At 71.6% G+C, this 111320-nt stretch carries 111 protein-coding genes and 1 tRNA gene (2 of these 112 only partly in view); 66 read left to right on the top strand and 46 right to left on the bottom strand.

Features of this window, described 5'->3' with window-relative positions:
- From ACI2L3_RS05455 to ACI2L3_RS05440, 4 genes are all read left to right on the top strand, one after another.
- A protein-coding gene (locus ACI2L3_RS05455; RefSeq protein ID WP_404751328.1) for a SpdD protein crosses the window boundary here: on the top strand, window positions 1-62 show its 3' end. The gene continues 184 nt to the left of window position 1, outside the view; 62 of the gene's 246 nt are visible here — the last part of the coding sequence; the start codon falls outside the window, past its left edge; its stop codon occupies window positions 60-62.
- Window positions 63-224: 162 nt separating this feature from the next.
- A complete protein-coding gene (locus ACI2L3_RS05450; RefSeq protein WP_404750985.1) occupies window positions 225-1520 on the top strand; it encodes a replication initiator in 1296 nt (431 codons plus the stop codon).
- Entirely contained in the window at window positions 1513-1725 is a 213-nt protein-coding gene (locus tag ACI2L3_RS05445) for an excisionase family DNA-binding protein (protein ID WP_030788957.1), read from the top strand. Before ACI2L3_RS05450 ends, ACI2L3_RS05445 begins: the two co-directional genes overlap by 8 nt.
- Window positions 1725-2894 (top strand): tyrosine-type recombinase/integrase, encoded by a 1170-nt coding sequence (locus tag ACI2L3_RS05440; RefSeq protein ID WP_404750984.1) that lies wholly within the window; start codon window positions 1725-1727, stop codon window positions 2892-2894. The genes ACI2L3_RS05445 and ACI2L3_RS05440 overlap by 1 nt, the downstream gene beginning before the upstream one ends.
- A gap of 50 nt (window positions 2895-2944) precedes the next feature.
- On the opposite strand, the gene ACI2L3_RS05435 is transcribed toward ACI2L3_RS05440, so the two are convergent.
- Window positions 2945-3018 (bottom strand) — tRNA-Gly (locus ACI2L3_RS05435).
- A 575-nt stretch (window positions 3019-3593) separates the two neighbouring features.
- Here ACI2L3_RS05435 and dcd point away from each other — a divergent pair.
- Both dcd and ACI2L3_RS05425 read left to right on the top strand, forming a co-directional pair.
- A complete protein-coding gene (gene dcd / locus ACI2L3_RS05430) occupies window positions 3594-4169 on the top strand; it encodes a dCTP deaminase (protein WP_404750983.1) in 576 nt (191 codons plus the stop codon).
- A 20-nt stretch (window positions 4170-4189) separates the two neighbouring features.
- The gene (locus ACI2L3_RS05425; RefSeq protein ID WP_404750982.1) at window positions 4190-4705 is read left to right on the top strand and encodes a phosphoribosyltransferase; all 516 of its coding nucleotides are present in this window, start codon (window positions 4190-4192) and stop codon (window positions 4703-4705) included.
- A 102-nt stretch (window positions 4706-4807) separates the two neighbouring features.
- Here the strand turns inward: ACI2L3_RS05425 and ACI2L3_RS05420 are convergent, their stop codons facing one another.
- From ACI2L3_RS05420 to ACI2L3_RS05395, 6 genes are all read right to left on the bottom strand, one after another.
- On the bottom strand, window positions 4808-5773 hold the full coding sequence (locus ACI2L3_RS05420) for a Yip1 family protein (protein WP_404750981.1): 966 nt from the start codon (window positions 5771-5773) through the stop codon (window positions 4808-4810).
- A 125-nt stretch (window positions 5774-5898) separates the two neighbouring features.
- Window positions 5899-7350: an FG-GAP-like repeat-containing protein gene (locus ACI2L3_RS05415; protein WP_404750980.1), complete on the bottom strand. Its 1452-nt coding sequence runs from the start codon at window positions 7348-7350 to the stop codon at window positions 5899-5901.
- A 164-nt stretch (window positions 7351-7514) separates the two neighbouring features.
- Window positions 7515-9002, bottom strand: a complete 1488-nt coding sequence (locus tag ACI2L3_RS05410) for an FG-GAP repeat protein (protein WP_404750979.1) — start codon at window positions 9000-9002, stop codon at window positions 7515-7517.
- A 302-nt stretch (window positions 9003-9304) separates the two neighbouring features.
- Window positions 9305-10777 carry an FG-GAP repeat protein gene (locus tag ACI2L3_RS05405; RefSeq protein WP_404750978.1) on the bottom strand — a complete coding sequence of 491 codons (1473 nt, stop codon included), beginning with the start codon at window positions 10775-10777 and terminating at the stop codon, window positions 9305-9307.
- 88 nt (window positions 10778-10865) lie between these two features.
- On the bottom strand, window positions 10866-12266 hold the full coding sequence (locus tag ACI2L3_RS05400; RefSeq protein WP_404750977.1) for an FG-GAP-like repeat-containing protein: 1401 nt from the start codon (window positions 12264-12266) through the stop codon (window positions 10866-10868).
- A gap of 2268 nt (window positions 12267-14534) precedes the next feature.
- Window positions 14535-15281 carry a helix-turn-helix domain-containing protein gene (locus tag ACI2L3_RS05395; protein WP_404750976.1) on the bottom strand — a complete coding sequence of 249 codons (747 nt, stop codon included), beginning with the start codon at window positions 15279-15281 and terminating at the stop codon, window positions 14535-14537.
- Between the two features lie 247 nt (window positions 15282-15528).
- Between ACI2L3_RS05395 and ACI2L3_RS05390 the strand changes: the two genes are divergently transcribed.
- From ACI2L3_RS05390 to ACI2L3_RS05380, 3 genes are all read left to right on the top strand, one after another.
- Window positions 15529-16203: a DUF4097 family beta strand repeat-containing protein gene (locus ACI2L3_RS05390; protein ID WP_404750975.1), complete on the top strand. Its 675-nt coding sequence runs from the start codon at window positions 15529-15531 to the stop codon at window positions 16201-16203.
- An 80-nt stretch (window positions 16204-16283) separates the two neighbouring features.
- Window positions 16284-17249, top strand: coding sequence for an ATP-binding cassette domain-containing protein (locus ACI2L3_RS05385; protein WP_404750974.1), 966 nt, complete (start codon window positions 16284-16286; stop codon window positions 17247-17249).
- A complete protein-coding gene (locus ACI2L3_RS05380; protein ID WP_404750973.1) occupies window positions 17246-18040 on the top strand; it encodes an ABC transporter permease in 795 nt (264 codons plus the stop codon). Before ACI2L3_RS05385 ends, ACI2L3_RS05380 begins: the two co-directional genes overlap by 4 nt.
- Window positions 18041-18120: 80 nt before the next feature.
- Here ACI2L3_RS05380 and ACI2L3_RS05375 read toward each other — a convergent pair whose 3' ends face one another.
- Complete coding sequence (locus ACI2L3_RS05375) at window positions 18121-20403, bottom strand: (Fe-S)-binding protein (protein WP_404750972.1); 2283 nt, start codon at window positions 20401-20403, stop codon at window positions 18121-18123.
- 358 nt (window positions 20404-20761) lie between these two features.
- Here ACI2L3_RS05375 and dnaK point away from each other — a divergent pair, with 358 nt between their 5' ends.
- From dnaK to ACI2L3_RS05350, 5 genes are all read left to right on the top strand, one after another.
- Entirely contained in the window at window positions 20762-22621 is a 1860-nt protein-coding gene (gene dnaK / locus ACI2L3_RS05370; protein WP_404750971.1) for a molecular chaperone DnaK, read from the top strand.
- Window positions 22621-23358: a nucleotide exchange factor GrpE gene (gene grpE, locus ACI2L3_RS05365; protein WP_404750970.1), complete on the top strand. Its 738-nt coding sequence runs from the start codon at window positions 22621-22623 to the stop codon at window positions 23356-23358. The genes dnaK and grpE overlap by 1 nt, the downstream gene beginning before the upstream one ends.
- A gap of 33 nt (window positions 23359-23391) precedes the next feature.
- Window positions 23392-24585: a molecular chaperone DnaJ gene (gene dnaJ / locus ACI2L3_RS05360; protein WP_404750969.1), complete on the top strand. Its 1194-nt coding sequence runs from the start codon at window positions 23392-23394 to the stop codon at window positions 24583-24585.
- A 4-nt stretch (window positions 24586-24589) separates the two neighbouring features.
- The gene (locus ACI2L3_RS05355) at window positions 24590-25045 is read left to right on the top strand and encodes a heat shock protein transcriptional repressor HspR (protein WP_150170163.1); all 456 of its coding nucleotides are present in this window, start codon (window positions 24590-24592) and stop codon (window positions 25043-25045) included.
- A 121-nt stretch (window positions 25046-25166) separates the two neighbouring features.
- On the top strand, window positions 25167-25682 hold the full coding sequence (locus tag ACI2L3_RS05350) for a hypothetical protein (protein ID WP_404750968.1): 516 nt from the start codon (window positions 25167-25169) through the stop codon (window positions 25680-25682).
- A 230-nt stretch (window positions 25683-25912) separates the two neighbouring features.
- Here ACI2L3_RS05350 and ACI2L3_RS05345 read toward each other — a convergent pair whose 3' ends face one another.
- From ACI2L3_RS05345 to ACI2L3_RS05335, 3 genes are all read right to left on the bottom strand, one after another.
- A complete protein-coding gene (locus tag ACI2L3_RS05345) occupies window positions 25913-26749 on the bottom strand; it encodes a LuxR C-terminal-related transcriptional regulator (RefSeq protein ID WP_404750967.1) in 837 nt (278 codons plus the stop codon).
- Window positions 26750-26851: 102 nt separating this feature from the next.
- Window positions 26852-27868: a LuxR C-terminal-related transcriptional regulator gene (locus ACI2L3_RS05340; RefSeq protein ID WP_404750966.1), complete on the bottom strand. Its 1017-nt coding sequence runs from the start codon at window positions 27866-27868 to the stop codon at window positions 26852-26854.
- 24 nt (window positions 27869-27892) lie between these two features.
- Entirely contained in the window at window positions 27893-28882 is a 990-nt protein-coding gene (locus ACI2L3_RS05335; RefSeq protein WP_404750965.1) for a helix-turn-helix transcriptional regulator, read from the bottom strand.
- A 394-nt stretch (window positions 28883-29276) separates the two neighbouring features.
- On the opposite strand from ACI2L3_RS05335, the gene ACI2L3_RS05330 reads away from it, so the two are divergent.
- Complete coding sequence (locus ACI2L3_RS05330) at window positions 29277-29633, top strand: hypothetical protein (RefSeq protein WP_362987996.1); 357 nt, start codon at window positions 29277-29279, stop codon at window positions 29631-29633.
- A 122-nt stretch (window positions 29634-29755) separates the two neighbouring features.
- Here the strand turns inward: ACI2L3_RS05330 and ACI2L3_RS05325 are convergent, their stop codons facing one another.
- Window positions 29756-30181: a pyridoxamine 5'-phosphate oxidase family protein gene (locus tag ACI2L3_RS05325; protein ID WP_404750964.1), complete on the bottom strand. Its 426-nt coding sequence runs from the start codon at window positions 30179-30181 to the stop codon at window positions 29756-29758.
- A 171-nt stretch (window positions 30182-30352) separates the two neighbouring features.
- Between ACI2L3_RS05325 and clpB the strand changes: the two genes are divergently transcribed.
- Entirely contained in the window at window positions 30353-32971 is a 2619-nt protein-coding gene (gene clpB / locus ACI2L3_RS05320; RefSeq protein ID WP_404750963.1) for an ATP-dependent chaperone ClpB, read from the top strand.
- A gap of 216 nt (window positions 32972-33187) precedes the next feature.
- A complete protein-coding gene (locus ACI2L3_RS05315; protein WP_404750962.1) occupies window positions 33188-33730 on the top strand; it encodes a YbjN domain-containing protein in 543 nt (180 codons plus the stop codon).
- Between the two features lie 77 nt (window positions 33731-33807).
- On the opposite strand, the gene ACI2L3_RS05310 is transcribed toward ACI2L3_RS05315, so the two are convergent.
- Complete coding sequence (locus tag ACI2L3_RS05310; RefSeq protein ID WP_404750961.1) at window positions 33808-35016, bottom strand: pyridoxal phosphate-dependent aminotransferase; 1209 nt, start codon at window positions 35014-35016, stop codon at window positions 33808-33810.
- Between the two features lie 127 nt (window positions 35017-35143).
- Here ACI2L3_RS05310 and ACI2L3_RS05305 point away from each other — a divergent pair, with 127 nt between their 5' ends.
- The 8 genes from ACI2L3_RS05305 (at window position 35144) to ACI2L3_RS05270 (ending at window position 41842) form a co-directional block, all read left to right on the top strand.
- Entirely contained in the window at window positions 35144-35407 is a 264-nt protein-coding gene (locus tag ACI2L3_RS05305) for a hypothetical protein (protein WP_404750960.1), read from the top strand.
- A 365-nt stretch (window positions 35408-35772) separates the two neighbouring features.
- A complete protein-coding gene (locus tag ACI2L3_RS05300) occupies window positions 35773-36297 on the top strand; it encodes a DUF2617 family protein (RefSeq protein WP_404750959.1) in 525 nt (174 codons plus the stop codon).
- A gap of 61 nt (window positions 36298-36358) precedes the next feature.
- Complete coding sequence (locus ACI2L3_RS05295; protein ID WP_404750958.1) at window positions 36359-37927, top strand: polyamine aminopropyltransferase; 1569 nt, start codon at window positions 36359-36361, stop codon at window positions 37925-37927.
- 57 nt (window positions 37928-37984) lie between these two features.
- The gene (locus tag ACI2L3_RS05290) at window positions 37985-38821 is read left to right on the top strand and encodes an SRPBCC domain-containing protein (protein ID WP_404750957.1); all 837 of its coding nucleotides are present in this window, start codon (window positions 37985-37987) and stop codon (window positions 38819-38821) included.
- 25 nt (window positions 38822-38846) lie between these two features.
- Window positions 38847-39641 carry an aldose 1-epimerase gene (locus ACI2L3_RS05285; protein WP_404750956.1) on the top strand — a complete coding sequence of 265 codons (795 nt, stop codon included), beginning with the start codon at window positions 38847-38849 and terminating at the stop codon, window positions 39639-39641.
- Between the two features lie 10 nt (window positions 39642-39651).
- Window positions 39652-40200 (top strand): orotate phosphoribosyltransferase, encoded by a 549-nt coding sequence (pyrE, locus tag ACI2L3_RS05280; protein WP_404750955.1) that lies wholly within the window; start codon window positions 39652-39654, stop codon window positions 40198-40200.
- A 115-nt stretch (window positions 40201-40315) separates the two neighbouring features.
- Entirely contained in the window at window positions 40316-41347 is a 1032-nt protein-coding gene (gene fbaA, locus ACI2L3_RS05275; RefSeq protein ID WP_404750954.1) for a class II fructose-bisphosphate aldolase, read from the top strand.
- An 81-nt stretch (window positions 41348-41428) separates the two neighbouring features.
- On the top strand, window positions 41429-41842 hold the full coding sequence (locus tag ACI2L3_RS05270) for a DUF3151 domain-containing protein (protein ID WP_362987973.1): 414 nt from the start codon (window positions 41429-41431) through the stop codon (window positions 41840-41842).
- Window positions 41843-42087: 245 nt separating this feature from the next.
- On the opposite strand, the gene ACI2L3_RS05265 is transcribed toward ACI2L3_RS05270, so the two are convergent.
- Window positions 42088-43224 carry an NADH:flavin oxidoreductase gene (locus tag ACI2L3_RS05265; protein WP_404750953.1) on the bottom strand — a complete coding sequence of 379 codons (1137 nt, stop codon included), beginning with the start codon at window positions 43222-43224 and terminating at the stop codon, window positions 42088-42090.
- Between the two features lie 90 nt (window positions 43225-43314).
- Between ACI2L3_RS05265 and ACI2L3_RS05260 the strand changes: the two genes are divergently transcribed.
- The 11 genes from ACI2L3_RS05260 to ACI2L3_RS05210 all read left to right on the top strand — a co-directional run bounded on the left by ACI2L3_RS05260 (window position 43315) and on the right by ACI2L3_RS05210 (window position 54858).
- On the top strand, window positions 43315-43902 hold the full coding sequence (locus tag ACI2L3_RS05260; protein ID WP_404750952.1) for a CGNR zinc finger domain-containing protein: 588 nt from the start codon (window positions 43315-43317) through the stop codon (window positions 43900-43902).
- 182 nt (window positions 43903-44084) lie between these two features.
- The gene (locus ACI2L3_RS05255) at window positions 44085-44957 is read left to right on the top strand and encodes a tryptophan 2,3-dioxygenase family protein (RefSeq protein WP_404750951.1); all 873 of its coding nucleotides are present in this window, start codon (window positions 44085-44087) and stop codon (window positions 44955-44957) included.
- Entirely contained in the window at window positions 44950-46152 is a 1203-nt protein-coding gene (kynU, locus tag ACI2L3_RS05250; protein WP_404750950.1) for a kynureninase, read from the top strand. Before ACI2L3_RS05255 ends, kynU begins: the two co-directional genes overlap by 8 nt.
- 91 nt (window positions 46153-46243) lie before the next feature.
- A complete protein-coding gene (locus ACI2L3_RS05245) occupies window positions 46244-47122 on the top strand; it encodes an alpha/beta hydrolase family protein (protein ID WP_404750949.1) in 879 nt (292 codons plus the stop codon).
- Window positions 47123-47310: 188 nt separating this feature from the next.
- Window positions 47311-48264 carry an alpha/beta hydrolase gene (locus ACI2L3_RS05240; protein ID WP_404750948.1) on the top strand — a complete coding sequence of 318 codons (954 nt, stop codon included), beginning with the start codon at window positions 47311-47313 and terminating at the stop codon, window positions 48262-48264.
- Complete coding sequence (locus tag ACI2L3_RS05235; protein ID WP_404750947.1) at window positions 48257-49486, top strand: acyltransferase; 1230 nt, start codon at window positions 48257-48259, stop codon at window positions 49484-49486. Before ACI2L3_RS05240 ends, ACI2L3_RS05235 begins: the two co-directional genes overlap by 8 nt.
- Window positions 49479-50828, top strand: a complete 1350-nt coding sequence (locus ACI2L3_RS05230; RefSeq protein ID WP_404750946.1) for a sensor histidine kinase — start codon at window positions 49479-49481, stop codon at window positions 50826-50828. Before ACI2L3_RS05235 ends, ACI2L3_RS05230 begins: the two co-directional genes overlap by 8 nt.
- A complete protein-coding gene (locus ACI2L3_RS05225) occupies window positions 50825-51496 on the top strand; it encodes a response regulator (protein ID WP_404750945.1) in 672 nt (223 codons plus the stop codon). Before ACI2L3_RS05230 ends, ACI2L3_RS05225 begins: the two co-directional genes overlap by 4 nt.
- A gap of 87 nt (window positions 51497-51583) precedes the next feature.
- A complete protein-coding gene (locus ACI2L3_RS05220) occupies window positions 51584-52924 on the top strand; it encodes a sensor histidine kinase (RefSeq protein ID WP_404750944.1) in 1341 nt (446 codons plus the stop codon).
- Complete coding sequence (locus ACI2L3_RS05215) at window positions 52921-53598, top strand: response regulator (protein ID WP_404750943.1); 678 nt, start codon at window positions 52921-52923, stop codon at window positions 53596-53598. Before ACI2L3_RS05220 ends, ACI2L3_RS05215 begins: the two co-directional genes overlap by 4 nt.
- Before the next feature lie 33 nt (window positions 53599-53631).
- Window positions 53632-54858 (top strand): cytochrome P450, encoded by a 1227-nt coding sequence (locus ACI2L3_RS05210; protein ID WP_404750942.1) that lies wholly within the window; start codon window positions 53632-53634, stop codon window positions 54856-54858.
- Between the two features lie 23 nt (window positions 54859-54881).
- On the opposite strand, the gene ACI2L3_RS05205 is transcribed toward ACI2L3_RS05210, so the two are convergent.
- Window positions 54882-55748 carry a diacylglycerol kinase family protein gene (locus ACI2L3_RS05205; protein ID WP_404750941.1) on the bottom strand — a complete coding sequence of 289 codons (867 nt, stop codon included), beginning with the start codon at window positions 55746-55748 and terminating at the stop codon, window positions 54882-54884.
- A 176-nt stretch (window positions 55749-55924) separates the two neighbouring features.
- Here ACI2L3_RS05205 and ACI2L3_RS05200 point away from each other — a divergent pair, with 176 nt between their 5' ends.
- Window positions 55925-57208, top strand: coding sequence for an adenylosuccinate synthase (locus tag ACI2L3_RS05200; RefSeq protein ID WP_362987947.1), 1284 nt, complete (start codon window positions 55925-55927; stop codon window positions 57206-57208).
- A gap of 59 nt (window positions 57209-57267) precedes the next feature.
- On the opposite strand, the gene ACI2L3_RS05195 is transcribed toward ACI2L3_RS05200, so the two are convergent.
- The 4 genes from ACI2L3_RS05195 to ACI2L3_RS05180 form a co-directional block, all read right to left on the bottom strand.
- Complete coding sequence (locus ACI2L3_RS05195; protein ID WP_404750940.1) at window positions 57268-58818, bottom strand: substrate-binding domain-containing protein; 1551 nt, start codon at window positions 58816-58818, stop codon at window positions 57268-57270.
- 110 nt (window positions 58819-58928) lie between these two features.
- Window positions 58929-61259, bottom strand: coding sequence for a protein kinase (locus ACI2L3_RS05190; RefSeq protein WP_404750939.1), 2331 nt, complete (start codon window positions 61257-61259; stop codon window positions 58929-58931).
- Between the two features lie 79 nt (window positions 61260-61338).
- Window positions 61339-61809, bottom strand: coding sequence for a MarR family winged helix-turn-helix transcriptional regulator (locus ACI2L3_RS05185; protein ID WP_404750938.1), 471 nt, complete (start codon window positions 61807-61809; stop codon window positions 61339-61341).
- Between the two features lie 14 nt (window positions 61810-61823).
- Window positions 61824-62429: a DJ-1/PfpI family protein gene (locus ACI2L3_RS05180; RefSeq protein WP_404750937.1), complete on the bottom strand. Its 606-nt coding sequence runs from the start codon at window positions 62427-62429 to the stop codon at window positions 61824-61826.
- Window positions 62430-62564: 135 nt separating this feature from the next.
- Between ACI2L3_RS05180 and ACI2L3_RS05175 the strand changes: the two genes are divergently transcribed.
- Window positions 62565-63212: a DUF4956 domain-containing protein gene (locus tag ACI2L3_RS05175; protein ID WP_404750936.1), complete on the top strand. Its 648-nt coding sequence runs from the start codon at window positions 62565-62567 to the stop codon at window positions 63210-63212.
- Window positions 63209-64036 carry a VTC domain-containing protein gene (locus ACI2L3_RS05170; RefSeq protein WP_404750935.1) on the top strand — a complete coding sequence of 276 codons (828 nt, stop codon included), beginning with the start codon at window positions 63209-63211 and terminating at the stop codon, window positions 64034-64036. Before ACI2L3_RS05175 ends, ACI2L3_RS05170 begins: the two co-directional genes overlap by 4 nt.
- Here the strand turns inward: ACI2L3_RS05170 and ACI2L3_RS05165 are convergent.
- On the bottom strand, window positions 63954-65306 hold the full coding sequence (locus ACI2L3_RS05165; RefSeq protein ID WP_404750934.1) for a sensor histidine kinase: 1353 nt from the start codon (window positions 65304-65306) through the stop codon (window positions 63954-63956). The two genes, ACI2L3_RS05170 and ACI2L3_RS05165, sit on opposite strands and share 83 nt — an antisense overlap.
- Window positions 65307-65309: 3 nt before the next feature.
- Window positions 65310-66017 carry a response regulator transcription factor gene (locus ACI2L3_RS05160; RefSeq protein WP_404750933.1) on the bottom strand — a complete coding sequence of 236 codons (708 nt, stop codon included), beginning with the start codon at window positions 66015-66017 and terminating at the stop codon, window positions 65310-65312.
- A 107-nt stretch (window positions 66018-66124) separates the two neighbouring features.
- Here ACI2L3_RS05160 and ACI2L3_RS05155 point away from each other — a divergent pair, with 107 nt between their 5' ends.
- From ACI2L3_RS05155 to ACI2L3_RS05130, 6 genes are all read left to right on the top strand, one after another.
- The gene (locus ACI2L3_RS05155) at window positions 66125-66643 is read left to right on the top strand and encodes a hypothetical protein (RefSeq protein WP_404750932.1); all 519 of its coding nucleotides are present in this window, start codon (window positions 66125-66127) and stop codon (window positions 66641-66643) included.
- Window positions 66644-67223: 580 nt separating this feature from the next.
- Complete coding sequence (locus tag ACI2L3_RS05150) at window positions 67224-68582, top strand: aspartate aminotransferase family protein (RefSeq protein ID WP_404750931.1); 1359 nt, start codon at window positions 67224-67226, stop codon at window positions 68580-68582.
- Window positions 68583-68770: 188 nt separating this feature from the next.
- A complete protein-coding gene (locus tag ACI2L3_RS05145; RefSeq protein ID WP_404750930.1) occupies window positions 68771-69466 on the top strand; it encodes a GntR family transcriptional regulator in 696 nt (231 codons plus the stop codon).
- Window positions 69463-71871, top strand: a complete 2409-nt coding sequence (locus ACI2L3_RS05140; protein WP_404750929.1) for a dolichyl-phosphate beta-glucosyltransferase — start codon at window positions 69463-69465, stop codon at window positions 71869-71871. Before ACI2L3_RS05145 ends, ACI2L3_RS05140 begins: the two co-directional genes overlap by 4 nt.
- Before the next feature lie 121 nt (window positions 71872-71992).
- Window positions 71993-72643, top strand: a complete 651-nt coding sequence (locus tag ACI2L3_RS05135) for a hypothetical protein (protein ID WP_404750928.1) — start codon at window positions 71993-71995, stop codon at window positions 72641-72643.
- 76 nt (window positions 72644-72719) lie between these two features.
- On the top strand, window positions 72720-73373 hold the full coding sequence (locus tag ACI2L3_RS05130; protein ID WP_404750927.1) for a dihydrofolate reductase family protein: 654 nt from the start codon (window positions 72720-72722) through the stop codon (window positions 73371-73373).
- A gap of 28 nt (window positions 73374-73401) precedes the next feature.
- Here the strand turns inward: ACI2L3_RS05130 and ACI2L3_RS05125 are convergent, their stop codons facing one another.
- Window positions 73402-74142 carry an SLATT domain-containing protein gene (locus tag ACI2L3_RS05125; protein ID WP_404750926.1) on the bottom strand — a complete coding sequence of 247 codons (741 nt, stop codon included), beginning with the start codon at window positions 74140-74142 and terminating at the stop codon, window positions 73402-73404.
- 250 nt (window positions 74143-74392) lie between these two features.
- Between ACI2L3_RS05125 and ACI2L3_RS05120 the strand changes: the two genes are divergently transcribed.
- The 3 genes from ACI2L3_RS05120 (at window position 74393) to ACI2L3_RS05110 (ending at window position 76063) form a co-directional block, all read left to right on the top strand.
- The gene (locus ACI2L3_RS05120) at window positions 74393-74734 is read left to right on the top strand and encodes a YbaB/EbfC family nucleoid-associated protein (RefSeq protein WP_079087076.1); all 342 of its coding nucleotides are present in this window, start codon (window positions 74393-74395) and stop codon (window positions 74732-74734) included.
- Window positions 74735-74811: 77 nt separating this feature from the next.
- Window positions 74812-75411 carry a recombination mediator RecR gene (gene recR, locus ACI2L3_RS05115; RefSeq protein ID WP_404750925.1) on the top strand — a complete coding sequence of 200 codons (600 nt, stop codon included), beginning with the start codon at window positions 74812-74814 and terminating at the stop codon, window positions 75409-75411.
- Window positions 75404-76063 (top strand): DUF5063 domain-containing protein, encoded by a 660-nt coding sequence (locus ACI2L3_RS05110; protein ID WP_404750924.1) that lies wholly within the window; start codon window positions 75404-75406, stop codon window positions 76061-76063. The genes recR and ACI2L3_RS05110 overlap by 8 nt, the downstream gene beginning before the upstream one ends.
- A gap of 268 nt (window positions 76064-76331) precedes the next feature.
- Here ACI2L3_RS05110 and ACI2L3_RS05105 read toward each other — a convergent pair whose 3' ends face one another.
- Complete coding sequence (locus tag ACI2L3_RS05105) at window positions 76332-76730, bottom strand: hypothetical protein (protein ID WP_404750923.1); 399 nt, start codon at window positions 76728-76730, stop codon at window positions 76332-76334.
- A 36-nt stretch (window positions 76731-76766) separates the two neighbouring features.
- Here ACI2L3_RS05105 and ACI2L3_RS05100 point away from each other — a divergent pair, with 36 nt between their 5' ends.
- The 8 genes from ACI2L3_RS05100 (at window position 76767) to ACI2L3_RS05065 (ending at window position 84536) form a co-directional block, all read left to right on the top strand.
- Window positions 76767-77609 carry a helix-turn-helix domain-containing protein gene (locus tag ACI2L3_RS05100; RefSeq protein ID WP_404751327.1) on the top strand — a complete coding sequence of 281 codons (843 nt, stop codon included), beginning with the start codon at window positions 76767-76769 and terminating at the stop codon, window positions 77607-77609.
- Window positions 77606-77866, top strand: a complete 261-nt coding sequence (locus tag ACI2L3_RS05095; protein ID WP_404750922.1) for a DUF397 domain-containing protein — start codon at window positions 77606-77608, stop codon at window positions 77864-77866. Before ACI2L3_RS05100 ends, ACI2L3_RS05095 begins: the two co-directional genes overlap by 4 nt.
- A gap of 275 nt (window positions 77867-78141) precedes the next feature.
- The gene (locus ACI2L3_RS05090) at window positions 78142-79074 is read left to right on the top strand and encodes a hypothetical protein (protein WP_404750921.1); all 933 of its coding nucleotides are present in this window, start codon (window positions 78142-78144) and stop codon (window positions 79072-79074) included.
- 50 nt (window positions 79075-79124) lie between these two features.
- Complete coding sequence (locus ACI2L3_RS05085) at window positions 79125-79703, top strand: Uma2 family endonuclease (protein WP_404750920.1); 579 nt, start codon at window positions 79125-79127, stop codon at window positions 79701-79703.
- 248 nt (window positions 79704-79951) lie between these two features.
- Entirely contained in the window at window positions 79952-81229 is a 1278-nt protein-coding gene (locus ACI2L3_RS05080; RefSeq protein WP_404750919.1) for an aspartate kinase, read from the top strand.
- Window positions 81226-82284: an aspartate-semialdehyde dehydrogenase gene (locus ACI2L3_RS05075; protein ID WP_404750918.1), complete on the top strand. Its 1059-nt coding sequence runs from the start codon at window positions 81226-81228 to the stop codon at window positions 82282-82284. Before ACI2L3_RS05080 ends, ACI2L3_RS05075 begins: the two co-directional genes overlap by 4 nt.
- A 360-nt stretch (window positions 82285-82644) precedes the next feature.
- Entirely contained in the window at window positions 82645-83307 is a 663-nt protein-coding gene (locus tag ACI2L3_RS05070; RefSeq protein ID WP_404750917.1) for a SigE family RNA polymerase sigma factor, read from the top strand.
- Window positions 83308-83381: 74 nt separating this feature from the next.
- Window positions 83382-84536, top strand: coding sequence for a hypothetical protein (locus ACI2L3_RS05065; RefSeq protein WP_404750916.1), 1155 nt, complete (start codon window positions 83382-83384; stop codon window positions 84534-84536).
- A 31-nt stretch (window positions 84537-84567) separates the two neighbouring features.
- On the opposite strand, the gene ACI2L3_RS05060 is transcribed toward ACI2L3_RS05065, so the two are convergent.
- The 7 genes from ACI2L3_RS05060 to ACI2L3_RS05030 form a co-directional block, all read right to left on the bottom strand.
- Window positions 84568-85353 (bottom strand): SURF1 family protein, encoded by a 786-nt coding sequence (locus ACI2L3_RS05060; protein WP_404750915.1) that lies wholly within the window; start codon window positions 85351-85353, stop codon window positions 84568-84570.
- A 54-nt stretch (window positions 85354-85407) separates the two neighbouring features.
- Window positions 85408-85626: a hypothetical protein gene (locus ACI2L3_RS05055; RefSeq protein ID WP_404750914.1), complete on the bottom strand. Its 219-nt coding sequence runs from the start codon at window positions 85624-85626 to the stop codon at window positions 85408-85410.
- Between the two features lie 9 nt (window positions 85627-85635).
- Window positions 85636-86862: a beta-ketoacyl-[acyl-carrier-protein] synthase family protein gene (locus ACI2L3_RS05050; protein WP_404750913.1), complete on the bottom strand. Its 1227-nt coding sequence runs from the start codon at window positions 86860-86862 to the stop codon at window positions 85636-85638.
- Entirely contained in the window at window positions 86859-87107 is a 249-nt protein-coding gene (locus ACI2L3_RS05045; RefSeq protein ID WP_404750912.1) for an acyl carrier protein, read from the bottom strand. The genes ACI2L3_RS05050 and ACI2L3_RS05045 overlap by 4 nt, the downstream gene beginning before the upstream one ends.
- 40 nt (window positions 87108-87147) lie before the next feature.
- Window positions 87148-87993 carry an alpha/beta fold hydrolase gene (locus tag ACI2L3_RS05040; protein ID WP_404750911.1) on the bottom strand — a complete coding sequence of 282 codons (846 nt, stop codon included), beginning with the start codon at window positions 87991-87993 and terminating at the stop codon, window positions 87148-87150.
- An 84-nt stretch (window positions 87994-88077) separates the two neighbouring features.
- Window positions 88078-89313 carry a beta-ketoacyl-[acyl-carrier-protein] synthase family protein gene (locus ACI2L3_RS05035; RefSeq protein WP_404750910.1) on the bottom strand — a complete coding sequence of 412 codons (1236 nt, stop codon included), beginning with the start codon at window positions 89311-89313 and terminating at the stop codon, window positions 88078-88080.
- Window positions 89310-89543 carry an acyl carrier protein gene (locus ACI2L3_RS05030; protein ID WP_404750909.1) on the bottom strand — a complete coding sequence of 78 codons (234 nt, stop codon included), beginning with the start codon at window positions 89541-89543 and terminating at the stop codon, window positions 89310-89312. The genes ACI2L3_RS05035 and ACI2L3_RS05030 overlap by 4 nt, the downstream gene beginning before the upstream one ends.
- A 205-nt stretch (window positions 89544-89748) precedes the next feature.
- On the opposite strand from ACI2L3_RS05030, the gene ACI2L3_RS05025 reads away from it, so the two are divergent.
- Window positions 89749-91164 carry a glycosyltransferase gene (locus ACI2L3_RS05025; RefSeq protein ID WP_404750908.1) on the top strand — a complete coding sequence of 472 codons (1416 nt, stop codon included), beginning with the start codon at window positions 89749-89751 and terminating at the stop codon, window positions 91162-91164.
- On the opposite strand, the gene ACI2L3_RS05020 is transcribed toward ACI2L3_RS05025, so the two are convergent.
- On the bottom strand, window positions 91112-92887 hold the full coding sequence (locus tag ACI2L3_RS05020; RefSeq protein ID WP_404751326.1) for a prolyl oligopeptidase family serine peptidase: 1776 nt from the start codon (window positions 92885-92887) through the stop codon (window positions 91112-91114). The two genes, ACI2L3_RS05025 and ACI2L3_RS05020, sit on opposite strands and share 53 nt — an antisense overlap.
- Before the next feature lie 159 nt (window positions 92888-93046).
- Here ACI2L3_RS05020 and ACI2L3_RS05015 point away from each other — a divergent pair, with 159 nt between their 5' ends.
- On the top strand, window positions 93047-93880 hold the full coding sequence (locus ACI2L3_RS05015) for a class I SAM-dependent methyltransferase (protein ID WP_404750907.1): 834 nt from the start codon (window positions 93047-93049) through the stop codon (window positions 93878-93880).
- A 4-nt stretch (window positions 93881-93884) separates the two neighbouring features.
- On the opposite strand, the gene ACI2L3_RS05010 is transcribed toward ACI2L3_RS05015, so the two are convergent.
- On the bottom strand, window positions 93885-94418 hold the full coding sequence (locus ACI2L3_RS05010; protein WP_404750906.1) for a hypothetical protein: 534 nt from the start codon (window positions 94416-94418) through the stop codon (window positions 93885-93887).
- Window positions 94419-94673: 255 nt separating this feature from the next.
- Between ACI2L3_RS05010 and ACI2L3_RS05005 the strand changes: the two genes are divergently transcribed.
- On the top strand, window positions 94674-95489 hold the full coding sequence (locus ACI2L3_RS05005) for an RNA polymerase sigma factor SigF (RefSeq protein ID WP_404751325.1): 816 nt from the start codon (window positions 94674-94676) through the stop codon (window positions 95487-95489).
- Window positions 95490-95524: 35 nt separating this feature from the next.
- Here the strand turns inward: ACI2L3_RS05005 and ACI2L3_RS05000 are convergent, their stop codons facing one another.
- From ACI2L3_RS05000 to ACI2L3_RS04985, 4 genes are read right to left on the bottom strand one after another with little or no spacing between them, the layout of a single operon-like run.
- Complete coding sequence (locus ACI2L3_RS05000) at window positions 95525-96109, bottom strand: alkaline shock response membrane anchor protein AmaP (RefSeq protein ID WP_404750905.1); 585 nt, start codon at window positions 96107-96109, stop codon at window positions 95525-95527.
- On the bottom strand, window positions 96106-97041 hold the full coding sequence (locus ACI2L3_RS04995; protein WP_404750904.1) for a DUF6286 domain-containing Asp23/Gls24 family envelope stress response protein: 936 nt from the start codon (window positions 97039-97041) through the stop codon (window positions 96106-96108). The genes ACI2L3_RS05000 and ACI2L3_RS04995 overlap by 4 nt, the downstream gene beginning before the upstream one ends.
- Window positions 97038-97223 (bottom strand): hypothetical protein, encoded by a 186-nt coding sequence (locus tag ACI2L3_RS04990; RefSeq protein ID WP_404750903.1) that lies wholly within the window; start codon window positions 97221-97223, stop codon window positions 97038-97040. Before ACI2L3_RS04990 ends, ACI2L3_RS04995 begins: the two co-directional genes overlap by 4 nt.
- 7 nt (window positions 97224-97230) lie before the next feature.
- A complete protein-coding gene (locus ACI2L3_RS04985; RefSeq protein ID WP_404750902.1) occupies window positions 97231-97752 on the bottom strand; it encodes an Asp23/Gls24 family envelope stress response protein in 522 nt (173 codons plus the stop codon).
- Window positions 97753-97949: 197 nt separating this feature from the next.
- Here ACI2L3_RS04985 and ACI2L3_RS04980 point away from each other — a divergent pair, with 197 nt between their 5' ends.
- The 3 genes from ACI2L3_RS04980 to ACI2L3_RS04970 are packed head-to-tail and all read left to right on the top strand — an operon-like array spanning window position 97950 to window position 99483.
- Window positions 97950-98537, top strand: a complete 588-nt coding sequence (locus tag ACI2L3_RS04980; protein WP_404750901.1) for an RNA polymerase sigma factor — start codon at window positions 97950-97952, stop codon at window positions 98535-98537.
- The gene (locus tag ACI2L3_RS04975; protein WP_404750900.1) at window positions 98528-99160 is read left to right on the top strand and encodes a hypothetical protein; all 633 of its coding nucleotides are present in this window, start codon (window positions 98528-98530) and stop codon (window positions 99158-99160) included. The genes ACI2L3_RS04980 and ACI2L3_RS04975 overlap by 10 nt, the downstream gene beginning before the upstream one ends.
- Window positions 99157-99483 carry an Asp23/Gls24 family envelope stress response protein gene (locus ACI2L3_RS04970; protein WP_404750899.1) on the top strand — a complete coding sequence of 109 codons (327 nt, stop codon included), beginning with the start codon at window positions 99157-99159 and terminating at the stop codon, window positions 99481-99483. Before ACI2L3_RS04975 ends, ACI2L3_RS04970 begins: the two co-directional genes overlap by 4 nt.
- Before the next feature lie 9 nt (window positions 99484-99492).
- On the opposite strand, the gene ACI2L3_RS04965 is transcribed toward ACI2L3_RS04970, so the two are convergent.
- From ACI2L3_RS04965 to ACI2L3_RS04950, 4 genes are all read right to left on the bottom strand, one after another.
- Window positions 99493-99891: an ATP-binding protein gene (locus tag ACI2L3_RS04965; RefSeq protein ID WP_404750898.1), complete on the bottom strand. Its 399-nt coding sequence runs from the start codon at window positions 99889-99891 to the stop codon at window positions 99493-99495.
- A 192-nt stretch (window positions 99892-100083) separates the two neighbouring features.
- Window positions 100084-100326: a hypothetical protein gene (locus ACI2L3_RS04960; RefSeq protein ID WP_404750897.1), complete on the bottom strand. Its 243-nt coding sequence runs from the start codon at window positions 100324-100326 to the stop codon at window positions 100084-100086.
- 202 nt (window positions 100327-100528) lie between these two features.
- The gene (locus ACI2L3_RS04955) at window positions 100529-100927 is read right to left on the bottom strand and encodes a rodlin (protein ID WP_404750896.1); all 399 of its coding nucleotides are present in this window, start codon (window positions 100925-100927) and stop codon (window positions 100529-100531) included.
- 452 nt (window positions 100928-101379) lie between these two features.
- Window positions 101380-101790, bottom strand: a complete 411-nt coding sequence (locus tag ACI2L3_RS04950; RefSeq protein WP_404750895.1) for a rodlin — start codon at window positions 101788-101790, stop codon at window positions 101380-101382.
- Window positions 101791-102029: 239 nt separating this feature from the next.
- On the opposite strand from ACI2L3_RS04950, the gene ACI2L3_RS04945 reads away from it, so the two are divergent.
- From ACI2L3_RS04945 to ACI2L3_RS04935, 3 genes are all read left to right on the top strand, one after another.
- Window positions 102030-102428: a rodlin gene (locus ACI2L3_RS04945; RefSeq protein WP_404750894.1), complete on the top strand. Its 399-nt coding sequence runs from the start codon at window positions 102030-102032 to the stop codon at window positions 102426-102428.
- Window positions 102429-102696: 268 nt separating this feature from the next.
- Window positions 102697-102930 carry a chaplin gene (locus ACI2L3_RS04940; RefSeq protein WP_404750893.1) on the top strand — a complete coding sequence of 78 codons (234 nt, stop codon included), beginning with the start codon at window positions 102697-102699 and terminating at the stop codon, window positions 102928-102930.
- A 97-nt stretch (window positions 102931-103027) separates the two neighbouring features.
- Complete coding sequence (locus ACI2L3_RS04935; RefSeq protein ID WP_404750892.1) at window positions 103028-103903, top strand: chaplin; 876 nt, start codon at window positions 103028-103030, stop codon at window positions 103901-103903.
- 351 nt (window positions 103904-104254) lie between these two features.
- Here the strand turns inward: ACI2L3_RS04935 and ACI2L3_RS04930 are convergent, their stop codons facing one another.
- Window positions 104255-105526 (bottom strand): NAD(P)-binding domain-containing protein, encoded by a 1272-nt coding sequence (locus ACI2L3_RS04930; protein WP_404750891.1) that lies wholly within the window; start codon window positions 105524-105526, stop codon window positions 104255-104257.
- A gap of 7 nt (window positions 105527-105533) precedes the next feature.
- A complete protein-coding gene (locus ACI2L3_RS04925) occupies window positions 105534-106826 on the bottom strand; it encodes an ATP-grasp domain-containing protein (RefSeq protein WP_404750890.1) in 1293 nt (430 codons plus the stop codon).
- A 129-nt stretch (window positions 106827-106955) separates the two neighbouring features.
- Here ACI2L3_RS04925 and ACI2L3_RS04920 point away from each other — a divergent pair, with 129 nt between their 5' ends.
- Window positions 106956-108179: a glycoside hydrolase family 26 protein gene (locus ACI2L3_RS04920; protein ID WP_404750889.1), complete on the top strand. Its 1224-nt coding sequence runs from the start codon at window positions 106956-106958 to the stop codon at window positions 108177-108179.
- A gap of 30 nt (window positions 108180-108209) precedes the next feature.
- On the opposite strand, the gene ACI2L3_RS04915 is transcribed toward ACI2L3_RS04920, so the two are convergent.
- The 4 genes in view from ACI2L3_RS04915 to ACI2L3_RS04900 are tightly spaced (at most 20 nt apart) and all read right to left on the bottom strand, a layout consistent with a single transcriptional unit that may run on beyond the window.
- Window positions 108210-109364, bottom strand: a complete 1155-nt coding sequence (locus ACI2L3_RS04915) for a GNAT family N-acetyltransferase (protein WP_404750888.1) — start codon at window positions 109362-109364, stop codon at window positions 108210-108212.
- Complete coding sequence (locus ACI2L3_RS04910) at window positions 109361-110077, bottom strand: lipopolysaccharide biosynthesis protein (protein WP_404750887.1); 717 nt, start codon at window positions 110075-110077, stop codon at window positions 109361-109363. Before ACI2L3_RS04910 ends, ACI2L3_RS04915 begins: the two co-directional genes overlap by 4 nt.
- The gene (locus ACI2L3_RS04905) at window positions 110074-111198 is read right to left on the bottom strand and encodes a glycosyltransferase (protein ID WP_404751324.1); all 1125 of its coding nucleotides are present in this window, start codon (window positions 111196-111198) and stop codon (window positions 110074-110076) included. The genes ACI2L3_RS04910 and ACI2L3_RS04905 overlap by 4 nt, the downstream gene beginning before the upstream one ends.
- Before the next feature lie 20 nt (window positions 111199-111218).
- A protein-coding gene (locus ACI2L3_RS04900; protein ID WP_404750886.1) for a polysaccharide deacetylase family protein crosses the window boundary here: on the bottom strand, window positions 111219-111320 show its 3' end. 687 nt of this gene lie beyond the right edge of the window; the window shows 102 of its 789 coding nt (coding positions 688-789); its start codon lies beyond the right edge, outside the window; its stop codon occupies window positions 111219-111221.

The raw sequence follows: 111320 nt of genomic DNA, 5'->3' as shown, positions 1-111320 counted from the left end.
TCTCCGTCGCGGTGTGCGCCGTGGTCATCCGCTCGATGCTCCGCGACCAGCGGCGGCGCTAGACGCCAGCACTGCCAGACCCCCGGGGCGGCCCTGATACCGCCAAGCATCCGCCGCCCCGGGGGCCCTGTCCCTCCTGACCGAAGCCAGAAGGAGAAGCCATCATTACCCGCACCACCCCGCCCCCGCTCAGCGAACTCGGTCAACTGGCCGCAACCGGCACCATGCCCGCGCTCCTGCGTCAGCTCTCCGGCCTCGGCGGCTGCACGCACCCGGTCCGCCTCGACGGCCACCGCACCGAGTACACCGTCGACACCCGGACGGGCGAGATCGGCAACGTCGTCCACCACCTCGACTCGGCCACCCTGCCGGCCGGTCACCTCCTGGTCCGCTGCAACAACCGCCGTACGACCCGCTGTCCGGCCTGCGCGGAGGTGTACCGCCGCGATACCTTCCACCTGATCACCTCCGGGCTGCGCGGCGGCAAGGGCGTCCCCGAACGCGTCGCCGCTCACCCCCGCGTCTTCGCCACCTTCACCGCCCCCGGCTTCGGCCCGGTCCACAACCGCCCCACCGGCCCGGCCCGAACGGTCCGCCCTTGCCGCTGCGGCATCCTCCACGACCAGGACGACACGGCCCTCGGTACCCCGCTCGACCCGGACACCTACGACTACGAAGCAGCCGTGCTCTGGAACGCTCACGCGGGCCTGCTCTGGCGGCGCTTCTCGATCTACCTCCGCCGGGAGGTCGCCAAGCGTGCCGGCCTCACCCAACGCGCCTTCCGCGAGTACGCCCGGGTCTCCTTCGCCAAGGTCGCCGAGTACCAGAAACGCGGTGCGGTCCACTTCCACGCGGTCATCCGCATCGACGGCCCGGACGGCGGCGACACCCCGCCCCCGGCCTGGGCAAACCCCGAGCTGCTGACCGATGCCATCCGCGCCGCTGCGACCGCTGCCCGCGTGGATGGCCCGGTCATCGACAACCGCGCGCACGCCTTCACCTTCGGCCGCCAACTCGACGTACGCACCATCCGTTCCGCCGACTTCGACGGCGGCCAGGAGCTGACCGAGCGGGCCGTCGCCGCGTACATCGCCAAGTACGCGACCAAGGGCGCGGAGACTGCCACGGGTGCGCTGGACCGGCCCCTCAAGTTCCTCGCGGAACTCGCCCAGCTCGACATCAGCGACCACGCCCGCCGCATGATCCGCACCGCCTGGACTCTCGGAGCACGAAAGGAACTCGCGGACCTCCGGCTTCGGGCCTGGGCTCACATGCTCGGCTTCCGCGGCCATTTCTCGACCAAGTCCCGCCGCTACTCCACCACCCTCGGCGCACTCCGCGACGCCCGAGCCGAATGGCGCCGAGCTCAAGCCGTCACCGACGACCAGGCCGCCCCGGACTCGACCCTCGTCCTCGCCCACTGGAGCTACGCCGGAACCGGCCTCACCGACGCCGAAGCCTGGCTTGCCGAAACCCTCGAACCCGCCCCCGGAACGGAAGGGGAGCCCACCCGTGGCTGAGCGTCATCTCTCCGTCGACCAGGTCGCCGAGCTGCTCGGCACGACGGCCCGCTTCCCGCGTCGGCTCATCGAGGAGCGGCGCATCCGGTACGTGAAGGTCGGCCGCCACGTGCGCATCCCGGAGAGCGCGGTCGAGGAGTTCATCACCTCCCACACCGTCGAGCCGATCAAGCGGTCCCGCGCTCGCTACGGGAGGGCCGCCTGATGGCGAACAACAGGGGGAGGCGTCGCCGCTTCGGCGCGATCAGGCGGCTGCCGTCCGGGCGATACCAGGCGCGGTATCCGGGGCCGGACGGCGTGATGCGCCCAGCGCCGTTCACCTTCGAGACGACCGCCGATGCTGACGACTGGCTGGCCGAGAAGCAGACGGAGATCCGTAGAGGTGATTGGCGGGACCCGGAGGCCGGAGCGGTCAACTTCCGCGCGTACGCCGACAAGTGGGTCGAGGAACGCGAACTCGGCGTGCTCACCCGGGACCTGTACCGGTACCTCCTGGACCGCCACATCCTGCCGACCTTCGGTGATGACGACCTCGACGAGATCACCGCACCCCGCGTCCGCACCTGGCGCACCGAGCGTCTCCGTACCGGCGCCAAGACGGCGACGGCCAAGGCGTACCGCCTTCTCAAGGCCATCATGGAGACCGCCGTCGACGACGACCTGATCCGCCGCAACCCGTGCCGGATCAAGGGCGCGGGCGCCGAGAAGGCACAGGAACGGCCTACGGCTACCGTCGCGCAGGTCGATGCCCTCGCTGAAGCGGTCGGCATGCGGTGGCGCCTCATGGTCTACCTCGGCGCCTACGGCCCGACGCGGCCCGAAGAACTGGCCGGGCTCCGCCGCCGGGACGTCGACCTCGACGCTTTGCGCATCACCGTGCGGACGGCCGAACCTGAGAGGACGAACGGGCGACGCGCGCCCGGCGACACCAAGTCGGACGCCGGTACCCGCACGATCTACCTGCCCGCGTTCCTGGAGCGTGAGGTCCGCTGGCACATGGAGTCGTTCGCCGAGGAGGGACCGAACGGCCTGGTCTTCGTCGGCGAGCGGGGAGCGCCATTCCGCCGGAGTACCTTCGGCAAGTACTGGCGTAGGGCGCGCACGGTCGCCGGTCTGCCGGACAACTTCCGGTTCTACGATCTCCGCCACACCGGGCACACCCTGTCGACCCGATCTGGTGCGACCTTGAAGGACACGATGGTCCGCGCGGGTCAGTCGTCCGAGAAGGCGGCGATGATCTACCAGCACTCCGAGGAGGAGCGTCAGCAGGAGGTCGCGGGGATGCTCGACCGGAGTGTTCGGAAGGCCCGGCGGGCTGTGGCACGGAAGCCGGATGATCAAGCATCTGGCACGGATGTGGCACGCGGCGACTGACCAAGATCGCACAGCAAAAAGGCCCGGGTCGATGACCTGGGCCTTCTTCGTGGAGCGGGTGACGAGAATCGAACTCGCACTCTCAGCTTGGGAAGCTGATGTTCTACCACTAAACTACACCCGCGAAAGACTCCGCTTGAAGCGGTGTCGTACCGTCGCACACTGTACCTCATCACGGGCCCCCGGCGCTCTCGCCGTGGGGCCCGTGTGGTGTTCGGGAGGGGGATGCGCCGTGCGGTGGGAGGGAGTTGAGGCGTACCGTGGGATGTGGTCGTGCCGCCTGGAGGGCCGTCCCTTTCATACCGTAATGTGGGCGTTCGTCGTCGGCTCGGAGGCGAGCGAGAGACGAGTGCGTACGGGTACGTACGAGCTCACCTACGACTGGGGAAGGGACTCAAGGACTTGATGGAGCGCACCGTCGTCCGATGTGCCGAAGGGCACGTGTTCAGCACCGCTTCGTTCCCGATGCAGCAGGCGGACCGGCTCGGTCCCGGCCGGCTCATCCGCTGTCCGCGGTGTGCCCGGCTCCGGCACGCCGTGCCGGTTGCCTTGCAGAAGCGGTAGTGAGCGGTAGTGAGCGGTTGTGAGTGGTAGCAGAGTGGTCGGAAGCGGTAGCCGGCCGTAGCTTTGCGGGTATTGCCGAGCGCGCGGGTCCTGTCCGATTGGGGAGGGCCCGCGCGCTCTGCGTATCCTCGGTGCGTGCTTCTCTCAGACAAGGACATCCGGGCCGAGATCGACTCCGGACGGGTTCGGATCGACCCGTACGACGAATCCATGGTGCAGCCCTCGAGCATCGATGTGCGGCTGGACCGCTACTTCCGGGTGTTCGAGAATCACCGCTATCCACACATCGACCCCTCCGTCGAGCAGGCCGATCTGACCCGGCTCGTCGAGCCCGAGGGCGACGAGCCGTTCATCCTGCACCCCGGTGAGTTCGTGCTCGCCTCGACGTACGAGGTCGTCAGCCTGCCCGACGATCTCGCCAGCCGCCTCGAGGGCAAGTCCAGCCTCGGACGGCTCGGGCTCGTCACGCACTCCACCGCCGGGTTCATCGACCCGGGGTTCAGCGGGCACGTGACCCTGGAGCTGTCGAATCTGGCGACCCTGCCGATCAAGCTCTGGCCGGGCATGAAGATCGGGCAGCTCTGTCTGTTCCGGCTGACCTCGTCCGCGGAGGAGCCCTACGGCTCGGAGCGGTACGGATCGCGTTACCAGGGGCAGCGCGGGCCCACCGCCTCCCGTTCCTTCCTCAATTTCCATCGGACACAGGTGTGAGCAGCGGTATGAGTGGTGACATGAGCAGCGGTAGCGGTACGGGTGGCGTGCGGGAGAATCTCACCTACGAGAAGTTCGGTGCGGCCGTGCGCGAGCTCGCGCAGACCATCGCCGACGACGGGTACCGGCCCGACGTCATCATCTCCATCGCCCGCGGTGGCGTCTTCGTCGCGGGCGGGCTCGCGTACGCGCTCGACTGCAAGAACATCCACCTGGTGAATGTGGAGTTCTATACGGGGGTCGGCACCACGCTGGAAATGCCCGTCATGCTCGCGCCCGTGCCCAACGTCATCGACTTCACCGACAAGAAGGTGCTCATCGCCGATGACGTCGCCGACACCGGGAAGACGCTGAAGCTCGTGCACGACTTCTGCCTCGACCACGTCGCCGAGGTGCGGTCCGCCGTCATCTATGAGAAGTCGCACTCCCTCGTCAAGTGCGAGTACGTGTGGAAGCGCACCGATGAGTGGATCAACTTCCCGTGGAGCGTCGAGCCGCCCGTCGTGAAGCGGGCCGGGCAGGTTCTTGACGCCTGACACGCCTGACACGCCTGACACGCCTGACGTGAGCGGCGTGAGCGAAGGGCCCGGGGACTCGTCGTCCCCGGGCCCTTCTCGCGTACGTGCGTCACGTACGTACTAGAACGTGCCCAGCTTGATGATCGACAGGATCGCAAGCAGCTGGATCGTGGACGCGCCCAGCGCCTTCGGCCACGGCAGGTCGTGGGACTTGCTGACCATCGTCGTGAGCAGCGCGCCCGCCGCGAGCCAGGTCGCCCAGCCGAGCAGCTGGACGAAGGGCTGGCCGCCGCCGAGGAACATCGCCACGACCACGCGCGGCGCGTCCGTCAGCGACATGATCAGCATGGAGAGGCCGACCGTCGGCTGCCAGGCGCCGTCGCCGCCGAGCTGGCGGGCGAGGGTGTGCGTGACCACGCCCAGGATGAAGGCGCTGATCGTGATCGCGATGCCGGTGGTGAGGACGAAGGGCACCGCGGACGACAGCGTGGCGTTGATCGCGTCGTCGCGGGCGTCGTCGAAGCCGAAGATCGCCAGCAGGCCGTAGAGGAACGTGACGACGAGGGCGGGGCCCCACATCGCGTAGTCCCGCATGTGGAGGAAGGTGGGGCCGGGGCGCAGCACGATGCCGCGCAGCAGCTCCTTCCAGTGCAGGCGGGGGCCGATGGGCGCGGCGGGTGCCTGGCCGGCGCGGTAGGTGTCGCCCTGGGTGTAGGGGTCCTCGCCGATGGAGAAGGCCTGGGTGTGGCCGGGGTTGTTGGCCGCGTACGGGTCGTAGCCACCGCCACCCCCGCCCCCCTGGGGCCCGTACCCGTGGCTCTGGCCGTGGGCGTCGGGGCCGCCGAAGTACTCCGGCTCGCCGTGGTTGCTGCCTCCGGATCCCGGCTGCGGCCACTGCTGGCCGCCGCCACCGCCGCCACCGGCGTACGGCGGCTGCGGGCGCTGCGGGTTCGAGGGCGCGGGTGGGTAGCCGTACGGCTGCCGGCCGCCTTGGGGGGCCTGCTGTCCGTACGGCTGCTGCCGCGGTTGTTGTTGCGGTCGCGCGGCGCGGTTGTCCCGGCCGCGTCCGATCCTGAATCCAGCCACGAATCGAACGTACCTGGTCTTCGGGGGTGGGGTCGTCCCTCCTCGGGAGGAGACGGGCTTTGCGGCCGACCTGTGACAACCCTTAGGGGATCCCTGACGGGGCAGCCACCGGGCCGGGGGTGGCGTCAGCGGGCGAGTACTGAGCCGTACGCGTACGGGTGCGAAGACGCGGGCAGCCCGATGGAGTTGGGCGTGATGGTCCTGGTGCCGGTCGCGCCGCCGCCGGGCAGCTCCCAGACGCCACCCGCGGAGGCGTTCTCGCCGGGGGCCGCCACGGAGACGTCGGGGCGGCCGTCGCCGTCGTGGTCGGCGGCGAGGAGGTTGGCGCCGAAGGCGTCGCCCTTCTCGGCCGTGCCGGGGATGCCCGGGGAGTTCTGCTGGTGGGCGACCGCGCCCACCGCCGCGCCGTCCGCGTTCAGGATGCCCTTCGCGCCGCCCTTCAGGACGGTGATGCTGCCCGCGCGGGCGGCGCTGCCGATGGCCTCGCCGGGGGCGCCGGCGATCAGGTCGTCCTTGCCGTCGCCGTTGATGTCCGCGGCGGCGAGGGCGTTGCCGAAGTCGTCACCCGTTTCGGCGACGCCGGGGACGCCGGGGGTGTCCTGGTTGAGGGTCTGGCCCTCCCAGACGAGGCCGCTGCCGTCGCCGTAGTGGATGTGGATGCCGCCGCCCTTGGCGATCTCCTCGGGACCGCACGGGTCGTCGATGTTCTCGTCGGCGATCTCGCGGCAGTTGCCGAGGGCGAGGTCGTCGTGGCCGTCGCCGTTGAAGTCACCGGTGGCGAGGGCGTTGGCGGCGCTGTTGTCGCTGCTCCACGTCAGGAGGAATCTGTACTCGTCCTTGGTGTAGTCGTACAGCTGGACGTGTGACTGGGTGTTGGGCTGGTTCTGCGTGTAGTACGCGACGGCCAGCTCGGGGCGGCCGTCGGAGTTGTAGTCGCCGGTCGTCATGACGGGGGCGCGGCCGCCCATGGGCCTGGCCATGAGGGGCTGGGTGCGGTCGGTGAGGGGGTGGGCGTTGTAGACGACCTGGTCCTTGCCGCCGATCGCCAGGTCGACGTCCGTGTCGCCGGTGAAGTCCGCGGCGGTCAGGGCGTTTCCGTAGGCGGCGCCCGCCTTGTCGCCGCGGGCGGCGGTGTTGGCCACGGAGAAGCCGTCGCCGGTGCCGTACAGGACGGTGACCGAGCCCGCGTCCGTCTTGGCGTCGATGTCCTCGCCCGGGGCGCCGATGACGAGGTCGGCGTACTTGTCGTCGTCTATGTACGCGGTGGTGACCGCGCCGCCGAAGCGGTCGCCGGTCTCCGGGGTGCCGGGGACCTCGACGGTGGCCTGGGTGATGCGGCGCACGCCGTTCGAGCCGGGGCCGCCCTCGCCGCCGAAGACGACGCTCACGTAGCCGGCCTTTGCTTTGCCGTCGACGGTGCCGCTGGGCACGCCGACGGCGAGGTCGGCGTATCCGTCGCCGTCGAAGTCGCTGATGAGAGGGGCGGGTGCGGCGTGCGCGGTCGTCGTGAGGGGGAGGGTGAGGCCGGTGGCGGCGAGGGCGGTGGCCGCGGCGAGGGCGAGGGTGCGTGTGCGCACGGGGACTCCAACTCTTGTGTCGTCGGGGCGGCTTGACCACCACGCGGCGCGTGACGGTGAGCCGGCGCTTCACTCGTGTGACATGCGGCGTTGGGGGAGGGTTGTGCAAAGGGGATGGGGCCGGGCCCGCATCGGGAGGTGCGGGCCCGGCGAAGAGCGGTGTGTCAGTCGGCGAAGTTCATGCCGAGGCGCGGCGTGCCCGTCGCCGAGATGCCCACCGTCGACGTGTAGACGCCGGCCGAGCCGGTGAGCGAGCCGTCGCTCTTGCTGGTCAGCGGGTAGAACCCGCCGTTCCCGCCGTTCTCGCCGTACGCGCCGACCATGACGTCTCCCCGCCCGTCGCCGTTCAGGTCGTCGACGTGGATGTCCGCCCCGAAGTGGTCGTACGCCTCGTTGGAGTTGGGCACGCCCGGCGTGTTCTGGTCGAGGAACTCCGCGCCGGCCGTGGAGAGGCCCGAGCCGTCCGACTTGCCGTAGATGACGGTGACCGAGCCCGCGTCCGTGACGCCGTCGAGGTTCTCGCCGTCCGCTCCCACGACCAGGTCGAGGTGACCGTCGCCGTTGATGTCGCCGAGGTCGAGCTCGCCGCCGAACGAGTCGCCCTTCTCGCCGGAGCCCGGCACGCCCGAGCTGTCCTGCGTGAAGACCTGCGTCTCGCCGTACGGGCCGTTGGCCGCCCCGTGCGCGACATACACCGTGCCGCCCTTGTTGGCGCCGTCGATGCCGTCGTCCCAGCTCAGGCCGATGATGATGTCGCCGTAGCCGTCGCCGTCCGTGTCGCCGACGTCGGTGATGACGCCGCCGGGCAGCCGCTGCTGGTTGGTGGTCTTGAGGCCGTCGGCGGTGCCGGGCACCCACAGGTTGGCGTTGTAGCCGTCGCCGCTGGAGTAGCCGTCGACGATGAGGTCTTCCCGGTCGTCGCCGTTCACGTCGCCGGAGTGCAGGTTGAAGGGGCCCGCGCCCTCGCCGCCCTGGATGGCGGGCTTGACCGTGTAGCGGCTGCTGCCGGTGCCGCTGCTGCGGGAGATCTTGCCGTTGAGTACGTCGATGGTGGCGGCGCCGGACCGGGCGCCGATGGCGAGGTCGGTGGTGCCGTCGCCGTCGAAGTCGCCGGCCTCGATGGGCCCGCCGAAGTAGTCGTGGCTGTCCGGGCGGGGGTCCTTCACCGTCGTACCGCCGGACAGGCCGTTCGCGGAGCCCCACAGGATCTGGGCGGTGCCGCCGTCCTTGTCGCTGCCGACGTCCTCGCCGGGGGCGGCGACCGCGAGGTCGTCGTAGCCGTCGCGGTCGAAGTCGCCGTACGCGGTGTCGTAGCCGAAGGTGTCGCCCGCCTCGGCGGAGCCGGGGACGCCCGCGCTGTTCTGGCTGAAGGTCTTGTGGCGCAGCGTGGAGCCGCCGTACGTGACGGTGACTTGGCCCGCGCCGTCCTTGCCGCCGACGTTGGCGCCGGCCGCGGAGGTGGCGAGGTCCGCGACGCCGTCGCCGTTGAAGTCGGCCTCGTGCGAGGGCAGCGGGTCCGCGGGCGCGGCGGACGCGGTGGTGGCCGTGACGGCGAGCAGCCCGCCCGTCAGCGCGGCCGCGGTGGCCGTCGCCGCGGCGAGGCGCGTGCGTCTGGAACGGACGGTGGTGGCGGTGCGCTTGTGCTTGGCCATGCGGGTCTCCTGCGGCATGCGGGGATGCCTGGCGGGCATCCGCGGTCGATGGGTGCCGGTGGGTGTGTTCACCGGGCGTTGGCCCTGGCTTCACGCCGTGATCGGCTATGGGGAGACCCGCGGTGGGGGGTAAGGGTTGTACGGCGGACGGGAGTTGGGGGTGATGGGCGGGTTCGGGCGGCTTGTGCCGGACGGGCTGGGTTTCAGCCCGTCCGGCGTTTGAGGATCAGCCCGTCCGGCGTTTGAGGACGAACTCGGCGAAGCCGGTGATCGACGGTGCGGGAACCGTGACGGTGCCCGAGTTACCGCCCCAGGACCATCCCGTACTCCCGCGCCCCCGCGAGCCCCAGCTTGCCCGGTGTCACCGAGGTGACCGCCGGGTTCGGGCCGTCCTTGGGGGTCGGGGCGTACCAGACGCCGCCCTTCTGCCCGTCCTCGCCGGGCGCGCCCACCGCGACGTCCGGGTAGGAGTCCCCGTTGTAGTCGCCGGCCGCGACGGCCGCGCCGAGGTGGTCGTCGGCCTCCGCCGTGCCCGCGACGCCCGCGGTGTTCTGGCTGAAGGCGGGGCCGGAGAGGTCGCCGCCGGTGCCGGACGAGGCGAGGACCCAGTACGTACCCGCGTTCTGGGCGGTGCCGACGGCCTCCGCGTCGGCGCCGACGATCAGCTCGTCGATGCCGTCCCGGTCGAGGTTGCCGGCCGCGAGCCGGGCGCCGAAGTTGTCGCCGGTCTCGGCCGTGCCGCCGACCTGCGGGCTGTTCTGGGAGGTGCAGGAGGAGCCGCCGTCGCCGAGCTTGCCGCCCTGCTTGCCGTAGATGACGGCGATGGCGCCGCCGAGGATGTCCTCGCAGTACGTGCCCTCGGCCTCGGGGTTCGGCCGCATGTTGCCGACAGCGAGGTCCGCGGTGCCGTCCCCGTCGAAGTCGCCGGTGGCGAGCGCGGTGTCGGAGCTGTCGGCCGTGTACCAGGTCTCCTTCCACTCGCCCGAGGCACGGCTCTGCACGGTCGTGCCGCTGACCTCCATGCCGTGGTACGAGATGGCGAGGTCATCGCCGCCGTCGTCGTCGAAGTCACCGGCGGCCAGGGCGGACGGGCCCGCGAAGTGCCAGCCGGTGACTCGGGTGAGCTCGGCGGGCGAGCCGGTGGTGAAGGGGCCCGGCCGGGTCACGACCGCGTCGGACTCGTCGAAGTGCGAGTTGAAGGCGATGTCCTTGTCGCCGTCCTTGTCGAAGTCGCCCGTGGTGAGCAGCGAGCCGTACCGGGCGCTGTCGATGTTGCCGTTGGCCGCGGTGAAGCCGCCCTTGAAGCCGGTCGCGGAGCCCCAGACGACCGCGACGGTGCCGGCGGCCGATCCGGCGGTGGTCGCCTCGCCGGGCGCGCCCACGACGAGGTCGCTGTAGCCGTCGCCGTTCATGTCGTTCGAGTCGACGGCGTAGCCGAACTTGTCGCCCGCCTCGGCGGTGCCCGGTATGCCGGACGTGGCCTGGCTGACGGTGGCCGACCCGTGCTTGCCGAGGCCGGACGCGCCGCCCCAGACGACGTTGACGTAACCGGCCTTGGCGTGGCCGCCGACGGTGGCGCTCGGCACGCCGACGGCGAGGTCGACGTAGCCGTCGCCGTTGTAGTCGGCGCGGATCTTCGAGGGGGCGGGGGCCGCGGACGCGCTGCCCGCGGTCAGGCCGGTGACGCCGAGGGCGGTGGCGGCGCAGAGGGCGCCCGCGGCGAGGAGCTTGTTGCGCGTGTTGCTTCGTGTGCTCTTGTGCATGTACGGGGACATGGAGAGGTCTCCAACGTGTTGAGGGAGTTGAGGAGTTGGCGCCACGGGTCGGGCTGGGGTGGGCCGGAATCGGGCGGGCCGGGACAGGTCAGCGCACCGTGCGCCCGAAGCCCGCCTCCGTGCCGCCGACCCCGAAGTCGGTGCCGTTGAAGGAGGCCGCGTGGGACGACGTGAGCCCCGTCGACGTGCCGCGCAGGACCCACACGGCGCCGACGTCGCGCGTCGTGCCGATGTCCTCGCCGGTCGCGCCGGTGGCCAGGTCGGCCCGGCCGTTCTTGTTGATGTCCTTGAGGCGGACGGACGTGCCGAAGCGGTCGTTCTCCTCGCCGACGCCGGGTACGCCCGCGGTCTCCTGGTGCCAGGCCTTGCCCGAGGTGAACTTGCCGGCCGTGGACTTGAGGAGGGTCACGCTGCCGGCGCCGGTCACCGTGCCGATCGTCTCGCCGGGCGCGCCCACCGCGAGGTCCGCGAGGCCGTCGCCGGTCACATCGGCCGCGGAGACGGAGCCGCCGAAGCGGTCGCCCGCTTCGTCGGTGCCGGGGATGCCCGTGCTGTCCTGGTCGTACGTCACCGGGGCGCCGAACTTCCCGTCGCCGCCGAGCCGTACGGTGACGGACCCGCCCTCGCCGCCCGCCGCTCCTGCCTCGCCGGAGTTGCCGGTGATGAGGTCGTCGTAGCCGTCGCCGTTGACGTCACCGGCGGTGGCCGCGTCGCGGGTCACGGTCGAGGGGGCGTCCGCGCCGATGACCTCGGCTCGGTAGCCGTAGTCGCCGACGCCGCCGTTCATGTGGGCGGTGTAGACGCTGCCGTCCGCGCGCTCGCCGTACAGGACGAACCCGACGCCGTCCTTGTACTTGAAGTTTCCGGCGATCATGCCGTCGAGGCGGACGTCCTCGGGCAGGAAGTCGACCTCCAGGCCGATCGGGGGGCCGTCGGGGACGCCGTCGGGGTAGAACCACCAGTTGTCGCCGCTGATCACGGCCAGCTGGGGTGCTCCGTCGTAGTCCAGGTCGGTCCAGACGGTGGCCTCGCCGAAGCGGCCGGTGGTGCCGGCGGGGGAGTTCAGGGCGCGGCCGCCGGAGGTGAAGGCGTTGCTGCCGCCCCAGATGACGGAGACGGAGCCGGACGGCTTGCCCGCCACCTGCTCGCCGGGCGCGCCGACGATCAGATCCGCGAACCCGTCCCTGTTCACGTCCCCACTGGTCACGTTCTCGCCGAACTCGTCGCCGGGCTCCGTGACGCCGGGTACGCCGGAGGTGTTCTGGGTGACGGTGACGGCCCTGTCCTCGGCGACGCCGTTCGCCGAACCGAAGGTGACGGTCACGGAGTTCGAGCCGGGCGAGCCGATCGCGAGGTCGCGGTACCCGTCGCCGTTGAAGTCGTCCTTCAGGGAGGAGGCGGCGCTCGCCGGACCGGCCAGGGGCAGCGTCAGCCCCGTGGCCGCGAGGGCGGCGACGGTGGCGGTGACGGCCAGGTTTCTTACGCGCACGTGGGGCTCCCGAGCCTTTGGGTAACGCTTGCGGGTGTGTGACTCGTGAGGCGTATGAAGGGTTGTGCGGTGGGGGTGGTGGGGTGGCTGTGAGGTGAACGCGGGCGTCAACCGTCGCTCGGTGACGGAAACGTTGGTGAGCCTGCGCCTTTGATGGTCACCGGGGCCGCCCGGTTTTTTGCGGAGTGTGGCGCCTCCGGGCCGCCAGTAAAGGGCGCTCCTACGTCGCGTCGGCTCCGCCGATTCCGCTGCGCTCCACCCTTGACTGCCGCCCCTCCACCGCACGCAGACCTTGACCCGGACGGCCAGGGGTGGGGGCTTCGGGGCTCCCTGCTCGGGCCATCCCCTTTCACTGCCGGGTGCGGACCGGCCCAACGTGAGCCCCCGCCACCGTCAAGGCTCGGTCACCCGCGCGGCCTCGCCGCTCGGGTCATCGGCTCTCGCTGCCGGGTGCGACCCGGCCCATCGTGGGTGCCCGCCACGGTCTGGGCTCGGTCACCCGCCCGGCCTCTCAGCCCGGGTCATCGGCTCTCGCTGCCGCGTGCGGACCGGCCCATCGTGGGCAGATGCCACGTTCTCGGCGCGGCCAGGCCCCGGCTTTGCCGCTCGGGCCACCTGCTCTCGCCGCCGTGCGCGGGCTGGTTCATCGTGTGCCGCGCCACGCTTGGGGCACGGTCTTCGGCCTTCGGCGTGGCGGACCCGGTCGGGGACCTACTTTGGAAAAGTAGTGAACCGGAACAGCGCGCGCCCCCCTGCCGCGCCCCGCGCTCCGCCAACCGGTCGGGCATACGAACGGACTCCCCGCTCGGGTCACCCGCTCGCGCTGCCCGGTGCGGACCGGCCCAGCATGAGTCCCCGTTACGGTCGAGGCGTCGCCCGGCTTCGCCGCTCGGGCCATCACCTTTCACGGCCGGGGCGGGCCGGTGGCCCACCGCGAGCGGAAGCCACGGGTGATGTGCTGAGTGCTGAGTGCTGAGTGCTGAGTGCTGAGTGCTGACAGGCGGCGGGCACTTGCCGCGGGGCGGCACCTACTTTGGGAAAGTTGCGAATGCGTGCGCCACGCGCCCCCCTTCACAACCAATACGCCCCCGGCATGTGGTCCCGCTATGCCCCATTCCCGCGCCGGACGGGCATGCGCGACAGGCATGACAGGCCGTGGGAGGCCGTGGGCGGGCAGGCCGCGCCCGCTGCCGACGACAAGGGCCCAGCCGCCAGCCGATTCCCACCCCCGGATGGGCATGCACGACAGGCGCACGGGGCGCGGCAGGGGGGGGCGCGCGCCGACCCGGTTCGCAACTTTCCCAAAGTAGGTCCCCGACCGGAGCATCCAGGCGAGAGCACGCGGAAGACCGTGCCCAAGCGTGGCGTGCGCTCACGTTGGGCCGGTCCGCACTCGGCGGCGAGAGCCGATGACCCGAGCGGAGAAGCCGGGCGGCTGGCCGAGCCGTGAACGTGGCGCGCGCTCGCGATGGGCCGGTCCGCACTCGGCGGCGAGAGGGATGACCCTGGCGGCGAAGCCGGGGCGGCGCCTCGACGGTGACGGGGACTCACGTTGGGCCGGTCCGAGCCCGGCAGCGAAACCCGGTGGCCCGAGTGGCGAAGCCGGGGGCTGGCCGAGCCCCGACCGTGATGCCCGTCCACGTTGGGCCGGTCCGCACTCGGCAGCGCGAGCGGGTGGCCCGAGCGGGGAGTCCGTTCGTATGCCTGACCGGTTGGCGGAGCGTGGGGCGTGGCAGGGGGGCGCGCGCCGATCCGGTTCACTACTTTTCCAAAGTAGGTCCCCGACCGGGTCCGCCACGCCGAAGGCCGGAGACCGTGCCCAAGCGTGGCGCGCGCTCACGATGAACCGGCCCGCGCCCGGCGGTGAGAGCCGGTGGCCCGAGTGGCGAAGCCGGAGTGCTGGCCGCGCCCTCACCGTGGCGTGCGCTCACGATGGGCCGGTCCGCACTCGGCAGCGAGAGGTGATGGCCCGAGTGGCGAAGCCGGGGGCGGCGCCTCGACCGTGACGGGGACTCACGTTGGGGCGGTCCGCACCCGGCAGTGAAAGGGGATGACCCGAGCAGGGAGCCCCGAAGTCCCCACCCCTGGCCGTCCGGGTCAAGGTTTGCGTGCGGTGGAGGGGCGGCAGTCAAGGGTGGAGCGGAGCGGAATCGGCGGAGCCGACGCGACGTAGGAGCGCCCTTTACTGGCGGCCCGGAGGCGCCACACTCCGCTAAAAACCGGGCGGCCCCGGTGACCGTCGAAGGCGCAGGCCCACCGAAGTTTCCGTCACCGAGGCTCCGTGCCGGGCTCGGGGTCCCGCTGCGGCTGCGTATAGAGGATCGCTCGGGCCTGTTCCGCCGCGCGGACTATGGCCTCGGAGACGAAGTCGACGAAGCGCGCGACGTTTTCGAGGCGGGCGCCGGCCGGGGTGTCGGGGCCGAGGATGGTGACACCCTGCCGCGCCGTCTCGACGAGCTGCGTGTGGGCCCGGGCGCTGGCGATCATCGACTGGTACCAGACGTCGTTGTCGACGACGTACCGCTCGCGGCGGCGCTCATCGCGCTCCCGGCGTATGAGGCCCTGGCTGTCGAGGAACGCGACCGCCTTGGAGACGGAGGCCGCGCTGATCTGGAGGCGCTGGACCAGGTCGGACGCGGTGAGGCTGCCCGCGTCGCTGGTGGAGATGGCGACCAGTACCCGGGCGGTCATCTTGGGCAGGCCCGACTGCATGAAGACGGTGGCGAGCAGCTCCTCGTACTCACGGACCGCCTCGTCGTCGCGGCCATGGGTCCGCGAGGAGGACGCCTGCGTCCTGCGGGGCGCGGCCTGCCTGCGGCGGTGGGCGCGTTGTTCGGTGGCGCGGTGGGCCAGGTCGGGGCGGTAGGCGGTGGGGCCGCCGTTGCGCATGACCTCGCGCGTGATCGTCGAGGTGGGGCGGTCGAGTCGTCTGGCGATCTCCGCGTATGCGAGCTCGTCGGCCAGGCCCGACGCGATCTGCCGGCGTTCCTGCTGGGTGAGTCTGCCTCCCGGCATCAAGGCCTCCTTGGTGGGCGTCTGGGCGCCTGAGTGTCTGGGTGTTGTCAGCTTAGCGTTCAGTTTTATGTCATTGCAACGGGCGGGCCTTTTTGTGTTGCGTTGAATTTCTAGGCGGTGCAACGAAATAGGTGCATCCACCTGCGGCGATAAGGGAGTTGTGCAACTTAGGCGTTGCCTGCCCCGCAAACGCAACGTAGCTTTTGCGGTGTCGGAAACAAGCAGCACAACTCCCAAGGAGCACACCATGCAGAAGTTCAACACCCCCGCCCCCGTCGCCACCGTCCTCGACATCCCCGCCGGCCGCATCCAGTTCATCGCCGCCGACCGGGCCGACACCGCCGTCGAGGTCCGGCCCGCGGACGCCTCGAACGGCAAGGACGTCAAGGCGGCGGAGCGCATCGCGGTCGAGTACGGCGACGGCGTCCTGCGGATCGAGGCCGCCGCGCCGAAGAACCGCCTTCTCGGCGGCGGCTCCGGTTCGGTCGAGGTGACCGTTCAGCTGCCCGCCGGGTCGCACGTCGAGGCGAAGGTCGCCGCCGGTGAACTGCGGGGCGTCGGGCGGCTCGGCGACATCGCCTTCGAGGCCGCCCACGGGTCGGTCAAGCTCGACGAGGCCGCGGATGCCCGCCTCACCCTCATGGCCGGGGACGTCTCGGTCGGCCGGCTCACCGGGCCCGCGAAGGTCGACGTCCAGAAGGGCGACATCCGCGTCGCCGAGGCCGTGCGCGGCACCCTCGACCTGCGTACCGAGGCCGGCGCGATCTCGGTCGGCGTCGCCCGCGGCGTCTCCGCCTCCCTGGACGCCGGCACCACCTACGGCCGTATCCACAACGCCCTCATGAACGCCGAGGGCCCCGACGCCGGGCTGGACATCCGCGCCACCACCTCCTACGGCGACATCAGCGCCCGCAGCCTCTGACCGACAGACCGACAGACCGACAGGCCGATAGGCCGACAGACCGACACCCCCCCCCCGCAGCTTCCGAAGGAGCAGTCACCATGACGGACGACGACGTGGCCATCGCGGCGTACGGGTTGCGCAAGGCGTACGGGGACAAGACCGTCCTCGACGGCATCGACCTGGCCGTGCCGGCCGGCAGCGTCTTCTCCCTGCTCGGCCCGAACGGCGCCGGCAAGACCACCGCCGTGAAGATCCTCTCCACCCTCATCACCGCCGACGGCGGAGAGGCCCGCATCGGGGGCCACGACATCGCCGCCGAACCGCAGGCGGTACGCGCCGCGATCGGCGTCACCGGACAGTTCTCCGCCGTCGACGGCCTGATCACCGGCGAGGAGAACATGCTCCTCATGGCGGACCTGCACCACCTGTCCAAGCGGGAGGGCCGGCGGGTCGCCGCCGACCTGCTGGAGCGCTTCGACCTCACCGAGGCCGCAGGGAAGCCCGCCGCCACCTACTCCGGCGGCATGAAGCGGCGCCTCGACATCGCCATGACCCTCGTCGGCGGCCCGCGCATCATCTTCCTCGACGAGCCGACCACCGGCCTCGACCCCCGCTCCCGCCACAACATGTGGCAGATCATCCGCGGGCTGGTCTCCGACGGCGTCACCGTCTTCCTCACCACGCAGTACCTGGAGGAGGCCGACCAGCTCGCCGACCGCATCGCCGTCCTCAACGACGGTGCCATCGCCGCCCAGGGCAGCGCCGACGAACTGAAGCGGCTCGTCCCCGGCGGACACGTACGGCTCCGCTTCACCGACCCCGACGCCTACCGCACCGCCGCCCGCACCCTGGGCCACGTCACCGCGGACGACGAGGCGCTCGCCCTGCAGATTCCCAGCGACGGCAGCCAGCGCGCCCTGCGCGCCATCCTCGACCGGCTCGACTCCGCCGGCATCGAGGCCGACGAACTGACCGTCCACACCCCCGACCTCGACGACGTCTTCTTCGCCCTCACCGGCCCGGCAGCGGCCACCCACGACCAGCCCAAGGAGAACGCCCGATGAGCAGCAGCCTCTCCCTCGCCGTACGCGACTCGTCCACGATGCTGCGCCGCAACCTCCTGCACGCCCGGCGCTACCCGTCCCTCACCCTGAACCTGCTGCTCACGCCGGTCATGCTGTTGCTGCTCTTCGTCTACATCTTCGGCGACGCGATGAGCTCGGGCCTCGGTCAGGGCGGGCCCGACCGCTCCGCGTACATCGCGTACGTCGTACCCGGACTGCTCCTGATGACCATCGGTAGCACCGTGATAGGAACCGCGGTCTCCGTCTGCAACGACATGACCGAAGGCATCATCGCCCGCTTCCGCACGATGGCCATCCACCGGCCCTCGGTGCTCATCGGGCACGTCATCGGCAGCGTGCTGCAGTCGGTCGCGAGCGTCGTCCTCGTCGGCGCCATCGGTGTGGCCATCGGATTCCGGTCCACCGACGCGTCCGCCCTCGAATGGCTGGGCGCGTTCGGGCTGATCGTGCTCTTCTCCACGGCGCTCACCTGGATCGCGGTCGGCATGGGCCTGGTCAGCCCGAACGCCGAGGCCGCCGGCAACAACGCGATGCCGCTGATCCTGCTGCCGCTCCTCTCCAGCGCCTTCACCCCGGTCGACGCGATGCCGGGCTGGTTCCAGCCGGTCGCCGAGTACCAGCCGTTCACCCCCGCCATCGAGACTCTGCGCGGCCTGCTGCTCGGCAGCGAGATCGGCCACAACGGATGGCTGGCCGTCGGGTGGTGCGTGGGGCTCGCGGTGCTCGGTTACTTCTGGTCGACGTCGAAGTTCAACCGTGACCCGAAGTAGCGCAGCAGTAAGCGGTGCGAACGCGAACAGGCCGGTCCCGCCCGAAGGCGGAACCGGCCTGCACCATGTCCGTACTCCCGTTACTTCACCGGCTCGGGCTCCGGCTCGTCCACCGACTCGGCGTCACCCGCCGGGTCGACCGGCGTCTTCACGGAGTCGAGAAGCAGCTGCGCGACGTCCACGACCTGGAGGGACTCCTTCGCCTGGCCGTCGTTCTTCTTGCCGTTGACGGAGTCCGTCAGCATGACGAGGCAGAACGGGCAGGCGGTGGAGACGATGTCCGGGTTGAGCGACAGCGCCTCGTCGACCCGCTCCGTGTTGATGCGCTTGCCGATGCGCTCCTCCATCCACATGCGCGCGCCACCGGCGCCACAGCAGAAGCCGCGCTCCTTGTGGCGGTGCATCTCCTGCTGACGCAGGCCCGGGACGGACGACATGATCTCGCGCGGGGGCGTGTAGACCTTGTTGTGGCGGCCCAGGTAGCAGGGGTCGTGGTACGTGATCAGACCCTCGACCGGCGTCACCGGGATCAGCTTGCCCTCGTCGATGAGGTGCTGGAGCAGCTGGGTGTGGTGGATGACCTCGTAGTCACCGCCGAGCTGCGGGTACTCGTTGGCGATGGTGTTGAAGCAGTGCGGGCAGGTCGAGACGATCTTCTTGGCCGTCTTCGGCTTGCGCGACTCGTCGGTCACCTTGCCGTCGTCGTCGAACTCCTCGCCGAACGCCGCGTTCAGCGTCATGACGTTCTCCTGGCCGAGCTGCTGGAACAGCGGCTCGTTGCCCAGGCGCCGCGCCGAGTCACCGGTGCACTTCTCGTCGCCGCCCATGATGGCGAACTTGACGCCCGCGATGTGGAGCAGCTCGGCGAAGGCCTTCGTCGTCTTCTTGGCGCGGTCCTCGAGGGCGCCGGCGCAGCCGACCCAGTAGAGGTACTCGACCTCGGTGAGGTCCTCGATGTCCTTGCCGACGACCGGCACCTCGAAGTCGACTTCCTTCGTCCACTCCAGGCGCTGCTTCTTGGCGAGGCCCCAGGGGTTGCCCTTCTTCTCCAGGTTCTTGAGCATCGTGCCCGCCTCGGACGGGAACGCGGACTCGATCATCACCTGGTAGCGGCGCATGTCGACGATGTGGTCGATGTGCTCGATGTCGACCGGGCACTGCTCGACGCAGGCGCCGCAGGTGGTGCAGGACCACAGGACGTCCGGGTCGATGACGCCGTTCTCTTCGTGCGTGCCGATGAGGGGGCGCTCGGCCTCCGCGAGGGCCGCGGCGGGCACGTCCTTGAGCTGCTCCTCCGTCGCCTTCTCGTCGCCCTCCATCGTCTTGCCGCCGCCCGCGAGCAGGTACGGGGCCTTGGCGTGCGCGTGGTCGCGCAGCGACATGATGAGGAGCTTGGGGGAGAGCGGCTTGCCGGTGTTCCAGGCGGGGCACTGCGACTGGCAGCGGCCGCACTCGGTGCAGGTGGAGAAGTCGAGGATGCCCTTCCAGCTGAACTGCTCGACCTGGGAGACACCGAAGACGGCGTCCTCGGCCGGGTCCTCCCAGTCGATCGGCTCGCCGCCGGACGTCATGGGCTGCAGCTCGCCGAGCGTCGTCGCGCCGTTCGCCTCGCGCTTGAACCAGATGTTCGGGAAGGCGAGGAAGCGGTGCCAGGCCACACCCATGTTGGTGTTGAGGGAGACCACGATCATCCAGATGAAGGAGGTCGCGATCTTCAGCCCGGCGAAGAAGTACGTGAGGTTCTGGAGGGTGGAGAGGTCCATCCCCGCGAACCACTGGACCACCGGGTACGAGATGAAGAACGACGCCTCGTAGCTGTCGACGTGGTGCTGCGCGCCTTCGAGGGCGTGCAGCGTGAAGATGCAGACGCCGACGATGAGGATGACGGACTCGACAAAGTACGCCTGACCGGTCTTGGAGCCCGCGAAGCGGGACTTGCGGCCGGGCTTGCCGGGCTTGTTCAGCTGCCGGATGACGATCAGCGTCAGGATGCCGAGCACGGTCATCGTGCCGATGAACTCGACGAAGACGTTGTACGGCGCCCAGTCACCGATGACCGGCAGGATCCAGTCGGCCTGGAAGAGCTGGCCGAAGGCGTTGACGATCGTCAGCAGCAGCGAGAAGAAGCCCACCGCCACGAACCAGTGCGCGAAGCCGACGATGCCCCACCTGTTCATGCGCGTGTGGCCGAGGAATTCCTTGACCACGGTGAGGGTGCGCTGGACGGGGTTGTCGGTCCTGAGACCGGCGGGCACGGGCTGGCCGAGTCGTACGAACTTGTAGATCTGCACGATGGCACGGCCGAACAGCGCGACGCCGACCGCGATTAGGACCAGCGACACGATGATCGCGGCGAGTTGCATTGGGGGCTCCTCGGGCCTGCGAGGCGAACTATTACTAAGCGGTAACTTATGCAGTCCGTCTGAGACTACCCACTTACTCCGCCGCACTGTAGCCAGCAACCCGGTGATCTGCGTCGCTCAGGCAACCCTGAGCGCGTGACGTCGCCGGTCGCGGTGGTGCCGTTCAGGGGCCGCGGGGAACTGCGCGACCAGCCACAACGCACCCGCAGCCGAAAGCCGGCCCCCGGAAGGCGCCCCTACCTGCGCGTAAGCAGGGGATAAGAGTTGAGTCCCCTCGACTCACTTCTGTTGACGCCAGCGCAGCGCTCACGCATACTTGAGCGAGATCCACTCAAGAAGTACATCTGGAGGAACCGAAATGGCACGTGCGGTCGGCATCGACCTGGGCACGACTAACTCCGTCGTCAGCGTTCTCGAAGGCGGCGAGCCCACCGTCATCACCAACGCCGAGGGCGCCAGGACCACGCCGTCCGTCGTCGCCTTCGCGAAGAACGGCGAGGTGCTCGTCGGCGAGGTGGCGAAGCGCCAGGCGGTCACGAACGTCGACAGGACCATCCGGTCGGTCAAGCGCCACATGGGCACCGACTGGAAGGTGGACATCGACGACAAGGGGTTCAACCCCCAGCAGATCTCGGCGTTCATCCTGCAGAAGCTGAAGCGCGACGCGGAGTCGTACCTGGGCGAGAAGGTGGCCGACGCGGTCATCACCGTCCCGGCGTACTTCAACGACTCGGAGCGCCAGGCCACCAAGGAGGCCGGCGAGATCGCGGGTCTGAACGTCCTGCGTATTGTCAACGAGCCCACCGCCGCCGCCCTTGCCTACGGCCTCGACAAGGACGACCAGACCATTCTGGTCTTCGACCTCGGTGGCGGCACCTTCGACGTCTCGCTCCTCGAGATCGGCGACGGCGTCGTCGAGGTGAAGGCCACGAACGGCGACAACCACCTCGGTGGTGACGACTGGGACCAGCGCGTCGTCGACTACCTGGTCAAGCAGTTCAACAACGGCCACGGCGTGGACCTCTCCAAGGACAAGATGGCGCTCCAGCGCCTGCGCGAGGCGGCCGAGAAGGCCAAGATCGAGCTGTCCTCCTCCACGGAGACCACGATCAACCTGCCCTACATCACGGCCTCCGCCGAGGGCCCGCTGCACCTGGACGAGAAGCTCACGCGCGCCCAGTTCCAGCAGCTCACGTCCGACCTCCTGGAGCGCTGCAAGACGCCGTTCCACAACGTCATCAAGGACGCGGGCATCCAGCTGAGCGAGATCGACCACGTCGTTCTCGTCGGTGGCTCCACCCGCATGCCCGCCGTCGCCGAGCTCGTCAAGGAGCTCACCGGCGGCAAGGACGCCAACAAGGGTGTGAACCCGGACGAGGTCGTCGCCATCGGCGCCTCGCTCCAGGCCGGTGTCCTCAAGGGTGAGGTCAAGGACGTCCTGCTCCTCGACGTGACCCCGCTGTCCCTCGGCATCGAGACCAAGGGCGGCATCATGACGAAGCTCATCGAGCGCAACACGACCATCCCGACCAAGCGCTCCGAGATCTTCACGACGGCCGAGGACAACCAGCCGTCCGTGCAGATCCAGGTCTACCAGGGCGAGCGCGAGATCGCGGCGTACAACAAGAAGCTCGGAATGTTCGAGCTGACCGGTCTGCCGCCGGCGCCCCGCGGCGTCCCGCAGATCGAGGTCTCCTTCGACATCGACGCCAACGGCATCATGCACGTGACCGCGAAGGACCTCGGCACGGGCAAGGAGCAGAAGATGACCGTCACCGGTGGCTCCTCGCTGCCGAAGGACGAGGTCAACCGGATGCGCGAAGAGGCCGAGAAGTACGCGGACGAGGACCACGCCCGCCGCGAGGCCGCCGAGTCCCGCAACCAGGGCGAGCAGCTCGTCTACCAGACCGAGAAGTTCCTCAAGGACAACGAGGAAAAGGTCCCCGGTGACGTGAAGACCGAGGTCGAGGAAGCCGTCAACGAGCTGAAGGAGAAGCTCAAGGGCGAGGACACGGCCGAGATCCGCACCGCCACCGAGAAGGTCGCCGCCGTCTCGCAGAAGCTGGGCCAGGCCATGTACGCCGACGCCCAGGGCGCGCAGGCCGCGGGCGGTCCCGAGGGCGCTGCCCCCGGTGCCGACCAGGCCAAGGAGGACGACGGAGTCGTCGACGCCGAGATCGTCGACGACGAGAAGGACCAGAAGGGCGGCGCCGCCTGATGACCGAGGAGACCCCGGGCTTCGGCGAGAGCGCCGAGAAGCCTGACGTCCCCTCCGGCGCCACCCCTGATGACGCGGCGCCGAAGGCCGCCGAGCCCTCCACCGAGGAGGGCGCGGCGGCCCCGGCCGGGGACGCAGCAGCGAGCAAGACGTCCGCGCAGAACGCGCAGGACGCCCAGGATGTCGGCCTGACCGCCCAGCTGGACCAGGTGCGCACCGCGCTCAACGAGCGCACCGGCGACCTCCAGCGGCTGCAGGCCGAGTACCAGAACTACCGCCGTCGGGTGGAGCGGGACAAGGTCGCGGTGAAGGAGATCGCCTCGGCGAACCTCCTCTCCGAGCTCCTCCCCACCCTCGACGACATCGGCCGCGCCCGTGAGCACGGCGAGCTGGTGGGCGGCTTCAAGTCGGTGGCCGAGTCTCTCGAGACCGTCGTCGCCAAGCTGGGCCTGCAGCAGTTCGGCAAGGAGGGCGAGCCCTTCGACCCGACGATCCACGAAGCCCTGATGCACAGCTACGCACCGGACGTCACCGAGACGACGTGCGTCGCGATCCTGCAGCCGGGGTACCGGATCGGCGAGCGCACCATCCGCCCCGCGCGGGTGGCCGTCGCCGAGCCGCAGCCCGGCGCGCAGACCGTCAAGGGCGACGAGTCCGACAGCTCTGCCGACTCTGCGGGCTCCGCGGCCGCGGAGAAGACGGACGAGAAGGAGACCGGTGGCCCGGACGAGGGCTGACGGCAGCGACATGAGTGAGGAGGGACGTCGGGGATGAGCACCAAGGACTTCATCGAGAAGGACTACTACAAGGTCCTCGGCGTCCCCAAGGACGCCACCGAAGCCGAGATCAAGAAGGCGTACCGGAAGCTCGCACGCGAGAACCACCCGGACGCCAACAAGGGCAACACCAAGGCGGAGGAGCGCTTCAAGGAGATCTCCGAGGCGAACGACGTCCTCGGCGACCCCAAGAAGCGCAAGGAGTACGACGAAGCGCGTGCTCTCTTCGGCAACGGTGGATTCCGGCAGGGCCCCGGAGCCGGCGGCGGATCGTTCAACTTCGACCTGGGCGACCTCTTCGGAGGCGGCGCCCCGGGTGGCGGTGGAGCGGCCGGCGGCGGCTTCGGGGGCGGCCTCGGTGACGTCTTCGGGGGCCTGTTCAACCGCGGCGGCGCGGGTGCCGGAGCCGGTACGCGTACGCAGCCGAGGCGCGGCCAGGACGTCGAGTCCGAGGTCACGCTGAGCTTCACGGAGGCGGTGGACGGTGCGACCGTGCCGCTCCGGATGTCCTCCCAGGCACCCTGCAAGGCGTGCTCCGGCACCGGCGACAAGAACGGCACACCGCGCGTGTGCCCGACCTGTGTCGGCACGGGCCAGGTCTCGCGGGGCGGCGGCGGAGGGTTCTCCCTCACCGACCCGTGCATGGACTGCAAGGGCCGCGGGCTGATCGCCCAGGACCCCTGTGAGGTCTGCGGCGGCAGCGGCCGCGCCAAGTCGTCGCGCACCATGCAGGTGCGGATCCCGGCCGGTGTCTCGGACGGGCAGCGCATCCGCCTGCGCGGCAAGGGCGCGCCCGGCGAGCGGGGCGGTCCGGCGGGCGACCTCTACGTGGTCGTGCACGTCGACACCCACCCGGTCTTCGGCCGCAAGGGCGACAACCTGACGGTCACGGTTCCGGTGACGTACCCCGAGGCGACGCTGGGCGGCGAGGTGAAGGTGCCCACCCTGGGCGGCCCGCCCGTCACCCTGAAGCTCCCCGCCGGCACGCCCAACGGCCGTACGATGCGGGCCCGCGGCAAGGGCGCGGTCCGCAAGGACGGCACCCGGGGCGACCTCCTGGTGACGGTGGAGGTGTCGGTTCCGACATCTCTCTCCGACTCCGCGAAGGAAGCCCTGGAGTCCTACCGCAAGGCGACTGCGGGCGACGACCCGCGGGCAGAACTGTTCCAGGCCGCGAAGGGAGCGTGACCCCATGGATAGGGTCGGCCGTCGTCGTAATCCGTACCAACTCACCGACGAGACACCCGTGTACGTCATCTCGGTGGCCGCCCAGCTGAGCGGTCTGCATCCGCAGACGCTGCGGCAGTACGACCGTCTCGGGCTGGTCTCCCCGGACCGCACGGCGGGCCGCGGCCGACGCTATTCCGCCCGCGACATCGAACTGCTCCGCACGGTGCAGCAGTTGTCGCAGGAAGAGGGCATCAACCTCGCCGGCATCAAGCGCATCATCGAGCTGGAGAACCAGGTGGCGGCCCTCCAGTCCCGTGTCGCGGAGCTCTCCGCGGCGGTGGACGGAGCCGCCGCGGCGATGCAGCAGCGGGAGGCGGCGGTGCACGCCTCGTACCGCCGCGATCTCGTCCCCTACCAGGACGTGCAGCAGGCGAGTGCGCTGGTGGTGTGGCGGCCGAAGCGGTCGACCGAACAGTAGTTTCCATGGCCCGGTCACTGATCACGGGCTGAGTACTCTGAAGCGGGGCCGGGAGGTGATGACCTCCCGGCCCCGCTTCAATGCGTACGTAAGGGTCTGGGTACGGGGAGTTGAACTGACCATGGCCATGGTGGGCCTGTTCTGGATCGCCGAGGGCGATGTGTACGTGGGGGCGAAGCCGGCAGGCCTCGCCCCCGGGGTGCGGCTGACGCCGGAGGGCGTACTGGCCCTCGGCGACAAGCAGTCCGGAGTGTGGCCGTGGGAGGACATACACGCGCTGACCGTCGACAACGTTCCGGTGAAGACCCTGAAGCGGCAGGTGGGCGCGGTGGTCGACCTGGCCCTGACGGTGGGCCTCGGCGGCAGCGACGAGGCCCCGACGGTGACGGTACGTCTCACTGACGCCGAGGGCGAGGACACGGAACTGACGGCGTACACGGCGGCGGCGGTCGGCTACTCCCAAACGGAGTACGACCTCTCCCGCGAACTCCTGTCCCGCCTCACGGAGGGCGCGGGCTCCCTCCTCACCACCCTGACCGCGATGTCCGACTGGGGCCGCCGCCATGAGGGCGGGTCGCCGCGGGCGGGGGTGCGGGAGGCGCTGCTGCGGGAGTGGGTGAAGGAGGCGGGCGGCTGACCCGGTCCGGCCGTACGACGGCGAACGCCCCGGATGGCTACGGGGGGCAGCCGACCCGGGGCGTTCAGGGGAAGCGGGAGAGGCTCACCGGCCGGCTGGCTGGGGCTGCCTCCTCCGCTGCCGTCCACTGTGCAGGCCGGACGCAGGGTCCGGTAGCGCCATCTTGTTGCGCCGCAGCGAGCTGAGGCCCGCGCGAACCGCGACAATCCGTACGCTTACACGCTTACGCTTCACTCGGCGCGCCGCAGAATCCCGGACTGCCCGATCAGGAAACCGAGTTGGGCCCGGCTGCTGCTGCCGAGGGTCGCGGCGAGTTTGGCGATGTGGACGCGGGCGGTGCGGATGTTCATGCCGAGCCGGTCGGCGATCTCGGCGTCGGTGAGGCCTTCGACGAGGAGCCCGGCGATGGCGCGCTGCCGTGGGGTGATGCCGCCCTCGGCGGGCTGCGGCGCGGCCTGCGGCCACATGGGCGTGGCGAGCCGCCACAGCCGCCAGAAGGTGGTGGCGAAGTACTCGACGAGGGCGGGGTGGCGCAGTTCGAGGGCGACGCTGCGGTCCTTGCTCGCCGGAATGAACGCAACGGTCCGGTCGAACACGAAGAGCCGGTCGGTGACCTCGTCGAGAGTGCGCGCCTCGGTGTCGCCGTCGAGCTGCTCGAAGTAGGCGAGGACGGGCAGAGAATGGCGCGTTGTGTGCTGGTAGAGCGTCCTCATCCGGCATCCCCGGGTGAGGATCGCCTGGTCCCGGGGGAAGACTTCGGCCAAGGTCTCGGGCGGCCGCGTCCCCCCGGGCTGGACGGCCAGGAACTCCTCGGTGACCTCGTTCATGGCGCGGTCGATGGCCGAGTTGATGCGGTCGAGCCCGTCGAGGACGGTGACGGTGGCGCTGGTGGGGTGCAGCCACTGCGTGTCGTCGACGCCGGGCTGCAGAAGGCCGAGGTGAAGGAGGCACGGGGCCGGTTCGGTGGCTCTGCGGTGGATCCGGCCTTCGCGCAGGGCCCGGGCGTAGACGGACAGACCGGCTTCGCAGAGCTCTTCGAGAGTGTGGGGTAAGTGCTTCGTGGCCATGCGAGCCCCCTCCTGCCTGGTTGAAGCGACGCGATTCTATGCAGGCGTGGAGAGGGCGGACCGGATGCCGTAGTTGAAGTGTCTGCTTCTGGACGGCTGCTTCTACGTGTCCGAATCCTCACGCTCGGTACCGACGCCGGTACGCCTGCCATCGGCATGGTCAAGAATCCCGGACCGGCCGATGAGGAAGCCGAGTTGGGCGCGGCTGTTGCTGCCGAGGGTGGCGGCGAGTTTGGCGATGTGGACGCGGGCAGTGCGGATGTTCATGCCGAGGCGGGTGGCTATTTCGGCGTCGGTGAGGCCTTCGACGAGGAGGCCGGCGATGGCGTGCTGCCGGGTGGTGATGCCGTTCTCGGCGGGTTGGGGAGCGGCTTGGGGCCACATGGGGGTGGCCAGACGCCACAGTCGCCAGAAGGTGGTGGTGAAGTACTCGACGAGGGCGGGGTGGCGGAGTTCGAGGGCCATGGTGCGGTCTTTGCTGGCCGGGATGAAGGCCACGGTCCGGTCGAAGACGAAGAGGCGCTCGGTGACCTCGTCGAGGGTGCGCGCCTCGACGTCGCCGACGAGCTGTTCGTAGTGGGCGATCACGGGGAGCGCATGGCGCGTCGTGTGCTGGTAGAGCGTCCGCATACGTGCCCCGCGGGACAGAATCCGCTGCTCGCGCGGGCGAGTCCGCTCCAGGGATTCGGGCGGGCGGACTCCGCCGGGCTGAATGATGAGTACTTCTTCCGAGGCGTCGCTGATGGCTCGTTCCAGTGCCGCTTGGATGCGTGGCATCCCCTTGAGGGCGGTCACGGCGGGGGACGTGCTGGTGGCCACGGCGGGAGCGTCGAGGAGGAACGGCTCGAACAGCGTGGTGAGTCTGTCTTCGCGGTGGCGGTGAAGGGCGACCTGGTCCTCGATGGTGCGCAGGAGGCGGGGGAGAGCGACGGCCGGTGCGGTGGGACGCAGCCACCGCATGTCGTCGAGGTCCGGGTGGAGGAGGCCGAAGTCGACGAGGCAGGGGACTTCCACGGCGGCCTCATCAGGGACACGCCCCTCACGCAAGGCGCGGGCGTAGATGCTGAGCCCCGCCTCACACAGCTCTTCGACGGGGTGCGGTACGTGGTTCGAGGCCATGTGTGCTCCCTGCCGCTGGTCCGGTCACTTCGGATGGTCCTGGTCGAGGATGCCGGACTGGGCGATCAGGTAGCCGAGTTGCGCGCGGCTGCCGCTGCCGAGTGCGGCGGCGATCTTGGCTATGTGGGCGCGGCAGGTGCGGACGTTCATGCCGAGGCGGCGGGCTATGGCCTCGTCGACGTGGCCTTCGATGAGGAGTTTGGCTATGGAGCGCTGGACGCCGGTGATCCCTCCGGTCGGAGGGTCGTAAGGTGCCTCGTCGAGGAGGGGGGACGCGCGACGCCAGAGTTGTTCGAATACCTTTGCCAGGTAACCGACGAGGCCGCTGTGCCGGATCTCCAGGGCCACTTGATGATCGTCCTGAGCGGGTATGAAGGCGACCGAACGGTCGAAGATCATGAGTCGCTCTATGAGCTCCTCCAGAGTGCGCACCTCGACCTTGCCCTGTTTCATGTATTCGGCGTAGGCAATGGTTCCCTGGCTGTGCCGGGCGGTGTGCTGGTAGAGCGTACGCATCGTGATGCCGCGCTCGATGATTCCCTGGCTCCGCTGCACTGCCTCGGTGAGGACCGCTTCGCTTCGCCCGCCGCCGGGCTGGACGGTGAGAATCTCGGACTGGCATTCCGCGGTGGCGACGTCGATGGCCGCATTGATGCGGATCGCGCCCTCCAGGACGGTGATGGCATGGTCGGCAGGGCGGTCCAGCGCGCTGATGGCCATGAATGGCTCAAAGGCATCAGTGAGTTCGATGGCGAGGGTCCTGCGCTGCAAAATCTCCCGTTCGATGGGGTGGAGGCGCTGCGCCAGCACGGAGGTGGGCGACGCCGGCCGTAGCCAGTCCGGGTCGTCCGGGTCGGGGTGCAAAAGGGCGAACTCCATCAGGCACGGCGCGGCCTCCGCTTCGCTGCGGCGGACGCGTCCGGTGCGCAGCGCACTGGCGTAAAGCCGCTTGCCGTCGGCGCATAGTTCAACCACGGAGTGCAGATGTGTCCCAATTGGGCTTTTTGTTGTCATGCCTCCACCCCCCAGGGTCCTGAACGTGCAGGAACATGATGCATCGGTCCTGTGGTGCTCGCATGGCTGAATGAGCCATCGTCTTGGAAGGCCGGGGGAGAGTCGCTATGGAAGTGAGGACGAAGCCCGCTATGCGCAAGGGAATGCTTCGCTCGGTACTTGTCGGTACCTTCTCCGCTGGGTTGGCCATCAGTGCATTCAGCGGCCTTGATCTGGGATCAGGAGCCGGAAGCGCCAAGGCGGTTGCCTCAGAGCCGAGGATGGGGACGCAGGACATCGTCTGGACGTCTGGCCCGGCCGGGGACATCGTCTGGGCGGCGGACTCGAAGGACGACATTGTCTGGGGCGCCAAGTCGGCCGGAAGTAAGCCCTCCGCGGTGAGGGGGGTCACGGCATGAGCACCCCTCCCGACGACCGCACCTTCCGCCGAGAAATGGCCACCGCCTACCGCTCCGGTTGGCACTTCATCGATCTGGTGACCGCGATCCCCCACCGCGGTGACTCGTTGATGGTGACCCTGCTCGGTGAGCCGATCGTCGTCACTCGTGATGACGAGGAGGAGATACGGGCGTACCGGTGCCTGCGGCGGCCCAGAGGTGCGCCGCAGCCTGTGCGGTGTGCCATCCGGTACGGGATGGTGTTCGTCAATCTCGACCGGCGCGACCACCAGATGGTCGGACAGCAGGAGCAGCAGGGCCCGGACGCCATGGGCGTCTCGGACAACATCACAGCCACCCCCCGCAGTGCCTGACGCGATTCCCCCGTCGTTGTAAATCGCGCAGGCGCTTCCCCCAGCAGCGGCGCCACCGTGGACCTGAACACGGTGGCGCCGCTGTGGTGTGTGCCGGAGTGGGAGTACGTACGGGCGCGGTGTCACGCCTTGCCGAGTGCTCGGGTCAGGGTGATCTCGATCAGGACCCGGTCGGGGTTCGGGGACGGGCGGCGTTCGTAGCGTTCCTCGTAGCGGTCTTCCGCTTCCGCTATCGCCTCCGGTTCCGTTCTGATGGCCGCGTGGCCCTCCAGCGTCGCCCAGCGCCGGCCCGCGAACTGGCAGACCGCGACCCGTGCCCCGGGGCCGTCCACGCCCGTCGCCGCCAGGATGTGCGCGACCTTCCGGCTCGTCTTGCGGGCGAGGACGCGGGCGACCCCCGCCTCCGGGTCGTACGTCACGCCGACCGGCACCACGTGCGGGGTGCCGTCCGGGCGGAGCGTCGTCAGGGTGCAGAGGTGCCGTTCACGCCAGAAGCTGAGGTAGGGCTCGGGCGGACGGGACGGGTCTATGCGCGGGGTCGGGGCCATGACCAGGGAACATAGCCGCCCGGGCTTTCCAGCCCCTCCTTGAGTGGAATAGACTCAACTTTGTGTACGTTGACTAAGTCAGTGTGGGAGGGGGACCCGGAAGCCGGGACCCCATGGCCCGCGCACGACTCCGTAGGACTCCGCAGGACCCCGTAAGGAGGAGAGGCGCACGTGGACGCCGAGCTGACCAACAGGAGCCGGGACGCGATCAACGCGGCCAGCAGCCGCGCGGTCAAGGACGGTCACCCCGACCTGACCCCCGCGCACCTGCTGCTCGCGCTGCTGGAGGGTGAGGACAACGAGAACATCGTCGACCTGCTCGCCGCGGTCGACGCCGACCAGGCCGCCGTGCGCGGGGACACCGAGCGCGTCCTCGCGGGGCTGCCCAGCGTGACCGGGTCCACCGTCGCGCCGCCCCAGCCCGACCGCGAGCTGCTGGCCGTCGTGTCCGACGCCGGGCAGCGCGCGAAGGAGCTCGGGGACGACTACCTGTCCACCGAGCACCTGCTCATCGCCATCGCGGCCAAGGGCGGCAAGGCCGGGGACGTACTCACTCAGCACGGGGCCGGCAGCAGGAAGCTGCTGGACGCATTCGAGAAGACAAGGGGAGGGCGCCGGGTGACCACACCCGACCCCGAGGGTCAGTACAAGGCGCTGGAGAAGTTCGGCACCGATTTCACGGCGGCGGCGCGCGAAGGGCGCCTCGACCCCGTCATCGGGCGGGATCAGGAGATCCGGCGGGTGGTCCAGGTGCTGTCGCGGCGGACCAAGAACAATCCCGTTCTCATCGGTGAGCCCGGTGTGGGCAAGACCGCCGTCGTGGAAGGGCTCGCCCAGCGCATCGTGAAGGGGGACGTCCCCGAGTCGCTGAAGAACAAGCGGCTCGTCTCCCTCGACCTCGGCGCGATGGTCGCCGGCGCCAAATACCGCGGCGAGTTCGAGGAGCGGCTCAAGACCGTCCTCTCCGAGATCAAGGAGAGCGACGGGCAGATCGTCACCTTCATCGACGAGCTGCACACCGTCGTGGGCGCGGGCGCGGGCGGCGACTCCGCCATGGACGCCGGGAACATGCTCAAGCCCATGCTCGCCCGCGGTGAGCTGCGGATGGTGGGTGCCACCACCCTGGACGAGTACCGGGAGCGCATCGAGAAGGACCCCGCTCTGGAGCGCCGCTTCCAGCAGGTCCTCGTCGCCGAGCCGAGCGTCGAGGACTCCATCGCGATCCTGCGCGGCCTCAAGGGGCGGTACGAGGCCCACCACAAGGTCCAGATCGCCGACAGCGCGCTCGTCGCGGCCGCCACGCTCTCCGACCGGTACATCACCTCCCGTTTCCTCCCCGACAAGGCCATCGACCTCGTCGACGAGGCCGCGTCCCGGCTCCGCATGGAGATCGACTCCTCGCCCGTCGAGATCGACGAACTCCAGCGCGCCGTCGACCGGCTGAAGATGGAGGAGCTGGCGCTCAGCAAGGAGACCGACCCGGCGAGCAAGCAGCGCCTGGAGAAGCTGCGGCGCGACCTCGCCGACAAGGAGGAGGAGCTGCGCGGCCTGAACGCCCGCTGGGAGAAGGAGAAGCAGTCCCTCAACCGCGTCGGCGCGCTGAAGGAGAAGCTCGACGAACTGCGCGGGCAGGCCGAGCGCGCCCAGCGGGACGGCGACTTCGACACCGCGAGCAAGCTCCTCTACGGAGAGATCCCCGCCCTGGAGCGCGACCTCGAAGCGGCCTCCGAGGCCGAGGAGGAGGCCGCCGCCCAGTCCAAGGACACCATGGTGAAGGAGGAGGTCGGTCCCGACGACATCGCCGATGTGGTCGGCGCCTGGACCGGTATCCCCGCCGGGCGGCTCCTGGAGGGCGAGACGCAGAAGCTGCTGCGCATGGAGGACGAGCTCGGCAAGCGGCTCATCGGCCAGACCGAGGCCGTGCGGGCCGTGTCGGACGCGGTGCGCCGCACGCGCGCCGGTATCGCCGACCCGGACCGGCCCACCGGGTCGTTCCTCTTCCTCGGCCCGACCGGCGTCGGCAAGACCGAGCTCGCCAAGGCCCTCGCGGACTTCCTCTTCGACGACGAGCGGGCCATGGTCCGCATCGACATGAGCGAGTACGGCGAGAAGCACAGCGTGGCCCGCCTCGTCGGCGCGCCTCCCGGGTACGTCGGGTACGAGGAGGGCGGCCAGCTCACCGAGGCGGTGCGGCGGCGCCCGTACAGCGTCGTCCTCCTCGACGAGGTCGAGAAGGCGCACCCGGAGGTCTTCGACATCCTGCTCCAGGTGCTCGACGACGGCCGGCTCACCGACGGACAGGGGCGGACGGTCGACTTCCGCAACACGATCCTGGTCCTTACGTCCAACCTGGGCAGCCAGTACCTGGTCGAGCCGCTCACCTCCGAGGAGGAGAAGAAGCAGCAGGTACTGGAGGTCGTCCGGTCGTCCTTCAAGCCGGAGTTCCTCAACCGGCTCGACGACCTCGTCGTCTTCTCCGCGCTCAGCAAGGACGAGCTGGCGCACATCGCCGAGCTGCAGATCGCCCGCCTCGCCAAGCGGCTCGCGGACCGCCGGCTCACGCTGGACGTCACGCCCGAGGCGCTGGCCTGGCTGGCGGACGAGGGCAACGATCCGGCGTACGGGGCGCGGCCCCTGCGGCGCCTCATCCAGACCTCCATCGGCGACCGCCTCGCCAAGGAGATCCTCTCGGGTGAGGTCAAGGACGGCGACGTGGTCCGCGTCGACCGCTTCGAGGACGGCCTGATCGTCGGCCCGGCGCAGGGCACCCCTACGGGCAAGTCTCTGTAGCCCGCCGGGTGCGGCGTCTCTGTGGTTGCTCGCGCAGTTCCCCGCGCCCCTGACGGGGCGCGGAGCGCCCGCCCAGGGGCGCGGGGAACTGCGCGAGGACGGACCACTGCCCGCAGTCGGGAGCGACAGGAACCGGGCAGACGGGGCTCCGGGCTTGCCCCCCGGGGGGCCTCCTGGGAGAGGATGGCGGCAATCCGTACGAAGGGACACAAGAACGTGAGCATCGACCCGTCCTCGATTCCGAATTTCGGGGGACAGCCCGATCCGCAGCAGGGCGCAGGACCGGCGGGCCCCGTCGTCCCCGACCAGGACCTGGTCAAGCAGCTCCTGGACCAGATGGAGCTCAAGCACGTCGTCGACGACGAGGGTGACCTCGCGGCGCCGTGGGAGGAGTTCCGTACGTACTTCATGTTCCGTGGCGAGGACGACCAGCAGGTCTTCTCGGTGCGGACGTTCTACGACCGGCCGCACCAGATCGAGGAGAAGCAGCGGCTTCTCGAGTCGATCGACGACTGGAACCGCCGCACGCTGTGGCCGAAGGTCTACAGCCACACGCACGACGACGGCACGGTCCGCCTCATCGGCGAGGCGCAGATGCTGATCGGCACCGGTGTCTCGCTGGAGCACTTCGTGTCGTCGACGGTCAGCTGGGTGCGTGCCGCGATCGAGTTCGACCGCTGGCTCGTGGAGCAGCTGGGCCTGGAGGCCGAGGTCGACGCGGCCGAGGGCGAAGAGAAGCCGGGCGACGAACAGGCCTGAGCCAGGCAGCCGTAAGCGCGTGAGAGCCCGGCGGGGTGCACATCACCCCGCCGGGCTCTCTCACGTCATATGGGCGGTCAGCCCGCCAGCGACTTGAGGCGCGTCACCGCCTCCTCCAGGACGGCCGTCTTCTTGCAGAAGGCGAAGCGGACGAAGGGCGCACCCGCCTCCCGGTGGTCGTAGAAGACCGCGTTCGGGATGGCGACGACGCCCGCCCGCTCCGGGAGCGAGCGGCAGAAGGCGAAGCCGTCGGTGGTGCCGAGCGGGGTGATGTCGGTCGTGATGAAGTACGTGCCGGCCGGGCGGTAGACGTCGAAGCCCGCCGCCGTGAGGCCCGCGCCGAGGAGGTCCCGCTTGGCCAGCATGTCGGCGCGGAAGTCGTCGAAGTAGGAGGCGGGGAGGGCGAGCGCCTCGGCGATGGCGTACTGGAAGGGTCCGGAGGCGACGTACGTGAGGAACTGCTTCGCCGAGCGGACCGCCGCGACCAGCTCCGGCGACGCGGTGATCCAGCCGACCTTCCAGCCCGTGAACGAGAACGTCTTGCCCGCCGAGCCGATGCTGACCGTGCGCTCGCGCATGCCGGGGAAGGTGGCGAGCGGGATGTGCTCGGCGTCGTCGAAGACCAGGTGTTCGTAGACCTCGTCGGTGACGACCAGGAGGTCGCGCTCGACCGCCAGCTTCGCGATCTCGGTGAGCTCGGCGCGGGTGAGGACGGTGCCGGTCGGGTTGTGCGGGGTGTTGAGGAGAATCAGCCGGGTGCGGTCGGTGACCGCGTCGCGCAGCTCGTCCAGGTCGAGGACGAAGCGGCCGTCGCGGGGGCGCAGGGTGACGGGGACGCGTGTGCCGCCGGCCAGGGCGATCGAGGCGGCGTACGAGTCGTAGTAGGGCTCGAGGGCGATGACCTCGTCGCCCGGCTCGACGAGGGCGAGCAGGGACGCGGCGATCGCCTCGGTCGCGCCCGCCGTCACGAGGACTTCGCGGTCGGGGTCGTACGAGAGGGCGTACCGGGCGAGCTGGTGCGCGGCGATCGCCGTGCGGAGCTCCGGGACGCCGGGGCCCGGCGGGTACTGGTTGCCGCGGCCGTCGCGCAGCGCCCGCACCGCGGCCTCCCGCACGGCCTCGGGGCCGTCCGTGTCGGGGAAGCCCTGGCCCAGGTTGATCGCGCCCGTGGTCACCGCGAGCGCGGACATCTCTGCGAAGATCGTCGTGCCGAACTCGGCGAGGCGGCGGTTGAGCAGCGGGCGCTCGCGCCCGGAGGGGCCGGAGGAGGACGTCATGGCGGCCATCCTGCGCCGAACCTCTGGAGTTCCTCAACTCTGCTTTGGGCCGGGTTGGCCCAGGGCATCTCCCTGACACGCAAGGAGCCGGCCCACGGGGGACCTGCTGCGGGGGAACGGAAGGAGCGTGAGGGCCATGTTCGTGGCTTTCGTCTTCGTTGCGGTGCTGATCTTCGCCTTGGTCGCGACGATGAGCTACGGGGGGCGGGGCCGGCGCCGCGACAGGTCGCGGTGGACGACCTCGGGCACGGCGTCGGGTGGTTCGTCGGGCGGCAGCTGGTGGGCCGGGGGCGGCGACGGCGGCGGCGGGCACTCCTGCGGCGGCGGCTCGTCGTGCGGCGGCGGCAGCTCCTCCTGCGGCGGCGGAGGTGGCGGGGGCGGATGCGGCGGAGGCAGCTGACACGGGGCAGCTGGTCCACCGATTCCCACGAGGCGCCCGGCGGGGCAGGCAATTCCCGCCGGGCGCCCGGGCGTTCCGGGATGGCTGTACTGAACAGTTGAACTGTGTGGCCCTCATGGGGATGGAAACGACACGTACTTGGGTAAAAACGCAGTGGCAGCGTCGCCGACCATGATTCCCTCTGAAACGTCAGCACCGCCCTCGGACGTCCGGTACATCCGGCACAGGTTTCCACAGGTTTCACAGACCGCGATCGGGATACCCGTAAGACGTTCTTGTGGGCACGAGCCGGCATTCCGACCTCCCGGAGTCCGTTCTCCGGGTGCGCCGGCCCCACCTCCATTGAGTGTTAGCGGAGCCGACCCATGCTCACAACCCTGAAGACCGTCTATACCGACACGCGCGCCGAGGACCTGGCCTGGGCCCTGGGGCGCGAGCCATTGCCCGCGCTGGCCACCCTCGATTTGGAACTGGCCGACGCGAAAATGCAGTTGAGACTGCTCGGGGCCTCGCACCAGGTACTCCTGGAGGACGAACAGGGCGGTTGTTCAGAGACCGTGGCCTGCATCCCGGGCAGCAGTACGCCCCTTCCGCTCGGCGTTTCGAAACGCGTGGGTGAATGGGAGTACGAATTCGCGGCACGGGTGGAAACTCTGTCGCCGGGTCAGTTCGCGGGCCGGGCACAGGAGTTGCTCGCACTCGTCGCCGAACACCCGCACGGTCTGGCGGGCGTGTTCCCCGGCAGCCCGCACGCTTTCACCGCGCTGCTCGCCCAGCGCCACGAAGGCTCCCTGATGTGGCGCACCTGGCACGCGTACCCCCAGGAGGGCCAGCTCGTGGCGACCCGGACGAGGGTGGGTGCGCGCGTGCCGCTGCCCGCGATGCTCTGAGGGGGAGTTGCACCCATGTGGGGGACTCGGCGTGAGCCGGTGGTGACGTAGCGTTCCAAACGTGCTCGACTCGTCGGTGCGGTTGCCGGTCTCACCCCGGACAGGACGGTTCCTCGTCCTCGTGGGCGTATTCGTCTGCGCCGCCTGCGGCCTCGTCTACGAACTCGAACTCGTCGCCCTCGCCGCCTACTTGATCGGTGACTCCGTCACCCAGGCCTCCGTCGTGCTCTCCGTGATGGTCTTCGCCATGGGCATCGGGTCGCTGCTCGCCAAGCGGCTGCGGCGCCGCGCCGCCGCCTGGTTCGGCCTCGTCGAGGCGGCGCTCGCGCTGGTCGGCGGGTGCAGCGCCATGGCGTTGTACGCGGCGTTCGCGTGGTCCGGCGACAGCGGAGAGGTGTGGGCGGGCGGCTCGCGCTACCTGCTCGTCGCGTTCTCCCTCGCCATCGGCATCCTCATCGGCGCCGAGGTGCCGCTCCTGATGGTGCTCATCCAGCGCATCCGGCGGCAGGACGCGGGCGGCGCCGTCGCCGACCTGTTCGCCGCCGACTACGTGGGCGCCCTGGTCGGCGGGCTCGCCTTCCCCTTTCTGCTGCTTCCGGTGTTCGGGCAGCTGACGGGCGCCCTGTTCACCGGCGCGGTCAACGCCGTCGCGGGCGGCGCGCTCGTCCTCGGCCTGTTCCGGCAGGACCTGAGCGTGCGCGCCCGCTGGGTGCTGCTCACCGCCAACGTGGTGGTCCTCTCCCTGCTCGCCTCCGCCGCCGTGCTCGTCGACGACTTCGAACGGGCCGCGCGGCGCGCGGTGTACGGCGGGGACATCCGGGTCGCCGTACAGACCGACGTCCAGGAGGTCGTCCTCACCGGCGGCCGGCGGGGCTCCCTCGACCTCTTCCTCGACGGCCGGCTGCGCATCAGCGGACGCGACGAGAAGCGCTACCACCGCGGCCTCGTCGCACCCGCGATGCGCGGGCCGCACGCGCGCGTCCTCGTCCTCGGCGGCGGCGACGGCCTCGCCGCCCGCGAGATCCTGCGCCACCCGGGCGTGCGCCGCGTCGACATCGTCGAACTGGACGCCGCCGTCGTCGACCTCGCGCGGCACGACCCGGCCCTGAGCGAGCTCAACGGCCGGGCCTACCGCGACCCCCGGGTGCGGGCGGTGCACACCGACGCGTTCAGCTGGCTGCGCCAGGCCCGCGCCAGGTACGACGTGGTGATCTCCGACCTGCCCGACCCCGGCATCACGGCCAGCACGAAGCTGTACTCCCAGGAGTTCTACGGCCTCGCCACCCGCGTCCTCACCGACGGCGGCAGGATCGCCGTGCACGCGGGGCCGCTGTCGGCCAGGCCGCGCGCCTTCTGGACGGTGGAGGCGACGCTGCGCGCGGCGGGGCTGCGGACGGTGGCGTACCGGGTCGGCGGGCGGCTCTCCGGGTTCGCCGCCGGGCCCGACCGCACGGCGCAGGGGGCCGGGGCGCCCAGCGACTGGGGCTTCGTGCTCGCCTCGCGGACGCGGTCCGTGCTGCTCCGCGCGGCCCGGTCGGACGTGGTGCGTGCCGGGGCGCGGGCGGCCGGGCCGACCCGGCAGCCGGGGCTGCCGCCCTCCACCCTCGTGCATCCGCGTTACGCGAACTGACACACGGACCGGTGAACTGTCGTACAAGTGGCTGCCGCGTGGGTAGGCTCCCCTGCCATGGAGCATGAGGTGTTCGTTCCGGTCTCTGCAGAGCGGCTCCGGCAGGTCCTGGCCGACCCCGAGCGGGTCGCCGGGGCGGTCCCCGGGCTTCAGCGCGACGCGGAGGAGACGGCCGAGCCGCTCTCCGGCCGCCTCAAGGTGCGCGTCGGGGGACACACCATCACGTACCGCGGCGCGGCCAGGACCGATGCCCGCCCGGACGGCACGTACGCCGTCGAGGGCGAGGGCGCGGAGGTGCGCGGCTCCGGGTCCGTGAAGCTGACGCTGACCGTGCGGCTCGTGCCGGCCGTCGCGGGGACCACGCTCGTGTTCGGCGGCAGCGCGACCGCCGACGGCCGGATCACGGAAGGTTCCGCACAGGCTGTGGAGTCCACCGTGCACCGGCTCCTGGAACGGTTCGCGGAGGGGCTCGGCGCGGCGGCGCCGCCCGACACGGCGCCGAGCGAGACCGTCACCGAGGCCGATGACCTCGATGATGTCGACGCCGACGACGACGATGACGACGACGGCATCAACCTCGACGACACCAACGTCCTCGACGAGGTGGACGGCATCGAGGACCTCGAGGACCTCGAAGAACTCGAGAACCTCGACACCATGGACGACATCGGGGACATCGACGTGCCGCCCGCCGAGGCCGCGCACGCGCGCCGCACCATGATCGGCCGCAGCGCCGAGGAGGTCGACCACGCCCCGCCCCGCGGCCGGTACGCGCCCGCGCCCGCCCCCGAGTCCCTCACCGCCAACGCCACGCTCCGCTGGGCCGCGCCCGCCGCCGCGCTCGCGCTGGCGTCGGCGATCGTCGTCGGCCGGGCCCTGCGCCGCCGCCGCTGACCGGTTACGCCGTAGGGTCGGCCCTGTGAGTACCGAAGACGTGATCCTCACCGCGGGCGACGCGGAAGTGACGGTGCAGCCGGGCAACGGCTGCCGTATCGGAAGTCTGCGCGTCGGCGGCGTCGAGCTGCTGCGCCAGGGGAAGAAGTACGGCTGCTTCCCGATGGTGCCGTGGTGCGGCCGGATCAGGGACGGGCGGTTCCGCGACGGCGCGGTGGTCCACCAGATGCCGCTGAACTCCCCGCCGCACGCCATCCACGGCTTCGCCCGGGACGCCGAATGGCGTACGGCACGGACGTCGAAGACCGAGGCCGTCTTCACGTACGACCTGGCCGACCCCTGGCCCCACCCGGGCCGCGTCACCCAGATCGTGGAACTCGGCGAGGACGAGCTGACGCTGCGCCTGGGCATCGAGACGTACGGCGACTCGTTCCCCGCGCAGGCCGGCTGGCACCCCTGGTTCAACCGGGTCCTCGACGGCGGCGGCGAGCCCGTCCGCATCGACTTCGACCCCGCCTGGCAGGAGGAGCGCGGCGACGACCACCTCCCCACCGGCCACCGCGTCGACCCGAAGCCCGGCCCCTGGGACGACTGCTTCGGCATGCCGGACGGTGTCGACGTGACGCTGACCTGGCCCGAGCGGCTCGAAGTGAACGTCAAGAGCCGTGAGCAGTGGGTCGTCGTCTACGACGAGCAGGAGGCCGCGGTCTGCGTCGAACCGCAGACGGGACCGCCCAACGGCCTCAACACCGACCCGCGCCTGGTCACCCCCATCGAGCCCCTGGAGACGGCGACGACCTGGACCTGGCGTCGGCTTTAAGCTCTAGGGCATGACTGACGTACGCGGCGAGCTGCTGCAGCAGATCAAGGACAAGGCCGTCGTGCACGGCAAGGTGACGCTCTCCTCCGGCATGGAGGCCGACTACTACATCGACCTCCGCCGGATCACCCTCGACGGCGAGGCCGCCCCGCTGGTCGGTCAGGTCCTGCTCGACCTGACCGCCGACCTGGACTTCGACGCCGTGGGCGGTCTGACCATGGGCGCCGACCCGGTGGCCGGCGCGATGCTGCACGCGTCCGCCGCCCGCGGCAAGCGCCTCGACGCCTTCGTCGTCCGCAAGGCCGCCAAGGCGCACGGCATGCAGCGCCGCGTCGAGGGCCCCGACATCAAGGGCCGCCGCGTCCTGGTCGTCGAGGACACCTCCACGACCGGCGGCTCGCCGCTGACCGCCGTCGAGGCCGTCCGCGAGGCGGGCGCCGAGGTCGTCGGCGTCGCCACGATCGTGGACCGCGCCACCGGCGCCGGCGAGAAGATCACCGAGGGTGCGGGTGTGCCGTACCTCTTCGCGTACTCCAAGGACGACCTCGGCCTGGACTGACGGCCGGGTCCGTAGGGACCGTCGCGTCTGGAAAGATGGGGGCGACAATGTCGTCGCCCCCAGGTCAGGGTCCAAGCAGCACAGCACCCACCCGCACATCACAAGGAGCGGACACATGCCCATCGCAACTCCCGAGGTCTACGCCGAGATGCTCGACCGGGCGAAGGCAGGCAAGTTCGCCTACCCGGCGATCAACGTGACGTCCTCGCAGACGCTGCACGCGGCGCTGCGCGGCTTCGCCGAGGCCGAGAGCGACGGCATCATCCAGATCTCCACCGGTGGTGCGGAGTTCCTGGGCGGCCAGCACAGCAAGGACATGGTGACCGGCGCGGTCGCGCTCGCCGAGTTCGCGCACATCGTCGCCAAGAAGTACGACATCACGGTCGCGCTGCACACCGACCACTGCCCCAAGGACAAGCTGGACGGGTACGTCCGCCCGCTCCTCGACGTCTCCGCCGAGCGCGTCAAGGCCGGTCAGAACCCGCTGTTCCAGTCCCACATGTGGGACGGCTCCGCCGAGACCCTCGCCGACAACCTGGCCATCGGCCAGGAGCTGCTCGCGAAGGCCGCCGCCGCGAAGATCATCCTCGAGGTGGAGATCACCCCCACCGGTGGTGAGGAGGACGGCGTCAGCCACGAGATCAACGACGAGCTGTACACGACCGTCGACGACGCGCTCCGCACGGCCGAGGCCCTTGGCCTGGGCGAGAAGGGCCGCTACCTCCTCGCCGCCTCGTTCGGCAACGTCCACGGCGTCTACAAGCCGGGCAACGTCGTTCTGCGCCCCGAGCTCCTGAAGGACCTCCAGGAGGGTGTCGGCGCCAAGTACGGCAAGGCCGCCGGGTCGCAGCCGTTCGACTTCGTCTTCCACGGCGGCTCCGGCTCGACCGCCGAGGAGATCGCGACCGCCCTGGAGAACGGCGTCGTGAAGATGAACCTCGACACCGACACGCAGTACGCCTTCACGCGCCCCGTCGCGGACCACATGTTCAAGAACTACGACGGTGTCCTGAAGGTCGACGGCGAGGTCGGCTCGAAGAAGACGTACGACCCGCGCACCTGGGGCAAGCTCGCCGAGGCCGGCATGGCGCAGCGCGTCACCGAGGCGTGCGCGAACCTGCGTTCCACGGGGACGAAGCTGAAGTAGTACCTCGCGTTCCACGCGCCGAAGGCCCCGGGTCGGTGACCCGGGGCCTTCGCCGTAACGGCATGCCGCAGACTTGGTCCCATGGCCATTCACAAGGATCTGCTCGGGGGACCGCCCCCGACCCACCTGCCCGACGACCCGGAGCCGCGCGAGCTCCTCGCGAACGGCGCGGCACCCGCCGACGTCGCCGCGAAGTACCCCACGTCCTCGCTCGCCTGGGCGCAGCTCGCCGACGAGGCGTACGAGCGGGGCAGCGTCGTCGAGTCGTACGCGTACGCCCGTACGGGCTACCACCGCGGCCTGGACTCCCTGCGCCGCAGCGGCTGGAAGGGCCACGGCCCGGTGCCGTGGGAGCACGAGCCCAACCGCGGCTTCCTGCGCGCCCTGCACGCCCTCGCGCGGGCCGCGCAGGCGATCGGCGAGCAGGAGGAGTACGAGCGCTGCGCGGGCTTCTTGCGGGACTCTTCGGAGACCGCGGCGAAGACGCTCGGCTGACGTTCGCGGGGTCCGGGGTGCTGTCACGGGGGCGCTGCCCCCGGACCCCCAGCTTCGGGGGCTCTGCCCCCGGACCCCCTTTTCGGCCTGAACGGCCTCGTCCTCAATCGCCGGACGGGCTGAAACTGCCGCCCGCCCGGACGGGTGAGACTTCGGCCCGGACGGGCTGACGCTGCGGCGCCGGGGGTGTTTTTAGGGGCGCGGGGAACTGCGCGACCAGCCACAGCGTGCCCGCACCCGAAGAATCAACGCAAGGCCCCCAGGAGCTTCGCATCGAACGGCGCCGCCTCGCCCAGGCGGCCACCCATCGCCTTGTCCGCCCACTCCGCGTCAGCGATCAGCGCCCGGCCCACCGCGATCACATCGAACTCGTCCCGCTCCATGCGGTCGAGCAGCAGATCGATGCCGGTGGTGGCGGTCTCCTTCGTCCAGCCGGCGCCGAGGAACTCCTTGTCGAGGCCGACCGAGCCGACGGACAGCGTGGCCTTTCCGGTGAGCTTCTTGACCCAGCCCGCGAGGTTCAGGTCGTCGCCGTCGAACTCGGGGAGCCAGTAGCGGCGCGTGGAGGCGTGGAAGGCGTCGACGCCCGCGGCGGCCAGGGGGGCGAGCAGGGCCTCCAGTTCGGCGGGGTCGGAGGCGAGCTTCGCGTCGTACGCGTCCGCCTTCCACTGCGAGAAGCGGAAGATCACGGGGAACGTCGGCGAGACCGCCGCGCGCACCGCCTCGACGATCTCGCGCGCGAAGCGGGTGCGGGACGCGAGGTCGCCGCCGTAGCCGTCGGTGCGGCGGTTGGTGGTGCCCCAGAGGAACTGGTCGATCAAGTAGCCGTGCGCGCCGTGCAGTTCGACGCCGTCGAAGCCGATCCGCTCGGCGGCGGCCGCGCTGTCGGCGAACGCCCCGATGACCGCGTCGATGTCGGCGCCGGTCATCGCGTGGCCCTTGGCGGTGCCGTCGAGGGCGAGGCCGGAGGGGCCCGCCGGGGGTGCGGAGGGGATGGGGCCCTGGCCCTCGTCGCGGGTGGCGCCGACGTGCCACAGCTGCGGGACGATCTTGCCGCCGGCCGCGTGCACGGCCTCGGCGACGCGCTGCCAGCCGGCGAGGGCGGCCTCTCCGTAGAAGCGCGGTACGCGGTGGCTGCTGCCGGCCGACGGGTGGTCGACGTACGTGCCCTCGGTGACGATCAGGCCGACGCCACCCGCGGCGCGGCGCGCGTAGTACTCCGCCACGTCCGCGCCCGGCACGCCGTCCGGCGAGAACTCACGGGTCATGGGGGCCATGGCGATGCGGTTGCGCAGGCTGAGGCCGTTGATGTCGAAGGGGCGGCCGAGGAGCCGGGCGGCTCGTGAGGCGGTGGTTTCCGTGGCGGCGGCGGCGGCGTCCATGTGCTCTCCCTGGAGGTGGTTCTCAAGTGCCTATGACAGCACTGTAAGGCGTTTACTCCTGTCGCTGCCGAGGCGGGTACCGTGAACGGCATGAACTGGCCCGCGACCGAGCGCTTCTGTCTGACCCCCGCGCCCGGCGGCCTCGCCCTCGTCCAGGAGCTCCTGAACACCGCGCCCGCCGGCCACCCCGACTCCGTCGACCTGCTCGCCGACGGGGCGCTCGACCGTGCCCAGGACTGGGCCGACCTGGCCGTTCGCGGCTGGGCGGAGGGGTCGGGGCGGGGGGACGTGCGGCTGGCCCTGACGGCGGAGGACCTGCCGAAGCTGCGCTGTCTGCGGGATCAGCTGCGCCGTGCGCTGGCCGTGAGCGACCGGGGCGGCGACGCGGTGCGCTTCACCTCGGCGCCGGTCGTCGTCGCGCTCTCGGGCAACGGCGCCCTGACCGTGGAGCCGGAGGGCGCCGGCGCGCGCTGGCTGGCCTCCGCGGTCCTCGCCGAGGCGCTGCTCGCCCAGGCCTCGGACCTCTGGCGGCGGCTGAAGATCTGCCGGAACGAACCCTGCGCCGCCGCGTTCTACGACCGCTCGCGCAACAACAGCGGTGTCTGGCACTCGGTGCGCGGCTGCGGGAACGCCGCCCATCTGCGGGCCTGCCGCGAGCGGCGCCGCGCCCGGAGCTGAGGCCGGGCCCCGCCAGGGCTGCGGAGGGCGACAGCTGCGTACGATATTCGGTGCTGTGGGGGCGGGGCGGGTGCCTTGCCGATTGCGGGAAAGTTGCGGAAGATGCCGGTGGGGACCGGGGCCCCCGTGCCGGTAACGGCAGGGGCGGACCGCTACCCGGAGTACGTATCGAGGAGACAGCGATGTCCCCAGAGACGCATGAGGCATCCCCCGAGGAGCGCGCGGCGTCCACCGAGGTCCATGAGGCGGAGAGCCCGAACCTCGACTTCGCAGGTACCACCCCCTACGAGGACTACGTCCAGGCGGACGTCCTCACCCATCTGCAGCAGCTGCGCTCGGACGACCCCGGCGAGATGGTCTTCCTGGTCACCACGCAGGTCATGGAGCTGTGGTTCACGGTGATCGTCCACGAGTGGGAGACCGCGGCGCACGCCCTGCGGCGCGACGACATCCCCACCGCGCAGAACGCGCTCAAGCGCAGCCTGCGCGAGCTGGAGGCCCTGAACGCCTCCTGGCGGCCGCTCGCCCAGCTCACCCCGGCCCAGTTCAACTCCTACCGCAGCGCGCTCGGCGAGGGGTCCGGCTTCCAGTCCGCGATGTACCGCCGCATGGAGTTCCTGCTCGGCGACAAGTCCGCGTCCATGCTCGTCCCGCACCGGGGCGCGTCCCGCGTCCACGCGGAGCTGGAGAAGGCGCTGCACGAGCCGAGCCTCTACGACGAGGTGCTCGGCCTCCTCGCGCGGCGCGGGTACGCGATCCCGGCGGCCGTCCTGGAGCGCGACCTCTCCAAGCGGTACGAGCCCTCCCCGGAGGTCGAGGCCGTCTGGACCGAGCTCTACTCCGGTGACGAGCACGCCGACCTGGCCCGCCTCGGCGAGACGCTCACCGACGTCGCCGAGCTGGTCTGGCGCTGGCGCAACGACCACCTGGTCGCCACCCGCCGCGCCATGGGCGCCAAGACGGGCACGGGCGGCTCGGCGGGCGTGGCCTGGCTGGAGAAGCGCGCGTCGAAGAACGTGTTCCCCGAGCTGTGGACTGCGAGGAGCCATGTCTGACCTGCGGAGCGAGGCGGAAGCGCTGGACTCCCGTGATGAACTCGCCGCCAAGCGCAAGGAGTTCGTCCTCGACGACACGGTGTACCTGGACGGCAACTCGCTGGGTGCCCTGCCCGCGCACGTGCCGGGCCGGCTCGCCGAGGTCATGACCCACGAGTGGGGCAAGCTCCGCATCCGCTCGTGGGAGGAGAGCGGCTGGTGGACGGCGCCCGAGCGCATCGGCGACCGCATCGCCCCGCTGGTCGGCGCCGCGCCGGGCCGGCTCGTCGTCGGCGACTCGACCAGCGTCAACGTCTTCAAGGCGCTGGTCGCGGCGGTCCGTATGGCGAGAGAAGGTCATGAGGGGCGTGCGGTGCGGGACGAGATCGTCGTCGACGCCACCACCTTTCCCACGGACGGGTACATCGCCGAGTCGGCGGCCCGCCTCACCGGCTGCCGGCTCATACCCGTGGCGCCCGGCGACGTGCCCGGCGCACTCGGCGAGCGCACCGCCGCCGTCCTGCTCAACCACGCCGACTACCGCACCGGACGCCTGCACGACCTGCCCGGTCTGACGGCGGCGGTCCACGCGGCGGGCGCGCTCGTCGTCTGGGACCTGTGCCACACGGCGGGCGCCCTGCCCGTCGGCCTGGACGCGCACGGCGTGGACCTCGCGGTCGGCTGCACCTACAAGTACCTGAACGGCGGGCCGGGTTCGCCCGCCTACCTCTACGTACGCGAAGGCCTGCAGCCCCGCTTCGACTCCCCGCTGCCCGGCTGGAACTCGCACGCCGAACCCTTCGGGATGCGGCCCGAGTTCGAGGCGGTGGACGGGGCGCGGCGCGGCCGCGTCGGCACGCCGGACATCCTGTCGATGCTCGCCCTGGAGGCGGCGCTCGACGTCTGGGACGGCGTCTCCGTCGACGACGTGCGCGCCAAGTCCCTCGCCCTGACGGACTTCTTCCTGCGGTGCGTCGGGGCGTACGTACCGCAGGGGCGGGTCGAGTCCCTCACCCCGGCCGCGCACGCCGAGCGCGGCAGCCAGGTCGCGCTGCGCTGCGAGGGCGCGGGTGACGTGATGCGGCGCCTCGTCGAGCGGGGTGTCGTCGGGGACTTCCGCGCCCCTGACGTGCTGCGCTTCGGATTCACCCCGCTGTACGTGTCCTTCGCGGACGCGGAGCGGGCGGCTCGTGTCCTCGCGGAGACACTGGGCTGATAACGTCCGGCGGATCTTGCTCCCGCCCCTCCGCGTCCCGGAGGGGCGGGGGCGAGTCCGCCCAGCCGCACTGCCGTTGAGAGGTTGCCGCATGCCGGACGACGCCGCCGTGGCCCGCGATGCCGCCGAGGCCGAAGCCGCCTTCTCGCATCCCGCCGTGGAGCCGGACACCACCGCCGCGTACGGCGACCACCCCGACCAGGTCGTCGACTTCTACGCGCCCAAGGGCGACGTGGGCCTCCCGGCGCCGCTCGTCGTCCTGCTGCACGGCGGCGCGTGGCGGGCGCCCTACGACCGGCGGCACGTCACGCCGTTCGCCGACTTCCTGGCCCGCCGGGGCTTCGCGGTGGCCAACGTCGAGTACCGCAGGGGCAGTCCGATCCCCGCGCAGGGCGGCACGGGACCGGTGGCCGGACGCTGGCCCGAGACCTTCGACGACGTGGCCGCGGCCTTCGACGCGCTGCCCTCGCTCGTACGGGAGGCGCTGCCGTCGGCCGACCCGCGCCGCACCGTCGTGACCGGGCACTCGGCGGGCGGCCACCTCGCGCTCTGGGCGGCCGCGCGGCACGTCCTGCCGGCCGGCGCGCCGTGGCGCACCGACCGCCCGGCCCCGCTGCGCGGCGTCGTCGCGCTCGCCCCGATCGCGGACCTCCGCACCGCCGAGGAGCTGGCGGTCTGCGGCGGCGCGTCGGCTCAACTCCTCGGCGGTGACGGCAGGTTCGAGGAGCGGCTGCCGTACGCCGACCCGGCCGCGCTGCTTCCGACGGGCATCGCCACGACCGTGGTGCAGGGCCGTACCGACATCGTCGTGCCGCAGGCGGTGGCCGAGGCGTACGCCGACGCGGCCGCGAAGGCGGGCGAGGTGGTGGGGCTCACGCTCCTCGAGGACGTGGGCCACTTCCCGCTGATCGACCCGGCGGCGGACGCGTGCGCGGTGGTCGCGGAGGAGATCGCCCAGCTGGCGTTCTGACGCGCCGTCGCCCGGGGCTACCCCCGACCAGCCCCTCCAGCCCACCCTGGGGATACCCGTAATACCTGAGAGCTACCTGCGGCTGTATACCCCAGCGTGATGTGGGCGACAGCGCCTGATCCATAACTTCCTTTCCGTGAGAGCGAGTCGGAGCACCGGCCCGCGAACGAGCGGAAGGGCAGGGCACGATGAGGTTCCGGGCCGGGCGGCTGCGCCGCACTCTGTTGGCCGTCGGTGTCGCCGCGGCCGTGGTGGTCCCGGTCTCGGGCGCCGCGCGCCCGGAGATCCCGGCCCCCGCCCCCGCCGCCCTCGGCCGCGTCACGGCGGCGACCCTCCCCGATGCGTACGCGGCGAACCGGGCGAACGCCACCGAGGCCGCGGCCCTCGCCGAGGGGTACGGCGCGGCGGAGCGGGCCGCGGCACTGCGCGCCATGGCCGCCCCCGGCCGGCAGTTCCTCGCCTTCGACGGGCGGGGCGCGGGCCGCACCGCCGAAGTCCTCGGCGACCTGGCGCACGCGGACCGCGTCGCCGTCCTGGTGCCGGGCTCGGACACGTCCATCGACTCGTACGGCCGACTGCGGTCCGGCGCCCTCGCCCTGCGCGCCGAGCTCGGCCCGCGCACCGCCGTCGTGGCCTGGCTCGGTTACGAGACGCCGGGCACGGTCAGCCCCGCCGTCCTGACCACGGGCCGCGCGGACGACGCGGCACCCGCGCTGCGCTCCTTCGTCGGCGCCCTGCACGGCATCAACCGCCACGCGCGCGTGTCCCTGCTCTGCCACTCGTACGGCTCGGTGGTGTGCGGCAGCGCCGCCTCGGGCCCGCGCGGCCTGGACGTCGCCGACATCGCGCTGTACGGCAGCCCGGGGACCGGCGTCGGCGAGGCCGCGGACCTGCACACGCGGGCCCGGATCTGGGCGGGCCGGGGCGCCGGCGACTGGATCGCCGACGTGCCGCACACCAGCGCCGACTTCTTCGGCACGACCGTCGGCTTCGGCACCGACCCGGTCTCGGCCGGCTTCGGCGCCCGCGTCTTCGATGCGGGCGACGGCGGCCACAGCGACTACCTGAAGCCGGGCTCCGTCCCGCTCGGCAACCTCGCGCGGATCGTGCGCGGGGAGGACCCGGAGGTCACTCATGCGTGAGCGTCAGCGTCAGCATCAGCGTCAGCCATCGGTTCTCGCCAGGCGCCTCGACGCCGCCACACCGCCCGACCGCGACCGTGCCGTCGACGCCCTGCGGGCCATCGCCATCCTCGGCGTCGTGGGCGGCCACTGGCTGGTCACCGCCCTCGTGTCGGACGGCGGCACGCTCCGCGCCGCAAGCCCGCTGCAGCACATGCCGTGGCTGGCGCCGGTCTCCTGGGTCTTCCAGACCCTCGCAGTGTTCTTCCTGGTGGGCGGGCACGTGGCGACGAAGGGTTACGCGTCGGCGCGGAAGCGGGGCACCGGTTACCTGCCGTGGCTCGCGGCCCGGCTCGGCCGCCTCTTCCGGCCGGTCGCCGCCGTGCTCGTGCTGTGGGCCGCCGTGGCCGCGGGCCTCGTCCTGTCGGGCGCGGACCCGGACACGGTGCACACGCTGGTGAAGCTGGCGCTTTCGCCGCTGTGGTTCCTGCTGGCCTTCGCCGTTCTCACCGCGGCCACACCGCTGGTGCGGCGCCTCAACCCGCTGTGGCCGCTGGCCGTCGTTCTCCACGTGGATCTCCTACGGTTCGGTTTCGGCGGCCCCGCCTGGCTGGGCTGGGTCAACATGGCGGCGGGCTGGCTCGTGCCCTACACGCTGGGCGCCGCGTGGACGCGCGGCGAGCTGACGCGGCGCTCGGGCCGGGTGCTCCTGGTGGGGGGCGCGGTGGCCACCGCAGGGCTGATCCTGTGGGGCGGCTATCCCGCATCGATGGTCGGCGTCCCGGGCGAGCCGGTGTCGAACCTGAACCCGCCCACGCTGGCGGCCGTCACCTTCGGCCTCGCCCAGTGCGGCCTGGCGCTGCTGCTGCGGGAGCCCCTGGCGCGGTGGCTGCGCGCGCCCGCGGCCTGGGCGGCGGTGGCCGTCGTGAACCTCTCGGCGATGACGGTATTCCTCTGGCACCAGACGGCACTGATGGCGGTCACCGCGCTCGGCCTGCTCCCCGGGAGCGTCTTCGCCGGGGGCCCGTTGCCCGGCCTGCACACGGTGCCGGACGGGCCGGGCTGGGTGCTCGCCCGCCTGGGCTGGCTGCCGGTGTTCGGGCTGGGGCTCGCGGTGTGCTGGGCTGCGTTCCGGACGTACGAGCAGGGGGGCCGGGGGCGGCAGGAGCGCCGGAGGAGCCGGGGGAGCCGGGGGAGCCGCGAAAGGGAGAACGGGGGAGCGAAGGTGGTGCGGCGTGCCTAGAGTTGATCTTGTGCAGGGTGACGGCCGCGCGCGCGGCGACAGCGAGCGGTTCGACGGCGCCGTCGTGTCCGGAGTGCGGGGCCTGCGCAAGGAGCTGTGGACGGCCGCGCCGATGCCCCTGCCACCGCTCTGGAGACCGCGGCTGATCCGCTGGCTGCCGCACGTCGTGGTCGTGTGGATCACCATCGGCACGACGCTCGGCAACCTCGACCAGCTGTCGGAGCGCTACCGGTTCGGATACACGGTCGGCACTTTCCTGTCCCTGGGCCAGGCCGCGGCGCTCCTGCTCGCCCTGGTGCGGCCGGTCCCCGCCTGGTGGCTGTCGCTCGGGGTGAACGTGACGGCCGCCGCCCTGGCGACGATGCCGGCAGGACCGGGGCGCGAGCCCTGGCCCTGGGGCCCGCCCGCCCTCATCGCGCACGCCGCGGTGCTGCTGCTCCTCACGCTGCGGCTGCCGTCCCGGGCCGCCTGGGCGGCGTGCGCCCTCAGCGTCGGCGTGCCCGGAGTGGTGCAGCAGACGATCAGCCCGGGCGAGTACGACACCACGGTGCCGCTCTCGGCGGTCGTGTTCGGCGCCGTCACCCTCATCGGCACGCTGCTGCGCGGCCGCCGCGAGGCCCGCAGCATGCTCGTCGAGCAGGAGACGCTCACCGCCGAGGAGCGGGCCCGCCGCACCCTCCTGGAGGAGCGCAGCCGCATCGCCCGCGAGCTGCACGACGTGGTCGCCCACCACATGTCCGTGATCTCCATCCAGGCGCAGGTCGCCCCGCACCTGGTGAAGGACCCGCCCGACGAGCTCAGGGAGAACCTCGCGGGCATCAGGGAGAACGCCCTGGAGGCCCTCACCGAACTGCGCCGCGTCCTCGGCGTCCTGCGCTCCGAGAACCCAGAGGACCCGGAGGCCGCCCCGCAGTCACCGCTGCCCACCCTGGAGCGCCTGGACGGCCTCGTCGACAACGCGCGCGCGGCCGGGCTGACCGTCCGCCGCGAGACCGCGGGGGAGCCGCGGCCGCTGCCGCCCGGCGTGGACCTGTCGGCGTACCGCATCGTGCAGGAGGCGGTCAGCAACGCGATCCGGCACGCGCCGGGCTCGACGGTGCGGATCGGCCTCACGTACACGCGGGCCGGGCTGACCGTCCGGGTCACCGACTCCGGCGCGCGCACCCCCGCGCAGCCCTCGCCCGGCGCGGGCCACGGGCTGCTCGGCATGCGCGAGCGGGCGGCCATGCTCGGCGGCGATCTGGCCACAGGACCCACCCCGGACGGCGGCTACGAGGTCTCCGCCTTCCTGCCCACCACCTCTGCCCATGCTCGGCCGACCCACGGAGAGACCACGCCATGACGATCAAGGTTCTGATCGCCGACGACCAGATCATGGTCAGACAGGGCTTCTCCGTCCTGCTGAACGCGGAGCCGGACATCGAGGTGACCGGCCAGGCCGTCGACGGCGCTGACGCGGTCGCCCAGGTCGCCGAGCTCGTCCCGGACGTGGTCCTGATGGACATCCGCATGCCCGAACTGAGCGGCATCGAGGCGACCCGCCGCATCACGTCCGCCCTGCCCGGGGTGCGGGTGCTCGTCCTGACCACCTTCGACCTCGACGAGTACGTGTACGAGGCGCTGCGCGCGGGCGCCTCCGGGTTCCTGCTCAAGGACGCCTCGGCGGACCAGCTCGCCGAGGCGGTCCGGGTGGTGGCGGCGGGCGACGCGCTGCTCGCGCCGGGGATCACGCGGCGCCTCATCGCGGAGTTCTCCCGGATGGACGGCGGTGCGCGCGGCCCGCTCAAGGCCCGCGTGGGCGACCTCACCGAGCGGGAGACGGAGGTGCTCGCCCTGATCGCGCAGGGCCTGTCGAACGCGGAGATCGCGGCGCGGCTCGTGGTCGCCGAGCAGACCGTGAAGACGCACGTCGGCCGGATCCTGGTGAAGCTGGGCCTGCGCGACCGCACGCAGGCGGCGGTGTTCGCGTACGAGTCCGGGGTGGTCCGCCCGTCGAACAACGGCCTCTGAGGCCTCCGAGTAGTACTTGCGACGGACCTCCCCGAACCCGTCCTGGTGCGGACGACCGCCCGTCCGCGCCCCCGTACCTTCGTAGACGTGACCGATACGACTGAGCAGCTCAAGGCCAGAGGCCCGAAGAGCCCCGAATACCACCTGGTGCGGGAGGCCCTCGGCGGCCTGCGCGAGGCGCTGTTCCGCGACCCCTTCGCCTACCGGCTGCTGCCTCCCAGGACCACGGGCGGGTGGCCGGCCCGACTCCTCCCCAAGCGGATACGCGGGTATGCCGTCTGGGCCCCGCACGCCATGGTGATCGCCGCCGCGCTCTGCACCGTGTTCATCGCCTACCAGGTGGGTCTGGGCGGCAACGAGGTCGCGTACCTCCTGGCCGGCTTCGTCCCGGCGGCCGCTGTCCTGATGACGCTGGTCAGGCCGGTCGGTGCCTACTGGGTCTCGATCGTCTCGACACCGTTCACGGCGGTGCTCGGCGACACCTGGGACGGGTGGCCGTGGACGCCGCCCGCCTTCTTCGCGCACATCGTGGTGATGGTCGTGGTCGCGGCCAGGACCGGCCCGCGCACCGCCGCGTGGATGTGGCTCGGCACGGCGGCGTACGGACTGTTCGCGGAGGCCTTCCTCGGCGGCGCCAGCTCGTCCGACGCACCGCCGATGCTGTTCTTCTCCGCGCTCGCGCTCCTGATCACCACCGTGGTGCACGTCCGCCGCGAGGCGCAGCGCGAGGTCACCGTGCAGCGCACCGTCACCGCCATCGAGCGCGACAAGCGCACGCTCCTGGAGGAGCGCACCACCATCGCCCGCGAGCTGCACGACGTGGTCGCGCACCACATGTCGGTGGTCGCCATCCAGGCGGAGGCCGCGCCCTACCGCGTGGAGAACCCGCCGCCCGAGCTGGAGCAGGCCTTCGTCACGATCCGCGAGAACGCGGTGTCCGCGCTCACCGAGCTGCGCCGCGTCCTCGGTGTCGTACGGGCGGAGGACTACGAGGCGCCGGACGCCCCGCAGCCCACGCTCGCCGACCTCGACCGGCTCCTCGACAACGTCCGCGACGCCGGTCTGACCGTCGACAAGGTGATCACCGGAGCCGTCCGCGAGCTGCCGCAGGGCGTGGAGCTCTCGGCGTACCGCATCGTGCAGGAGGCGCTCAGCAACAGCCTGCGTCACGCGCCGGGCGCCGCGGCCCGCGTCGAGGTCGGCTACGTCCTCGGCGGCCTGGGCCTGCGCATCGTGAACGGCCCGGCGACCGGCCTGGTCAAGCCGTCGCCGGGGGCGGGCCACGGGATCACCGGCATGCGCGAGCGGGTCACGATGCTGAACGGCGAGATGACGGCGGAGCCGACGGCCGAGGGCGGCTACGAGGTGACGGTGTTCCTGCCGGTGCCGCTCGCGGACCGCCTCGACCCGGCGGGAGAAGACGCATGACGATCAAGGTCCTGATCGCCGACGACCAGATGATGGTCCGCGAGGGCTTCTCCGTCCTCCTGAACGCCATGCCCGACATCGAGGTGATCGGCGAGGCCGTGAACGGCCGGGAGGCGGTCGCCAAGGTCGCCGAGCTCGCGCCCGACGTGGTCCTGATGGACATCCGCATGCCCGAGCTGAACGGCATCGAGGCGACCCGCGAGATCGTCGCGTCCGCGGGCGGCGCGGACGGGTGCAAGGTGCTCGTCCTGACCACCTTCGACCTGGACGAGTACGTGTACCAGGCGCTCCGCGCGGGCGCGTCCGGGTTCCTCCTCAAGGACGCCTCGGCACGCCAGCTGGCGGACGGCGTACGCGTGGTGGCGTCCGGTGAAGCGCTGCTCGCTCCCACCGTGACCCGCCGCCTGATCACGGAGTTCTCGAAACTGGCGGAGGCGCCGCGGCTCTCGGCGGCCGTCCAGGCGCAGCAGTACGGCGAGCTGACCGAGCGCGAGACGGAGGTGCTCGTCCTCATCGCGCAGGGCCTGTCGAACGCGGAGATCGCCTCCCGCCTGGTGGTCGCCGAGTCCACCATCAAGACGCACGTCAGCCGGGTCCTGGTGAAGCTGGGTCTGCGGGACCGCACGCAGGCGGCGGTGTTCGCGTACGAGGCGCGGCTGGTCACGCCGGGGTAGTGCCACGCAGGGGCGCGGGGCTAGCGTCCCTCCATGGACGCAGCCTTCGAGGCCTCCGAGGTCTTCGCCCCCTCGTCACCGCACTTCCTGGCCGACCCCTACCCGGCGTACGCGACCCTGCGGGAGAAGGGCCGGGCCCACTTCTACGCCCCCACCGGCCAGTGGCTGATCCCCCACCACGCGGACGTCGCGGCCCTCCTCCGCGACCGCCGCCTGGGCCGCACCTACCTGCACCGGTTCACCCACGAGGAGTTCGGCCGCCCGGCCCCGCCCGCCGAGCACGAGCCGTTCCACGTCCTCAACGACAACGGCATGCTCGACCTGGAGGCGCCCACGCACACCCGCATCCGCCGCCTCGTCTCCAAGGCGTTCACACCTCGCACCGTCGAGCAACGCCGCCCCTATGTCGCGGAGTTGGCGGACCGGTTCGCGCGCGAGCTGGTGGCGGACGGCGGCGGTGACCTGGCGGCCCGGGTCGCCGAGCCCCTGCCCGTGGCGGTCATCGCGCAGATGCTGGGCATCCCGGAGAGCGACCGCCCGCTCCTCCGGCCCTGGTCGGCGGCGATCTGCGGCATGTACGAGCTGAACCCGCCCGAGGAGACGGCGGCGCGGGCGGTGCGCGCGTCCCTCGAATTCACGGCGTATCTACGGGAGTTGATCGCCGTCCGCCGCAAGGAGCCGGGCGACGACCTGGTCTCGGCCCTGATCGCCGCCCACGACGAGGGGGAGTCGCTCACCGAGCAGGAGATGATCTCGACCTGCGTACTGCTCCTGAACGCGGGCCACGAGGCGACGGTGAACGCCACGGTCAACGGCTGGTACGCGCTCTTCCGCCACCCCGCCCAGCTCGCCGCCCTCCGCGCCGACCCCACGGGGCTGATTCCCACGGCGGTCGAGGAGCTGATGCGCCACGACACCCCGCTCCAGCTCTTCGAACGCTGGGTCCTCGACGACATCGAGGTCGACGGCCGGCTGATCCCGCGCGGCTCCGAGGTGGCACTGCTCTTCGGCTCCGCCAACCACGACCCGGCGGTCTTCACGCGCCCCGCCGGCCTCGACCTGACCCGCCGCGACAACCCGCACATCTCCTTCAGCGCGGGCATCCACTACTGCATCGGCGCCCCGCTGGCCCGCATCGAACTGGCGGCGTCCCTGGGCGCGCTGCTGCGCCGGGCCCCGCGGCTGCGCCTCGCCGCGGAGCCGGCACGCAGGCCGAACTTCGTGATCAGGGGGCTGGAGGAACTCCTCGTAGAGGTGTGACCGGCCGGCCACTACCTCAGGTGTCACCGAGGCAGCGTCAGCCCCCACGCCCTCGGGTGGACCGTCCAGGTCCGCGTCCGCACCGGGCCCCCGACCACCGCGTCCGCCCGGTAGCGGAAGTCGGTCCCGGACACCGTCACCGTGCGCGCCCGCACCCGCAGCGGGGCCGCCTCCGCGCCCACGGAGGCCGGCCGGACCTCCACCTGGGCGAGGCCGCCGTGGCCCGCGGTGACGTGGACGGTCTCGACCGGCTGGTCCAGGTCGACCAGCGTGACGCCGTCCGCCTCGATCCGCAGCCGCGCGGGCGAGCGTCCCACCACCGACGCGGGCCGCGAAGGCAGCGCGGCGAGGGTGCGTACGAAGGACTGGCAGGTCCGCAGCCAGGCGTGGCCCGCGTCGGGCGCGCCGGCGGGCACCCTGGGGGCCGCGCCGACCGCGGCGTCCGCGGCGGCGGCCGTCGCCCCCACGGGCGGAATGCGCAGATCGCCCAGGACGACCCCGTCGCTGTCGTCCACCAGCAGATCGAGCCGCCGCTCCGTCCCCTCCAGCACGGCCCGCGCCGCGGCGACCGCCCCGACCGGCACTCCAAGCCCCCGCGCGAGCGTCTGCGCGGCCCCCACCGGCACGACGGAAAGCACGCATCCGGCGAGGTCCCGCTCCCGGTGGAGCACCCCCACGGCCCGCAGCAGCGCCCGGTCGTCGCCGATCACCACGAGACGCCGCGCACCCCTTCTGGCCAGGGCTTTCGTGAAGTCCTCGGGGCCGTCGGGCAGGCAGACACGGATCGCCGCACTCGCACTGAGCACGTCCTTCGCGATCCGTACCGACTCACCGTCGGTGCGCCGGGCGACCGGGTCGATGACGACTAGGAGCTGGTCGCGAGCCGACAACGTGCGCCCTTTCTTTTAGCCGTTCTTTGAGACCTCGGGTAGCATCTTTGTGCAAGAGCCCCTTGCGCTATTGCGCCAGGGGCTTCGTCTATTCCGGGGCAGCATCCAAGGCACACCCATACGGCGGCTACGGCCCCTGACCTTGGACATGCCCCGCCCGGAAGGGGTGTACGCCTGTGCCCGCACTTGTGCTGCTCGGTGCTCAGTGGGGTGACGAAGGCAAGGGAAAGGCCACTGACCTGCTCGGTGGCTCGGTGGACTATGTAGTGCGCTACCAGGGCGGCAACAACGCCGGCCACACGGTTGTCGTAGGCGACCAGAAGTACGCGCTGCACCTCCTCCCTTCCGGGATTCTCTCCCCGGACTGTGTGCCTGTCATCGGCAATGGAGTCGTCGTCGACCCGTCGGTCCTGCTCTCCGAGCTGAGCGGTCTGAACGAGCGCGGCGTCGACACGTCGAAGCTCCTGATCAGCGGAAACGCCCACATCATCACGCCGTACAACGTGACGGTCGACAAGGTGGGCGAGCGCTTCCTCGGCAAGCGCAAGATCGGCACGACGGGCCGCGGCATCGGCCCGACCTACGCCGACAAGATCAACCGCACCGGCATCCGCGTGCAGGACCTCTACGACGAGTCGATTCTGCAGCAGAAGGTCGAGGCGGCCCTGGAGCAGAAGAACCAGCTCCTGACCAAGGTGTTCAACCGCCGCGCGATCGAGGCGGAGCAGATCGTCGAGCAGCTCCTCGAGCACGGCGAGAACATCAAGCAGTACGTCGCCGACACCACGCTGATCCTCAACAACGCGCTCGACGACGACAAGGTCGTCCTCTTCGAGGGCGGCCAGGGCACGCTCCTGGACGTGGACCACGGCACGTACCCCTTCGTCACCTCGTCCAACCCGACCGCCGGCGGCGCCTGCACCGGCACCGGCGTCGGCCCGACGAAGATCAGCCGCGTCATCGGCATCCTGAAGGCATACACGACCCGCGTCGGCGCGGGCCCGTTCCCGACGGAGCTCTTCGACGCCGACGGCGAGGCGCTGCGCACCATCGGCGGCGAGCGCGGTGTCACCACCGGCCGTGACCGCCGCTGCGGCTGGTTCGACGCCCCGATCGCCCGCTACGCGACCCGCGTGAACGGCCTGACGGACTTCTTCCTCACCAAGCTCGACGTCCTCACCGGCTGGGAGCAGATCCCGGTCTGCGTGGCGTACGAGATCGACGGCAAGCGCGTCGAGGAACTCCCCTACTCGCAGACCGACTTCCACCACGCGAAGCCGATCTACGAAATGCTGCCGGGCTGGTCCGAGGACATCACCAAGGCCCAGACCTTCTCCGACCTGCCGAAGAACGCGCAGGGTTACGTGAAGGCGCTGGAGGAGATGTCCGGCGCGCCGATCTCCGCGATCGGCGTGGGCCCGGGCCGCACGGAGACGATCGAGATCAACTCGTTCGTCTGAGCCGCCCACCAGCCACGCGAAGGGGTGGGCCGCACTTCGGTGCGGCCCACCCCTTCGTGTCAGCCGGGCCCCGAGTCGTCGCCGCAGACACGCAGGCCCTCCGGGGTCGCGCACGGCAGGTGGCCGTGGGTGCGGATGACGTCGAGGCCCGTGCCGCGGGCGTAGGCGAGGAAACCGGCGGCGAGGGAGTCGGCGGGCGGGAGGCCGTAGGTGTAGGCGTACTCGATCTCGCGGTAGGGATAGCCGGTCTTCAGGAGCTGGTCGGTGGAGGGGGCGTGGCCCTCCAGGTCGAGGCGGTGCAGGCCCTTCAGGCCCGTGGCGGCCCGGAGTTCGCTGTAGCCGATGGCGCCGGGGATGCGGCCGACGGCGTCGAGGACCTGGTCGGTCGAGTCGAGTTCGCAGCGGGTGACGGGGACGGACCTGTCGTCCTTGCCCATGCAGTCGTTGGACGACGCCTTGATCTCGAAGCTGCCGCCGAGGACGCGGCGCTGGAGCGTGTCACGAGTGCCGGAGCTGGAGCCGCGGCTGACGAGGACCACCGGCAGGTCGGGGCCGCCGAGCTCCTTCCAGTTGCGGACGTCGCCGCGGTAGAGGCGGCGCACCTGCGGCAGGGTCAGGTTCCGCAGCGGCACGCGGTCGTTGAGGACGAGCGCGAAGACGGAGACCGCCACGCGCGTCTCGGCGAGCCGCGGGAAGCCGTCGGACTTGGGCCCGTCGGAGAAGGCGAGCAGAGGCGGCGCCCCGTCTCCCTTCGCCCGCCCGAACTTCCTTCCCTGGTCGTCCAGTTCCCGCACGCCCGCCGCGCTGCCGTGCGCGCTGACCGTGATGTCGGAGCCCGGACAGTCCTCCTCGTACTTGTCGGCGAGCTCCTCGGCGACCGGCGCGAACGCCGTCGAGCCGAGCACCGTCAGCTCGCCCGTCGCGCACTCGATCGGCGGCGGGTCGGTGTCCCGCAGCACGATGATCGAGGCCAGCGTGATCACGGACAGGGTGAGCAGCACGGTCAGTAGCTGCGCCGGCCGGGACAGCAGCGGCGGCTTGCCGTCGAGGGTGGTGGAGCGGTTGGGCCGCACCTCACCGGCCTGGATGCCGCCGGAGAGGGTGACCTCGCCGCCGACCGGGCCGCCGGTGAGCAGCACCAGGAGCTTGTAGTGCTGGCCCCTGTTGAGCGGGACGCGCGGGATGTGCAGCGTGCTGCCCTCGTACCGCAGGCCCGCGCCCGGCGTGAAGTGCTCCATCAGGTGGTCGTCGCCGGACGGCGCGGTGACGGCGAGGCCGCGGACGGTGCGGCCGGTGAAGACGGCGGTGAGCCCGTGCAGGGCGCGCCCGCTGTAGTCGGCGTCGGTCACGGCCTGCGAACCGTCGTTCTCGACGCGCAGCAGCACGAGCGTGGCGTCGGACATCTCGGGCGTCTCGTCGAACAGCCCGAGCCGCGTATTGGCGCCGCCCGTACGGACGTTGTCCCCTATCGCCGTGTCCAACTGGACGCGGTACCCGATGCGTTTGCGGCGCGGCACCCGGCGCTCGTACCAGAGCGCGCCGACGGTGGCGATCAGGCCGAGGGCGGCCGTGAGCACGGCGATGGTGTTCTCGGCGCTCAACCAGTCCATGGGCGGTGACGGTAGGCGGCGCGGTGCGGGCGCGCGGCGGCTTCCCGGTCCGGACGGCCGCTGTTCGCCACGCGTTCAGCTGCCTCCCCGCATACGCCGGACGCTCCCGGTCAGTTGCCCTTGTCGTACGTCAGCTCGCCGCTGCCGTCCGTGTTGGCGCGCCGCAGCTTGCCGTTGCCGAGGATCGTGATGACGCTCGGTTCGCCGGGCGTGCAGGACGACATGGGTTCGCCGACGGTGACCTCGGTCGGGCCGATGTGCAGCCGGTCGCCGGACGCGGACTCCAGCTTGCCCTGGAAGACGCAGTGGTACGTGCCGCCGTCCTCGGTCGGTCCGTCCGCCGTCACCGACAGCACGGTGTCGCCCACCTCGCCCTGCTGGAGGGTGAGTTCGCGGGTGCTGTGTCCGGTGTCGGTGGTGAGGCCGCCGCTCCACGAGCCCAGGTACTTGTCCGGGATCGTGCCCTTGTCCGGCTTCGGTGCCGTGGGGCTCGGAGTGGAAGGCTCCGGGGTCGGAGAGGTGGGCCCGGGAGTCGTCGGCGAGCTGCTCGCACTGTTCCTGGCGTCGTCGCGCCTGCCCTCGGTGCCGTCCCCATCCATCACGGCGTAGACGGCGCCACCCGCCCCGATGGCCACTATCACCGCCACGACGACCAACGCCACGGTCGAGCGGGCACTGCGGCGCGGGGGCTCGGGCAGGGGGGCGGGCCCGTACGGGGGTGTGGGTCCGTATCCGGTTGGCTGGTGGGGGTGGTGGTGCGGGTAGCCGTAGGGGGCGGGTTGGGGCTGGCCTTGGTGGGGCTGGCCGCCTTGGTGGGGCTGGCCTTGGTGGGGCGGGCCTTGGTGGGGGTAGCCGTACACCGGGGCGCCGGGCGGCGGTGTGGGGGGCGGGGCCTGCCCGGACACCATGGTGGGCAGGTGGTCGAGGGGGGTGGCGCCGGGCGCGCCGGGGGGCGGGGGCGTGGCTCCACCACCGCTGCCGCCGCCTGCGCCGGCCGTCCCTGGTCCGGCGCCGGTGGCCCCGGATGCGGCGCCGGGCGTGCCTGATCCCGCGCCGACCGCCCCTGGTGCTCCCTCTGCCGTGCCGGGTCCTGCACCGGCCGCCCCTGCACCGGCCATGCCCGGCCCCGCGCCGATGGCCCCGGATCCTGCTGCGGCCGCGCCTGATCCCGCGCCGACCGCCCCTGGTCCTGTGCCTGCCGTGCCGGGCCCTGCACCGGCCGCCCCTGCACCGGCCATTCCCGGCCCCGCGCCGATGGCCCCGGATACTGCTGCGGCCGCGCCTGGCCCTGCACCGGCCGCCCGTGGTGCTCCCCCTGCGGTGCCTGGCGCTGTGCCGGCCGCCCCTGAACCTGCACCGGCCGCACCCGCGCCCGGTCCCGCGCCGGCCGCCCCCGCACCTGGGCCGGCAGCAGCTGACCCTGATCCCGCAGAAGCCGCCCCCGCTGCCCCCGAGCCCGCGGCAGACCCCTCCTGCGGCCTCGGGGACGCCTCCCCCGGCCGCCCCGGGGCCTCCGGCTCCTCCGGATCCTCCGTGTCCAGCAACTGCACCGCATGCCGCCCGAGCTGGGCGACCAGCGCACCCGGCAGCCACGGGTCGATGGTGTGGCCGTCGCCGAGGGTGTCGGCCGCGCCTGTGCGGTCCAGGACCTCGTCGAGGGAGGGGCGGGCCGCCGGGTCCTTGCGGAGGCACGTGGCGATCAGGTCGGCGAGGCTCTCGGGGAGGCCTCCCAGGTCCGGTTCCTCCTGCGCGATACGGAACATCAGCGCGTGCACACCGCTGTTGGCCGTGCCGAAGGGGAGCGCCCCCGACGCCGCGTACGCGAGCACGGAGCCGAGGCAGAACACGTCGCACGCCGGGGTGATGCGATCGCCGCGCACCTGCTCCGGTGCCATGAAGCCGGGCGAGCCGACGAGCGCGCCGGTGCGGGTGAGGCCGCCGTCGGTGACCGTCTCCAGCGCGCGGGCGATGCCGAAGTCGATGACGCGGGGGCCGTCGATGGTGACCAGGACGTTGGACGGCTTGAGGTCGCGGTGGACGATGCCCGCCGCGTGGATGTCCTTGAGCGCGCCCGCGAGCCCGGCCGCGAGAATGCTGACCGACCGCTCGGGAAGCGGGCCGTGATCGCGCGAGACGACGGACTGCAGCGAGGGCCCCGCGACGTACCCCGTGGCGACCCACGGGATCGCCGCCTCCGTGTCCGCGTCGAGGACCGGCGCCGTCCACGCCCCGCCCACCTGCCGCGCGGCCCGCACCTCCTGCCGGAACCGGTTCCTGAACTCCTCCTGCACGGCGAGCTCCTGGCGGACCAGCTTGACCGCGACCGTGCGGCCCCGGTCCGACCGCGCGAGGTACACCTGCCCCATGCCGCCGGCGCCGAGCCGCGCCAGCAGCCGGTACGCGCCGATTCGCTGCGGATCCCCGGGCACGAGCTTCTCCATCGCCGCACCGACCTCCCCCATTGGTGTGCAACAGAGTGAGGATAGTGCGGCCGTGGGACAGGGTGGGGCGGGCTTACCTCTACGGTTCCGTAACGGGTTCCGGATCACCGGCGGCGACCGTGTCCAGCGCGGCGGACAACCGCTCCAACACCCGTACCGTTTCGGCGAATCCGTCCGTGCCGAGCGCCGCGGCGAGGCGTTCCGCCAGCTCCGCGTGGCCCGGGTCGATCTTCGCGACGGCGGCCAGGCCCGCGTCCGTGGGGCGCAGGAGTTTGGCGCGGCGGTGGGCCGGGTTCGGCTCGTACGCGGCGAGCCCGTTGCGTACGAGCAGGTCGGCGACGCGCTGCACGCTCTGCCGCGTGATGCCCATCGCGCGGGCGATCCCGGAGACGGGCAGCGGTTCGCGCAGGACGGCGCCGAGCACCTGCCAATGGGCGGCGGTCAGCCCCGCGGGCCTGGCCAGTTCCTCGGACACGGCGAGGAGTTGGCCGTTGAGCCGGAAGACGGTCAGCGCGGCGCGGCTGAGCAGGTCCTGCCGTGCGCGTGCCATCTGTTCCTCCCTCGTCACGAGTTGAGCGTCTCGTACGCGGCCGGGTCCGAGTCGTGGAAGAGGCGGTACCACGCGTCGAGCTTCTCGCCCTCGAAGACGTCGCCGAGCCGGCCGAAGATCTCCCGGGCGAACGCGACGGGCTCGGTCGGGCCCGCGGTGATCAGGTCGCCGTCGGTGACCGCGTCCGTCTCGACGTACCGCTCGCCGCCCTTGTAGCCGGTGGCGGCCAGGTACATCGCCGCCCCGCTGGTGTGCGCGCGGTCGTCGAGGAGCCCCTCGCGGGCGAGGCCCGCCGTGGCGCCGCAGATGGCGCCGACCGGCACGCCCGCGGCCAGGAACGCGCGGGCCGTGCGCGCGAACGGCGCGAGGTCCTCGCTCGTGTCCCACAGGTCGGCGCCCGGCAGGATCAGCAGCGAGCCGGCAGGTCCGTCCTCGGGGCGCAGTTCGCCGAGGGCCAGGTCGGGCTGGACGCGCAGGCCGCCGATGGAGGTGACGGGGGCGGTGGTGAGGGCGACCGTACGGATCTCGTAGCCGACGCGGGCGAGCCAGGCCGTGGCGTGGCCGGTCTCCCAGTCGGCGAACGTGTCGTAGACGGCCAGGTATACGGGCTTGCGGGACATGAGGGCCTCCAGATGCCGTATCAGGTGACAGTATGCTGTCAAAAAGGCAGCGTGCTGTCAAGCAGGACCGGGGCCCGCGCTTCCTTAACGTCCACGAGGGGCGGCCTTAACCCGCCGCTCCCTAGCGTCACCGGCATGGACAGCACACTGACCCTCAGCGCCCACCTGGGCCTCGACCTGGCCGCCGTCGCCCTGCTGACCTTCGGGGTCTTCTATCCGCGCCACCACAGGCGCGAGCTCGTCCCCGCGTATCTGGCCCTGAACGTCGCCCTGTTCGCGGTGGTCGCCGGGCTCGGCACCGTCGGCGGCGACGGCGGACTCGCCCTCGGTTTCGGCCTCTTCGGGGTGCTCTCTATCGTGCGGCTGCGCTCCGACGCCCTGCAGCACCAGGAGGTGGCGTACTACTTCATCACCCTGGTCCTCGGCCTGCTCTGCGGTCTGCCCGCGCTCAGCCTGCCCGTGGCGGCCCTGCTCTCCGGCGTCCTGCTCGTCGTGATGTACGGCGCCGACCATCCCCGCCTGTTCGCGGGCGACCGGCGCGCGGTCGTCACGCTGGACGCCGTCTACCGCGAGGAGGCCCCGCTCCGGGCCGAGCTGGAGCGGCGCCTCGGGCGGCCGCTGGGGTGGACGGTCCAGGAGGTGGACTACGTACGCGACCTCATGGTGCTGGAAGTCCGTTTCCGTCAGCCGGAACCTTCGCACCGGCACGGGGAGTTGAAGGTACGACGACGCACGACCCGGTCCCGCACGATCACCCCCGGCCACCAGAAGGAGACCGTGTGAACCCCGCCGTACGCGCCATCGGCCGCGCCGCGCTCGCCGCGCACCCCATCTCGCTGGACGAGGTGAACACCAGGGCGGAGCTGCTCGCCCGCTACGACAACAGCTACCTCGTACCCGTGGAGATCTTCGAGGACCTCGCCGCGCTGCTGACCGACCCGCGGCGGGCCGGCGGGCCCTTCCGGGCGCTCAGCATCGGCGGAAAGCGCTGGTTCCGCTACCACTCGACGTACTACGACACCCCTGACCTGCTCACCTTCCACGAGCACCGGCAGGGGCGGCGGCTCCGCTACCGCATCCGGGAGCGGGTCTACCGGGACAGCGGGGAGCGGCAGTTCGAGATCAAGCTGAAGAGCGGGCGGGGCGAGACCGTCAAGCACCGCCAGCGCATGGCGGACGGCGACCACGTCCTGGACGCGGTGCGGCTCGGGTTCCTCGCCGGTGTGCTGCGCGGGTCGTACGGCATCGAGGCGCCGGGCGGGCTCACCCCCTCGCTGGTCACCGACTATCAGCGGGCGACCTTCGTCGCCGACGGGCAGCGCATCACGTGTGACGCGGGGCTCGTCGTGCGGGACACGGCGACGGGGCGCAGCGCCGCGGCCGACAGCGGGCTCGTGCTGGTGGAGACGAAGACGAAGGGGCATCTGACGGACGCGGACCGGGTGTTGCACCGGTTCGGGGTGCGTGCCGCGGAGTTCACCAAGTACTGCGGGGGGTACGCGGCGGTCCGGCCGGAGCTGGGCATCAACAAGTGGGCGCGGGCGGTGCGGACGGCGTTCCCTCGGGCGGCGGGCCCGCAGGGTGCGGCTGGGGGAACGTCAGGGTGACCCTGGCGCCGTCGGCCGTGCTCACCGCCTCGAAGCGGCCGTCCGCCTCCTCGGCCGTGCGGCGCGCGATGTCCAGGCCGAGGCCCGTGGAGCCCGCGCCGCTCGTGCCGCGGTCGCGGGAGGCCGCGTCGGGGAAGCCGGGGCCCTCGTCGGCGACGGTGAGCTCCGCCTCGCCGCCGGGCAGGACGCGGACCGTGACGCGGTAGGCGGTGCCCTGCGGCGTGTGGTCGAGGACGTTGCCGATCAGGGTGTCCAGGGCGGCGGCCAGTTCGTCGGCGGGGACGGTGACGGGAACTTCGTGCGGGGGTGTCGAGGTGTGCGCACTCCGACTCTGGTCCTCCGCCAAGGGCGCCCAGAAGGCGGCGCGTTCGCGGGCCACCGCCGCCAGATCCGCGCGCGGCGCCGCCCGCAGCGGCCGCCTCGCCTTGCGGATCACGTCGTCCACGCTGCGTTCAAGGGCGGTGACGTCCGCCGCGATGCGGTGGGCCTCGTCCGTGTCGCGGAGGGTCTCCGCGTCCAGGCGCAGGGCGGCCACCGGGGTCCGCAGGCGGTGGGCGAGGTCGGCGGCGTTCTCCCGCTCGGCGGTGAGCAGCTCGTCGATGCGGGCCGCGAGACGGTTCAGCTCGCCCGCGATCAGCCGGAGCTCGGGCGGTCCCTCCGGCGTCGCGCGGGCCGTCAGGTCCCCCGCCGCCAGCCGGTCCGCGGTGCCGGCGAGGCGCCGGGTCGCGCCCACCAGACGGGCGCCCAGGCGGTCGGCGAGGAGGAGCCCCAGGAGTACGAGGCCCACGCCGATGCCCGCGAGCACCAGCCAGGACGCGAGCGTGCCCGCGTACAACTGCCGCTCGGTGATGGTGACTTGAACGACCGCCGTGCCGTCCTTGGCGCCCTGCACGGGGACGAGGACCAGGCGGCCGCCGGAGTCCGTCTCGTAGGTGAAGGCGCGGCCGGTGCGGGCGAGGCGGACGGGGTCGGTGACGACGGGACCGCCGCGCGGGTGCGGCCCGATGGCCTCACCACCCGCCAGGATCAGTGAAGTGGCGGGCAGCCCCTTCCCGTTGACGCTCTCCACCGTCTGCTCCGCCGTCTCCCGCTCGCCGGCGGTGGCCAGGGCCGGGCCCAGGGCGTGGGCCACCCACTGGGCGCGGGCGGTGGCCTCGGCGGTGGCGCGGTCGGCGGCGTGGCTGCGGGTGAGGAGCGTGAGGGGGACGAGGAGCGCGGTGAGGACGAGGGCGGTGGTCGCCGCGGTGAGCAGGAGGAGGCTGCGGCGCATGGGTCAGTCCGTGTCCGTGGGGGTGACGTGGCCCTCGGGCGCCGCGAGCTTCACGCCGACCGTGCGGACCGTGTGCAGGTAGCGGGGGCGCTGCGCGGTCTCGCCCAACTTCCGCCGCAACCAGGAAAGGTGGACATCCACCGTCTTGTCGGCGCCGCCCAGGGGCTGCTGCCAGACCTCGGCGAGGAGCTCCCGGCGCGAGACCACCTGGCCGGGGCGGCGGGCCAGGTAGGCGAGCAGGTCGAACTCGCGCGGGGTGAGGTCGAGGGCCGTGCCGTCGAGGGTGACCTCGCGGGCCATCGGGTCGACGGAGAGCGCGCCCACGCGGAGGGGTTCCTCCGTCTCCGCCGCACCGAGGCGGCGCAGCACCGCCTTGATCCGGGCGTCCAGTTGGGCGGCGCCGAAGGGTTTGACGATGTAGTCATCGGCGCCGGCTTCCAGAACCGTGACCATCTCGGGCTCGTCGTCGCGGGCCGTCGCCACGATGACGGGCACGTCGCTGACGGCACGCAGCATGCGCAGCACCTGGGCGCCGTCGACGTCCGGCAGCCCCAGATCGAGCACGACCAGATCGGGCCCGCTGGTCACCGCCGCGTCAAGGCCCGCCATGCCGCTCGGCGCGGTCGCCACGGCGTGCCCCTTGTCGCGCAGGGCCCGCACGAGCGCGCCGCGGAGCTGGGGGTCGTCCTCGACGACGAGAAGATGCGCCATACAACCACCGTAGTGAGGGGCGGGGCTCGGGCTCGGGCAGGGTCCTTGTCGGGGCACTTGTCGGGGCCTTAACCGGACGTTAGGAAACGATGCGGCACAGTGGCGGGATGAGGAAGTGGCGGAACGCCGTCGTCACGGCGGCGTGGGTGGCCGTGGGCACGGCCGCGGGGGCGCTGGGCGCGTGGCAGTTGGCCAGCGCGGACGGTGGGGGCGGGGCGGCGCACAGTCGTCCGCTGGACGAGTCGGCGGTGCGGCGGGCGCTGGCCGAGGCCGCGGACTCTCCTCCGGTGCGCCCGGAGACTCCCTCTCCCTCGCCGTCCTCCTCCCGCTCGTCCTCTTCCTCCCCCTCGCCCTCCGCCTCGCCCTCCGCCGAGCGGTCGACGGTCCGTTTCACCGGCGGCTCCGCCACGGTGGAGTGCCGTCCCGACGGCACCGTCCGCCTCATTTCCTGGAGCCCCGCGGACGGCTTCCACATAGACGACGACGTCGAACGCGGCCCGGCCCCCGCCGTCCACCTGGAGGCGGAACCGGCCGACGACGACGAACAGGAGGACCTCCCCTACGAACTCCGCTGCACGGAGTCCGGCCCACGGGCCGAGGTCGTCCCCGACACGGACGAAGACTGAAAGCCCAGCACGCGCCCGTTTCCCGGCTGCCGGTCCGCTGTGGCTGATCGCGCAGTTCCCCGCGCCCCTGAACGACCCCGGATGACCGCCTCCGCCATGCCCGCCCCACCCAGGGGCGCGGGGAACTGCGCGCTCAACCCCCACCGGCGGCAAGCCGAACCAGGCAAGCCCGGGTGACCTGGGCAGAGCGGCCGACGGAGCCCCGCCCCACCCAGGGGCGCGGGGAACTGCGCGCTCAACCCCCACCGGCGGTAAGCCGAACCAGGCAAGCCCCGGGTGGCCTGGGCAGAACGGCCGACAGAGCCCCGCCCCACCCAGGGGCGCGGGGAACTGCGCGCTCAACCCCCACCGGCGGCAAGCCGAACCAGACAAGCCCCGGGTGGCCTGGGCAGAGCGGCCGACAGAGCCCCGCCCCACCCAGGGGCGCGGGGAACTGCGCGACCAGCCCCCACCAGCCCGCACCCGAGAAGCCGCAGGGGAACGAAAACCCCCGCCACCCGACACTCTGTCGGGTTCAACCCCCCACGCCCGACAGGACGCCCATGTCCCGTCCACTCCGTGGACATCTACCCTCGGCCCCATGACCCCTCAGCCGAATCCCCAGGTCGGCGCCGCCGTGAAGGCCGCGGACCGCGCACACGTCTTCCACTCCTGGTCCGCACAGGAGCTGATAGACCCGCCGGCCATAGCCGGCGCCGAAGGCTCGTATTTCTGGGACTACGACGGAAACCGCTACCTCGACTTCACCAGCGGCCTCGTCTACACCAACATCGGGTACCAGCACCCGAAGGTCGTCGCCGCGATCCAGGAGCAGGCGGCGACGATGACGACGTTCGCGCCCGCCTTCGCCATCGAGGCCCGCTCCGAGGCCGCACGCCTCATCGCGGAGCGCACCCCCGGCGACCTGGACAAGATCTTCTTCACGAACGGCGGCGCCGACGCCGTCGAGCACGCCACCCGCATGGCCCGCCTGCACACGGGCCGCCCCAAGGTCCTCACCGCGTACCGCTCGTACCACGGCGGCACCCAGCAGGCCATCAACCTCACCGGCGACCCGCGCCGCTGGGCCTCCGACACGGGCACGGCGGGCGTCGTCCGCTTCTGGGCGCCGTTCCTCTACCGGTCCCGTTTCCACGCGGAGACGGAGGCGCAGGAGTGCGAGCGCGCGCTCGAGCACCTCGAGGACACCATCACCTTCGAGGGCCCGCAGACGATCGCCGCGGTCATCCTGGAGACCGTCCCCGGCACCGCCGGCATCATGGTCCCGCCGCCCGGCTACCTCGCCGGTGTCCGCGCGCTCTGCGACAAGTACGGCATCGTCTTCGTCCTCGACGAGGTCATGGCGGGCTTCGGCCGCACGGGCGAGTGGTTCGCCGTCGACCACTTCGAGGGCGTCGTACCGGACTTGATGACCTTCGCCAAGGGCGTCAACTCCGGATATGTGCCGCTCGGTGGCGTCGCCATCTCAGCGAAGGTCGCCGAGACCTTCGCCGAGCGGCCCTACCCGGGCGGCCTCACCTACTCCGGCCACCCGCTGGCCTGCGCCGCCGCCGTCGCGACGATCAACGTCATGGCGGAGGAGGGCGTCGTCGAGCACGCCGCGACGCTCGGCGCGCAGGTCATCGAGCCGGGCCTGCGCGCGCTCGCCGAGCGCCACCCCTCCGTAGGCGAGGTACGCGGCACCGGCATGTTCTGGGCCCTGGAGCTGGTGCGGAACAGGGAGACCCGCGAGCCGCTCGTGCCCTACAACGCCACCGGCGAGGCGAACGCCCCCATGGCCGCGTTCGGCGCCGCCGCGAAGAAGCACGGCCTGTGGCCCTTCATCAACATGAACCGCACCCACGTCGTGCCCCCGTGCAACATCACGGAGACGGAGGCGAAGGAGGGCCTGGCCGCCCTGGACGCGGCGCTCTCGGTGGCCGACGAACACACGGTGTAACACCGGCTCACCTGGGGTGACGGTCGGGGGGGGGGGGGGGGGGGGGGGGGGGGGGGGGGCGCGGCCGCCCCCCCCCCCCCCCCCCCCCCCCCCCCCCCCCCCCCCCCCCGCGTAGTCTGGCGTGCTCGTAAAGGAACACACACACGACCACGCACACGACCACGCATACGACCTCGCGGGGGAAACAGATGCCCGGCACCGACGGCCCCGCCGTCATCCGCAGCACTCTGCGCCAACAGATCGCCGACGCCCTCCGCGACGAGGTCCTCGCCGGCAGGCTGGAGCCGGGCCAGGAGTTCACGGTCAAGGAGATCGCCGAGCAGTACGGCGTCTCCGCGACCCCCGTCCGCGAGGCCCTGGTCAACCTCACCGCGCAGGGCCTCCTCGACGCCGACCAGCACCGCGGCTTCCGCGTCCACGAGCACACGCTGGACGACTACCGCTCCATGCTGGAGGCCCGCGCCCTCGTCGCCGACGGCATCTTCCGCGATCTCGCGGCGCACGGTGCCCGCCGGGACGTCGGCGCCGCGCTCGTCTCCGTGCGCCGCCGCGGCGAGGAGGCGGCCCGCGCCGCCTGCGCCGGCGACCTGACCGTCCTGATCGGCTACGACCTCCGCTTCTGGCGCGAGCTCAGCGCCCTCTTCGGCAACCCCTACCTCTCCGACTTCCTGCACAGGCTGCGCCTGAAGTCGTGGGTCTGCGCCGTCACCCACCTGCGGCGCTGGAGCGACATCAGCGGCGGTGACCTGCGCGGCCTGCTCTGGTCCCGGCACACCGAGCTCGTCGACGCGCTGGTGCGCCGGGACCCGGACGCCGCCCACGCGATCGTCGTGGAGTACAACGCGCACTCCCTGTCCCTCATCGAGCGGCTGGCCGCTGCATGAGCGTGGATCTGACAGTCGTCGTTCCGGCCTACAACGAGGAGCGGCGCCTGGGCCCCACGCTGGCCGCGCTCCGCGACCACCTCGATCTGACGTACCGGGGCGCGTGGGAGCTGATCGTCGTCGACGACGGCTCGACCGACGCCACCGCGGAGATCGCCGCCGAGGCGTCCGCCGCCGACCCCCGCGTCCTGCTGGTGCGCAGCGACCGGAACCGAGGCAAGGGCCACGCGCTGCGGCTCGGCGTCCTCGCCTCGTACGGCCGCCGCGTCCTGGTCACCGACGCCGATCTCGCCGCGCCCATCGAGGAGCTCGACCACCTCGACAAGGCGCTCACCGACGGCCACGCGGCCGCCATCGGCTCCCGCGCCCGCCCCGGCGCGACCATCGGCGCCCACCAGCACCGCCTGCGCGAGCTCCTCGGCCGTACCGGCAACTTCCTGATACGCACGGTCGCCGTCCCCGGAATCCGCGACACCCAGTGCGGCTTCAAGCTCTTCGACGGCGACCGGGCCCGCGAGGCGTTCGCCGCGTCCAGGCTGCACGGCTGGGGCATAGACGTCGAGATACTGCAGTACTTCCGGCGGTCCGGCTGGCCCGTCGCCGAGGTCCCCGTGCGCTGGTCCCACCAGGAGGGCTCGAAGGTCCGGCCGCTCGACTACGTGAAGGTCCTCGCCGAGCTGACCCTCCTCAAGGCCCGCGCGGTCCGCCGGGCCGACGTCCTGGTCGCGCTCCTCTTCCTGGCCCTCTCCTTCCTCCTCTTCTCCGGCCGCTGGACGGGCCCCGCGCACCGCTACTTCCCCGACTCCATGCAGGACCAGAACCAGTGGGAGTGGTTCTTCGCGGTGACGGCGGACAACATCCGCCACCTGAACAACCCCCTGTTCACGACCCTTCAGAACGCCCCGGACGGCGTGAACCTCATGGCCAACACGGTCATGCTCGGCCTCTCCGTCCCGCTCGCCCCCGTGACCTGGCTGCTCGGCCCGGCGGCCGCCCTGAACGTGGCGATGACCGGCGGCCTCGCCCTCACCGCCGTCACCTGGTACCGGCTGATCCGCGGACGCCTCGTGCCGCACCGGGGCGCCGCCGCCACCGGCGCGGCCCTCGCCGCCTTCGCGCCCCCGATGGTCAGCCACGCCAACGCCCACCCGAACTTCATCGTCCTGTTCATGATCCCGCTGATCATCGACAGGGCGCTGCGGCTCTGCGAGGGCACCCGCGTCGTACGCGACGGAGTCGTCCTCGGCCTCTTCACGACGTACCAGATCTTCCTCGGCGAGGAACCGCTCCTCCTGGCCGCGCTCGGCATGCTGCTCTTCGCCGTCGCGTACGCGGCCGTGCGCCGGGACGTGGCGCGGGCCGCGTGGCGCCCGCTCGCGCGCGGCCTCGCGATCGCCCTCGCGGTCACGATCCCGCTGGTCGCCTTCCCCCTCTACTGGCAGTTCTTCGGGCCGCAGAGCTACAAGAGCGTGCTGCACGGCGACAACGCGGGCAACAGCCCGCTCGCGTTCCTCTCCTTCGCCGAGCGCTCGCTCGCGGGCAGCGACGCGACCGCCGACCACCTCGCCATGAACCCCACCGAGGAGAACGCGTTCTACGGCTGGCCGCTCGTCGCGCTCGCCTTCGCGATCGTCGTACGCCTCTGGGAGCGCACGGTGGTCAAGGCGCTCGCGTTCACCGTGCTCGCGGCTGCCCTGCTCTCCCTGGGCCCGAAGTTCCGCATCCCGCTGACCGACACCGTGCTGCCCGGCCCGTGGGCGGCGCTCTCCGGCCTGCCCCTCTTCGAGTCCGTCATCGAGTCGCGCGTCGCGATGGTGTGCGCCCCGGCGCTCGGCATGCTCCTCGCGCTGGCCCTCGCCCGCCTGCTGTCCGCCCCACGGCGCACACACCAGTACGCGGGGCTCGCGGCCGTCGCCGTCGCGCTGCTGCCGATCCTGCCCGCGCCGCTGAAGGCCGTGGACCGGGCGGAGGTGCCGCCGTTCATCGCGCAGGGCACCTGGCGCACGTATCTCGGCGCCGGCGAGACCCTCGTCCCGGTGCCGATCCCGGACGCCGGCAACGCGGAGGGCCTGCACTGGCAGACCACCGCCGACCTGGACTTCCGCATCCCCGGCGGCTACTTTAACGGCCCCTGGGGCCCGGACCGCATCGGCATCTACGGCCCCTCGCCCACCAACACCTCGAACCTGCTGCGGGACGTCCGCTCATCGGGCCGCGTCCCCGAGGTCACGCCCGCCTGGCGGGACGCGGTCCGCCGGGACCTGACGTCCTGGAACGCGGGCCTCCTCGTCCTGGCGCCGCAGCGGAACGACGGACAACTGCGCGCGACCGTGGACGCGCTCGTAGGCCGTCCCGGAAAGTGGGTGGGCGGCGTATGGATATGGGACCTGCACAGGGGCAGCTAGAGGAACAGGGCCCCAACTACGCTGCCTGCACGCAAAGCACCACACGGCAACGAAACGCCCGCCCGCACCGCCCCGTCCGTCGCTCACCCAACCCTTCCCGACCCGACCCGAGGAGTCCTTCTTGGCCTGCGACCTGTGGCTGGTCCCGCTCGTCGACGTGCTGTGCCACAGCGCCGACAACCCCTTCGCGGAAGAGCTCGCCGTCTACGACAAGGCACTGAACGAGGCCGGCCTGCCGCCCGTCCCCGTCTTCGCCTACATGCCGGGACTGTCCGGCGACGTCGCCCCGGTCGCGGGCTTCGACTACGACGCGCTGCATTTCCTGCGCCGCGCCTACCTCCTCCAGATCTGCGGCCTTGAGGTCACGCCGGTGGACGCGCTGGGCGGTGACTACGAACAGCTCCTGGAGATGTTCGACGCCACGGCCCAGCAGTCGCACCTGGTCTGGCACTACGACCACGCGGGCGCGTACGTCCCCGTGGACTTCCCGGCCCCGCTCTCCAACGACGAGCTCCTCGCGGGCGGCGGCCCGCTCGGCTCCTCGCAGGCGCTCCTGCGCGAGCTGGAGTACGTGGCCCCCTCGATCGGCATAGACCCCGCCAACCCACCCCTGCCCCCCGCCCCGCCGGCCGCCCCCACCTCCCTGGAGGAACCGGCGGCCCCGTCCCCGCCGGACGAGAGCCCCTTCGCGCGCGAGCGCCACGTCTGGCTGGGCCTGCACGCGGCGGCGACCCGGAGCCTGGCCCAGGGCTCGATGATCATCTACAGCTAGCGACTCACGTAATCAGCGATGAGTTTCCGTGCCCCGCCCGGTCTGATTCTCGTACGCGACTACCAGAGGGAGCCACATGAGTCAGCGGAGCCAACTGCTGAGGGTGCACAACTTCGTCGTGTCGCAGGACGGGTTCGGCACCGGTGAGGGCCAGAGCCTGGAGCGGCCCTTCGGTCACGCGGACCCCCGGGAGCTGATGGCCTGGGCGGGTGCGACGGCGAGCTGGCCGAACCGCACCGAGCCGGGCGGGAGCCAGGGTCTGGACGACTACTTCGTCCGGGACTTCCACCGCAACATCGGCGCGGAGATCATGGGCCGCAACAAGTTCGGGCCGCAGCGCGGTCCCTGGCAGGACCACGAGTGGCGCGGCTGGTGGGGCGACGAGCCCCCGTTCCACACGCCCGTCTTCGTGCTGACCCACCACGAGCGCCCTTCGTTCACGCTCTCCGACACCACGTTCCACTTCGTCGGCGGCGACCCGGCCACAGTCCTCGAACAGGCCAGGGAGGCAGCACAGGGCAAGGACGTGCGGCTCGGCGGCGGAGCCACCGCCATCCGGCAGTTCCTGGCGGCGGGCCTCGTCGACACGCTGCACGTGGCGGTCTCACCGGTGAAGCTGGGCTCCGGGGTCCGGCTCTGGGAGTCTCCCGACGACCTGCTCGACCGCTACCACCTGGATGTCGTGCCGAGCCCGAGCGGCGTGACGCACCACTTGTTCTGGCGCAGGTGACGTACCGCCGCCGTACGGGGGTGGCCGGTCAGCGGGGCTCGGGGGGCCGCTGACGGGGCATGTTCGGCCGGGCCCCGGGCGGCAGCGGAAACCGCCCGGGGGAGGCCGGCGCCTCCCGCGGCGCACCGGCCGGGCTCATCGCCTGCATGGCCAGCGGCACGGGCCCGGCCCGGAACTCCACCATCCAGTCGGAGGTCTCCGCCCGCACCAGCTCCGTCACGTCGTCGGAGAACCGGCGCAGCACCCCGAGGCACCGCTCGGCCGCTTCCCCCGCGGTGCCCTCGGCGGGCCCGAGCACCTCGCGCACGCTCTCCGAAGCCCAGTCGAACTGCAGCACCTGGAGCCGCCGCTGCACGGCCTGCGCGGTCGCCACGTCCCGCATCCACCCGGACGTGAGCCCGAAGAACCGGTCGCAGCCCACGCACGCCACCCCTGCGAGGAGCGACACGAACCCCCAGGACGCGTCGGGCCCCGCGCCCGCGGCCAGATCGAGCAGCGGCAGCACGCCGGCGCCCAGGGCGCCGAGGGCGGCGCCACCACGCAGCAGCCGGGCCGCGCGCCGTTTGCGGGCACGGTCGATGAGATACCACTCGGCGGTGTTCAGGGCGCCGCGCTCCACCCAGCGGTACAGCTCGTCGAGACGCGCGGCCGGCTCGCCCCAGTCCCCGAGGGGAAAGGCCCGCCCGGTCAGATCCCCGACCCGAGCCCCCGCCCCCGAATCCGGCCCCTCGGGGGGCATCCCCTCGGGCTGCATCTCCGGCTGGCTCACCCGGCACTCCTCTACGAGATCGCGCGTATCGACACTAAGTCCTACCGCCCAATGGGTGGCCATGACCCCTGGTGCACGGCTTTTCCGCCCGGAAGAGGCGCTTGATCAGGTATAGGAAGACGGCAGATGACGGCAGATCTCACTCGAAAGAGTGCTGGGGCGACCCGCCGTCCGACCACGTAGGCTCGTTCTTGGCGGAAACCCCGCCAGATGGACCCGTACAGACGGACCGTACGAAACGGAGCTGATCGTGATCCCCGGTGGTGGCCAGCCCAACATGCAGCAGCTGCTCCAGCAGGCCCAGAAGATGCAGCAGGACCTCGCGGCGGCGCAGGAGGAACTGGCGCGCACGGAGGTGGACGGCCAGGCCGGCGGCGGCCTCGTCAAGGCGACGGTGACCGGCTCCGGCGAGCTGCGCGGCCTGGTGATCGACCCGAAGGCGGTCGACCCCGAGGACACGGAGACGCTGGCGGACCTGGTCGTCGCGGCGGTCCAGGCGGCCAATGAGAACGCGCAGGCGCTGCAGCAGCAGAAGCTGGGCCCGCTGGCCCAGGGTCTGGGCGGCGGCGGCATCCCGGGCCTTCCCTTCTAAGAAACCCCCCGGCCAACTACGGTACGTAGAAGCCGGACACTCTCAGCAGCACAGCATGACTACGGGAAAGGCGCTCCGTGTACGAAGGCGTGGTTCAGGACCTCATCGACGAGTTGGGCAGGCTGCCCGGCGTCGGTCCCAAGAGCGCGCAGCGGATCGCCTTCCACATCCTCCAGACGGAACCGACGGACGTGCGCCGCCTCGCCCACGCCCTCCTCGAGGTCAAGGACAAGGTCCGCTTCTGCGCGACCTGTGGGAACGTCGCGCAGGAAGAGTTCTGCAACATCTGCCGCGACGCGCGCCGCGACCCTTCGGTGATCTGCGTGGTGGAGGAGCCGAAGGACGTGGTGGCGATCGAGCGCACCCGCGAGTTCCGGGGCAAGTACCACGTCCTGGGGGGCGCGATCAGCCCGATCGAGGGCGTGGGCCCGGACGACCTGCGCATACGAGAACTCCTCGCGCGCCTCGCGGACGGCACGGTCACGGAACTCATCCTGGCCACCGACCCGAACCTGGAGGGCGAGGCCACGGCGACGTACCTCGCGCGCATGATCAAGCCCATGGGCCTGAAGGTCACCCGCCTGGCCAGCGGACTCCCTGTCGGGGGAGATCTGGAATACGCGGACGAGGTCACCCTGGGCCGCGCTTTCGAGGGGAGACGACTCCTAGATGTCTGACGCCACGCTGAACACCGTGATCGACAATCCGGACGACTTCGCGGTTCAGATCTCCGACCAGGTCGAGAGCTTCATCGTCTCGGTCAGGGAGGTCGCGAGGGGCGACGAGCCGGACTCGGCCGTCCCCTTCCTCCTCCTGGAGGTCTCTCAGCTGCTCCTGGCCGGCGGCCGCCTCGGCGCCCACGAGGACATCGTCCCCGAGGAGCGGTACGAGCCGGACCTCGGCCCGGAACAGGACGTGGACGACCTCCGCGAACGCCTGGCCCTCCTCCTGGACCCGATCGACGTCTACTCCGAGGTCTTCGACCCGTACGAGCCCCGCAAGGCCCCCGTGCCCTGCCGCATCTCGGACGATCTGGCGGACGTGGTGGCGGACCTCTGCCACGGCCTGGCCCACTACAAGGCGGGCCGCACCACAGAAGCGCTCTGGTGGTGGCAGTTCTCCTACTTCTCCAACTGGGGCTCCACCGCCTCCGGCGCCCTCCGAGCCCTCCAGTCCCTGGTCGCCCACGTCCGCCTGAACCAGCCCCTCGAAGACCTCGACGGCCTGGACACGGACGAGGACCTGGCGGCGGAGGGCCTGGAGGAGGAGGCGGGGAAGGTGATGGCGGAGGAGATTGCGGGGCCGCTCGGCCTCCGGACGGTGAAGTAGCTCCCGCCCTTCGGCCCTGACTTCTGTGCGGCCGTCGCGGCCCGCAGCCGTGCCCCAAAAGCGGCATTCACCGTTTCACTCGTCGAGCCGAGCACGCAAACGAAGACGGGGGCGCCCGACGCCCCGAGGTGTCCGACGCCGAATGGGCGGCCCGCGAGGAGGCGGCGCGCAAGGCGACCGAGGCGTACGTACTGGCGCACCCGCACCGGAAGTCGCCGAGCCAGCAGTCCGGCTGAGGGACTTGCAGCCGAGGAAGGCCACGGACTGATCATTCCGTGTGCAGCCTCAACGCGGACAGCAGCCGCCCGGGTCCCACGTACGGAGCCGTCGGTGTCGGCTCTGAGTACCAGAGCAGCGGCCACGTGTTGCCCGCCAGTGCCGGGATGCCGATGTACGTCACCGTGCGCGGGGTACCGAAGCGCTGTACGCCCAGCGGCCACGTGTGGTCCTTGGCCGTGCCCGGGGCCACCAGGAAGTACATCCAGCGGAATCCCGTCGCATCGCAGATGACGGGGCCGGCGTCCCCGTCCGCCTCGGCGAGCAGTCGGGCGGCGACCTGTTCCCCTCGTACGCCCTGAATGCGCAGGGTGTCGAAGTGGACGCCCGATACCCGGAGTTGGTGCCCGGCCAGCGGGACCCACTCGGGCCAGTGAATTGCGTTCGTCATGGTCACACTGTGGGGAGCGTGGGGTTACGCTCGGTAGTGACTGAGGGGATACACGCCCGGCTGTATCCGTCGGAGGTGGTCACTGTGTCCGTTCAGTACAACCCGACGTGGCGTTACAGCGGGAACCAGTTGAAGCGGTGGCGTATGAAGGCGAACGTCACGCGGGAGGAGCTGGGCGCCGCCGCCAATTACGCGCCGGACACGATCAAGGCCATGGAGCAGGGTGTCCGGATGCCGACGGCGCGCGTTCTGGACGCGGCGGATGACTTGTGCCGGGCGGACGGGTTGCTGAGCGCGGCGAAGGACTACGTGAAGGCGGAGAAGTTTCCGGCGCGGGCTCAGGACTTCATGGATTACGAGCAGCAGGCAGTGAGCTTGTGGTGGTACGAGGTTGTGCTGATCCCCGGGCTCTTGCAGACGGAGGCGTACGCCCGGAGGCTGATCAGCTCCTTCGTGCCACCGTTGGACGACGAGACCATCGAGGAACGGGTCGCGGGCCGGTTGGAGCGCACGGAACTCCTGAAGCGGAAGCCGATGACGGCGTTCAGCTTCGTTCTGTACGAGCCGGTGCTGCGTGGTCCACACGTGGACAAGGGCCAGCTGCTGCACATGCTGGAGATGGGGCGCCGCAACAATGTCTCCATCCAGGTCCTGCCCTACGGGCGGGCCATGTCCTCCGCGCTCATGGGGCAGATGGTTCTGCTCGAAACTCAGGACCGCGAGCGCTTCGCCTACGCGGACGGCTCATCCGTGAGTCAGCTCACTTCGGATGTCGAGGTGGTGAGTTCGTACACAGAGCGGCTTAGCGTGATCCGCGCGGAGGCCCTCGGTAGTGAGGGGTCGGTGCGCTTCATCGAGCAGATGGTGGACGAGCTGTGAACGACGAGCTGGAGTGGTTCAAGTCGAGCTACAGCGACGACGAGGGGGGCGCTTGCCTCGAAGTGGCCCTCCGGTGGTTCAAGTCGAGCTATAGCGGCCCTGAAGGGGATGCCTGCCTCGAAGTCGCCCTGGAAGGGCGCGAGTCCACGTGCCCGGATGTCCATATCCGAGACTCGAAACTCCCCGCGAGCCCCGAGGTCACCGTCTCCGCCCCCGCCTGGGCCACCTTCATCGCCGCAGTTCAGCCCGGAGCTTGAGTCCCGGGACCCGAGCTTCTTCCTGGGTCTGGTTCACCGGAGAAAATGACCCAACCAACCCACCCAAAACGGGAGTTGCGCGTTCCGTCACCCTCAAGAGTGACGTTCCGTAGTCGGCTTGCGCCGGAACGTAAAGGCGCCCTAGGTTCGCGGCAATAGAACGGCCCCGGTCGGTGCTACCAACACCGGTCCCGAGGCCTAGTCCTACGATCGATCAGAGGTCGACCGTGGCTTACGCCAATCTTAATGCTGCCCTCCCCTCCCCGTCCCACCCCATGGCCAAATCGGGGTACGGCAAACGCCTCGCGGGTGACGCGGAACCGGACACCGAGCCCGACTTCGCACACTTGGGCTCCCGCGACGCGGAATTCGCGACGTTCGTCGATCACCTCCCCGACGGGGCGGCGATGGGCCACAAGGTCATCGCCGCCGAACACCCCCGCTACGGCCAGCAGGCCACCCGTACCTCCCTCAGGCGCCTCACCGAGGCCGGTCACCTGCGCTGGGTCAAGGAACACATCACCGTCGAGGACAACTCGATGCGGTGGGTGACCAGGACGTACTGGTCGAGGGAGCCGAAGTCCCGCGAGTGGTGGGCCGAGTTCGTGCGGGAGCGGCACGGGCGGGACGTCACGGACGCGTACCAGCCGGGCCTGGCAAGGGTGACCGAGCCGGAGCCGGAGGAGACGGCAGCCCCGGCGCCCGAGCCGAGCACCGCGCACCGCACGCTCGCCCAACTCCGCACCGCCGACCCCCGCATGGCCCTCTCCGAGCAGGAGTGCAAGCAGCTCGCGCCCCGCGCAGCGGAATGGCTCGCCCGCGGGGCCACCCCGCAGGACATCACCCGCGCCCTCACCGACGCGCTGCCGCCCACCGTCACCAACCCGGGCGGTCTCGCCCGCAACAGACTGGAGAACAAGATGCCCCCCAAGCGTCAGGCCCCCGCCAAGGCACGCGCCCGCGTCACGCGAGCCGTGATGATCTGCCCGTTCTGCGAGGAGCCCGAGACGTCTGTCGAGCTGGTCGACGGGATCTGCCTGGACTGCTGCCCGCCGGAGGAGCGGTCGGGGTACGTCCCGGACACGTTCCTCGCGAGGCCGCGCCCCCGCCCCGGCCCGGCGGCGGACGACGGCGTCGTGGACGTGACCGAGCGGGTGGCGGAGCTGCGCCGGGCCGCCGGACTGCCGACGCCCCGGGACGGCGTATGAGCGTGCAGGACGTGCCGGCCCGGGCACCATGGAGTCAAGGAGGCGACGCCATGACCCCCAGGACCACCGACCGGCCGCAGATGTCCGTCGAGGACTTCGAGGAGCTGGCCAGCCGTGCGCCCGAGACGGTGCGGTTGGAGTTCATCAATGGAAAGGTCCAGGTCAAGCCGGCGCCGGATGGTTCCCACGGCCAGATCGTCATGTGGTTGATCAAGTGCTGCATGCAGCAGCGCCCCGAGCTGTCCCTCTTTCCCGAACAGGGCCTCAAGGTCGCGGGCTACCGGAAGGGCCGGGCCCGCCCGGACGGCGTGCTCGCGCCGGACGAGAACTTCGTGGGCCAGGGGCAGTGGGCCGATCCGGCCGGCGTGCTGATGACCGTTGAGGTCACCTCCTACGACCAGGATGCCGACCGGCGCGACCGCGTCGAGAAGCCCGACGGGTATGCCGCCTCCGGCATTCCGGTGTATCTCCTCGTCGACCGGGACGCGGGCGAGGTGCGGGTGTACGCGGATCCGGAGGACGGGAGGTACCGCAGCCTCGTCCGGCGGGCGTTCGGCGATGCCGTCGAGCTCCCCGAGCCCGTCGGTATCACCCTGGACACGGCCAAGCTCAAGGAGTACGCCGCCTGAGGCCCCCGGCCAGAAGCCGCCAGACCCTGTGACCCGGGACACTTTCCGGAGTGCCCCGCTCCCAACCGGGCATGTGCCAAGCCGAGCGGCCGGAACGTACGCCCCGAAGAGCGGGAACGTATGCCAGTGGTGATCAACTTGTGAGCGGGACATCTCACGATGTGATATCTGCGAGGCGAATTTCGGCCGCTCGTTAGACTGAGCCGACCGCAGTAGTGCGGAACAGACGGACTGAGCGAGGAGCGCACGTGGGCCTTGTCGTGCAGAAGTACGGAGGCTCCTCCGTAGCCGATGCCGAGGGCATCAAGCGGGTCGCCAAGAGGATTGTCGACGCCAAGAAGAACGGCCACCAGGTCGTTGTCGTGGTGTCGGCGATGGGTGACACGACGGATGAGTTGATCGATCTCGCCGGACAGGTATCCCCGATCCCTGCCGGACGCGAATTCGACATGCTGCTGACCGCTGGTGAGCGGATCTCGATGGCCCTGCTGGCCATGGCGATCAAAAACCTGGGCCACGAGGCCCAGTCGTTCACGGGCAGCCAGGCCGGCGTCATCACCGACTCCGTCCACAACAAAGCGCGGATCATCGACGTGACCCCGGGCCGCATCCGGACCTCGATCGACGAGGGCAACATCGCCATCGTCGCCGGGTTCCAGGGTGTCAGCCAGGAGGGCAAGAACATCACCACGCTGGGGCGTGGTGGGTCGGACACGACCGCCGTCGCCCTCGCCGCCGCCCTCGACGCCGAGGTGTGCGAGATCTACACGGACGTGGACGGTGTCTTCACCGCCGACCCGCGTGTGGTCAAGAAGGCGCGGAAGATCGACTGGATCTCGTTCGAGGACATGCTGGAACTCGCGAGCTCCGGGTCCAAGGTGCTCCTCCACCGGTGTGTGGAGTACGCACGCCGATACAACATCCCGATTCACGTGCGGAGCTCGTTCTCCGGGCTTCAGGGCACGTGGGTCAGCAATGAGTCGACTCAGCAAGGGGAACGCACGGTGGAGCAGGCCATCATCTCCGGTGTCGCGCACGACACCTCCGAGGCCAAGATCACGGTCGTCGGCGTGCCCGACAAGCCGGGCGAGGCCGCCTCGATCTTCCGCGCGATCGCGGACGCCGAGGTCAACATCGACATGGTCGTGCAGAACGTGTCGGCCGCATCGACGGGTCTGACCGACATCTCCTTCACCCTTCCCAAGGCCGAGGGCCGCAAGGCCATCGACGCCCTGGAGAAGACCCGGTCGGCCATCGGCTTCGACTCTCTTCGGTACGACGATCAGATCGCGAAGATCTCGCTCGTCGGGGCAGGGATGAAGACCAACCCGGGCGTCACCGCGACCTTCTTCGAGGCGCTCAGCGACGCCGGCGTGAACATCGAGCTCATCTCGACCTCCGAGATCCGCATCTCGGTCGTCACCCGCGCCGACGACGTGAACGAAGCCGTGCGCGCCGTGCACACCGCCTTCGGGCTCGACTCCGACACGGACGAGGCCGTCGTCTATGGAGGCACCGGGCGATGAGCCGTAAGCCGACGCTCGCGGTCGTCGGAGCGACCGGGGCCGTCGGCACCGTCATGCTCCAGATCCTGTCGCAGCACGCCGACATCTGGGGCGAGATCAGACTCGTCGCCTCCCCGCGCTCGGCCGGCCGCAAGCTGGCCGTGCGCGGGGAGGAGGTCGAGGTGCATGCCCTGTCCGAGGACGTCTTCGACGGGGTCGACGTCGCCATGTTCGACGTACCCGACGAAGTGTCCGAGCAGTGGGCGCCCGTCGCCGCCGCCAAGGGCGTCGTCGTGGTCGACAACTCCGCCGCCTTCCGGATGGACCCGGACGTTCCGCTGGTCGTCCCGGAGGTCAACCCGCACGCCGCGCGCGTGCGGCCGCGCGGCATCGTCGCCAACCCGAACTGCACGACGCTCTCGATGATCGTGGCCGTCGGCGCGCTGCACGCCGAGTTCGGGCTGCGCGAGCTGATCGTCTCCTCGTACCAGGCCGTGAGCGGGGCGGGCCGCGACGGCATCGATACGTTGCGTCGGCAGCTGAACCTCGTCGCCGGCAGCGAGCTGGGCACCAGCCCCGGTGACGTACGCCGTGCCGTGGGCGACGACACCGGTCCCTTCCCGGAGCCCGTGGCGCTGAACGTCGTGCCGTGGGCCGGGTCCCTGAAGGACGACGGCTGGTCGTCCGAGGAGATGAAGGTGCGGGACGAGTCGCGGAAGATCCTCGGCCTGCCGGGGCTCCGCGTCGCCGCCACCTGCGTGCGCGTGCCCGTCGTCACCACCCATTCCCTGACCGTCCACGCGCGCTTCGAGGACGAGGTCACCGTCGACAAGGCGCGCGAGATCCTCGCCACCGCGCCTGGTGTCGTGCTGTTCGACAATCCGGCCGCGGGGGAGTTCCCCACCCCGGCCGACGTGGTCGGGACCGATCCGACCTGGGTGGGGCGCGTGCGGCGCGCGCTGGACGACCCGACCGCGCTGGAGCTCTTCGTGTGCGGGGACAACCTGCGCAAGGGCGCCGCGCTGAACACCGCGCAGATCGCCGAGCTGGTGGCCGGGGAGTTCACGGCCGGCTGAGCCGAACGGCCATAGGGAACGCGCGGATTACGCGGATTGGTACATACCACCCCACGGGCGAGCCCTTTGTGGGATCTGTGTAAGTTCTGTGTCCAACTCGGTGACCATGAACGCTTGAACTGGATCATCTCCGCGTTCGAAGATTCGCGTCTGATCACTGCAACCGGCGGCGGGACGGGGGGCGTCTTTAGCGGTCGCCCTCAGGGGCGGCCCAAGCGCCGGAATTAAATGGGGCATAGGGGAAGAGCTGGTACGCATGGGGGCATTTGATGCATCGTCACGAGCGGTGCCCGCGCGACATGCCGCAAACGCGATGCCGGATGCGTACAACCCTGATGGGGGGAAGCGTGTCCAACAAGCGTGGCAGAGGTACTCGACTTCACAGCGGTACAGGCGAGAGGCGCGGCAGCGCTGCGTCCTACTCGGCGTCCCCGCGCGACCGGCGGCATGCCGGTGATCGCACCCATGCCCGCGACGCGGCCCGGCCGTATCCCGGCGCAGCGCGAGGGCGCTGACGACACGATGACCGCGGGCACCACAGTCGACCATCTCACCGAGACCTACCGCGCCCACTACCGGTCGCTGCTCGGCCTCGCCGCGCTGCTTCTGGACGACACGGCGTCCTGCGAGGACGTGGTGCAGGAGGCGTTCATCCGGGTCCACTCGGCCCGCAAGCGGGTGCGTGACCCGGAGAAGACGCTGGCCTATCTGCGTCAGACCGTGGTCAACCTCTCGCGGTCCGCGCTGCGCCGGCGCATCCTCGGCCTCAAGCTGCTCTCGAAGCCGATGCCCGACATGGCGAGCGCGGAGGAGGGGGCGTACGACCAGCTGGAGCGCGACGAACTGATCAAGGCGATGCGCGGCCTCCAGCGGCGCCAGCGCGAGGTCCTCGTGCTGCGCTACTTCGCCGACATGACCGAGGCGCAGGTCGCCGAGACCCTGGGCATATCCCTTGGCTCGGTGAAGGCGTACGGCTCGCGCGGCATCGCGGCCCTACGGGTCGCCATGGAGGCGCCGGCATGAGTGAGCGCAAGCGTGATGAGCAGGGCGGATTTGAGCACCATGGCAGGAACGAGCACCATGGCAGGAACGGAAACGTGAACCACGGTCCCGAGGGGTCCGGTGCGGACGACGTACCCGGTTCGGCGGGTGAGGAGCGCGACCCGGAGGACGGGCTGAAGCCTGACGGTGGGGCGAAGCCTGCGGGCGGCCTTCGGGCGGTCGGCGGGCTCGGCTCCGAAGACGGCCCCGGGTCCGAGAGCGACCTCGGCGCCGACGAGCTCGCGCTGCGGCGCCTGATGCGGCAGGCCGTCCAGGAGATCGAGCCGGGCGAGCGCGCCCTCGACCACCTGCGGAAGGCGGTCCCGGCCCGCCGGGCCCGCAAGCGCCAGGCCGTCGTCGGCATCGCGGCCGCCGCGCTCTTCATCGGCACCGCGGTCCCCGCCCTCGTGCACGTCACCAACTCCAAGGGCGACTCGGACGACCGCCCCTCGATCGCCGGCAACAGCCAGGACGCGCAGGGCGGTTCGAGCCAGGGCAAGGGTCCCGGCGGCGGCTCGAAGGAGACCGACAAGAAGCCCGACAAGTCCAAGAGCAAGGACAAGAAGGGCAAGAAGGACAAGAAGGACGGCAAGGAGAAGGGCGGCACGGGCGGCGGCGGTACGGGATCGCCCGACCCCCCCACCTCCGAGGCCGCCAGCTCGCCGGTCTGTGACGCGGCCCAGCTCGGCGCCACCGGCAGCGCGAACCCCGCGGACGCCAGCGGCTCGGTGTACGGCTCCTTCCGCGTCTCGAACGTCTCCGACAGCAGCTGCACGGTCGAGGCCGCGGGCGCCGTCAGCGCCGTGGCGCAGGGCGCGGCCGACCCCACGAAGATCGTCGTCGTCGACCACACGGCGGGGGACGCGGCGCTCGGCCTGCCCGACCCGTCCCAGGAGGCCAGCCCGCTGGTGCTGCAGCCCGGCGCGGCGTACGAGGTGCGGTTCGCCTGGCTGCCGTCGGAGAAGTGCCCATCGGACGGCGGAGAGCCCACGCCCGACCCGTCGCCCTCCGAGGGCGGCAGCGGGACTCCGAGCGGCGGAACGCCGGAGGGCGGCGTGGAGCCGCAACTGGGCCGGGCGGACGGCGGCGTGGCCGACGGCAGCGTCCTGGTCTCCCTGACGGCCGAGGCGGGGTCACCGTCGGCGGGCGCGACGATCACGAACGCGTGCGCGGGGACGGTGTACCGGACCGGGGTGCTGCCCGCTTCCTAGGCGGGTGGCACAGGCCGCTCGGGGCAGGCTCTCAGGCCTGGGACTCGGTGAGCAGGCCGAGGCGGGCGTCGCGGGCTACCTCCGCCTCGCGGCGGAACAGCCGGAACCACATGAAGAGGACGAAGCCCGCGAAGACGAACCACTCGCCGGTGTAGCCGAGGTTCTGGAAGGCCTTCAGGTCCAGGCCCGTGTTGTTGGGCGCGGTCGCCGGGACCGCCTTCATCCCGGAGTCGGCCTTGTCGAGGGTGATCCACGCGTCGTACACGTCGTCGCGTACGAGGTTGACCAGTGACGCGGAGCTGATCGCGCCGAGCTGGCCCTGCGGCAGGCCGCCCGCGGCGCTGACGCCGTTCGACCCGGGGCTCTCCGAGGCCTGCAGGGCGCCCGTCACCGTGACCTTGCCCTTGGGGGCAGCGGGGGCCTTGGCGGCGCTCGCGTCGCCGGGGAGCCAGCCGCGGACCACGGGCAGCGACTTGCCGTCGTCCGTGCGGAGCAGCGTCAGGACGTAGAAGCCCTGCTTGTCGTCCAGTTTCCGGTCCGGCACAAGGAGCTGCGTCCCGTAGCGGCCGGTGGCCGTGGCCTGCTCGCCGGAGGTTTCCTTGTCGACGGGCAGCAGGGAGGCGAGGGGGCGGCCGTCGGCGCCGCCGCGGGCGTCCGCGGCCTGCTCAGCGACCTGCTCCTTGGCGGACTCGTGATCCTGTACGCGGTCCTCGAAGCGGCCGAGCTGCCAGGACCCCATGAAGATGCAGAAGGGGATGGCCAGCACGACGAAGATGTTGATCCCCCACCAGCGGGGCGTCAGCAGAAACCGGTACACACCCCCAAGGTACGGTGCCGCCCGTCCCCACCGATCTGTGGGGTCCACCCCGCCTCACTCCTGGGCGCACCCGGCACGGCCCTGCTGGATGAGGATGTTTCCCAGCATGTCGCGGACGGCGGAGACGGTGACGTCGAGGTTGTCGGTGTCGGTGTGAGGGGTGGCGCCGGTCCGCCCTGCGCGGCACTCGTGCAGGACGACCTCGATGCGGACGCGTGCGACGGCGCCGTCGGGATCACGGTCGAAACGGATCCATCCGCTGATGCCGCACACGACGTCTCCTCACGCCGGGGCGAGGACCAGCACGGCGTTGTGCCCGCCGAAACCGAAGGAGTGGCTGACGGCCGCGCGTATCCGTTGCGGGCGGGCCCGGGCGGTGACGCAGTCGATGCCGAGGCCGGGGGCGACGGTCCGGAGATTGGCGATCGGTGGCACTTGTCCGTGCTGGATGGTCAGTGCGGTCAGCGCGGCTTCGATGGCCCCCGCGGCACCGAGGCTGTGGCCCAGGACCCCTTTCGCGGCCGTGACGGTGGGGTGGTGCGGCAGCACTCGGGTGATGAGGGCGGCCTCGGTCATGTCGTTGGCCAGGGTGGACGTTCCGTGCGCGTTGACATGATCGACGTCGCGCGGGGTGAGGCACGCGTCGGCCAGCGCCGCCCGCAGGGCGCGTTCGGCTCCCGGCGCGCCCTCGGGCTGGGCGGTCGGGTGGTGCGCGTCGGAAGTGGTGGCGCAGCCGGCAAGCAGCGCCCTGGGCCGGTGGCCGCGGGCGTGCGCGTCCGGGGCCCGCTCCAGCACCAGGACACCCGCTCCCTCGGCCATGACGAAGCCGTCGCGGTCGGCGGCGAAGGGGCGTGAGGCGGCGCCCACGTCCTCGCGGCGGGAGGACAGGGCTCCGGTGCGGTGGAAACTCGTGGTCGTCAGGGGGCTGGTGGACGCCTCCGTGCCGCCCGCGACCGCGATGTCGCACGCGTCCTGGGCCAGCAGGTCGCGGGCGGTGACCAGCGCCGTGGCACCGGAGGCGCAGGCCGTGGAGATGCACAGGCCGGGGCCGCGGGCGCCGAGGTCGATGGAGACCTCGCCGGCGGCGATGTTCGGCAGGAAGTGCACGGTGGCCAGCGGGGAGACCCTGTCGGCGCCCTGGTGCAGCAGGCGCTGGTGCTGCTCCTCCCATTCCCACGTACCGCCCAGGCTGCAGCCGATGACCACGGCGACGCGGGTGCCGTCCCAGGTGCGCGGGTCGAGGCGGGCGTCCCGCACCGCCTCGCGCGCGGCGAGTACCGCGAGCTTGACGAAACGGCCCATGCGCCAGGCCTTGCGGCCGCCCATCCGGTGGCGCAGGTCCCCGAGGGCGGGCACGCGGCAGGAGAAGTCGACCGGCAGACCGGCCAGCCGTGGGTCGCGCGTGGCGGTCGAGGCGCCGGACAGGACGCCCTGCCAGGTGGGGTCGGTGCCGTCGCCCGCCGCGGTGACGAGGCCGATGCCGGTGATCGCGATGTCGGTCCGGCTCATGCCGTGCTCCCGGCGTCACGGCCGGCCGCGAGGGAAGCGGCCAGTCGGGAGACGGTCGTCGTCTTGGCGACGATGCCGACGGCGGGCTTCACACCGAGGCGTTCCTGAAGGATGAGGGAGAACTCCGCCAGTGCGAGCGAGTCGAGATCGAGCGACTCCAGGGTCGCCTGCGGGTGGATGGCCTCGGCGGGGACCTCGAAGTCGTCGGTGAGGACACGGTGGATCGTGGCGACGATGTCGGGCATGGGAACCTCCTGGTGGGGGTCGGCGGGAGGGCCCGGCCGGTCACGGAGTGCCGCGAGGGGCCGGCGGAAGGTCCGTGAAGTGGTGCAGCGCGAGGGCCGCCACCTCGGCGGGTCGCTCGAGCAGCACCCAGTGGTCCGAGGAGTCCAGGACGACGAACGAGCTGCCCGCGATGGTCGCGGCGAAGGCACGTTGGGTCGGCACGGGGATGAGGGTGTCGTGCGCGCCGCTGAAGACCAGCGTGGGTATGCCGTCGAGGCCGTCGGCCGTCATGTCGCACACCATGTCGCTCCCTTGCTCCAGGGCCTGCCGCGCGTGGGGAATCCGCAGCTGCTGCAACAGCGTCCGGCGGACATAGCGGTACGCCAACTCCCGGTTCAGCACCGGGAGGTCGGGGTCCATGCACAGCATGGTCTCGGCCAACATGGACGCCAGCGCAGCCTCCTGACCCTCGGAAAACGTCGCCGCACGCTCTTTGAGCCGCCTCCGGGCATCCGGAATGTTCCACGGCACACCGCCCAACACCAGGCGTGCGACCCGCCGCGGGTGGGCCTGGGCGTACCGGTGGACGATGACGGAGCCGTAGGAGTATCCGAACAGGTTGACCTGCTCGGCCCCGAGGTCGTCGATGACCTGGGCGATCGCTCGGCTCAGCAGGTGCGGTGCGAGTGGGATGGCGGGCGCCGTGCTGTCCCCGGTGTCGGAGCCGAGGGTCACGACGTCGGCGACCGGAAGCAGTGCCTTCTCCATGGGGGCCCAGTCGTACATCCCCTGGAACACGCCGCCCAGGAGGACGATCGGGTGAGTGCGGGGCGCGGGCCCGCGGAGGAGCCGGTAGGCGTACCGCAGGTTGTCCACGGTCATGGAGCGGATCGTCTCGTCCGGCACGGTTCGGTTCCCCCGTACAGTGTTCGGGCCGACGAAGCGTGTGGTCGGCGCAAGGGTCGGGCGTCGGGCATCGGGCGTCGGGCGTCAGGCTCGGGTGAGCACCAGCGCGGCGGCGAAGCCACCGAAGCCCATGGAGGTCTTCACGGCGTGGTCGAGGCGCGCGGGACGGGCGGCCCGGGTGACGACCCGGCCCCGGACGCCGGGATCGAGCGACGTGAGGTTGGCGGTGGGCGGCACGACCTGGTCGCGCAGGGCCAGCGCGGTCAGCGCGGTCTCGATGCCTCCCGCGGCCCCGAGCGTGTGCCCGACCATGCCTTTGCTGGCGGTGATCAGCGGGCGCTCGCCGCACACTTTCGCGAGGACCTCGCTCTCGACGAGGTCGTTCATCCGCGTAGAAGTGCCGTGTGCGTTGACGTGGTCCACTTCCGCGCCGGAGATGCCGGCGTCGGCGAGGGCGGCGCGCAGGGCGCGCTCCAGCGCGGCGCCGTCGCTGGTCGGGGCCACGGTCGCGCCGGGGTCGGTCGCGGCCCCGTAGCCACTGACGCGCGCGACGACCTTCGCTCCGCGGGCCCGCGCGTGCTCCGGACGCTCCAGGACCAGGATGCCGGCGCCCTCGCCGAAGACGAAGCCGTCCCGGCCGGTGTCGAAGGGGCGGCTGGCGGTCTCGGGGGCGCCGCGTCGCGTGGACAGCGCCTTCAGCTGGCAGGCGCTGGCGACCAGCATGCGGCAGATGGCCGCCTCGGCACCGCCGGTGATCACGACGTCGCACTCTCCGGAGCGCAGGAGCCGGTGTGCCGCGCCCACGGCATGGGTGCCGGAGGAGCAGGCCGCGGACACGGCGAGACTCGGCCCGGCCGCGCCGAGGTCACGCGTCACGCTGCCGGTGGCCCCGGTGACGGGCGTGAGCAGGCTGGTCTTGGGGGAGACGCGGCCGCGTGCCAGCAGTCGGGCGAGCTGCTCGTCGTAGTAGGGGAGGCCGCCGTGGGCGTTGCCTATGACGACGCCCACCCGGGCGCTGTCCCACGCGCGGCTGTCCAGATCCGCGTCGGCGACCGCCTCACGCGCGGCCACGACGGCGAACTGGGCGAACCGGTCCATCAGCCGGGACACGGCCACCCCGAGCCGCCCCGCCATGTCGATGTCGGCGGCGTAGGCGAAGTCACAGGGCAGGCCCGCCAGGGCCGGATGCGGGCCCACACCGGCCGGAACGCCACCGCTCACCACCGCTTTCCAGGAACGGGGGGCGTCGGCGCCGGCCGCCGTCACCAGCCCGACCCCCGTCACCGCGGCGGAGAACGGCGCCACACGGGAGGGCCTCACGACGTCGCCCTCGCGGCGACGACGTGAACGAGGTGCGCCACCGTGTCCCGTGAGGTGATCCTGGCGTCGTCGAGATCGATGTCCAACCGCTCCTCGATGAGTACGCGGAACTCTTCCAGAGCGAGGGAATCCATCCGCAACTGCTGAAGAGCGGTATCGTCCGGAACGGCTTGTGCGTCGACGCCGAAACTCTGCCGCAGCACCTCGTAGACGTGTTGTGTGGCGTTCATACGTTCTCCCCGAGGCGAGAATGTTCGTGTGAGTGGAGTTCCATCCGGGTGGTGGCCGTATACCTAAACCACCCTTGAGGGCTCTCCGTCAGCACGCTCCGGCGCGCACCACCCGCCACCTCTGGTTACCGGCTCTCCGGACCGCCTCCGTGCGCCCCTGTACCGCAGTGGACCGATCAGTTCCGGTCTTCTGACACTGTCGCTGATGACCACATCGACCGGCCCTGTCCTCTTCTCCGCCACCTCACCCGCCGGCCAGCTCAACTCCGTGCTGGCCGTCGCCGCCGAGCTGTCCCGCCGCGCTGTCCCTGACCTGTGGTTCGCGTCCTATGACGACGCGCGCTCCAGAATCGAATCCGCTTCCACACGCAGTCCGGTCAATTTCGTCTCCCTCGATCCGGCCCATCCGACCGGAATCGAGATGGGCGAGAGTGACGTCGTCGAGAGGGTGCAGCACAGCGATCCGATGAGCACGGACGGATTCATGGCGATCGTGAACAAGCACCTGAGCGCTCCTCGGATACGGGTCAGCACTTACCGGAACATGCTGGGCGTCATCGACCGTCTTCGGCCGAGGCTCATGGTCGTGGACATTTTGAACGCGTCCTCCATGGACGCGGCGATGACGCGGGGAATTCCCTTCGTCATGACGGTTCCGGGCCTGCCCAGTTACGCCTTCCGGCTGCCGTTGCGCTATCCCAGCCCCGTCACCGGCCTGCCGAGGAGAATGAATTTCTCTCAGCACGCTGCCAATGTCTGGTTCAAGTTCCGACTGGGTGCCGCTCTCGCGCCCGCCCTCGGGAGCCCGTATGTCAAAGCGTGCAGATCCGAGGGCATCAAGAACCCCACGGCCAACCGGTACGTCTACAGCGACGCGGCGGCGATGGTGCTCGCCCCCTCGGTCTTCGGCCTGGAGTACGAGTTCGCTCTGCCGCCCCGGGCGCATCTCATCGGGGCGTTCCTGCCATCGGAGCCGGATGCGGTGCGCAGCGACGACCACGGTCTGTCCCGGTGGCTCGACGACCACACCTCGGTGGTCTACCTGGGGTTCGGTACGATCATGCGCCTGTCGCGCGCTCAGATAGCAGCCCTGCTCGCGGCCGTCCGCCGCCTCGCCCCGCACCACGCGTTCCTGTGGAAACTGCCGGAGTCGCAACAGGGACTGCTTCCGGCGGCACCCCTGCCCGACAATCTGCGGGTCGAGAGCTGGCTCCCCTCACAGACCGCCGTCCTCGCCCACCCGCACGTCCGGGCGTTCGTCACCCACGGCGGCGCCAACGGATTCCACGAGTCGGTCTTCCACGGCAAGCCGATGCTGGTCATGCCCGCCTGGCTGGACTGCCACGCCGTGGCCCGGCGCGCCGTCGACAGCGGGGTGGGGCTGGCCGTCGACCGCCCGGACGCCGTCACCGGTGACGAGGCGGCCGCCAAGATCACGCGGATTCTCACCGAGGGCTCCTTCCGGGAGCGCGCCGAACACTGGGCGGAGCGCCTGCGGGAAGCCGGCGGCGTGGGCCGCGCCGCCGACCTGGTCCTCGAACTGGCGGCGGGCGGCCCGGACGTACCGGTCACGCCCCCAGATGCCGCCTCGCGAACTCCAGCTCCAGAGCGACCTGCTTGATCCGCTCGTCCACGACCAGCGACCCGTGGCCCGCGTCGTAGCGGTACACCTCGTGGACCGCTCCGCGTGCGGCGAGGCGGTCGACGTAGTTGTCGATCTGGCGGATCGGGCAGCGCGGGTCGTTGACGCCCGCCGAGATGTACACGGGCGCCTTGACGTCGTCGACGTACGTCAGCGGGGACGAGGCCGCGAACCGCTCGGGGACCTCCTCCGGCGTGCCGCCGAGCAGCGTGCGGTCCATCGCCTTCAGCGCCTCCATCTCGTCGTGGTACGCCGTCACGTAGTCCGCGACGGGCACCGCCGCGAGGCCGACCGCCCAGGAGTCGGGCTGCGTGCCGAGGCCGAGGAGGGTGAGGTAGCCGCCCCAGGAGCCGCCCGCCAGGACCAGGCGGCCGGGGTCGGCGAGACCCGACGTCACCGCCCACTCCCGCACCGCCGCGATGTCCTCCAGCTCGATGAGGCCGACGCGGTGCTTGAGGGCGTCCGTCCACTCCCTGCCGTATCCCGTGGAGCCGCGGTAGTTCACGCGGACGACCGCGTACCCGTGGTCGACCCAGGCCGCCGGGCCGGCCGCGAAGGAGTCGCTGTCGTGCCAGGTCGGTCCGCCGTGGACCTCGAAGACGGTGGGGAGCGGGCCGGAGGAGCCCTCGGGGCGCTGCACCAGCGCGTGGATGCGGCCACCAGGCCCTTCCACCCACACGTCCTCCACGGGGACGGACTTCGGCGCCTTCATGCCGGGCGGGTCCAGGACCACACCGCCCGACGTGGAGCGGACCACCGGCGGCTCGGCCGCCGACGACCACATGTACTCCACGCTGCCGTCGGGGCGGGCCGTCGCGCCGGAGACGGAGCCCGCGGGCGTGTCGATCCGCACCAGCCCACCGGAGGCGAGGTCGTAGCGGAAGAGCTCGCCGCGTGCCTCGAAGCCGTGCGCGATGAGGAGCGCGGAACCGTCCGGGTACCACTCGGCGCTCACGTCGCCCGGCAGGCCGAGCGCGAGGTCGTTCTCCTCGCCCGAGGCGACGTCCCACACCATCGGCTCCCAGCGCCCGCGCCGCTGGTGCCCGACGAGGAGCCGCGTGTCACCGTCGACCGGCGCGAAGCCGAGGACCTCAAGGCCCAGCTCGACCGTGCCGCCCTTGGTGTCGTCCAGCTCGGCGACCGTCGAACCGTCCGGCCGGATCACGCGGAGCGCGGAGTGCATCGCGTCGCCGTGCTCCGTGTGCTCCACGGCGATCAGCGTGCCGTCGTACGAGAGGTCGCCGACGCCCGCCGACTCACGGTGGCGGTAAACCTCGACCGGGGCGGTGTCACCCGGACGTACGACATGGATCGTCGAGCCGTCCTCGTCCGTGGAGCGGCCGACGACCACCGTCCCGCCGTCCCTGCCGAGGGCGAGGCCCGCGGGGTACGAAGGGGCCAGACCCGGCACGGCCGGCTCGTCGGCGCCGCCGCCGAAGGGCTGCCGACGCCAGACGCCGAACTCGTCGCCGTCCTTGTCGTCGAACCACCAGATCCACTCACCGTCGGGCGACAGCGCGCCGTCCGTCGTGCCGTTCGGCCGGTCGGTCACCTGGCGCTGGGTGCCGGTCGCCCGGTCCCACGCGTACAACTCGTACGTCCCCGTCGCGTTCGACACGAACAGGGAGCGCCCCGGGGCGTCCTCCGCCCAGTCGGGCAGGGACACCCGCGGCGCCCTGAACCGCTTCTCCCAGTCCGGCATGGCATCCGCACCCGAGGACCCCGCACCCGAGGACCCCGCACCCGAGGAACCCGTACCCGTCTCGCTCGTCGCACCCGTCTCGCTCATGCCCCCCATACTGCCTGGCCCCGCCGACAATCCGCTGGCGGGAGTCCCCAGCCTGTGGATAACTTTCGAGCCATGTACTCCCCGACGCCCGCCGACTGGCGCGAGACCAACCGGAAACGCTGGGACGAGCGCGTCCCGCTCCACCTCGCCAGCGACTATTACGACCTCGCCGCCTTCCGCGCGGGCAAGGACCCCCTGCGCGAACACGAGCTCGCGGAAGTGGGCGACGTACGCGGAAAGTCCCTGCTGCACCTGCAGTGCCACATCGGTCTGGACACCCTGTCCTGGGCGCGGCACGGCGCCTCCCGCGTCGTCGGCCTCGACTTCTCCGAGCCCGCCGTCGAGGCGGCCCGGGAGCTCGCCGCCGAGCTCGGCCTCACTCCGGAGCAGGCCACCTTCGTCGCCGCCGACGTGTACGACGCGGCAGAGGCGGTGCCCGACTCCTCGTACGACATCGTCTACACCGGAGTGGGCGCGCTCGGCTGGCTCCCCGACATCCAGCGCTGGGCCGAGACCGCCGCCTCGCTGGTCGCCCCCGGCGGCTTCCTCTACCTCAACGAGTTCCATCCGCTCGCCGACGTCCTGGACGATGCCACGGGCTCCCGCGTCGAGCACGACTACTTCGCGCGCGACGCCTGGATCGAGGAGACGCCCGGCGGATACGCGGACACGGTCACGCCCACCGTCCACAACCGCACCGTCGAGTGGCAGCACCCGATCGGCGACGTGGTGTCCGCGCTCGCCGCCGCGGGGCTGCGCGTCGAGTTCCTGCGCGAGCGCGACCACACCCTCTTCGCGCGGTTCGGCGCGCTGGAACTCCGCGACGGCACCTACCGGTTCCCCCCGGAGCGGCCCCGCGTCCCCCTCATGTACTCCCTGCGGGCGAGCAGGCCCCGGGGCGGCTGAGCGGTCAGGGCAGGGGCGAGGGCGGCCGCAGCCAGCCCTCCTGCTGGGGTGCGAACTCGCCCAGCTTCGTCCAGTCCCACGCCTGCAGCACGTGCCGCCCCCGGTCGTCGTCCGGCTTGAGGACGGCGACGACGACATCCGAGGTGTGCCGGGTGAGGAGCAGCGTCCGCAGGCGGGATGCGACGTCCGAGCCGCGCTCGGCAGGCGTCATCATCAGCTCGCTCAGCAGGAACACCCGCCCCGACGCGGTCTGTTCCTCGACCTCCGGCGGCAGGACGGCGCGGAACCTCTCCCACCACGCACCGCTGCGCTCGGCGCGGTACCCGTAGAGGCAGCCCACCAGACCCGCCGAGTCGGCCACGACCATGTCGAAGTCGGTCTGCTGGACGTCGTGTTCGAAGCGGAGCAGAAAGTCCCGCCGGTCCCCGAACCCGGCACCGGCCATGCCCCGAACGGCCTCCACGTAGAGGTCGGCGATGGCCTCGCGCTGCATCTCCGCCTGCCAACGGCTCAGCCGCCGCAGGAACACCTCTGGCATGTACGCCTCCCCACCCCGCCCCCGCTGGGGGCGACTCCCCCTGGACCCTGGACTCCGCATCGTGACAGTACCGACCGGCGAGGGGAACGGGGCAACAGGCAGGACCGGGGGGTTAACCGGGAGACCATGGGGCAGGCGGTCTGATGACGTATTGCCCGCCGTCCCCCGAGCGAAGGTGAACTAGTGAGGACCTCCACACAGTTGACTGCGGCGTCCACGCATGAGGAAGTCCTCGCCGCGGCCCCCTGGGAAGAGATGTCCAGCAGCGAACTGCCGTGGGTCGAGGACGCGGGGAGCGTCGCGCCCAAGGACGCGCGGGCCCTGTCGAAGATCTTCTTCGACCGGCTCCAGCACCTCGAAGAGGGCACGCACGAATACCAGTACGCCCGCAACACCCTGATCGAGATGAACCTGTCGCTGGTGCAGTTCGCGGCCTCCCGCTTCCGCGGCGGCAGCACCGACGTCGACGACATCGTGCAGGTCGGCACGATCGGCCTGATCAAGGCCATCGACCGCTTCGAGCTGTCCCGCGACGTCGCGTTCAGCACCTTCGCGCTGCCCTACATCACCGGGGAGATCAAGCGGTTCTTCCGCGACACCACCTGGGCGGTGCACGTGCCGCGCCGCCTCCAGGAGCTCCGCGTCGACCTCGTGAAGGCCAAGGAGGCGCTCGGCGCCGAGCTCGACCGCGAGCCCACCGTCCGGGAGCTCGCCGACCACCTCGGCCTCAGCGAGCGGGAGGTCAACGACGGCCTCGTCGCCTCCAACGGCTACACCGCGGGCTCCATCGACGTCCCCCTCAACCAGGACGACGGCTCGAAGGGCCGTGACTACGCCGACGTCCTCGGCGAGGACGACCCCGCACTCGACCTCTTCGAGGACCTGCACGCCCTGGCACCCCTCGTCGAGCAACTGGACGACCGCGAGCGGCACATCATCGAGATGCGCTTCGGCCAGGAGATGACGCAGGGACAGATCGGCGCGGTGCTCGGCATCTCCCAGATGCACGTCTCACGACTGCTGACCCGCACCCTCGCCAAGCTGCGGTCGGGCCTGCTCACCGAACACTGAGCCGCCCCGCCCGTTGAGCCACCGGCGCCCGCCCCTCAGCGCAGGCGCCGGGACTTGTGCGACCGCACCCTCAGGCGTACGTCGGCGTCCAGCGCGCGGGGAGCCGTCGCCGCCCGCGCCTCCGCCACCGTGTGCAGGGCGAGACTCCGGAGGACCGTCTCCGGAGAGCTGTCCGGCAGCAGGACCAGCGTGATGCGGGCGCGCAGCCGCCGCGACGTACCCCGAAGGCGTACGTGCGCGTCGGCCACCCCCTCGATGGCGCGTGCCCGCTCCGCCATCGCGGCCGCAAGCGCGGTCCCGGACAGCGTCACGTCGGGCTGCCCCAGAGGCAGTTCCCGCAGCCGCCCGCCGCGTACCTGCGCCAGCACCCAGACGACGAACAGCAGTACGCCTACGGAGAGCGCGGCGATCACCAGCGGCGTCCACCAGCCCTGATCGCGCCACCGGCCGAGGTCCCGCCCGTCGAGCCACACCCTGTCGGCGCCGAGCCGCGGCCAGCCCGACGGCAGCCGGTCGCGTACGGCATCGGCGGCGGTCGCAAGGACGGCTCCCGCGCCGACGCACGCCACGGCCACACAGAGCAGCGCCGCGCGGTTGACGCCGCCACGGAGCCGGCTCACCGGTCACCGCTCCCCGGTACCGCCGCCGGAGCGCGCCAGGCGGGTACGGGACGCAGCCGGACGCGGAGCCGCAGGGGCCGGTCCACCCCGCACGCCGCCAGGGCCCGCTCCGCCGCTTCGGTCAGCGCCCGGTGCGCGTCCTCCGGCAGGCCGAAGGCGAGCCCGGCACGCACGCGTGCCCGACGACGCCCCACATCGACCCGCACGCGCGTGATCCCCGGCAGCTCCGTCACGGCGTCCCGCAACAGCGACGCCACCGCACGCCGGTCGAGGACCGCGTGCACGCCCGCGACCGGCGAGCGCATGGGGAGCCGGCCGCGCCGCCCCGGCGTGACGGCGAGCACCAGCAGCCACACGCCGAGACAGAACACCCCGAACGCCGCCGCCAGACCCGGCCAGGCGCCGCTCTCCGGGCCGTGCGTGGTGAGCCACCCCATCAGGTCGGCCCGCCACCGGGCGGGCGGACGGTCGGCCGTGCGCACGGCCAGCACGTCGTACAGGAGGACACCGCACACCACGGCGGCGGCGAACGTCAACGCGGCGACGGGCAGGCGCCGCGAGGACCACGGCCGCCGGGCCCGCCCCCCGGCACCCGCCTCCACAGAAGTGCCCTCCTCTACTGAAGCGCCCTCCTCCCGTAGACACAGCTCCCGCACCCGCACCCGCGCCGAGGGCACGGCGAGGCCGGTGAGCCGCGCCGTGCGGTCCGCGACATGGGACCGGACGCGTTCGCCCGCGTCGTCGAGCACCGTGGGATAGGGCAGCGTCACGGTGACGTCGACCCGGGCCCGCCGCCCGCGCACGGACGCCGAACTCCGGGTCGTCCGGACCTCCCCAGGTGCGAGCGCCTCCGTGGCGGCCCGCTCGGCGACGCGGCGCACCGCGCGGTCCGCGACGGTCGTCGAACCGCGCTCCGCCGCCGGCGTGCTCATCGCCGCCCCCGGTCACGCCCGCCGAGGAAGCCCCGTATGTCCGTGCCGTCGTCGACGAGGCGCCCCGCGACGAAGCCCACCGCGCCCAGCGCGGCGACCAGGAGGAAGGCACCGAAGCCGCCGAACCACCCGGCGAACCCCAGCGCCATCCCGGCGATCAGGCCTACCAGAGCTGTGCTCACCACTCACCTACTCCACGCGCGTCTCGCCGGCCGAGTCCGAGCTGTCGTCATCCGGCAGTCGTACGTCGTTGACCGCTACGTTGACCTCGACGACCTCCAGTCCTGTGATGCGCTCCACGGCCGCGATGACGTTCTCGCGCACGTCGTGGGCGACGTCGGTGATCGGCACGCCGTACTCGACGACGATGTCCAGATCGATCGCCGTCTGCCGCTCGCCGACCTCGACCTTCACCCCGCGCCCGACGTTGGGACGCCCGCCGGGGACGCGGTCGCGGACGGCGCCGATGGTGCGGGAGAGGCCGCCGCCCATGTCGTACACGCCGGGGATCTCGCGCGCGGCCGTACCGGCGATCTTCACCACCACCACGTCGGCGATGGAGGTCTTCCCGCGGGTCGCGGCCGGTTCGGTGGCCCCGGTGCGGCCCGGCACGGTGGTGCTGCCCGGCACCGCTTGGTGCGGGGCGCCGGTGAGGCCCTGTTCGCCGCCACCGGGGGCGGCGGTCTTCGAAGTGATCTCCTGAGTCGCCATGAAGCCATCTCCTCGTCGTCAGGGACTTCGCTCGCTGCGGGCCGAGTGCCCGGCCCGGCGCTTGTCTGACACGGGGGCCGGGTATTCGTTACGCGACCCGGTGGAATTTCTTCTCCCGGCGGGCGACACGCCGCGTCGCGTAACGCGGGCGCCCGCCGTGTGTCGTAGGAGTACGACCTGAGTGAGAGGAGCCGCGTGTGCCGGGCGACGGAGGCAGAGCGCCGGCCGAAGCGGACGACTCCGCGCGGCCCGACGACGGACTGCTCGCGGTACGGGCGGCGGAGGGCGACGAGGAGGCCTTCGAGGAGCTCGTGCGCCGCCACGCGCCCGGACTGCTGCGGCTCGCGACACGGCTGCTCGGCAGCCGGACGGAGGCCGAGGACGCGGTGCAGGAATCCTTCGTGAGCGCCTGGCGCAAGATGCCGGAGTTCCGCAGGGACGCACGGTTCGGCACCTGGATGCACCGCATCGTCACGAACCGCTGCCTGAACGTCCTGCGCGCCCGGCGCCCCGCCGTCGACCTCGGGGACGTGCCCGAGCCGCAGGCGCCGGAGCACGAGGCCTCTCCGGCCCGGGTCGCCGAGGCGCACGCCGCCGTGGCGGAGCTCGGCAGGGCGATGGAGGGCCTCTCTCCGGAGCAGCGCGTGTGCTGGGTGCTGCGCGAGCTCAACGGCCTCGCCTACGAAACCATCGCCGAGACGGTGGGCATCAGTCCGGAGGCGGTACGGGGCCGCGTCTTCCGGGCGCGGCGCTATCTCACGGAGGCGATGGCCGCATGGCGTTGAACGAGGAGAACGAACTGCTGCCCTGCGGCCGCGACGTGTGGAGCGTCTGGGAGCGCGCGGAGAACGGCGAGGCCGACCCGCACGCGCTCGCCTGCCCGCACTGCACCGACGCGCGGCACACGCTGCGGCATCTGGAGGACGTCGTCGCAGCCGCCCGCGAGGCGGACCCGCGGGAACCGGAGCCCGACGCCTCGGCGCTGGTGGGCCGCGTCATGGACGTGGTGCGCCTCGAACTGCGGCCGGGCCGCACGCTGCCGCTGGGCGAGGAGGACGAGGACGCGTGGATCGTGGAGGCCGCGGCGGCCAGGACCGTCCGCGCCGCCGCGGAGACCCTGCCGGGCGTACGGGCGGGCAGCTGCCGCATCGAGGCGCTCCCCCGGGACGGCCACGGCGACGCGGCCGCGGAACGCCGTCCGCGCGGGCCCGTGCGGATCCGCACGGAGGTGGCGGTGACCCTCGCCTGGAACCTCCCGGAGGTCGCCGAGCGGGTCCGCCGACGCGTCCTGGAGGCGGTGGACGCCGAGCTCGGCATGAGGGTCGCGACCGTGGACGTGACGGTCGCCGACATCATCGACGACGACTACGACGACTACGACGCCAGCACCGAGGGGCGGCACCCGTGACGGAACGACGTACTGCCGGTGAGCTGGCCGAGGCGGTCCAGGAAGCGGTGCTCGGCACGCCCGGTGTCGCCTGCCTGCGCCCCGGCATCGCCGACCTGCTGCGCGTCAGCACCTCGCTGACCAGGCGTTCGTCGGCGGTGCGCGTCACCCGGGACAAGGGCGCCGCGGCATGGCACGCGGAGATCCATGTCGTCCTGCGCCGTGGGCACCGGTCCGTGGACGTCACCCGTGAGGTGCGCGCCGCCGTGACCGAGGCGCTGCTGCGGCTGACCGGGGAGTCGCGGCCCCCGCGGGTCACGGTGACGGTGACCGGGCGCGTATGAGGCGGTGGCTCAGGCCGTCAGCGGTACGAGGGCGACGATGCGCTTCCCGCCCCCGGGAAGGCGCGTCACGGTGACGTCGTCGGCCAGGCGGCACACGGTGGGCCAGCCGTGTCCGCCGCTCACGAGGAGGCCCGTCCGGGCCCGGACGACCGGGACCGCGTCGCTGCCGTCCTCGACGGTGATCTCTACGTGGTCGTACCGTACGCGGCAGTGGAATCCGCGCAGGCCACCGCCGTGCCTGAGCGCGTTGGTGACCAGTTCCGAGGTGACCAGAACCGCGTCCGCGACCGCCATGTCAGCGGCGTGCGGGTGCCCCTGGCGCAGTACTGCGCGCACGTTCTCCCGGGCGGCTGCCGGGCTGCGGGGGCGGATGAGGATGCAGGTTTCCTGAGTGCTGTCGGTTGTCACAGCGCATCACTCCCACCGATGGTGTGGGGACTGTTCCTCTTCGGCTGCCCCACCAGTGCGGACCCACACACGGCGTTCGGGTGTTTCGCCCCGATGGCGCCGGAATGCCCGATGGCCGCACACGGGGATCCGTGGCGGCCACCGGGCAGACCGTCCGGCATCAGGACGGCATCAGGACGGGGTCAGGACGGGTCAGAACCCGAAGTCCAGGCCCAGCCCCAGCCCTGCGTGCCAGTGGTGGTGTCCGTGGTGATGCCCGTGACCGTGCCCGTGGTGGTGGCCGTGACCGTGGTGCCCGTCGTCCCAGTCCCGGCCGTCGGCCTGCTGCGCGGCCGGAACGGCGGCGGAGGCGGGGGCCGCCAGGGCGACGCCGGCCGGGACGGCCAGCGCGGCGGTGACGGCGGCGACGGAGAGGGCGCGGGATATGCGCTTCATACTCAGACCCTTCGGTGTAAGCGTGTGCACGCGTCTGTGGGGCGTGCACGGACGCTCACCACGCTGAAGGGTCCTACGAGGGCCTGCCCGCCGGACGCCGCCGGTGGAGTGATGCCGTCCCATGACACTGCCGGGGAAGGCACCGGCAACGATGTGCGGGCCTTCCCCGGCAGTGCCCCCTGGGCAGAGCGGGGTCCCTGGATCAGTGGTTGTGAGCGCCGTTGCCGGACAGGATCGGCAGGTCCTCCAGGATGTGCGACAGCGGCTCGTCGCCCTTGGCCTGCGTCGAGTTCTCGACACACTGCTGCATCTGCGGCGCCGACAGGATCGGGATGTCCTGCACGCCGATGTTGACGAGGGCGACGATGTTCTGGATGTTGGCCTTGACCGGGAGGCCGACACAGAGCTTGTTCAGCGAGCCCTGGACCAGGGTCATCTGCGGGCTCATCCGGCCCTTCGTCCCGGAGTTACCGAACGACTGGGCGGCGCCGTTGCCGCTGATGGATTCGGTGTTCGAGTCATCGCCGATGGCCATGGCCGGGGTTGCGGTCATGCCGGCCGCGGACAGGGCGATGGCAGCCGTTGCAAGCAGCTTCTTCATGGTGGGGAGTTCCCTTCGAGTGAGGCTCCACTCCGGAGCCGCATGGTGATCAACTGAGCTATGGGGCGGGAGTTGCGGCGATTGAACCGTTCGGTGGATAAGTGTGTTCAATTCGGCGGCCGCTTTCGCCGCAACGGGCGCCGTTTCGTCGGCCACTTCGCCAGGAACGAAGACGGAGACGCCCCGACTCTCGACGAGGAAATATGGCTGACCGCACAGGACCATGGCAGCGGCTAGGTGTCATTCCGACGAGCAGGCAGTCTCCGGAGTGCCGCACCGACCCCATCTACGGTTCGCTGCTGAGGAGTTGGTACGCGCAGGGGAAAACTGTCCCGGGCCGACCGGACCCCGAGTGGAGAAGGCTGGTCGAGAGCGATCCCTGGCCCCGGGAATGAAACAGCGCGGCGGGCCGCCAAGGAGGAAATTGACGGCCCGCCGAAAGGCATTCGGGATCAGTGGTTGTGAGTGCCGTTGCCGGACAGGATCGGCAGGTCCTCCAGGATGTGCGACAGCGGCTCGTCGCCCTTGGCCTGCGTCGAGTTCTCGGTGCACTGCTGCGTCTGCGGCGCGGAGAGGATCGGGATGTCCTGGATACCGATGTTGACCAGGCCGACGATGTTCTGAATGTTGGCCTTGGCAGGCAGTGCGATACAGGGCTTGTTGAACGAGCCCTGGATGAGCGCCATCTGCGGGCTCATGTTGCCGTACGTGGCGGAGTTGCCGAACGACTGCATGGCATTGTTGCCACTCATGGTCTCGGTGCCGCCGTCGTTGCCGATGGCGAGGGCCGTGGGAGCTGCGGCGGCCGACATGCCGACGACGGAAGCCGTGACCGCAGCTGCGGTCATAACCTTCTTGATCACAGGTGTTCCTCTCTGAGTTAGCCCCGTCCTCGGAGCACCCTGAGCAACTGCCGCAAGCGATAGGGGTTGCTGAAATTCACTCCGATGGCCCAATACGCGGCCGCCCGCTGGGATGAGTGCTTCCGTCGTCGTGCGGACCGCCGACGATCCGATGGAGTGAATGCCCAGAACTAAACGCAGGGCGGGGAGTTGAGCAGTCCGCAGTAACGTGAGCGTCTGCCCCAGAAAAGGAACCACGAATGCTTAAGAAGGCAATGGCAATGGCAGCGGCCGCGGTGGCGGTGGCCGGCATCGCTTCCCCCGCGATGGCTGTCGGTGACGACACCGGCACCCAGTCGATGAGCGGCAACGGCGCTGAGCAGTCGTTCGGCAACTCCGCCACCAAGGGCGACATGAGCCCGCAGCTCTCCCTGATCCAGGGCACGCTGAACAAGCCTTGCATCGGCCTGCCGGTCAAGGCCAACATCCAGAACATCGTCGCCCTCGTCAACATCGGTATCCAGGACATCCCGATCCTGTCGGCGCCGCAGACCCAGCAGTGCACCGAGAACTCGACGCAGGCCAAGGGCGACGAGCCGCTGTCGCACATCCTCAGCGACATCCCGCTGCTGTCCGCCAACGGCGAGCACAACGGCTGATCTTCCGCGCTGCAGAGACTGCTCGGGCCGCCCGCCCCTTTTCCTCCTCGGGCGGTCCGGGCTTTCTCATGCCAGGGGGCAACTTCGTTATCGGTATGGCCCGTTCACCGGTGTGTCGCATTCGAGTGAACTTCCGAAGAGCGTCAACTCGGCGGTTTCTTCGGGTCCTTACGTTCGTTATGCAGTGCTCAGGTCACGGTGCGGGAACAGGGAATGCCCGTCCGGCTCCGGCCGCCGTTTAGGCGTGGCCCGAAAGAAGGGAAAAGCTGTGAAGCTCAAGAAGAGCGCAACGATCATCGCCGGCGCGGTCATGGCGCTGAGCGTGGGCGCCCCGGCGTTCGCCGACGCCGGTGCCTCGGGCGCGGCGTCCAACTCCCCGGGCGTCATCTCCGGCAACGTCATCCAGGTTCCCGTCCACGTCCCGGTCAACCTGTGCGGCAACAGCATCGACGTCATCGCTCTCCTGAACCCGACGTTCGGGAACAAGTGCGTCAACGACTGACGTAGCGGCTCAGCTGTTCCTGCTGTGTCCCAGCCGGCCTTGGCAGCCGTCCCGGCGCCAAGGCCGGCTTCCCATCGGACAGAGAAAGACCACTAGATTGCGACAGGCCCTCAGCAAAGGAATGCTCTCCGCCGCGGCCGCCACGAGCATCCTGTCCCTGTCCGGCGCCCACGCGTTCGCCGATTCCGGAGCGAACGGTCAGGCGCAGGCTTCGCCCGGCTTCTTGTCGGGCAACAACGTGCAGGCCCCGGTGCAGGTCCCGGTGAACGTGTGCGGCAACTCGGCGAACGCCGCCGCGGCGGCCAACCCGGCCTTCGGCAACAGCTGCGGCTCCGCCTCCCACTCCGGCCCCCCTGCCCGGCAGGGCCCACCCCCCTCACGACCGGCGGAGAGCGCCCCGAAGACGACGCCGCGCGCCGGCTCCGGCAACTCCCCCGGCTCCGACGGCGGCTCCGGCTCCTCCTCCGGCGCCGCGGCCCAGGGCTCCTCGGCCCAGTCGCCCGGCGTGGGAGCGGGCAACAACGCGAAGGCCCCGGTCGACGCGCCGGTGAACGCCTGTGGCAACTCCGTGGGCATCGTGGCCGCCCTTTCGAGCGCCATGGGCAACCGCTGCGGCGACAAGGGCAGCACCCACCAGGGCCCGTCCCACGCCGAGCCGCCCGCCGCGCACCAGCCGCCGCAGGCCGAGCGGCACGGCCCCGACCCGCGGCCCCGGGCCATGCCGCCCGAGGCCCCAGACGACCCGGCCGACCGCAAGGACCGGCGGCCCGCCGAGGTGTCGTCGGCGTCCACGCCGCACCACGAGCCGCAGGGCAGGCACGCGCGGCGGCCGGTCGCCGCGGAGACGCCCCTCGACCAGCTTGCCGTCACGGGAGCGGACGCCGGGATGCTCGGGGTGGCGGGCGCGAGCGCGGGGCTGCTGCTCGGCGGAGCGGTCCTCTACCGGCGGGGGCAGGCCTCGTCCCGGCGCTGAGCGGGTGGGAGACGCGGCGCCGGAAACGGCAGTACGCCGGCAGGGAAGCGGAGACGGAACCGCTTCCCTGCCGGCGTTGAGGAGGTAGAGACGTGGCCTGCCCGTCGGGGGGCGTCACTCACCCACGGCATGAGAGCCGACGGCTGGCGGGAAGCGACCCGGCCTGTCCCGGTGTAGCCCCTTCAGTGCAGCACCGGACGGCCCGCGCGGGGCACGAGGTTCACCCGTTCGCCCGCCGTATCACTCATAAGAGAGCGCCCTGGAGAGCCCCCTTGGTGGCTCGGCTTCGGTGGAGCGATCACGTACACGGAAGCCGAGCCCGGTGCCGTCTCCGCGGCGCCTGAACCGAGGCTAGGAGCCGCGGAGTTGGGGGACGGCGCGCCACGCCTGGGCCGTCGGCCGTGCCACCCGATCAGCGTGTCGTACGTACCGTTCGACGCCCCGCACGAGGCGTTCGGCGGTGAACGAGGCCCCGTACACGAAGCGCATGGCGGGGCCGAAGCTCGACGCGGTCGTCAGGCCCGCGAGGAAGAGCCCGGGGAGTGAGCTCTCGAAGCGGTCGCTGACGTAGGGGGTTCCGTCCGCGAGGGAGCGCAGGTGGCCGCGGACGTCCGGGGGCAGGACGCCGATGCGGTGGGTCGTCGCCCGGAAACCGGTGGCCGCGATGATGTGGTCCGTCTCGAAGCGCAGGTCCTCGCCGGTGGCGCAGGCGGTACGCATCAGGACGCGGCCGCCCGCCGGTTCGGCGCTCTCCACGCGGTGGCCGACGCGGATGTCGACACCGGCCTCGACCCGGTCCCTGACCCACCACGCGCCGGCCGGACCCAGCGCCCCCGCGGCGACGCGGGCCCTGGTCTGCTCCGGGAGCCGCCGGAAGACGCCGGGGGTCGCCGTGTAGAACTTGTTGCGCCAGCCGCAGCCCAGGCCCGTGTGCGGGGCGCGCAGGGACTCCCACCACGGCCGCTGCCAGGCCGCGGGCACGGTGTTCCAGCGCACGCGCGGCGACCGGGCGAGGAGCCGCACGCGGGTGCCCTGCTCGGCCAGCAGGGCGGCGGTCTCCAGCGCCGCCTGCCCCGCGCCGAGCACCGTCACGTCCTGGCCGCGGAAGCGCAGCAGGTCGGCGTGGTGGCTGCTGTGCGAGACGTGTGCGCCGCCAAGGCCGCGTACGGCCCGGGGGATCTCGGTGAACGGCAGCACGCCCACCGCGAGCGCCACCGCCCGCGCGTGGCAGACCTCGCCGTCCTCGGTGCGCGCCTCGTAACCGCCGGGGGCGGGCCGGACGGAGGCGACGAGGCGCTCGTCGACCGGCGGGGCGGCCCGCTCGGCGAACCAGCGGCCGTAGGAGGCGAAGTGCTCGATGGGCAGCGGGCGGCCGTGCTCGGCGGGCAGTCCTTCGCGGGCGCAGTACGCGGCGAGGCCGTACCGGCCCGCCGGGTCGGAGAGGTCGGAGGCCCACGGCTCCGACTTGAGGAACATGCCGCGCGGCATGTGGTCCCGCCAGGACGCCATGGTCCTGCCGAAGACGCGTACGTCCAGGCCGGCCGCGGCGGCGTGCGAGGCGATCGACAGGCCGTAAGGGCCCGCTCCGACGATCAGCAGGTCATGCGTCGGTGACTTATGCATCAGTGACTCATGCATCGGTGACGGCTCGCTCTCTGTTCGCCTGGGCGGGGAGTACGGCGGGCGCGTGGTCCCGCGCCCCCATCGACAGGGCCTCGCGCGAGCGGTGGCCGACGCCGTCGCGCAGCCGGCGCACCACGTGGCTGCGCCACATCCGGCGCATGGCGGCCCCGGGGGCGGGGTCGTCCGCGGCGTGCCAGGCGAGTTCGCCGGCCGGTGAGGAGGAGTGTCGGCCGGAGCGGGCCAGGGCGCTCAGGGCCGCCAGGGGCGCGTAGTTCTCCACCACGAACGTGCGGCCCGGCAGGGGGTGCGGGGCGGGCACCGGCCGGTGGGTCAGGTCGAGGTGCAGGGCGCGCACCACGTCCGTGCCCGTGCCGTCGGCGAAGAGGCGGAACTGGGCGCCGGGGCGCGGATTGAAGTCGATGAGGTGGAAGTCGCCGGTCACGGCGTCCCTGCGGAAGTCCAGGTCGAAGATCCCGCGGTAGTCGAGGGCCGACACGACCTGTGCGGCCGCGGCCCAGAGCGCGGGGTTCGGGGCCCAGTCGCCGCTCACCGTCAGGCCCGCGGAGCGCGGCCACGAGCGGTGTTTGCGGCCCGTGCCCCCGCCGCGTACGACACCGCCCCGGCCCGCGCAGCCGTGGACGAACCAGTCCGCCTCGCGGGCTCCTGGCACGAAGGCCTGGAGGAGCAGGCGGCTGCCGGCCTCGGCGCGGCGCTCGTAGAGGGCGACGGCCTCCTGCGGCGAGCCGATCACGGTGGTGCTGCGCAGTCCGGTGTCCTGGGGGAGCAGCCAGGGGCGGCTCCACTTCGCCAGGGCCGGGGCGCCGAGGAGGTCCACGGCGCGGGCGGCCTCGGCGGCGGAGTCCGGTGCGAGCGTCGTCGGGTGCGCCACGCCCGCCTGCGTGCAGACCTGGGCGAGGCCCGCCTTGTCCGCTACGCGCTCGGCCACGTCGCCGGGCACGCGGGGCACCAGGAAGCGGTCGGTGAGCTCTCCGTACAGGGCGCTGACCGCGAGGGCGCCCGCGTCGTCCAGGGGGATCAGCACGGCGGGGCCGGTGAGCCGGTGCGAGACCCGCCGCAGCACGGCGGCCACCTCGGCGGGCGAGGCGCCGGGGGCGGGCGGCGCGTGCATCCGGTGCAGATAGCGGGACCGCTGTACGGGGCTGCCGAAGTCGTCGGCCACCAAATGGACCTCGATTCCGGCGCGGCCCAGTGAGCGCACGGCGCCCAGGGTCCCGTGGTGGAAGGGATTCCTGTCGATCCGCAACAGGACCGCAGGAATGCGGGTATCCAGAGACTGCAACGTCACCCTCGCTTGTCGATCGCCCATGCGGGCGATGTGGCGGAACACGGGATTAGAAACTCGATTGGCGCAATAGAAATACATATGACGGAGTGTCAGTGAAGTGAGGTCGGAAAACGAGGAGCGGATATGGGCCCACACGCCCCACAGCGGCTTCGATGCGGTGGACGTCTTCAACGCGGTAAACGTCTTCGGCGCAGCAGACGTCTCGCCTTCATCGCCGCCGGAATCGTCTCGTCGGTGGCCCTGGCCTCCCTGCCGGGACACACCGTCGGAGCCGTGCGCGACGGCGAACCCCCGGAAGCCGCCGCGCCGGCCCCCGCCTTCGGCGCGTATCTCCACTACGGGCCCCGCGGGGTCGAGCGCATCGGCGAGCTCGGCGAGTGGCTCGGCGGCGCCGAGCTGCGGGTCGGCCACACGTACCTCCCGGGTGATCGGTGGAGCAACATCGAGGGCGCCCCGGACTTCCTGGAGAGCTGGGCGGAGTGGCGCAGGGCGAAGGACGACCGGCTCTTCGTCCTCAACGTCCCGATGCTCGAACGCAACGAGGAGGGCGTCGACGACGGCGAGGTGGCCCGGCTCCTCGAGCGGGGCGCCGCGGGCGGGTTCGACGGCCACTACCGGGCACTCGCCGAGCGCCTGGTCGGCCTGGGGGTGCCCGACACGGTCGTCGTGCTCGGCTGGGAGATGAACGGCACGACGTACACCCATCGCTGCGGTCCGGACCCGGAGTCCTGGAAGAAGTACTGGAACAGGATCGTCACCACGATGCGATCGGTACCGGGACAGAAGTTCCGGTTCGACTTCACGCCGAGCAGGGGGCGGGACGCCGTTCCCTGGACGGAGTGCTATCCCGGTGACGACGTCGTCGACATCATCGGCATGGATTCGTACGACCAGCCGCGTGGAATGTCGTTCGACGAGCAGATCAAAGAGCCCTATGGGCTCCAGGAGCACGTGGACTTCGCGGCGGCTCACAAGAAGCCCATCTCGTTCCCGGAATGGGGGCTTTTCCGCAACGGCGACAACGAAGAATATATGCGCCGCATGCTGAATTGGATGGACGAGAAGAAGCCGCTGTACAACACGCTCACCGATTACTGCCCGCACGGCGTGTGGCAGTGCAGGGACAACCCCGAGGCGGCACGGGTCTACCGCGAGCTGCTCTCCGGCCGCGACGGGGCCCCCACCACGCCGACCCGGCCCGGGGAGCCCACGGCCTGCTCGCCGGTGGGCCTCGGCGACTGGGTCGAGTACTGGCTGGGCGGCAAGCTGTGCCTGCGCTTCGACTGGGCGCAGGAGGGGGTGAAGGAGCAAGTGAAGGAGCGGGAGAAGGGGCGGGAGAAGTCCTGACGTTCCGCCGTTCCGCGGTGGCGCGGGCCGTCACGACGAGGCTCCGTCACCGCGCCGCGCGTCACCGGCCCGCTGTCCGTCGCCCTCGCGCAGCCGCCGCTTCGCCCACTGGCGGCCCGACGCGCCCCAGGCCACCGCGCACACCAGCGGGACGGTGCGCCTGCGGGCCAGCAGGAAGCGGCGGTTGGTGACCGGCTCGGGGCGCCAGTGGTGCTTGTACGGCTCGTTGCCGCGCAGCAGGCTCAGCGCGCGCGGGTGCTCGCCGCTGGTGTGCCGGGTGCACGCCTCCAGGAGCATCGTCGCCACATCCACCTTGCGCTCCCTGAGCCGCGGATGGGCGCCGTACAGATAGCCGCCGGCCAGCGTGCCCGACAGCAGCGTCAGGTCCGCGGCAAGCACCTCGCCGTCGAGCCGGAACTCGGTCAGCACCGCCTCGCCCGCCGCGACCATCGGGCGCATGGAGCGGAGCAGGTGCTCGTGGAACCGCGGCTGGAGGTGCTCGGAGGTCACCTTGCGCCCCTGCCACTGCAACTGGTGCAGGTGCAGCAGCGTCCGCACCGACGACTCCACCTCCTCGACGGGCACGACCCGGCTCTCCACGCCCAGCGCCGTCAGCTTGCGGATCTTGGCCCGGGCGCGCTGGGCGCGCGGTGCCGGCAGGCGTTCGAGCAGGCCCTCGATCGGCAGCGCGGGAAGTTCGAGGCAGTCCGACGCGGGCAGCGTGCGCCGCGGCCCCGGCCAGCGTTCGTAGAGGCTCTCCACGCACGCGCCGGGACGGACCTCCCCGAAGTCGATCAGCGCGGTCTTGGCCAGCGCGTACAGCCCGGAGAGGAGCGCTTCGACGCCCTCCTCCCGGTGCGCGCCGTCCAGCAGGACGTCGGTGAAGTCGGAGATCGCGCCGCCCAGCGGCTTCAGCGCCGGAAGCGGGCGGTCCACCCGCATCAGCGGCGCCGCGGCGATCAGCCGGCCACCGCTGTGGACGAGCAGCACCCGCAGCCGGCCACGGCGGCCGTACGACCGCCACCAGGACGACAGCCACGCATGGCTCTGGAACGGGGTGGCCTCGGCACACGACCGGTACAGCCGCCCCCACGGTTCGGCCAGCGCCTCGAACTCGTCCTCGTCCACGCAGAGTTCGGCCGTGGGCAGGGTGCTCGGCGCCGTGCTCGCCGGTGCCGTACTCATGGGGCGCTCCCGACCAGGGCGGACGCGGGGCCGGGGACGGAGGGACCCGCCGCCGGCTCCGTACGCGCGCGCGGGCGGACCAGGAGCGCGAGGCCGCCGAGCAGCCCGCCGGCGCTCCCGCCGACCAGCGCCGTCACCCCGGTGGAGAGCGACGAGGGCGCGTCGGGCGGCAGGGCGCGGGAGAACGGCAGCAGCTTGACGTGGGTGCTGTCCTTGGAGTGGTTGGCGCTCGTGGCGAGGGACCGTGCCACCGCGTTGGCGGTGACGGCGGCGGAGTCCGGCTTCTCTGTGGTCGCCGAGACCGCGATCATCGGCGCGTCGGGCGAGGTGGCCACCTGCACCTTGTCCTGCAGCTCCGTCGCCGACATGCCCGCTGCCACCTGCGCGTCGCCCAGCACGGCGAGCTGCGTCGCCACCCTGCCGTACGCCTGGGCGAAGCCCAGCGCCGTGGTCGGGTCCGCTTTCGCCTGCGGGACGGCGACGACGTAACTCGTGGCCGTGTACTGCGGGGTCTGCAGCACGCCGTACCCGGCCCCGGCCAGGGCGCCGACGACCGCGCAGACCGACAGGGCCGACCAGGGGGGAAGAGCCGACCAGCGCGGGAGGGCCGAAAGGCGCGGCAGGGCCGGCCGGCCGGGCAGCCGGGCGAGGCGGGCTCGCAGGGGCCCGGTGCGCGAGCGCGCGTTCAGGGAGTCACTCGTCGAGTCACTCATCGAGGGGTCACCTCCAGGGTCGGGCCGGGGGCAACTGACGCGTAGACGCCCATCAGTTGTTCGGCGCTTCGGGTGATGCTGTAGTGGCGCACCGCCGCCGGTGCCTCGCGGTGCGGCGGCACGTCACCGCGCAGGCCGTGCAGGGCCCGCGCGAAGGAGTCCGGGTCGCTCGGGCAGTACGCGGCGCCGGTCCGCTCGCCGGCGTCCAGGCCTTCGACAGCGGGGCAGGACGCGTAGAGCACGGGGAGCCCGGCGGCGAGCCCCTCGACGAGCGCCAGGCCGAAGGCCTCCTCGGGGGAGGGGGAGGCCAGCGCGTCCATGGCGGACAGGAGCGCGGGCAGGCCGCCCGTGTCGTGGGTGCACTCGCCGGCGAACCGCACCCGTCCGGTGAGGCCGAGCCGGTGCGCGAGCCGCCGGAGCCCGGGCTCCTCGGTCCCGCTCCCGACCAGTACGACGACGACGTCCTCGGGCAGCCGGGCGGCCGCCTCCAGCAGGACGTCGAAACGTTTGCCGGGCGCCAGCCGCCCCACCCCGCCCACGACGAACGCCGAGTCGTCCACGTCCAGTTGGCGGCGCGTGCGGGCGCGGGCCGCCGGGTCGAACCGGAAGCGCTCGACCTCGATGCCGTTCGGCACCACCCGGATGCGCTGGCGCGGCACGCCCCACCGGTGCAGCCGCGCCCCCACGGCGGGCGAGACAGCGACCGTCACCCGGCCGAGGCGCTCCCCGGCCAGATACAGCGCGCGCACCCCCGGCGTCAGCGGCCGCCCCTCCATCTGCGAGTCGCCCAGGGAGTGTTCGGTGGCCACCACCGCGCGCACCCCCGCCATCCGGGCGGCGAGGCGCCCGTACAGGCAGGCGCGGTAGAGGTGGGTGTGGACCACGTCGTACCGGCCCGCCCGGATCAGCCGGGCCAGCCGGGGCAGCGCCGCCAGGTCGCGGTTGCCTGCCATGCCCAGGTCGGTGACGCGGGTCCCGTCGGCCTCGATGGCGGAGGCGACGGTGCCCGGGTTGGTCAGCGCGACGACGTCGCACTCGACCGGCAGGTGGCGCAGGAGCAGGCGGAGTTGAAGCTCGGCGCCGCCCACCCCGAGCCCGGTGATGACGTGCAGAACCTTCATCCGGCCGCTCGTCCCGCCGCTCATCCGGACACCGCCGAGCCGTCCAGCGCGCGGCCCCTGAGCCGGTTCGTGCGCAGTTTCAGCCGCAGCCGCCACGCCGTGTCGCTCTGGCCGATGTGGAC

The organism is Streptomyces sp. NPDC029674 (genome assembly GCF_044903205.1).
Lineage (GTDB): Bacteria > Actinomycetota > Actinomycetes > Streptomycetales > Streptomycetaceae > Streptomyces.
Note: the sequence above shows the minus strand (reverse complement) of the source record. Positions and strands in the feature narration are given on the sequence as shown.

Bases quoted from the DNA above. Each gene is read 5' to 3' on its own strand.
- ACI2L3_RS05355 (WP_150170163.1), top strand. From the start codon at position 24,590: ATGGATAGGGTCGGCCGTCGTCGTAATCCGTACCAACTCACCGACGAG.
- ACI2L3_RS05105 (WP_404750923.1), bottom strand. From the start codon at position 76,730: ATGACGAACGCAATTCACTGGCCCGAGTGGGTCCCGCTGGCCGGGCAC.
- ACI2L3_RS05020 (WP_404751326.1), bottom strand. From the start codon at position 92,887: ATGCCGGACTGGGAGAAGCGGTTCAGGGCGCCGCGGGTGTCCCTGCCC.
- dnaJ (WP_404750969.1), top strand. From the start codon at position 23,392: ATGAGCACCAAGGACTTCATCGAGAAGGACTACTACAAGGTCCTCGGC.
- ACI2L3_RS05155 (WP_404750932.1), top strand. From the start codon at position 66,125: ATGAGGAAGTGGCGGAACGCCGTCGTCACGGCGGCGTGGGTGGCCGTG.
- grpE (WP_404750970.1), top strand. From the start codon at position 22,621: ATGACCGAGGAGACCCCGGGCTTCGGCGAGAGCGCCGAGAAGCCTGAC.
- ACI2L3_RS05385 (WP_404750974.1), top strand. From the start codon at position 16,284: ATGACGGACGACGACGTGGCCATCGCGGCGTACGGGTTGCGCAAGGCG.
- ACI2L3_RS05090 (WP_404750921.1), top strand. From the start codon at position 78,142: ATGGCCAAATCGGGGTACGGCAAACGCCTCGCGGGTGACGCGGAACCG.
- ACI2L3_RS05300 (WP_404750959.1), top strand. From the start codon at position 35,773: ATGCTCACAACCCTGAAGACCGTCTATACCGACACGCGCGCCGAGGAC.
- ACI2L3_RS04905 (WP_404751324.1), bottom strand. From the start codon at position 111,198: ATGAAGGTTCTGCACGTCATCACCGGGCTCGGGGTGGGCGGCGCCGAG.
- ACI2L3_RS04915 (WP_404750888.1), bottom strand. From the start codon at position 109,364: ATGAGTACGGCACCGGCGAGCACGGCGCCGAGCACCCTGCCCACGGCC.
- ACI2L3_RS04930 (WP_404750891.1), bottom strand. From the start codon at position 105,526: ATGCATAAGTCACCGACGCATGACCTGCTGATCGTCGGAGCGGGCCCT.
- ACI2L3_RS05330 (WP_362987996.1), top strand. From the start codon at position 29,277: ATGAGCACCCCTCCCGACGACCGCACCTTCCGCCGAGAAATGGCCACC.
- ACI2L3_RS05345 (WP_404750967.1), bottom strand. From the start codon at position 26,749: ATGGCCACGAAGCACTTACCCCACACTCTCGAAGAGCTCTGCGAAGCC.
- dnaK (WP_404750971.1), top strand. From the start codon at position 20,762: ATGGCACGTGCGGTCGGCATCGACCTGGGCACGACTAACTCCGTCGTC.
- ACI2L3_RS05240 (WP_404750948.1), top strand. From the start codon at position 47,311: ATGAGGTTCCGGGCCGGGCGGCTGCGCCGCACTCTGTTGGCCGTCGGT.
- kynU (WP_404750950.1), top strand. From the start codon at position 44,950: ATGTCTGACCTGCGGAGCGAGGCGGAAGCGCTGGACTCCCGTGATGAA.
- ACI2L3_RS05180 (WP_404750937.1), bottom strand. From the start codon at position 62,429: ATGTCCCGCAAGCCCGTATACCTGGCCGTCTACGACACGTTCGCCGAC.
- ACI2L3_RS04955 (WP_404750896.1), bottom strand. From the start codon at position 100,927: ATGAAGAAGCTGCTTGCAACGGCTGCCATCGCCCTGTCCGCGGCCGGC.
- ACI2L3_RS05380 (WP_404750973.1), top strand. From the start codon at position 17,246: ATGAGCAGCAGCCTCTCCCTCGCCGTACGCGACTCGTCCACGATGCTG.
- ACI2L3_RS05390 (WP_404750975.1), top strand. From the start codon at position 15,529: ATGCAGAAGTTCAACACCCCCGCCCCCGTCGCCACCGTCCTCGACATC.
- ACI2L3_RS04995 (WP_404750904.1), bottom strand. From the start codon at position 97,041: ATGAGCACGCCGGCGGCGGAGCGCGGTTCGACGACCGTCGCGGACCGC.
- ACI2L3_RS05025 (WP_404750908.1), top strand. From the start codon at position 89,749: ATGACCACATCGACCGGCCCTGTCCTCTTCTCCGCCACCTCACCCGCC.
- ACI2L3_RS05340 (WP_404750966.1), bottom strand. From the start codon at position 27,868: ATGGCCTCGAACCACGTACCGCACCCCGTCGAAGAGCTGTGTGAGGCG.
- ACI2L3_RS05375 (WP_404750972.1), bottom strand. From the start codon at position 20,403: ATGCAACTCGCCGCGATCATCGTGTCGCTGGTCCTAATCGCGGTCGGC.
- ACI2L3_RS05050 (WP_404750913.1), bottom strand. From the start codon at position 86,862: ATGAGCCGGACCGACATCGCGATCACCGGCATCGGCCTCGTCACCGCG.
- ACI2L3_RS05005 (WP_404751325.1), top strand. From the start codon at position 94,674: ATGTCCAGCAGCGAACTGCCGTGGGTCGAGGACGCGGGGAGCGTCGCG.
- ACI2L3_RS05450 (WP_404750985.1), top strand. From the start codon at position 225: ATGCCCGCGCTCCTGCGTCAGCTCTCCGGCCTCGGCGGCTGCACGCAC.
- ACI2L3_RS05310 (WP_404750961.1), bottom strand. From the start codon at position 35,016: ATGGCCGCCATGACGTCCTCCTCCGGCCCCTCCGGGCGCGAGCGCCCG.
- ACI2L3_RS05245 (WP_404750949.1), top strand. From the start codon at position 46,244: ATGCCGGACGACGCCGCCGTGGCCCGCGATGCCGCCGAGGCCGAAGCC.
- ACI2L3_RS05290 (WP_404750957.1), top strand. From the start codon at position 37,985: ATGGAGCATGAGGTGTTCGTTCCGGTCTCTGCAGAGCGGCTCCGGCAG.
- ACI2L3_RS04960 (WP_404750897.1), bottom strand. From the start codon at position 100,326: ATGAAGCGCATATCCCGCGCCCTCTCCGTCGCCGCCGTCACCGCCGCG.
- ACI2L3_RS04985 (WP_404750902.1), bottom strand. From the start codon at position 97,752: ATGGCGACTCAGGAGATCACTTCGAAGACCGCCGCCCCCGGTGGCGGC.
- ACI2L3_RS05160 (WP_404750933.1), bottom strand. From the start codon at position 66,017: ATGGCGCATCTTCTCGTCGTCGAGGACGACCCCCAGCTCCGCGGCGCG.
- ACI2L3_RS05145 (WP_404750930.1), top strand. From the start codon at position 68,771: ATGCCCGGCACCGACGGCCCCGCCGTCATCCGCAGCACTCTGCGCCAA.
- ACI2L3_RS05260 (WP_404750952.1), top strand. From the start codon at position 43,315: ATGAACTGGCCCGCGACCGAGCGCTTCTGTCTGACCCCCGCGCCCGGC.
- ACI2L3_RS05030 (WP_404750909.1), bottom strand. From the start codon at position 89,543: ATGAACGCCACACAACACGTCTACGAGGTGCTGCGGCAGAGTTTCGGC.
- pyrE (WP_404750955.1), top strand. From the start codon at position 39,652: ATGACTGACGTACGCGGCGAGCTGCTGCAGCAGATCAAGGACAAGGCC.
- ACI2L3_RS05215 (WP_404750943.1), top strand. From the start codon at position 52,921: ATGACGATCAAGGTCCTGATCGCCGACGACCAGATGATGGTCCGCGAG.
- ACI2L3_RS05045 (WP_404750912.1), bottom strand. From the start codon at position 87,107: ATGCCCGACATCGTCGCCACGATCCACCGTGTCCTCACCGACGACTTC.
- fbaA (WP_404750954.1), top strand. From the start codon at position 40,316: ATGCCCATCGCAACTCCCGAGGTCTACGCCGAGATGCTCGACCGGGCG.
- ACI2L3_RS05195 (WP_404750940.1), bottom strand. From the start codon at position 58,818: ATGGACTGGTTGAGCGCCGAGAACACCATCGCCGTGCTCACGGCCGCC.
- ACI2L3_RS05350 (WP_404750968.1), top strand. From the start codon at position 25,167: ATGGCCATGGTGGGCCTGTTCTGGATCGCCGAGGGCGATGTGTACGTG.
- ACI2L3_RS04945 (WP_404750894.1), top strand. From the start codon at position 102,030: ATGCTTAAGAAGGCAATGGCAATGGCAGCGGCCGCGGTGGCGGTGGCC.
- ACI2L3_RS05140 (WP_404750929.1), top strand. From the start codon at position 69,463: ATGAGCGTGGATCTGACAGTCGTCGTTCCGGCCTACAACGAGGAGCGG.
- ACI2L3_RS05405 (WP_404750978.1), bottom strand. From the start codon at position 10,777: ATGTCCCCGTACATGCACAAGAGCACACGAAGCAACACGCGCAACAAG.
- ACI2L3_RS05425 (WP_404750982.1), top strand. From the start codon at position 4,190: ATGAGCAGCGGTAGCGGTACGGGTGGCGTGCGGGAGAATCTCACCTAC.
- ACI2L3_RS05010 (WP_404750906.1), bottom strand. From the start codon at position 94,418: ATGCCAGAGGTGTTCCTGCGGCGGCTGAGCCGTTGGCAGGCGGAGATG.
- ACI2L3_RS05150 (WP_404750931.1), top strand. From the start codon at position 67,224: ATGACCCCTCAGCCGAATCCCCAGGTCGGCGCCGCCGTGAAGGCCGCG.
- ACI2L3_RS04910 (WP_404750887.1), bottom strand. From the start codon at position 110,077: ATGAGTGACTCGACGAGTGACTCCCTGAACGCGCGCTCGCGCACCGGG.
- ACI2L3_RS05190 (WP_404750939.1), bottom strand. From the start codon at position 61,259: ATGGAGAAGCTCGTGCCCGGGGATCCGCAGCGAATCGGCGCGTACCGG.
- ACI2L3_RS05440 (WP_404750984.1), top strand. From the start codon at position 1,725: ATGGCGAACAACAGGGGGAGGCGTCGCCGCTTCGGCGCGATCAGGCGG.
- ACI2L3_RS05335 (WP_404750965.1), bottom strand. From the start codon at position 28,882: ATGACAACAAAAAGCCCAATTGGGACACATCTGCACTCCGTGGTTGAA.
- ACI2L3_RS05085 (WP_404750920.1), top strand. From the start codon at position 79,125: ATGACCCCCAGGACCACCGACCGGCCGCAGATGTCCGTCGAGGACTTC.
- ACI2L3_RS05075 (WP_404750918.1), top strand. From the start codon at position 81,226: ATGAGCCGTAAGCCGACGCTCGCGGTCGTCGGAGCGACCGGGGCCGTC.
- ACI2L3_RS04975 (WP_404750900.1), top strand. From the start codon at position 98,528: ATGGCGTTGAACGAGGAGAACGAACTGCTGCCCTGCGGCCGCGACGTG.
- ACI2L3_RS05110 (WP_404750924.1), top strand. From the start codon at position 75,404: ATGTCTGACGCCACGCTGAACACCGTGATCGACAATCCGGACGACTTC.
- ACI2L3_RS05305 (WP_404750960.1), top strand. From the start codon at position 35,144: ATGTTCGTGGCTTTCGTCTTCGTTGCGGTGCTGATCTTCGCCTTGGTC.
- ACI2L3_RS05210 (WP_404750942.1), top strand. From the start codon at position 53,632: ATGGACGCAGCCTTCGAGGCCTCCGAGGTCTTCGCCCCCTCGTCACCG.
- ACI2L3_RS05015 (WP_404750907.1), top strand. From the start codon at position 93,047: ATGTACTCCCCGACGCCCGCCGACTGGCGCGAGACCAACCGGAAACGC.
- ACI2L3_RS05225 (WP_404750945.1), top strand. From the start codon at position 50,825: ATGACGATCAAGGTTCTGATCGCCGACGACCAGATCATGGTCAGACAG.
- ACI2L3_RS05130 (WP_404750927.1), top strand. From the start codon at position 72,720: ATGAGTCAGCGGAGCCAACTGCTGAGGGTGCACAACTTCGTCGTGTCG.
- ACI2L3_RS05235 (WP_404750947.1), top strand. From the start codon at position 48,257: ATGCGTGAGCGTCAGCGTCAGCATCAGCGTCAGCCATCGGTTCTCGCC.
- ACI2L3_RS05325 (WP_404750964.1), bottom strand. From the start codon at position 30,181: ATGGCCCCGACCCCGCGCATAGACCCGTCCCGTCCGCCCGAGCCCTAC.
- ACI2L3_RS05185 (WP_404750938.1), bottom strand. From the start codon at position 61,809: ATGGCACGCGCACGGCAGGACCTGCTCAGCCGCGCCGCGCTGACCGTC.
- ACI2L3_RS04920 (WP_404750889.1), top strand. From the start codon at position 106,956: ATGGGCCCACACGCCCCACAGCGGCTTCGATGCGGTGGACGTCTTCAA.
- ACI2L3_RS05175 (WP_404750936.1), top strand. From the start codon at position 62,565: ATGGACAGCACACTGACCCTCAGCGCCCACCTGGGCCTCGACCTGGCC.
- ACI2L3_RS05395 (WP_404750976.1), bottom strand. From the start codon at position 15,281: ATGCCGGGAGGCAGACTCACCCAGCAGGAACGCCGGCAGATCGCGTCG.
- ACI2L3_RS05255 (WP_404750951.1), top strand. From the start codon at position 44,085: ATGTCCCCAGAGACGCATGAGGCATCCCCCGAGGAGCGCGCGGCGTCC.
- ACI2L3_RS05270 (WP_362987973.1), top strand. From the start codon at position 41,429: ATGGCCATTCACAAGGATCTGCTCGGGGGACCGCCCCCGACCCACCTG.
- ACI2L3_RS05265 (WP_404750953.1), bottom strand. From the start codon at position 43,224: ATGGACGCCGCCGCCGCCGCCACGGAAACCACCGCCTCACGAGCCGCC.
- ACI2L3_RS05410 (WP_404750979.1), bottom strand. From the start codon at position 9,002: ATGGCCAAGCACAAGCGCACCGCCACCACCGTCCGTTCCAGACGCACG.
- ACI2L3_RS05165 (WP_404750934.1), bottom strand. From the start codon at position 65,306: ATGCGCCGCAGCCTCCTCCTGCTCACCGCGGCGACCACCGCCCTCGTC.